General features: G+C 58.3%; 142 protein-coding genes, 1 tRNA gene and 1 pseudogene. 88 read left to right on the top strand and 56 right to left on the bottom strand.

The window, feature by feature from the left end; translation table 11 throughout:
- Window positions 1-131 precede the first annotated feature (131 nt).
- From HX839_RS17600 to HX839_RS17590, 3 genes are all read left to right on the top strand, one after another.
- Window positions 132-1,088, top strand: coding sequence for a GlxA family transcriptional regulator (locus HX839_RS17600; protein ID WP_050550309.1), 957 nt, complete (start codon window positions 132-134; stop codon window positions 1,086-1,088).
- 264 nt (window positions 1,089-1,352) lie between these two features.
- On the top strand, window positions 1,353-1,889 hold the full coding sequence (locus HX839_RS17595; RefSeq protein ID WP_177020015.1) for a spore coat protein U domain-containing protein: 537 nt from the start codon (window positions 1,353-1,355) through the stop codon (window positions 1,887-1,889).
- 328 nt (window positions 1,890-2,217) lie between these two features.
- A complete protein-coding gene (locus HX839_RS17590; RefSeq protein WP_177020016.1) occupies window positions 2,218-2,805 on the top strand; it encodes a hypothetical protein in 588 nt (195 codons plus the stop codon).
- Window positions 2,806-2,972: 167 nt separating this feature from the next.
- Here HX839_RS17590 and HX839_RS17585 read toward each other — a convergent pair whose 3' ends face one another.
- From HX839_RS17585 to HX839_RS17575, 3 genes are all read right to left on the bottom strand, one after another.
- Window positions 2,973-3,353 carry a DUF1090 family protein gene (locus HX839_RS17585; RefSeq protein WP_003207691.1) on the bottom strand — a complete coding sequence of 127 codons (381 nt, stop codon included), beginning with the start codon at window positions 3,351-3,353 and terminating at the stop codon, window positions 2,973-2,975.
- Window positions 3,354-3,591: 238 nt separating this feature from the next.
- Window positions 3,592-3,912, bottom strand: a complete 321-nt coding sequence (locus tag HX839_RS17580) for a hypothetical protein (RefSeq protein WP_134326485.1) — start codon at window positions 3,910-3,912, stop codon at window positions 3,592-3,594.
- A 6-nt stretch (window positions 3,913-3,918) separates the two neighbouring features.
- Window positions 3,919-4,842, bottom strand: a complete 924-nt coding sequence (locus tag HX839_RS17575; protein ID WP_371315635.1) for a glycoside hydrolase family 6 protein — start codon at window positions 4,840-4,842, stop codon at window positions 3,919-3,921.
- Between HX839_RS17575 and HX839_RS17570 the strand changes: the two genes are divergently transcribed.
- Window positions 4,753-5,214 carry a DUF1993 family protein gene (locus tag HX839_RS17570; RefSeq protein WP_371315634.1) on the top strand — a complete coding sequence of 154 codons (462 nt, stop codon included), beginning with the start codon at window positions 4,753-4,755 and terminating at the stop codon, window positions 5,212-5,214. The genes HX839_RS17575 and HX839_RS17570 overlap by 90 nt on opposite strands.
- A gap of 80 nt (window positions 5,215-5,294) precedes the next feature.
- On the top strand, window positions 5,295-5,618 hold the full coding sequence (locus tag HX839_RS17565; protein WP_003207700.1) for a helix-turn-helix domain-containing protein: 324 nt from the start codon (window positions 5,295-5,297) through the stop codon (window positions 5,616-5,618).
- Window positions 5,619-5,652: 34 nt separating this feature from the next.
- On the opposite strand, the gene HX839_RS17560 is transcribed toward HX839_RS17565, so the two are convergent.
- Genes HX839_RS17560 through HX839_RS17550 form a run of 3 tightly spaced genes read right to left on the bottom strand, consistent with a single transcriptional unit; the run spans window position 5,653 to window position 9,357 of the window.
- Entirely contained in the window at window positions 5,653-7,026 is a 1,374-nt protein-coding gene (locus HX839_RS17560) for a hypothetical protein (RefSeq protein WP_177067441.1), read from the bottom strand.
- A gap of 4 nt (window positions 7,027-7,030) precedes the next feature.
- On the bottom strand, window positions 7,031-8,218 hold the full coding sequence (locus HX839_RS17555; protein WP_008435073.1) for a DUF6384 family protein: 1,188 nt from the start codon (window positions 8,216-8,218) through the stop codon (window positions 7,031-7,033).
- On the bottom strand, window positions 8,218-9,357 hold the full coding sequence (locus HX839_RS17550) for a merozoite surface protein 3b (RefSeq protein ID WP_087693935.1): 1,140 nt from the start codon (window positions 9,355-9,357) through the stop codon (window positions 8,218-8,220). The genes HX839_RS17555 and HX839_RS17550 overlap by 1 nt, the downstream gene beginning before the upstream one ends.
- Window positions 9,358-9,573: 216 nt before the next feature.
- On the opposite strand from HX839_RS17550, the gene HX839_RS17545 reads away from it, so the two are divergent.
- A complete protein-coding gene (locus HX839_RS17545; RefSeq protein WP_177067440.1) occupies window positions 9,574-10,182 on the top strand; it encodes a LysE family translocator in 609 nt (202 codons plus the stop codon).
- 822 nt (window positions 10,183-11,004) lie between these two features.
- Window positions 11,005-11,091 (top strand) — tRNA-Leu (locus HX839_RS17540).
- An 80-nt stretch (window positions 11,092-11,171) separates the two neighbouring features.
- On the opposite strand, the gene xerC is transcribed toward HX839_RS17540, so the two are convergent.
- The 3 genes from xerC to HX839_RS17525 are packed head-to-tail and all read right to left on the bottom strand — an operon-like array spanning window position 11,172 to window position 12,637.
- Window positions 11,172-12,203, bottom strand: a complete 1,032-nt coding sequence (xerC, locus tag HX839_RS17535; protein ID WP_102368912.1) for a tyrosine recombinase XerC — start codon at window positions 12,201-12,203, stop codon at window positions 11,172-11,174.
- On the bottom strand, window positions 12,204-12,413 hold the full coding sequence (locus HX839_RS17530) for a DUF4224 domain-containing protein (protein WP_177067439.1): 210 nt from the start codon (window positions 12,411-12,413) through the stop codon (window positions 12,204-12,206).
- Window positions 12,414-12,415: 2 nt separating this feature from the next.
- Window positions 12,416-12,637 carry a hypothetical protein gene (locus HX839_RS17525; RefSeq protein ID WP_167665151.1) on the bottom strand — a complete coding sequence of 74 codons (222 nt, stop codon included), beginning with the start codon at window positions 12,635-12,637 and terminating at the stop codon, window positions 12,416-12,418.
- A gap of 585 nt (window positions 12,638-13,222) precedes the next feature.
- Here HX839_RS17525 and HX839_RS17520 point away from each other — a divergent pair.
- Window positions 13,223-13,420 carry a hypothetical protein gene (locus HX839_RS17520; RefSeq protein ID WP_177067438.1) on the top strand — a complete coding sequence of 66 codons (198 nt, stop codon included), beginning with the start codon at window positions 13,223-13,225 and terminating at the stop codon, window positions 13,418-13,420.
- Between the two features lie 39 nt (window positions 13,421-13,459).
- Here the strand turns inward: HX839_RS17520 and HX839_RS17515 are convergent, their stop codons facing one another.
- From HX839_RS17515 to HX839_RS17505, 3 genes are read right to left on the bottom strand one after another with little or no spacing between them, the layout of a single operon-like run.
- Entirely contained in the window at window positions 13,460-13,789 is a 330-nt protein-coding gene (locus tag HX839_RS17515; RefSeq protein WP_177067437.1) for a hypothetical protein, read from the bottom strand.
- A gap of 49 nt (window positions 13,790-13,838) precedes the next feature.
- Window positions 13,839-14,069, bottom strand: a complete 231-nt coding sequence (locus HX839_RS17510) for a hypothetical protein (protein WP_177067436.1) — start codon at window positions 14,067-14,069, stop codon at window positions 13,839-13,841.
- Window positions 14,066-14,614, bottom strand: a complete 549-nt coding sequence (locus tag HX839_RS17505) for a hypothetical protein (protein WP_177067525.1) — start codon at window positions 14,612-14,614, stop codon at window positions 14,066-14,068. Before HX839_RS17505 ends, HX839_RS17510 begins: the two co-directional genes overlap by 4 nt.
- A gap of 149 nt (window positions 14,615-14,763) precedes the next feature.
- Between HX839_RS17505 and HX839_RS31625 the strand changes: the two genes are divergently transcribed.
- The gene (locus tag HX839_RS31625) at window positions 14,764-15,087 is read left to right on the top strand and encodes a hypothetical protein (RefSeq protein ID WP_256344723.1); all 324 of its coding nucleotides are present in this window, start codon (window positions 14,764-14,766) and stop codon (window positions 15,085-15,087) included.
- Between the two features lie 278 nt (window positions 15,088-15,365).
- Here HX839_RS31625 and HX839_RS17500 read toward each other — a convergent pair whose 3' ends face one another.
- Both HX839_RS17500 and HX839_RS17495 read right to left on the bottom strand, forming a co-directional pair.
- Entirely contained in the window at window positions 15,366-15,716 is a 351-nt protein-coding gene (locus tag HX839_RS17500; RefSeq protein WP_177067435.1) for a DUF4406 domain-containing protein, read from the bottom strand.
- Complete coding sequence (locus HX839_RS17495; RefSeq protein WP_177067434.1) at window positions 15,713-16,144, bottom strand: hypothetical protein; 432 nt, start codon at window positions 16,142-16,144, stop codon at window positions 15,713-15,715. The genes HX839_RS17500 and HX839_RS17495 overlap by 4 nt, the downstream gene beginning before the upstream one ends.
- Before the next feature lie 70 nt (window positions 16,145-16,214).
- On the opposite strand from HX839_RS17495, the gene HX839_RS17490 reads away from it, so the two are divergent.
- A complete protein-coding gene (locus HX839_RS17490) occupies window positions 16,215-16,445 on the top strand; it encodes a hypothetical protein (RefSeq protein ID WP_177067433.1) in 231 nt (76 codons plus the stop codon).
- Here the strand turns inward: HX839_RS17490 and HX839_RS17485 are convergent.
- Both HX839_RS17485 and HX839_RS17480 read right to left on the bottom strand, forming a co-directional pair.
- On the bottom strand, window positions 16,442-18,583 hold the full coding sequence (locus HX839_RS17485; RefSeq protein WP_177067432.1) for a DNA cytosine methyltransferase: 2,142 nt from the start codon (window positions 18,581-18,583) through the stop codon (window positions 16,442-16,444). The two genes, HX839_RS17490 and HX839_RS17485, sit on opposite strands and share 4 nt — an antisense overlap.
- A gap of 305 nt (window positions 18,584-18,888) precedes the next feature.
- Window positions 18,889-19,743, bottom strand: coding sequence for a DNA adenine methylase (locus HX839_RS17480; protein WP_177067431.1), 855 nt, complete (start codon window positions 19,741-19,743; stop codon window positions 18,889-18,891).
- Window positions 19,744-19,853: 110 nt separating this feature from the next.
- Here HX839_RS17480 and HX839_RS17475 point away from each other — a divergent pair, with 110 nt between their 5' ends.
- From HX839_RS17475 to HX839_RS17465, 3 genes are all read left to right on the top strand, one after another.
- Window positions 19,854-20,450: a hypothetical protein gene (locus HX839_RS17475; protein WP_177067430.1), complete on the top strand. Its 597-nt coding sequence runs from the start codon at window positions 19,854-19,856 to the stop codon at window positions 20,448-20,450.
- A 165-nt stretch (window positions 20,451-20,615) separates the two neighbouring features.
- On the top strand, window positions 20,616-20,858 hold the full coding sequence (locus HX839_RS17470) for a hypothetical protein (RefSeq protein ID WP_177067429.1): 243 nt from the start codon (window positions 20,616-20,618) through the stop codon (window positions 20,856-20,858).
- Between the two features lie 87 nt (window positions 20,859-20,945).
- Window positions 20,946-21,752 carry a HEPN domain-containing protein gene (locus tag HX839_RS17465; RefSeq protein ID WP_177067428.1) on the top strand — a complete coding sequence of 269 codons (807 nt, stop codon included), beginning with the start codon at window positions 20,946-20,948 and terminating at the stop codon, window positions 21,750-21,752.
- Between the two features lie 10 nt (window positions 21,753-21,762).
- Here the strand turns inward: HX839_RS17465 and HX839_RS17460 are convergent, their stop codons facing one another.
- Window positions 21,763-22,398: a hypothetical protein gene (locus tag HX839_RS17460; RefSeq protein WP_177067427.1), complete on the bottom strand. Its 636-nt coding sequence runs from the start codon at window positions 22,396-22,398 to the stop codon at window positions 21,763-21,765.
- 105 nt (window positions 22,399-22,503) lie between these two features.
- Here HX839_RS17460 and HX839_RS17455 point away from each other — a divergent pair, with 105 nt between their 5' ends.
- Window positions 22,504-22,857: a hypothetical protein gene (locus tag HX839_RS17455; protein WP_177067426.1), complete on the top strand. Its 354-nt coding sequence runs from the start codon at window positions 22,504-22,506 to the stop codon at window positions 22,855-22,857.
- Between the two features lie 30 nt (window positions 22,858-22,887).
- Here HX839_RS17455 and HX839_RS17450 read toward each other — a convergent pair whose 3' ends face one another.
- From HX839_RS17450 to HX839_RS17405, 10 genes are all read right to left on the bottom strand, one after another.
- The gene (locus tag HX839_RS17450; protein WP_177067425.1) at window positions 22,888-23,253 is read right to left on the bottom strand and encodes a hypothetical protein; all 366 of its coding nucleotides are present in this window, start codon (window positions 23,251-23,253) and stop codon (window positions 22,888-22,890) included.
- Window positions 23,254-23,322: 69 nt separating this feature from the next.
- Window positions 23,323-23,913 (bottom strand): hypothetical protein, encoded by a 591-nt coding sequence (locus HX839_RS17445; protein ID WP_177067352.1) that lies wholly within the window; start codon window positions 23,911-23,913, stop codon window positions 23,323-23,325.
- A 7-nt stretch (window positions 23,914-23,920) separates the two neighbouring features.
- Entirely contained in the window at window positions 23,921-24,484 is a 564-nt protein-coding gene (locus HX839_RS17440; protein WP_177067424.1) for a siphovirus Gp157 family protein, read from the bottom strand.
- Window positions 24,481-25,224: a hypothetical protein gene (locus HX839_RS17435; RefSeq protein ID WP_177067423.1), complete on the bottom strand. Its 744-nt coding sequence runs from the start codon at window positions 25,222-25,224 to the stop codon at window positions 24,481-24,483. The genes HX839_RS17440 and HX839_RS17435 overlap by 4 nt, the downstream gene beginning before the upstream one ends.
- A complete protein-coding gene (locus HX839_RS17430) occupies window positions 25,224-26,318 on the bottom strand; it encodes a hypothetical protein (protein ID WP_177067422.1) in 1,095 nt (364 codons plus the stop codon). The genes HX839_RS17435 and HX839_RS17430 overlap by 1 nt, the downstream gene beginning before the upstream one ends.
- Before the next feature lie 398 nt (window positions 26,319-26,716).
- Window positions 26,717-26,920 (bottom strand): hypothetical protein, encoded by a 204-nt coding sequence (locus tag HX839_RS17425; RefSeq protein WP_177067421.1) that lies wholly within the window; start codon window positions 26,918-26,920, stop codon window positions 26,717-26,719.
- On the bottom strand, window positions 26,917-27,108 hold the full coding sequence (locus tag HX839_RS17420) for a hypothetical protein (protein WP_177067420.1): 192 nt from the start codon (window positions 27,106-27,108) through the stop codon (window positions 26,917-26,919). Before HX839_RS17420 ends, HX839_RS17425 begins: the two co-directional genes overlap by 4 nt.
- Window positions 27,105-27,542, bottom strand: a complete 438-nt coding sequence (locus HX839_RS17415) for a hypothetical protein (RefSeq protein ID WP_177067419.1) — start codon at window positions 27,540-27,542, stop codon at window positions 27,105-27,107. Before HX839_RS17415 ends, HX839_RS17420 begins: the two co-directional genes overlap by 4 nt.
- Window positions 27,543-27,561: 19 nt before the next feature.
- The gene (locus HX839_RS17410) at window positions 27,562-28,008 is read right to left on the bottom strand and encodes a hypothetical protein (RefSeq protein WP_177023289.1); all 447 of its coding nucleotides are present in this window, start codon (window positions 28,006-28,008) and stop codon (window positions 27,562-27,564) included.
- Window positions 28,009-28,265: 257 nt separating this feature from the next.
- Entirely contained in the window at window positions 28,266-28,562 is a 297-nt protein-coding gene (locus HX839_RS17405) for a hypothetical protein (RefSeq protein ID WP_177023288.1), read from the bottom strand.
- 816 nt (window positions 28,563-29,378) lie between these two features.
- Between HX839_RS17405 and HX839_RS17400 the strand changes: the two genes are divergently transcribed.
- Window positions 29,379-29,741 (top strand): DUF1654 domain-containing protein, encoded by a 363-nt coding sequence (locus tag HX839_RS17400; RefSeq protein WP_256344722.1) that lies wholly within the window; start codon window positions 29,379-29,381, stop codon window positions 29,739-29,741.
- A gap of 1 nt (window position 29,742) precedes the next feature.
- On the opposite strand, the gene HX839_RS17395 is transcribed toward HX839_RS17400, so the two are convergent.
- The 8 genes from HX839_RS17395 to HX839_RS17365 all read right to left on the bottom strand — a co-directional run bounded on the left by HX839_RS17395 (window position 29,743) and on the right by HX839_RS17365 (window position 34,845).
- Complete coding sequence (locus HX839_RS17395; protein WP_177067418.1) at window positions 29,743-30,246, bottom strand: hypothetical protein; 504 nt, start codon at window positions 30,244-30,246, stop codon at window positions 29,743-29,745.
- A 153-nt stretch (window positions 30,247-30,399) separates the two neighbouring features.
- Window positions 30,400-30,618: a hypothetical protein gene (locus HX839_RS17390; protein WP_177067417.1), complete on the bottom strand. Its 219-nt coding sequence runs from the start codon at window positions 30,616-30,618 to the stop codon at window positions 30,400-30,402.
- 668 nt (window positions 30,619-31,286) lie between these two features.
- On the bottom strand, window positions 31,287-31,544 hold the full coding sequence (locus tag HX839_RS17385; protein ID WP_177067416.1) for a hypothetical protein: 258 nt from the start codon (window positions 31,542-31,544) through the stop codon (window positions 31,287-31,289).
- Between the two features lie 492 nt (window positions 31,545-32,036).
- Complete coding sequence (locus HX839_RS17380) at window positions 32,037-33,077, bottom strand: ParA family protein (RefSeq protein ID WP_177067415.1); 1,041 nt, start codon at window positions 33,075-33,077, stop codon at window positions 32,037-32,039.
- A gap of 188 nt (window positions 33,078-33,265) precedes the next feature.
- The gene (locus HX839_RS31615) at window positions 33,266-33,484 is read right to left on the bottom strand and encodes a hypothetical protein (protein ID WP_256344721.1); all 219 of its coding nucleotides are present in this window, start codon (window positions 33,482-33,484) and stop codon (window positions 33,266-33,268) included.
- Window positions 33,481-33,726 (bottom strand): hypothetical protein, encoded by a 246-nt coding sequence (locus tag HX839_RS17375; protein WP_177023282.1) that lies wholly within the window; start codon window positions 33,724-33,726, stop codon window positions 33,481-33,483. Before HX839_RS17375 ends, HX839_RS31615 begins: the two co-directional genes overlap by 4 nt.
- A 26-nt stretch (window positions 33,727-33,752) precedes the next feature.
- Window positions 33,753-33,980, bottom strand: a complete 228-nt coding sequence (locus HX839_RS17370) for a hypothetical protein (protein ID WP_177023281.1) — start codon at window positions 33,978-33,980, stop codon at window positions 33,753-33,755.
- A gap of 4 nt (window positions 33,981-33,984) precedes the next feature.
- Window positions 33,985-34,845 (bottom strand): S24 family peptidase, encoded by an 861-nt coding sequence (locus HX839_RS17365; protein WP_177023280.1) that lies wholly within the window; start codon window positions 34,843-34,845, stop codon window positions 33,985-33,987.
- Window positions 34,846-34,940: 95 nt separating this feature from the next.
- Between HX839_RS17365 and HX839_RS17360 the strand changes: the two genes are divergently transcribed.
- The 15 genes from HX839_RS17360 to HX839_RS17290 all read left to right on the top strand — a co-directional run bounded on the left by HX839_RS17360 (window position 34,941) and on the right by HX839_RS17290 (window position 42,260).
- The gene (locus HX839_RS17360; protein WP_064451097.1) at window positions 34,941-35,195 is read left to right on the top strand and encodes a Cro/CI family transcriptional regulator; all 255 of its coding nucleotides are present in this window, start codon (window positions 34,941-34,943) and stop codon (window positions 35,193-35,195) included.
- Between the two features lie 64 nt (window positions 35,196-35,259).
- The gene (locus HX839_RS17355; RefSeq protein WP_177023279.1) at window positions 35,260-35,730 is read left to right on the top strand and encodes a YmfL family putative regulatory protein; all 471 of its coding nucleotides are present in this window, start codon (window positions 35,260-35,262) and stop codon (window positions 35,728-35,730) included.
- A complete protein-coding gene (locus HX839_RS17350; RefSeq protein ID WP_177023278.1) occupies window positions 35,730-36,026 on the top strand; it encodes a hypothetical protein in 297 nt (98 codons plus the stop codon). Before HX839_RS17355 ends, HX839_RS17350 begins: the two co-directional genes overlap by 1 nt.
- 143 nt (window positions 36,027-36,169) lie before the next feature.
- Entirely contained in the window at window positions 36,170-36,970 is an 801-nt protein-coding gene (locus tag HX839_RS17345; protein ID WP_177023277.1) for a Rha family transcriptional regulator, read from the top strand.
- Entirely contained in the window at window positions 36,970-37,764 is a 795-nt protein-coding gene (locus tag HX839_RS17340; protein ID WP_177067414.1) for a Pyocin large subunit-like protein, read from the top strand. The genes HX839_RS17345 and HX839_RS17340 overlap by 1 nt, the downstream gene beginning before the upstream one ends.
- Window positions 37,761-38,489: a replication protein P gene (locus HX839_RS17335; protein ID WP_177023275.1), complete on the top strand. Its 729-nt coding sequence runs from the start codon at window positions 37,761-37,763 to the stop codon at window positions 38,487-38,489. The genes HX839_RS17340 and HX839_RS17335 overlap by 4 nt, the downstream gene beginning before the upstream one ends.
- Window positions 38,486-38,758, top strand: coding sequence for a hypothetical protein (locus tag HX839_RS17330; RefSeq protein WP_177067413.1), 273 nt, complete (start codon window positions 38,486-38,488; stop codon window positions 38,756-38,758). Before HX839_RS17335 ends, HX839_RS17330 begins: the two co-directional genes overlap by 4 nt.
- Window positions 38,755-39,009, top strand: a complete 255-nt coding sequence (locus tag HX839_RS17325; protein ID WP_177067412.1) for a hypothetical protein — start codon at window positions 38,755-38,757, stop codon at window positions 39,007-39,009. Before HX839_RS17330 ends, HX839_RS17325 begins: the two co-directional genes overlap by 4 nt.
- Window positions 39,006-39,401: a hypothetical protein gene (locus HX839_RS17320; protein WP_177067411.1), complete on the top strand. Its 396-nt coding sequence runs from the start codon at window positions 39,006-39,008 to the stop codon at window positions 39,399-39,401. The genes HX839_RS17325 and HX839_RS17320 overlap by 4 nt, the downstream gene beginning before the upstream one ends.
- Window positions 39,398-40,069, top strand: a complete 672-nt coding sequence (locus HX839_RS17315; RefSeq protein ID WP_177067410.1) for a hypothetical protein — start codon at window positions 39,398-39,400, stop codon at window positions 40,067-40,069. Before HX839_RS17320 ends, HX839_RS17315 begins: the two co-directional genes overlap by 4 nt.
- Complete coding sequence (locus HX839_RS17310) at window positions 40,066-40,266, top strand: hypothetical protein (protein ID WP_177023270.1); 201 nt, start codon at window positions 40,066-40,068, stop codon at window positions 40,264-40,266. Before HX839_RS17315 ends, HX839_RS17310 begins: the two co-directional genes overlap by 4 nt.
- Entirely contained in the window at window positions 40,263-40,778 is a 516-nt protein-coding gene (locus tag HX839_RS17305) for a hypothetical protein (protein WP_106111231.1), read from the top strand. The genes HX839_RS17310 and HX839_RS17305 overlap by 4 nt, the downstream gene beginning before the upstream one ends.
- Entirely contained in the window at window positions 40,775-41,083 is a 309-nt protein-coding gene (locus HX839_RS17300) for a hypothetical protein (protein ID WP_177023269.1), read from the top strand. The genes HX839_RS17305 and HX839_RS17300 overlap by 4 nt, the downstream gene beginning before the upstream one ends.
- A complete protein-coding gene (locus HX839_RS17295; protein WP_177023268.1) occupies window positions 41,080-41,715 on the top strand; it encodes a recombination protein NinG in 636 nt (211 codons plus the stop codon). Before HX839_RS17300 ends, HX839_RS17295 begins: the two co-directional genes overlap by 4 nt.
- Complete coding sequence (locus HX839_RS17290; protein ID WP_059398246.1) at window positions 41,712-42,260, top strand: hypothetical protein; 549 nt, start codon at window positions 41,712-41,714, stop codon at window positions 42,258-42,260. Before HX839_RS17295 ends, HX839_RS17290 begins: the two co-directional genes overlap by 4 nt.
- 98 nt (window positions 42,261-42,358) lie before the next feature.
- Here the strand turns inward: HX839_RS17290 and HX839_RS17285 are convergent, their stop codons facing one another.
- Entirely contained in the window at window positions 42,359-44,167 is a 1,809-nt protein-coding gene (locus HX839_RS17285; protein ID WP_177067409.1) for a GGDEF and EAL domain-containing protein, read from the bottom strand.
- Window positions 44,168-44,656: 489 nt separating this feature from the next.
- Between HX839_RS17285 and HX839_RS17280 the strand changes: the two genes are divergently transcribed.
- Entirely contained in the window at window positions 44,657-44,995 is a 339-nt protein-coding gene (locus HX839_RS17280; RefSeq protein WP_003218335.1) for a hypothetical protein, read from the top strand.
- On the top strand, window positions 44,992-45,336 hold the full coding sequence (locus HX839_RS17275; RefSeq protein WP_059398248.1) for a hypothetical protein: 345 nt from the start codon (window positions 44,992-44,994) through the stop codon (window positions 45,334-45,336). The genes HX839_RS17280 and HX839_RS17275 overlap by 4 nt, the downstream gene beginning before the upstream one ends.
- 9 nt (window positions 45,337-45,345) lie before the next feature.
- Here the strand turns inward: HX839_RS17275 and HX839_RS17270 are convergent, their stop codons facing one another.
- Window positions 45,346-45,573 (bottom strand): hypothetical protein, encoded by a 228-nt coding sequence (locus HX839_RS17270; RefSeq protein WP_152973763.1) that lies wholly within the window; start codon window positions 45,571-45,573, stop codon window positions 45,346-45,348.
- Window positions 45,574-45,714: 141 nt separating this feature from the next.
- Here HX839_RS17270 and HX839_RS17265 point away from each other — a divergent pair, with 141 nt between their 5' ends.
- Window positions 45,715-45,903 carry a hypothetical protein gene (locus HX839_RS17265; protein ID WP_177067408.1) on the top strand — a complete coding sequence of 63 codons (189 nt, stop codon included), beginning with the start codon at window positions 45,715-45,717 and terminating at the stop codon, window positions 45,901-45,903.
- The gene (locus HX839_RS17260) at window positions 45,900-46,154 is read left to right on the top strand and encodes a hypothetical protein (protein ID WP_068931899.1); all 255 of its coding nucleotides are present in this window, start codon (window positions 45,900-45,902) and stop codon (window positions 46,152-46,154) included. The genes HX839_RS17265 and HX839_RS17260 overlap by 4 nt, the downstream gene beginning before the upstream one ends.
- A 31-nt stretch (window positions 46,155-46,185) precedes the next feature.
- On the opposite strand, the gene HX839_RS17255 is transcribed toward HX839_RS17260, so the two are convergent.
- Window positions 46,186-46,392 carry a hypothetical protein gene (locus tag HX839_RS17255; RefSeq protein WP_177067407.1) on the bottom strand — a complete coding sequence of 69 codons (207 nt, stop codon included), beginning with the start codon at window positions 46,390-46,392 and terminating at the stop codon, window positions 46,186-46,188.
- Between the two features lie 74 nt (window positions 46,393-46,466).
- On the opposite strand from HX839_RS17255, the gene HX839_RS17250 reads away from it, so the two are divergent.
- Genes HX839_RS17250 through HX839_RS17230 form a run of 5 tightly spaced genes read left to right on the top strand, consistent with a single transcriptional unit; the run spans window position 46,467 to window position 51,348 of the window.
- A complete protein-coding gene (locus tag HX839_RS17250) occupies window positions 46,467-47,090 on the top strand; it encodes a putative metallopeptidase (RefSeq protein WP_177067406.1) in 624 nt (207 codons plus the stop codon).
- Between the two features lie 30 nt (window positions 47,091-47,120).
- Window positions 47,121-47,582, top strand: a complete 462-nt coding sequence (locus HX839_RS17245) for a DUF2280 domain-containing protein (RefSeq protein ID WP_177067405.1) — start codon at window positions 47,121-47,123, stop codon at window positions 47,580-47,582.
- Window positions 47,569-48,870, top strand: a complete 1,302-nt coding sequence (locus HX839_RS17240; protein ID WP_177067404.1) for a terminase large subunit domain-containing protein — start codon at window positions 47,569-47,571, stop codon at window positions 48,868-48,870. The genes HX839_RS17245 and HX839_RS17240 overlap by 14 nt, the downstream gene beginning before the upstream one ends.
- On the top strand, window positions 48,867-50,285 hold the full coding sequence (locus HX839_RS17235; RefSeq protein WP_177067403.1) for a DUF4055 domain-containing protein: 1,419 nt from the start codon (window positions 48,867-48,869) through the stop codon (window positions 50,283-50,285). Before HX839_RS17240 ends, HX839_RS17235 begins: the two co-directional genes overlap by 4 nt.
- Entirely contained in the window at window positions 50,260-51,348 is a 1,089-nt protein-coding gene (locus HX839_RS17230; protein WP_177067402.1) for a minor capsid protein, read from the top strand. The genes HX839_RS17235 and HX839_RS17230 overlap by 26 nt, the downstream gene beginning before the upstream one ends.
- A 15-nt stretch (window positions 51,349-51,363) precedes the next feature.
- Here the strand turns inward: HX839_RS17230 and HX839_RS17225 are convergent, their stop codons facing one another.
- Entirely contained in the window at window positions 51,364-51,939 is a 576-nt protein-coding gene (locus HX839_RS17225) for a hypothetical protein (RefSeq protein ID WP_177023130.1), read from the bottom strand.
- A 159-nt stretch (window positions 51,940-52,098) separates the two neighbouring features.
- On the opposite strand from HX839_RS17225, the gene HX839_RS17220 reads away from it, so the two are divergent.
- The 11 genes from HX839_RS17220 (at window position 52,099) to HX839_RS17170 (ending at window position 58,444) form a co-directional block, all read left to right on the top strand.
- Entirely contained in the window at window positions 52,099-52,827 is a 729-nt protein-coding gene (locus tag HX839_RS17220; protein WP_145163877.1) for a hypothetical protein, read from the top strand.
- A gap of 12 nt (window positions 52,828-52,839) precedes the next feature.
- Window positions 52,840-53,805 (top strand): major capsid protein, encoded by a 966-nt coding sequence (locus HX839_RS17215; RefSeq protein WP_042572010.1) that lies wholly within the window; start codon window positions 52,840-52,842, stop codon window positions 53,803-53,805.
- Window positions 53,806-53,852: 47 nt separating this feature from the next.
- On the top strand, window positions 53,853-54,437 hold the full coding sequence (locus tag HX839_RS17210) for a hypothetical protein (protein ID WP_177023129.1): 585 nt from the start codon (window positions 53,853-53,855) through the stop codon (window positions 54,435-54,437).
- Window positions 54,438-54,496: 59 nt separating this feature from the next.
- Window positions 54,497-55,000, top strand: coding sequence for a DnaT-like ssDNA-binding protein (locus HX839_RS17205; protein ID WP_177023128.1), 504 nt, complete (start codon window positions 54,497-54,499; stop codon window positions 54,998-55,000).
- Window positions 55,001-55,040: 40 nt separating this feature from the next.
- Window positions 55,041-55,205, top strand: a complete 165-nt coding sequence (locus tag HX839_RS17200; RefSeq protein WP_177023127.1) for a hypothetical protein — start codon at window positions 55,041-55,043, stop codon at window positions 55,203-55,205.
- 46 nt (window positions 55,206-55,251) lie between these two features.
- Window positions 55,252-55,620: a hypothetical protein gene (locus HX839_RS17195; RefSeq protein WP_177023126.1), complete on the top strand. Its 369-nt coding sequence runs from the start codon at window positions 55,252-55,254 to the stop codon at window positions 55,618-55,620.
- On the top strand, window positions 55,617-56,273 hold the full coding sequence (locus tag HX839_RS17190; protein WP_177035822.1) for a hypothetical protein: 657 nt from the start codon (window positions 55,617-55,619) through the stop codon (window positions 56,271-56,273). Before HX839_RS17195 ends, HX839_RS17190 begins: the two co-directional genes overlap by 4 nt.
- On the top strand, window positions 56,270-56,686 hold the full coding sequence (locus HX839_RS17185) for a phage tail terminator-like protein (protein WP_177067401.1): 417 nt from the start codon (window positions 56,270-56,272) through the stop codon (window positions 56,684-56,686). Before HX839_RS17190 ends, HX839_RS17185 begins: the two co-directional genes overlap by 4 nt.
- A 391-nt stretch (window positions 56,687-57,077) precedes the next feature.
- A complete protein-coding gene (locus HX839_RS17180) occupies window positions 57,078-57,734 on the top strand; it encodes a phage tail protein (RefSeq protein WP_177067400.1) in 657 nt (218 codons plus the stop codon).
- A gap of 3 nt (window positions 57,735-57,737) precedes the next feature.
- On the top strand, window positions 57,738-58,118 hold the full coding sequence (locus HX839_RS17175) for a phage tail assembly chaperone (RefSeq protein WP_177067399.1): 381 nt from the start codon (window positions 57,738-57,740) through the stop codon (window positions 58,116-58,118).
- Window positions 58,119-58,165: 47 nt separating this feature from the next.
- The gene (locus tag HX839_RS17170; RefSeq protein WP_177067398.1) at window positions 58,166-58,444 is read left to right on the top strand and encodes a DUF1799 domain-containing protein; all 279 of its coding nucleotides are present in this window, start codon (window positions 58,166-58,168) and stop codon (window positions 58,442-58,444) included.
- Window positions 58,445-58,646: 202 nt separating this feature from the next.
- Here the strand turns inward: HX839_RS17170 and HX839_RS17160 are convergent, their stop codons facing one another.
- Window positions 58,647-58,901, bottom strand: a complete 255-nt coding sequence (locus HX839_RS17160; RefSeq protein WP_177067351.1) for a hypothetical protein — start codon at window positions 58,899-58,901, stop codon at window positions 58,647-58,649.
- Window positions 58,902-59,130: 229 nt separating this feature from the next.
- Window positions 59,131-59,334: a hypothetical protein gene (locus tag HX839_RS17155; RefSeq protein ID WP_057009022.1), complete on the bottom strand. Its 204-nt coding sequence runs from the start codon at window positions 59,332-59,334 to the stop codon at window positions 59,131-59,133.
- A 201-nt stretch (window positions 59,335-59,535) separates the two neighbouring features.
- Here HX839_RS17155 and HX839_RS17150 point away from each other — a divergent pair, with 201 nt between their 5' ends.
- From HX839_RS17150 to HX839_RS17095, 12 genes are all read left to right on the top strand, one after another.
- On the top strand, window positions 59,536-59,985 hold the full coding sequence (locus tag HX839_RS17150; RefSeq protein ID WP_218173635.1) for a superinfection immunity protein: 450 nt from the start codon (window positions 59,536-59,538) through the stop codon (window positions 59,983-59,985).
- Between the two features lie 106 nt (window positions 59,986-60,091).
- Window positions 60,092-63,322, top strand: coding sequence for a phage tail tape measure protein (locus HX839_RS17145; RefSeq protein WP_177067396.1), 3,231 nt, complete (start codon window positions 60,092-60,094; stop codon window positions 63,320-63,322).
- A 2-nt stretch (window positions 63,323-63,324) separates the two neighbouring features.
- Window positions 63,325-63,663 (top strand): phage tail protein, encoded by a 339-nt coding sequence (locus tag HX839_RS17140; RefSeq protein WP_177067395.1) that lies wholly within the window; start codon window positions 63,325-63,327, stop codon window positions 63,661-63,663.
- Between the two features lie 10 nt (window positions 63,664-63,673).
- A complete protein-coding gene (locus tag HX839_RS17135) occupies window positions 63,674-64,423 on the top strand; it encodes a phage minor tail protein L (protein ID WP_177067394.1) in 750 nt (249 codons plus the stop codon).
- 2 nt (window positions 64,424-64,425) lie between these two features.
- Complete coding sequence (locus HX839_RS17130) at window positions 64,426-65,181, top strand: C40 family peptidase (RefSeq protein ID WP_177067393.1); 756 nt, start codon at window positions 64,426-64,428, stop codon at window positions 65,179-65,181.
- Complete coding sequence (locus tag HX839_RS17125) at window positions 65,178-65,762, top strand: tail assembly protein (protein ID WP_177067392.1); 585 nt, start codon at window positions 65,178-65,180, stop codon at window positions 65,760-65,762. Before HX839_RS17130 ends, HX839_RS17125 begins: the two co-directional genes overlap by 4 nt.
- Window positions 65,763-65,819: 57 nt before the next feature.
- Window positions 65,820-69,779 carry a phage tail protein gene (locus HX839_RS17120; RefSeq protein WP_177067391.1) on the top strand — a complete coding sequence of 1,320 codons (3,960 nt, stop codon included), beginning with the start codon at window positions 65,820-65,822 and terminating at the stop codon, window positions 69,777-69,779.
- 358 nt (window positions 69,780-70,137) lie between these two features.
- Window positions 70,138-70,758, top strand: a complete 621-nt coding sequence (locus tag HX839_RS17115) for a hypothetical protein (RefSeq protein ID WP_256344720.1) — start codon at window positions 70,138-70,140, stop codon at window positions 70,756-70,758.
- A gap of 198 nt (window positions 70,759-70,956) precedes the next feature.
- Window positions 70,957-71,535, top strand: a complete 579-nt coding sequence (locus HX839_RS17110) for a hypothetical protein (protein WP_177067389.1) — start codon at window positions 70,957-70,959, stop codon at window positions 71,533-71,535.
- Window positions 71,536-72,090: a tail fiber assembly protein gene (locus HX839_RS17105; protein ID WP_177067388.1), complete on the top strand. Its 555-nt coding sequence runs from the start codon at window positions 71,536-71,538 to the stop codon at window positions 72,088-72,090.
- A 57-nt stretch (window positions 72,091-72,147) separates the two neighbouring features.
- On the top strand, window positions 72,148-72,681 hold the full coding sequence (locus tag HX839_RS17100; protein ID WP_177040406.1) for a glycoside hydrolase family 19 protein: 534 nt from the start codon (window positions 72,148-72,150) through the stop codon (window positions 72,679-72,681).
- Entirely contained in the window at window positions 72,678-73,202 is a 525-nt protein-coding gene (locus tag HX839_RS17095; RefSeq protein WP_177067387.1) for a lysis system i-spanin subunit Rz, read from the top strand. The genes HX839_RS17100 and HX839_RS17095 overlap by 4 nt, the downstream gene beginning before the upstream one ends.
- A gap of 118 nt (window positions 73,203-73,320) precedes the next feature.
- Here HX839_RS17095 and HX839_RS17090 read toward each other — a convergent pair whose 3' ends face one another.
- On the bottom strand, window positions 73,321-73,848 hold the full coding sequence (locus HX839_RS17090) for a hypothetical protein (protein WP_177023111.1): 528 nt from the start codon (window positions 73,846-73,848) through the stop codon (window positions 73,321-73,323).
- Window positions 73,849-74,295: 447 nt separating this feature from the next.
- Between HX839_RS17090 and HX839_RS31610 the strand changes: the two are divergent.
- Together HX839_RS31610 and HX839_RS17085 are read left to right on the top strand one after the other, a co-directional pair.
- A pseudogene (locus tag HX839_RS31610) lies at window positions 74,296-74,406 on the top strand (lysis protein); the annotation flags it as partial.
- Between the two features lie 230 nt (window positions 74,407-74,636).
- Complete coding sequence (locus tag HX839_RS17085) at window positions 74,637-74,924, top strand: helix-turn-helix domain-containing protein (protein ID WP_177067386.1); 288 nt, start codon at window positions 74,637-74,639, stop codon at window positions 74,922-74,924.
- Here the strand turns inward: HX839_RS17085 and HX839_RS17080 are convergent.
- Window positions 74,918-75,604, bottom strand: coding sequence for an SOS response-associated peptidase (locus HX839_RS17080; protein ID WP_177067385.1), 687 nt, complete (start codon window positions 75,602-75,604; stop codon window positions 74,918-74,920). The genes HX839_RS17085 and HX839_RS17080 overlap by 7 nt on opposite strands.
- Window positions 75,605-75,687: 83 nt before the next feature.
- Between HX839_RS17080 and HX839_RS17075 the strand changes: the two genes are divergently transcribed.
- The 3 genes from HX839_RS17075 to HX839_RS17065 all read left to right on the top strand — a co-directional run bounded on the left by HX839_RS17075 (window position 75,688) and on the right by HX839_RS17065 (window position 76,749).
- Window positions 75,688-75,897 (top strand): hypothetical protein, encoded by a 210-nt coding sequence (locus tag HX839_RS17075; protein WP_177067384.1) that lies wholly within the window; start codon window positions 75,688-75,690, stop codon window positions 75,895-75,897.
- Window positions 75,898-75,993: 96 nt separating this feature from the next.
- Window positions 75,994-76,377, top strand: coding sequence for a LexA family transcriptional regulator (locus HX839_RS17070; RefSeq protein ID WP_177067383.1), 384 nt, complete (start codon window positions 75,994-75,996; stop codon window positions 76,375-76,377).
- 117 nt (window positions 76,378-76,494) lie between these two features.
- A complete protein-coding gene (locus tag HX839_RS17065; RefSeq protein WP_102368986.1) occupies window positions 76,495-76,749 on the top strand; it encodes a DUF1652 domain-containing protein in 255 nt (84 codons plus the stop codon).
- 409 nt (window positions 76,750-77,158) lie between these two features.
- On the opposite strand, the gene HX839_RS17060 is transcribed toward HX839_RS17065, so the two are convergent.
- A complete protein-coding gene (locus HX839_RS17060; RefSeq protein ID WP_177067382.1) occupies window positions 77,159-77,986 on the bottom strand; it encodes a hypothetical protein in 828 nt (275 codons plus the stop codon).
- Window positions 77,987-78,068: 82 nt separating this feature from the next.
- Complete coding sequence (locus HX839_RS31605) at window positions 78,069-78,203, bottom strand: hypothetical protein (protein ID WP_023658805.1); 135 nt, start codon at window positions 78,201-78,203, stop codon at window positions 78,069-78,071.
- A 219-nt stretch (window positions 78,204-78,422) separates the two neighbouring features.
- Here HX839_RS31605 and HX839_RS17055 point away from each other — a divergent pair, with 219 nt between their 5' ends.
- Window positions 78,423-79,451: an alpha/beta fold hydrolase gene (locus HX839_RS17055; protein WP_177067381.1), complete on the top strand. Its 1,029-nt coding sequence runs from the start codon at window positions 78,423-78,425 to the stop codon at window positions 79,449-79,451.
- A gap of 73 nt (window positions 79,452-79,524) precedes the next feature.
- Here HX839_RS17055 and xth read toward each other — a convergent pair whose 3' ends face one another.
- On the bottom strand, window positions 79,525-80,343 hold the full coding sequence (gene xth / locus HX839_RS17050) for an exodeoxyribonuclease III (protein ID WP_102368989.1): 819 nt from the start codon (window positions 80,341-80,343) through the stop codon (window positions 79,525-79,527).
- Window positions 80,344-80,697: 354 nt separating this feature from the next.
- Here xth and HX839_RS17045 point away from each other — a divergent pair, with 354 nt between their 5' ends.
- Window positions 80,698-80,859, top strand: a complete 162-nt coding sequence (locus HX839_RS17045) for a hypothetical protein (protein ID WP_023658806.1) — start codon at window positions 80,698-80,700, stop codon at window positions 80,857-80,859.
- 5 nt (window positions 80,860-80,864) lie between these two features.
- Window positions 80,865-81,182 carry a hypothetical protein gene (locus tag HX839_RS17040; RefSeq protein WP_032899360.1) on the top strand — a complete coding sequence of 106 codons (318 nt, stop codon included), beginning with the start codon at window positions 80,865-80,867 and terminating at the stop codon, window positions 81,180-81,182.
- A gap of 51 nt (window positions 81,183-81,233) precedes the next feature.
- Here HX839_RS17040 and HX839_RS17035 read toward each other — a convergent pair whose 3' ends face one another.
- Window positions 81,234-81,692, bottom strand: coding sequence for a GNAT family N-acetyltransferase (locus HX839_RS17035; protein WP_134326556.1), 459 nt, complete (start codon window positions 81,690-81,692; stop codon window positions 81,234-81,236).
- Window positions 81,693-81,784: 92 nt separating this feature from the next.
- On the opposite strand from HX839_RS17035, the gene arr reads away from it, so the two are divergent.
- From arr to HX839_RS17010, 5 genes are all read left to right on the top strand, one after another.
- Window positions 81,785-82,201, top strand: a complete 417-nt coding sequence (arr, locus tag HX839_RS17030; RefSeq protein WP_023658807.1) for an NAD(+)--rifampin ADP-ribosyltransferase — start codon at window positions 81,785-81,787, stop codon at window positions 82,199-82,201.
- Between the two features lie 71 nt (window positions 82,202-82,272).
- On the top strand, window positions 82,273-82,479 hold the full coding sequence (locus HX839_RS17025; protein WP_003207731.1) for a DUF1737 domain-containing protein: 207 nt from the start codon (window positions 82,273-82,275) through the stop codon (window positions 82,477-82,479).
- Between the two features lie 48 nt (window positions 82,480-82,527).
- Entirely contained in the window at window positions 82,528-82,896 is a 369-nt protein-coding gene (locus HX839_RS17020; protein ID WP_177039932.1) for a VOC family protein, read from the top strand.
- A gap of 104 nt (window positions 82,897-83,000) precedes the next feature.
- Window positions 83,001-83,423, top strand: a complete 423-nt coding sequence (locus tag HX839_RS17015; protein WP_003207738.1) for a hypothetical protein — start codon at window positions 83,001-83,003, stop codon at window positions 83,421-83,423.
- A 132-nt stretch (window positions 83,424-83,555) separates the two neighbouring features.
- Complete coding sequence (locus HX839_RS17010) at window positions 83,556-83,957, top strand: TonB family protein (RefSeq protein WP_003207740.1); 402 nt, start codon at window positions 83,556-83,558, stop codon at window positions 83,955-83,957.
- 138 nt (window positions 83,958-84,095) lie between these two features.
- On the opposite strand, the gene deoC is transcribed toward HX839_RS17010, so the two are convergent.
- Window positions 84,096-84,776 carry a deoxyribose-phosphate aldolase gene (deoC, locus tag HX839_RS17005; protein WP_177067380.1) on the bottom strand — a complete coding sequence of 227 codons (681 nt, stop codon included), beginning with the start codon at window positions 84,774-84,776 and terminating at the stop codon, window positions 84,096-84,098.
- Window positions 84,777-84,919: 143 nt separating this feature from the next.
- Here deoC and deoR point away from each other — a divergent pair, with 143 nt between their 5' ends.
- From deoR to HX839_RS16955, 10 genes are all read left to right on the top strand, one after another.
- Window positions 84,920-85,678 (top strand): DNA-binding transcriptional repressor DeoR, encoded by a 759-nt coding sequence (deoR, locus tag HX839_RS17000; protein WP_177067379.1) that lies wholly within the window; start codon window positions 84,920-84,922, stop codon window positions 85,676-85,678.
- A gap of 171 nt (window positions 85,679-85,849) precedes the next feature.
- On the top strand, window positions 85,850-86,824 hold the full coding sequence (locus HX839_RS16995) for a substrate-binding domain-containing protein (protein WP_003207745.1): 975 nt from the start codon (window positions 85,850-85,852) through the stop codon (window positions 86,822-86,824).
- Window positions 86,825-86,917: 93 nt separating this feature from the next.
- Window positions 86,918-87,934, top strand: a complete 1,017-nt coding sequence (locus HX839_RS16990; RefSeq protein WP_256579610.1) for a galactitol-1-phosphate 5-dehydrogenase — start codon at window positions 86,918-86,920, stop codon at window positions 87,932-87,934.
- 93 nt (window positions 87,935-88,027) lie between these two features.
- Window positions 88,028-89,548, top strand: coding sequence for a ribulokinase (locus tag HX839_RS16985; protein ID WP_087693921.1), 1,521 nt, complete (start codon window positions 88,028-88,030; stop codon window positions 89,546-89,548).
- On the top strand, window positions 89,545-90,531 hold the full coding sequence (locus HX839_RS16980) for a sugar-binding transcriptional regulator (protein WP_102606040.1): 987 nt from the start codon (window positions 89,545-89,547) through the stop codon (window positions 90,529-90,531). The genes HX839_RS16985 and HX839_RS16980 overlap by 4 nt, the downstream gene beginning before the upstream one ends.
- Window positions 90,524-92,020, top strand: a complete 1,497-nt coding sequence (locus tag HX839_RS16975) for a sugar ABC transporter ATP-binding protein (protein WP_003207752.1) — start codon at window positions 90,524-90,526, stop codon at window positions 92,018-92,020. Before HX839_RS16980 ends, HX839_RS16975 begins: the two co-directional genes overlap by 8 nt.
- Window positions 92,017-93,045 carry an ABC transporter permease gene (locus tag HX839_RS16970; protein ID WP_003207754.1) on the top strand — a complete coding sequence of 343 codons (1,029 nt, stop codon included), beginning with the start codon at window positions 92,017-92,019 and terminating at the stop codon, window positions 93,043-93,045. The genes HX839_RS16975 and HX839_RS16970 overlap by 4 nt, the downstream gene beginning before the upstream one ends.
- Before the next feature lie 10 nt (window positions 93,046-93,055).
- A complete protein-coding gene (locus HX839_RS16965) occupies window positions 93,056-93,739 on the top strand; it encodes an HAD-IA family hydrolase (protein WP_177054238.1) in 684 nt (227 codons plus the stop codon).
- A gap of 87 nt (window positions 93,740-93,826) precedes the next feature.
- Window positions 93,827-94,018 carry a hypothetical protein gene (locus HX839_RS16960; protein ID WP_023658809.1) on the top strand — a complete coding sequence of 64 codons (192 nt, stop codon included), beginning with the start codon at window positions 93,827-93,829 and terminating at the stop codon, window positions 94,016-94,018.
- 208 nt (window positions 94,019-94,226) lie between these two features.
- Window positions 94,227-94,862 carry a LysE family translocator gene (locus HX839_RS16955; RefSeq protein ID WP_008435048.1) on the top strand — a complete coding sequence of 212 codons (636 nt, stop codon included), beginning with the start codon at window positions 94,227-94,229 and terminating at the stop codon, window positions 94,860-94,862.
- A 1-nt stretch (window position 94,863) separates the two neighbouring features.
- Here HX839_RS16955 and HX839_RS16950 read toward each other — a convergent pair whose 3' ends face one another.
- Window positions 94,864-95,148: a hypothetical protein gene (locus tag HX839_RS16950; RefSeq protein WP_003207761.1), complete on the bottom strand. Its 285-nt coding sequence runs from the start codon at window positions 95,146-95,148 to the stop codon at window positions 94,864-94,866.
- A 99-nt stretch (window positions 95,149-95,247) separates the two neighbouring features.
- Window positions 95,248-96,213 (bottom strand): AraC family transcriptional regulator, encoded by a 966-nt coding sequence (locus HX839_RS16945; protein WP_008435046.1) that lies wholly within the window; start codon window positions 96,211-96,213, stop codon window positions 95,248-95,250.
- Window positions 96,214-96,313: 100 nt separating this feature from the next.
- Between HX839_RS16945 and HX839_RS16940 the strand changes: the two genes are divergently transcribed.
- Together HX839_RS16940 and HX839_RS16935 are read left to right on the top strand one after the other, a co-directional pair.
- Window positions 96,314-97,153: an SDR family oxidoreductase gene (locus HX839_RS16940; protein WP_032899357.1), complete on the top strand. Its 840-nt coding sequence runs from the start codon at window positions 96,314-96,316 to the stop codon at window positions 97,151-97,153.
- A 77-nt stretch (window positions 97,154-97,230) separates the two neighbouring features.
- Window positions 97,231-97,686: a GFA family protein gene (locus tag HX839_RS16935; protein ID WP_102606044.1), complete on the top strand. Its 456-nt coding sequence runs from the start codon at window positions 97,231-97,233 to the stop codon at window positions 97,684-97,686.
- Between the two features lies 1 nt (window position 97,687).
- Here the strand turns inward: HX839_RS16935 and HX839_RS16930 are convergent, their stop codons facing one another.
- On the bottom strand, window positions 97,688-98,215 hold the full coding sequence (locus HX839_RS16930) for a DinB family protein (RefSeq protein WP_087693914.1): 528 nt from the start codon (window positions 98,213-98,215) through the stop codon (window positions 97,688-97,690).
- Between the two features lie 124 nt (window positions 98,216-98,339).
- Here HX839_RS16930 and HX839_RS16925 point away from each other — a divergent pair, with 124 nt between their 5' ends.
- A complete protein-coding gene (locus tag HX839_RS16925; RefSeq protein ID WP_087693913.1) occupies window positions 98,340-99,059 on the top strand; it encodes a tellurite resistance TerB family protein in 720 nt (239 codons plus the stop codon).
- Between the two features lie 175 nt (window positions 99,060-99,234).
- On the opposite strand, the gene HX839_RS16920 is transcribed toward HX839_RS16925, so the two are convergent.
- The 5 genes from HX839_RS16920 to HX839_RS16900 form a co-directional block, all read right to left on the bottom strand.
- A complete protein-coding gene (locus tag HX839_RS16920) occupies window positions 99,235-100,038 on the bottom strand; it encodes a hypothetical protein (RefSeq protein WP_177067378.1) in 804 nt (267 codons plus the stop codon).
- A 144-nt stretch (window positions 100,039-100,182) separates the two neighbouring features.
- Complete coding sequence (locus HX839_RS16915; protein WP_003217865.1) at window positions 100,183-100,530, bottom strand: DUF2493 domain-containing protein; 348 nt, start codon at window positions 100,528-100,530, stop codon at window positions 100,183-100,185.
- Window positions 100,531-100,561: 31 nt separating this feature from the next.
- A complete protein-coding gene (locus HX839_RS16910) occupies window positions 100,562-100,765 on the bottom strand; it encodes a hypothetical protein (RefSeq protein ID WP_256343952.1) in 204 nt (67 codons plus the stop codon).
- 59 nt (window positions 100,766-100,824) lie between these two features.
- Window positions 100,825-103,539, bottom strand: coding sequence for a magnesium-translocating P-type ATPase (gene mgtA, locus HX839_RS16905; RefSeq protein ID WP_023658814.1), 2,715 nt, complete (start codon window positions 103,537-103,539; stop codon window positions 100,825-100,827).
- A gap of 246 nt (window positions 103,540-103,785) precedes the next feature.
- On the bottom strand, window positions 103,786-104,079 hold the full coding sequence (locus HX839_RS16900) for a hypothetical protein (RefSeq protein WP_003219143.1): 294 nt from the start codon (window positions 104,077-104,079) through the stop codon (window positions 103,786-103,788).
- Between the last annotated feature and the right edge of the window lie 417 nt (window positions 104,080-104,496).

Raw genomic sequence — 104,496 nt, 5'->3', positions numbered from 1 at the left:
CCTGAGCTCTGATTTGCGCATTTCCCGGTGAAATGCAGCTGCGATCAGAGTGAACGCATCCGGGAACTCACACCATTGGCCCAATGACCATTTTTCATTAGAATCGGGCCAATCTCGATCAGGCCCGCCCTATGAAAAGAAGTGTGAAAGTTGCAGTCATCGCCTTTAACGGCATCAGCCCCTTTCACCTTTCTGTGCCGTGCCTCGTATTTGGTAAAGATCGCCGAGTGGGGGATTTGCCCTGGTTCGAATTGGTGGTGTGTGCGGGTGAAGAGGGGGCGCTGGTTACCAACGCCGGTTTCGCGATCCACTGTGACCATGGTTTGGACCAGGTTGCAGGAGCTGACATCGTCATCATTCCCAGCTGGCGGGACGTCACCGAAAGGCCGCCGAGCGCACTCCTCGAAACGCTTCAGGCAGCCCATGAACGAGGCGCGCTGGTGGTCGGCCTGTGCCTGGGGGCGTTCGTGCTTGCCCATGCGGGCCTGCTGTGCGACAAGCGGGCAACCACGCACTGGGCGTGGGCGGCGCATCTGGCGCGAGATTTCCCACGCATTGAAGTGGACCCCAAAGTGCTCTATGTCGAGGCGCAGCAAATCCTGACCTCTGCAGGCGTGGCCGCAGGGCTCGATTGCTGTATTCATATCGTCAGGCGGATCTACGGGCGGGGGGTTGCCAACGCGTTGGCGCGTCAACTGCTGGTTTCCCCCCATCGCGACGGAGGCCAGGCCCAGTTCATCAGCCAGCCTGTTCCTCAAGGCGCAAGCGACCAGCGTCTCGGCCAGTTGCTGGACTGGCTTCGGGCAAACCTGGAACAACCGTTGTCAATCGATCAGGTGGCGACGAGGCTGGCGATGAGTCGACGCAGTTTCACCCGGCACTTCAAGCAACTGACCGGCTCGACGTTTGGCAAGTGGCTCACGAATGAGCGAATCAAGGCCGTCCAACTGCAACTTGAAACAACCGACCATAGCGTCGAGTCGATCGCTGACGCTTGCGGGTTTGGTACAAGCCTGTCGTTACGTCAGCACTTTTTCTCGATCGTGGGCGTGAGCCCCACAACCTACCGGAAGGCTTATCATCGATAGGGAGGTACCTGTAATTTCCGGGTTCCGATACCCGTTCGCTGACGTGCAGCGACGGAGCGAAAACTGGCCAGTGACTCCTGCGGGTACAAGGCCGAAAAGCTCTCCAGGCAACCGCCTGCAAGTGAAAGCGATTTGGCCTCGGGCTGGCAGTTTCCTCCTGACTGACTAACCTTCTACGCAACGGCCATCCTTGTACAAGTGTCAAGGGTCTACCTCAGGGACCTGAACCGGCGCGCTGGGTTGGCAAGTCATAAGGAGAGCTTCATGAATGGACTTATCTCAAGAGTCTTACTGGCGTTGACGACACTGGCCTGGATGTCCGGCTCCCAGGCCGCGACCACTGTCACCGGGCAAATCAGTGCGTCGCTGATATTGATCAACAGTTGCCTGGTCAACGGCGTGGGAGGCACCACAGGCTTGAATTTCGGTGCGTTGAACTTTGGTACCGCCAACACCCTGTATACCGAGGCTGATGGGCAAGTGCTGGGCGGCGGCGGGGCGCCTTTGTCTATTCAATGCTCGGCGGGTACTTCGCCGGTCTTGACCATCACGTCCGGCGCCAATGATGGCAAATCCACCGGTGGAACGCGTGCCCTGGCAGACGGTGCCGGCCACTTTGCGCCCTATGACATCTACACCGACGCCGCCCACACGCAAATTCTTGCCAACAACGGCACTATCAATCTCACGGCCAGCACCGGGGTTGCGCAAACCGTGAATATTTACGGTAAATCCCCAGGCAAGGTGGGTTTGCCGGCCGGCACTTATACCGACACGATTGCGGTCACGCTGACGTTTTGAATATGAGGTATATCGCTTGCGGCAATCTTCGGATGCCAAGGGAAATAATTTATTTGCTGTTCCATTTTGAACTCCGTCTTCCATTTTTGAGCGGGAGACGGCATAGATTTATTGATTTTTAAATTGATCTCTACCTGTATCGCATTCACACCCCTAAAGCCATCTACGGGATGACAGGAGTTGGATGATCAGGTGCATGCATCATGTTAATATCGCCACCCCTCGTGACCGAGGGGCCTCTGGCGGGCAGGCTGGTCGAGAGAAAATCCACTTGTTTCCTGAGATTTATAGCTTGATGTGCCATTTTTAACGTCCATGGCATGATTTCATGGGCGTTAATCAGCCGATATTCATTTTTCCATTTAAAGCTGCGCTTGCTATGGCAGCAGTTCAGAAACTATACGCCTCAAAAGGAAGAGTCATGGCCGTACCACGCATTATTTTCCCAATAGCCATTGCTGTTGTCGTGCTCGGAGCCGGCACGCTGATCTATCAGGGCCTCAACGGCACAAGCAGCTCGCTGAGCTGCGCAGATGATTTCTCGCAAGCCACGGTTATCGAGGGTGTTAAAGGTACAGTTGCCGGCGACACTACACTAGCCACCAGCCAGGCTGGTGAGTCTGGACATATTCCTTTTGCCAAGCCTTACCATTCGGTCTGGTGCAAATGGACTTCCCCAGAAGACGCAAGCTTCACATTTGATACCACAGGCTCAAAATTCGACACCGTGCTTGCCGTTTATAAAAGCACGAGCCTGAATTCGATGCCGGTGGCCGGCACGAACAATAACCAGTCGGAAAATGATGTAACCAGTGCTGTGACTTTTTCAGCCAAGAAGGGTGAAACCTATTCGATTGCCGTCGATGGGTTTGAAGGTGCTTACGGTAAGTACATCCTCAACTGGGCCAAGAAATAAGCGAACATGGCAGCTGTCGGTGGCCATTGGCTAAGGTGAAGGGGGACGACAATCCTCCACACCAGAAAACCCCGTAGATTAACGTCTACGGGGTTTTTTATTGTCTGCCGGTAAGTACGATGGGCGAAAAAACCGCAATCGCGGGCCTTCTCGCAGGGCAGCCCGACTTACTTGAACAAGCCGCCAATTGCGTTGATCGCATCCGCAGCCTTGTTCACGTTTTGCTGGCGCTGAGGGTTAGTGTCCACTTGTGCCTGAGTGTTGTAGGTACTGTTGCTGCAGCTCTTGTTGGTTTGTGTCAGTGCTGCCTGGAACGCGGTCGCGCGCAACGTATCGCCCTTGGCATTGGCCGCATTGATATTGGTCTGCAGGTCGCGGATCTGTTGCTGGCAGGAGGCACTGTTGGCGTTGACGGTGTTGTTACTGTTGCCGGCACCCCCCAAGGCAGATGACAGGGCGCCGGTGAGGGCAGACAGGTCGGCGGCGTGGGCGGGCAAAGTGAACAGGCTGAACAGGGCGGCGGCTGGGGCGAGTTTGGAAAGACGCATGGCAAACCTCAATGTTTTATTGCCTGCGCATCTCCGGGGGCCCGAGCAGGCGCAGAACAATATCCGTATAGAGGTGAGCGCTCGGGTGGGGCGAAATATATTTGGTCAAATTTTGACCTTCAACCGTGAAACTTCATAAATGTGAGTTGTTTCACGTTGTTTTCTGGCATTGACGACGTATCAAGGTGAGGGCACGAGCCCGAGTGATGCGCGATGCAAGCTGAAACGCCTGGGTGCTTCACTTGGCGCAACAAACACCCGATAGCTTCACCAGCAGTGTCAGCGCGACGATTGCCCAGCCAAAGTTGAGTGCGACAAACATCCATTCCGGCGGATTTGTACCCAGGAAAATCGTCGAGGTAATCGTCAAGAAAACCATCAAAAGACCAATTGGGAGCCAGAACCAGAGGTGTTTCTGGCGCTGGCACACCTCTATGTGCAGCGGGCTATCTTCATGGAGCGTCATGTGTTGTCGGCCTCGGTAACCTGCTGCTTCCCTGCCGATGTTCAGCTCAAGAGCGCTATCCTGAGCAATGAGTCCAGGTGATGCAAGGCTCATTCGCCGTTAGTGTCCATCAATCAGGCGAAGTGCCAGTTCGGCACTGAAGGTGCCTGCCGCCGGGCCTTCATGACAATCGGTTTTCTTCGAAGACGCACCGTCCGAATTGCCCGGGAGTTTGATCCATAGGGCAACCAACCGTGGCGAAAGCACTTGCGGTGGCATGCCCAGTCTGCGCCCCACCGGGTTGCACCAGTCTCCAGGATTCGCACCATTGCCGTTGCGGCTGGTATCCACCGCCACGGCTCTTGTATAGGCGTATTCGCTTAACAACCTGGCATTGATGGCATCACCATAACTGCGCACCTGGGCGAGGGTGTAGAAGTTGGCGATATTCAGGGCAAACCCCCGGATCTGTTTCACCCCGGCTGCATTCAACGCATCGGCCATGGCGCCTGGGGATTTCCAGCCTGGATTGCCAGCGTCCAGATAAACATCGGCATGGCGTGCGCGCTGGTTGAACCCCGATACGGCGTAATTGATTAGCCCCAGCCGCTCGGCGCGCTTGTCCTTGTCCAGGCACTGCAGGTCTGCCAGTGCGTCCGGCTCCAAGATAACCAGCGCCGGCTGGTCTCCAATGCCTTTGATCAGTTGGTCTATCCAGCCCCGGTACTCCGCCGCTGCCGGTGCGCCACCCTTCGAGGCGCCACCGCTGCAGTCGCGGTGGGGCAGGTTATAGGCCACCAAAATCGGTGTTTTATCAGCGCTGGCGGCAGCGGTTACATAGCGATTGACGCGCTCGGCCAGCGTTCCTATGGCCTGGCTGGTGCCGGTCAGCCACAGGGCACTGGGCACCTCGGCAATGGTTGAGCGGATGCTTGCAGTGGCAGGCGTATCGGGGTGCTGCTGGACCCACTGTGCGGCGGTGGACTGCGGGTTGACGTAGAACCCATCACTCGCCTGAGCGCGCGGCTGGCGCCCGACATGCACACCCTCGCAACGCAAATCCGGTTTGCGTGCACCCAGGCCCAGGAATCGGTCCAGCGTCTCACCCATCAACCGCTGCCGGTTCTGAGCACACCCGCAACCCTGAGCGAGGCGCGTGGGTTGATCGAGCAAACCCTGCAAGCCCTCGCCTCGGCAGATCGCGAACTCATCGACAGCAGCGAGCGCGCTATCTCGATAGAACTTCCCGACGGTACTATTTTCGACATGACTGCCTACGAATACGCGGTCAATTGGGCCATTCCACAGTTCTATTTTCACCTGATGACCGTCTATAACATCCTTCGCCATAACGGTGTGCCGCTCGGCAAGGCCGATTACGTGCCGCATATGTTCGCCTTCGTGCGCACGCAATAGGTAGCCACCCGAATGAATAGACCCCGCTCCTGCGCATAAGCGTATGGTGGGTGTTAAACACGTTTATTGAGGTACCCGCCATGGACGATAAACTCGGCATCCGCCTGAAAGAGGAACGCAAGATCCTGGGGCTCTCCCAACAGGAGTTTGGTGCGATTGGCGGTGTGGGTGCGAATGCTCAGGTGCACTACGAAAGTGGCGCGCGGGCGCCCAAGTCCGATTACCTGATTGCCATCCGGCATAAAGGCGTGGACGTGCTTTACGTGTTGACGGGGGAAAGGGCGGTTATCAACCAGGCCACCCTGAGTGACAAGGAGACGTTGATCATCAACCACTACCGCACGCTGGACGGGCTGGATCAGGATGCGATTGCGCAGATCACTTCCTCGTTGTCTGACAGCTAGCAACGAGGAAGTCCCGGATTTGCTTCGCGCCAGGCTAGAAGCTGTCGGTCGTCCTGAAGCTGCCGCCGCCTGTACTGCCTGACGTCGAAAAGCTGGCCGTGTTGTTATTGCTGCTTTCGACGGTGGCGACGCCAAGGACGACAGGGCTGATCGATGCGCTGACATAGCCTCGCGCCGCCCCTGCCGCTACCTGACTGCGGCGCACGATTTTAAGGCCCCGGCCAAGCACATCCACAACCTGGCCAAGGGTTGCACCCTGGGTCATGTAGCTCTCTACCAGACGCTCGAAGTCAGTCGACAGGTCAAAATAAACATCGCGGCCGGTAAACGCATCGTTGCGAACTTTACGCTCCAGGTCTTTGGCACGCTGGTAGCTGTTCTGGTGTACCACGGCCTCTTCCTGGGTATCCGCCAGTTGCTGTACCACCGCTTTCAAGCGCAGGTTCAGGGTTTGCAGTTGCTCGACGATCAGGTCGTCGGCGTCGTCCGGGGTGTGGCTGGCCAGGTCGATCAATTCGCCGATGCTGCGGGTTTTCAACTGGTCAGTGAGCAACTGGCGTGCGCGCTGGTACTGCGGGTCTTCGTTGCGTGAGTAGCTGCCGAGTTTTTCCTGGATGGCATTGGCCTGGCGCTTGGCGTTGTCGACTACGCGTTGCAGGGTGTCGAGCTCGGGTTGAATTGAGGCCTGTCCCAACTGGTCACGTGCCTGAGCCAGTTGCGCATCGACGCTGGCACTCAAGGTGCTGATCAGGGCGATGCGCTCGGCCTGCAAGGCCTCGTTTCGCTCACCAAGGGCGATCAGGCTCAGCTCGTTCTTGCGGTTGGCGAGGTAGTTCACCTTAGTCGCCAGCCAGTTGTCCATCCAGCGGTTCAGGCGGTTGCGCCGGTATTGGTCGGTGCCGAAGGCGTGTCCGCGCAGGTAGACGTAGACCAGGTTGGTATCAAAGGTCGGACGCTTCAGTGCGCACTCCTGGCGCAAGTCTTCATAACCGCTGACGTGTTCTCGGTGGGCGGCCTGGGCCAGGTCCAGTTGCTCGACCTGGCGGGCGTAGTCGGGGTTTTGTTCCAGGGATTGCCGGGCTTGCTGGTCGAGGGTGTCGGCTCGCGCTTGCAGTTTTTCCTTGCCCGCCAGCGCCTGGGCCACGGTCTGCTCAGCGTCGCGCAGTTGCTGGTGGAGCAGGTCCTGGGACTGTTGGCGCAGGTTCAGGGCGGCGGCGACTTGCTCGTTCTGCGTGTTGCCCTGGTCCAGGTGCAGGGCCGCGATTTTACCCAGGCGCTGGGTAATGTCCTGCTCCAGCGCCAGTTGCTCGCCGAGCAGTTCAGACAGGTGTTGCTCGGCCGTGCGAATCCTCAGCTCGGCGTTGCGGGAGTTACGTTCGGTGATGCCGATCAGGGTGTCAGGCGTCATGTCTTCACCACTCCAATATCGTTTCGAGCGGGTCGGTGGTCCGTTGGCTCAAGTAGGTGACTTCCATCCTGCCGGCTGGCTTGCGGCCGACTACACGGTTGGTCAGGTGGCCGTCGTCGAGTTTGTCGGCCTTGACCTTCAGGTATTCGGCCTGCGGTACCCGCACAGCGAACTGGCTGGCCCACGCGCCGGTGCCGGTCTCACTGCTGACGGTGGGCAGTAGAACCGGTCTGTCCGACAGGTCGACGGCTTCGACAACCAAATACCAGCTCTTGCCCTGGGTCGAACCAGGATTGGAATTACACAGCGCCTTGTCGTAGCAGCGCTCGACACCGGACGGCGTGCCGGGCCGGTCGACAACCCGAATGGTCACCTCCTTGGGGATCAGTTCGGTGTTGGCACGCAGGGCCCTGAGTTGGCCGCCGGCTTTTTCGATCTCGAATTTCCCGATGAGGTCTTTGATCATGACCAATTCGGCCTGCATGCCCCGCGTCGCTTTACTGTCGGCGGCGGGCAGGTGAATGTCGGCGACTTTGCGGGTCAACTCGTTGAGCTGGTCGGTCATCGGCTGGACTGCCTTGACCTTGGCTAAAAACGCCTCCAGCACGCCGATCTGCTCACTGGCGTAATCGACCCCGGAGGTATCGACCATGGCCAGGGCATGTTCGGCCTTGGTATTCAGTCGGGGCAAGGCACTGAACAGGTCGCCGCCCTCAATATAGGCCGGGTCCTGTTGCACGGCGCTCAAGCGAGCCTTCAGGTGGGCGATGTCTGATTGTTTTTGTGCCGCGTTCGTCTCGACGGCGATGGCCGCTCTTTGAGCCTCTTGGATCTCGTGTCTGGCGACCATCACCCGGCTGCATTGCACCACCAGCAAGGTGACCGCGATGAGCTGGATGACGAGTATGCCGCGATGCCGCCTGAGCAGTACTTTGCTCCAGAAGCGGTCAAGCGCACTCAGTTCCGGGGCCTCGAACACCAGGCGTTTGGAAAAGAATTCGCGCACGCCCTGATCGATCTGCGCTTCGGTAAATTGAATGCCGTTGTTCTGGTAATACTCGCGGATGCGCGCCGCCACTTCTGCGCGGCGTTGGGGCAGGCTCAAGTCCTTTTCCACCGCCATCTGCTGGTGGCGCAGTTGATCCACCAGCGCCATCGCGCCGAGTTGTTCGGAGAGAAGAATGTCGCTCATCAAGCGGCCTTGGTCAGCAATGCGGCGAACTTGCGTTTGGCCTCTTCGACGGCTTCGGCGATGTCACGGGACGCGTTGCTGGATTCAGCGCGGTAGGTTTCCGTCAGGCCGTGCATGTCCGTCTGGAAACTCAGGGTGGCGTCGGCCAGGGCGCGCACCGAGTCGACCTTGATGGTGGAGCCATAGCTGGCCTTGACCGCCGCTTCCAATTGGGTGTTGCCGGTGCTGCCCAGGGCTTCAAGGCCCTTGCTGATGCCGTCGGTGGTGGCATTCAGCGTGTTGGTGGCTTCGGCCAGTCCACTGTTGCTGGTGAACGACACCGCGAGGCCGGTCAACACCACTTCGTTGGTAGAGAAGAACGAGACCATGCGCTGGTACTGGCGCTCCTTGATCACATGCACCTGGTTGATCCGGGCGAAGACCATTTCGGCCGTGTTGTAGCCGACCTTGAGGTCATCGGCGATGTCCTTGACGATCTGGTAGCGCTTGTCTTCGTCCTGCAGCGCGCGTACGGCTTCGTCACGGCGCAATTCCAAGGCCGCGCGTTCGGCCGGCGCCAGGGTTTCGGCAGCCGTGACTTGGGCGTTGGCCTCGTTCAAGGCCTGGGTACGCTGCTCCAGGACCTGGCCGGCCAGGGCGAGCACTTGTTGGGCATCGACCTCGGCCGCTTTCATGGCCATGCGAAAATCCAGGTAGGCCTCCAGAATCACCGTTTCCCGGGAGATCTGGTCATTGGCCGACTTGCACACCTGCAAGTAGTTTTCACGGATCTCGTTGAAGCGGCTGGGGATCGAGCCACGACGCAGGTTCATCCAGCTCAGCTTGAGCTTTTCCAGCGTATCCAGGCGCCCATCATCCATCCAGCCCGCCATGGCCGCAGCGTCTTCGCGAATCGAGGTGAAGCTCTGGGTGATGTCCATGAAGCGCGTGGAGATATCCATGCCGGCGATCTGCTCGCGAACCACGCTGTTAAAGGTGGTCGACTGTTGCAGCACGGCAGCGATAGCGGTGACTTTGGCGGTGTCGTACTGGGCCACGCGGTCCAGCAATACCAGTACCGGTGCATCTGGAACCGGCTGCAGAAGATTGATGCCCAGGGTCCGCAGGCCCGTCAGCGCGCGGTCGAGGTAGTTGCTCATCGAGTGTCCTTTCAGGATGTGTTCAGCACAGTGTGCAGTGCAGAGAAGGGCGCAAGTATACCGATCAATGAAGGCAAACCAATGGCAGTTTGGTTGGAGGGCGCTTATTGGCGAGCCTGGCGAAGTGTATGACCGTATCTACCGCTAGCTGTACGGGGCGCAGGCTGGCGCAACGTTCTACTGTCACGGCCACAGTACTCGTTCGGATGTCGCGCCATGCTCATGTCTTCAAGCCTGCTTTCAGCTTTCGCGCTGTTCGCCTTTGTGTCCTCAATCACCCCAGGTCCCAATAACACCATGTTGCTGGCGTCCGGGGTGAACTTCGGTTTTATTCGCTCGATTCCCCATGCACTGGGGATCAGCATTGGCTTCATGTTGTTGGTGATCGCCGTGGGCCTGGGCCTGGGCGAAGTGTTCAAGGCGCTACCGTGGGCCTACACCGTATTGCGTTATGTGGGGGCGGCGTATTTGCTGTACCTGGCGTGGAAGATTGCAACCTCCAGCGCGATGTCCGATGACGCCGATTACAAGCGCAAACCCATGACGTTTCTTGGCGCGGCGGCCTTCCAGTGGGTCAACCCCAAGGCCTGGGTCATGGCGCTGGGCGCGATCACCACCTACACGCCTGCCGAGGGTTATGTCACCAACGTGCTGTTGATTGCCGCCGTGTTTGCCCTGGTGAACTTGCCCAGTGTTTGCGTATGGGCCGGCTGTGGCAGCGGCTTGCGCAATGTACTGCGCGAGCCACGCTGGTTGCGGGTGTTCAACTGGTCGATGGCGGGGCTGTTGGTGCTGTCGTTGTATCCGATGTTTTTTGCCGGCTGACACGCCCTCTGACCTCCAGCGGGTTGCGTCAGCAGGCCATGGATCCTAGACCGGTGAGATGGTGGCCAGCAGACCAATTGCGATGGTCAGCGCAAGAAAACCGAACAGGAAAAATGCCATCTTAGCCATAAGGCCTCCGAAATGAACGGGCCGGCAGGACGGTTCCTGCCGGGCTCCACGGGCGTGTCGGGAGTGGGTGTATTGTCAGGGCAGGGCGGTTTTCGATACAGGGGCAGATGCAGAAGAAAAAAGCGTATCAGATGGGCCGGGGCGCCGCAGGAGCAGGAAAGCCGGGGATGATCATTTTGGGGTATCAGGGAATAAACAGCGGCTCAGTAACTTGTGGGCGGGACTGCTGAAGGAACTAACCTTTTGCGTGGAGTATCGTATCCACGATTTTCGTGGGAGGTTGAAGGCGAACTGCGTCGTGCGTGGCTATTCTCAAGCGGCGCTGGGAGGGTTCCTTGAAGTGATTTCATCGGGGCGAGTAGGCAAATGGGCAAGACATTGGCTGCGCTGTCGTTTTTGATGACCCTGGTTTGGGTTTCAGTGGTTATTGCGGTAATGACTTATTTTTCCTGATGCACGTGGGGCACGGGTGCGGCACCTGGTGAAGCGGTCGGTATCGCCATTGCCCACTCCCGCCTGCAAAATCTGTAGATGACTGATCTGGCGAGCTTTTTTGTTTGCCAGGGCGCCGCTTGATTGTTTGAAAAAGCCCGCACCCGACCTTGCATCGAGGGGGCTTGATCTATATATTCCCTAGCCTGCTGCAACGCTCAAGGGCTTTTAACGCTGCTTGGCCTGCTGCATAGCGCTACCGCCCGAATGGCGAAACTGGTAGACGCATGGGACTTAAAATCCCCCGCTCGTAAGGGCGTGCCGGTTCGATTCCGGCTTCGGGCACCATCATATTCAAGGGTTTGCTGGGTTTTAGGCCTTGGCTGGCTCTTTGTTTTTTTCCGCAATATTCTTCTCCTTTCCGCAATTCACTTCGTCGGCGTAACTTTTTTGCCGATGCGTTTGCGGATGTAGTTCTCTGTCATCACCACGGTCGTGTGTCCAAGCTGATCTCTGGCTTGCAGAATATCTCCGCTTGATTCCGCCTTATCGGTACCAGCTTTTGCGCGCAGGTCCCGCATCTGAAAGTCTGCCTTTTTTACGCCGGCAGCTTCTCTCGCAGCATCAAATCTTCCCCGTAACATACTGCTGGTCATGGGCTGCCCGTTGTCCATTACGATGAGTTTGCTGGACCGGATTTTATGGCTGTCTTTCCTGGCCAGTATTCGGTCGATCACAACCTTCAACTCCCCAACGATTTCAATTCGTCGCTTGGCCTTGGTTTTTCCCTGCTGCACAGCAAGGCGATCCTCCCTGATATCGCGCTCATCCATTTTTAGGGTGTCAGCGATACGCTGACCTGTCAGGTAGAACAGATCGAGCGCGTCTTTTAGCGGCTGGTCTGCGTGCAAATACACCATCGCGAGCATTTCATCTTCGACGTAGATGTCACGTCCGCTTTCCTTGTTGCCTTTAACACCGGCGCAGGGATTGGCCAAGGACGTGTAGCCGCTGGTCCTGGCGAAGTTCCAGATCGAGCTGAGCAATGCTTTCTCGCGATTTGCACGAACAGGTGCGGTCTTTCCTCGATGTCTCAAGTACTGAGCAACGTGCTGGGGCTCAATAGCTTCCAACGGGGCCGGAGGGTCATTGAAAAAGGCAAGTAGCTGCTTCAGCTCTCTGGCGTTGTCTTTCTGCGTCGCCGGCGCTTTAGTTGGAACAACTTCCAGCATGTATTTTTCAGCGACATAGGCGAAAGTCAGTACATCCTGCGCCATGGCCTGGGATACACGGCTTTTTTCGAGCTTTGCATATTCCAAAATTGCCAGCCCGTAGTCCTTGCCCAATGGTATTTCTTTGCGTGGCGTCCCGCCTGTGTCGTAAAGGTAATACGTCGTATCGCCGCGCTTCCTTTCGCGTAGCCGGGGAATGCTCCCAGGCCGGGTTGGTTTTCGTCCCATCTACCCCACCAGCCGCGGTTGCCATTTCGGTTTTTCCACCACGCCGGCAGCCTCGCCAGTGAGTGCAGATGCGATGACGCAAGGCCACCCGCTGCGTTTGATGGTGTGGCGAATGCCGTTTCTTTTGAGAACTTGCACCTGGCCTGCTTTCGTTTTCGCGCCGGTAAGCGTGCAAACCTCTTCATGCGACAGGAAGTGAATACCGTCCATAACTACCTCCCGCCGGCCGCCGTGGGCCGGGCTGTCTTGATGATGTGAATGACCAGGCTGAAGGTGATCAGCATCCAGCCGCAGGTACCGGCGAAGGCGTAGAGGATGTCGGCCGTTTCGCCATCGGCCAGAAGGCGAAGAGCGATCCAGAAGAACCAGCAGCCGCTGCCGACCAGGTACAGCAAAGCGCCCAGTAGGATCAGGGTGAGTTTGATTGCGAACATGTGGTTTCCTTGCCGCGCTGGGCGGCTGTCGGGAATATTTGATAATCATTAGCATTTGAGGGTATCTTTGCCGCGCTCACCCAGCAGGAGAGGCTCTTTACCGGTCTATGGATGGCGAGGCCAACCCTGCTGGGTGAGCACCTCGCCCGCCGCTCACCGGCAGGCATGTAGGGGAATGGAGTAATGGCTTTTTGCTCGGGTATCTCGACCCTTTGGATGGGTGTACAACAGGTGTTCAATTCGTTGCGCCTGTGGGAGGACGCGTGTCACATAATCTGGATGTGCCGATCGCTCATGAGTACCGAGGTCACACGGTATTCCTGAAGTTTGTCTGGAAAAGGCCGAACGACCCTGTGCCTGCATCCGCGACAATCATCGAGCCCGTGGACATACACGGAATGGGTGAAGTCGCAGCTGAGATAACAGGACCGTGGTCCGATTACCCGGCGGCCCTGGACGAAGCGATGTCGGTCGCAGAGCGCTGGGTTGATAGTCAGTTGCCCTAGTCAACCTCGACAAGATGCTGTTCTTGAGTTTCATTTCTGAGGCGTGTCAATATTCCTGCGCCCATAAAGGAGTGTGCGGATGAGTACTTACTGGAGTGAAATCGCTGATCTGGCTCGCCAAGTGGCTAGCGCGAGCAAGCGTTTGGAAGATTTTTTCCAGCGTGTTCCTGATCCGTGGAAGGCGGCTGACAAGAAGGCATTCGCTGCTCTACATGCCGATCTTCTTCAAGCCCAAGATGCCTACTCATCATTTGAGCACTCCAAGCTCGACGTTTAAGTACCTTCTGATAAGGCCAGGCACGTAGGGGGATTGGGGTTAAACGAGTTCGGCAGGGACGCTGCAGGTCTTGCCGATGGCTACCGCCAGTACGGCGCGGCACACCGCAATCGCTCGCGTCTCGCCGTGAACGCGCTGAAACGGATCGCGCTTCGTGTCGGCCACCCAGTTAACGGCGTGGCCGGGCTCGACCCACACGGCGTACTTGGCGACCAGGCGCTCGCACTGTTCGGCGTCCACCGGTGGCGCACAGAAGGCCAGTTGCAGTTGGCCGGTCGCCGGTGACGGGGAACCTTCGATTGACTCTACGGCCCAGCCAAGCGCAGACCCTGCCAGATCTTCGGTTCGAATGCTGACCATGCGACTCATGGCCTCGGCCCCTTGTAGATGAAGACGTAGGCGAACCAGAGGGTGGCGATCATGGAGTCACCCCATCAGATTTGTATTTGGTCAGCCGCCACTTGGTGTTGTTGCTCTGGCTGTGGTCCGACTCGACTAGGCCTTCACGCTTCATCAGTTCCAGCTCGCGGCGGATCTGTTTGGTGGTGAACGGCTCGATATGGAACCGGAACCACCAGGTGCAGAACCAATTGTCGCGGGAGCCGCCGACGCCGCTCATGTATGTGGTGGTGCGCTGGCGTAGGGTCATGGCGTCACCCGCTGGCCGAGCATCACGTCGGCGACAATTTCCCAGAGCTGGGCCGGTGACCACTGGTACCGGTCGAAGTCTGTGTCCGGCTGAACGCCATAGGTGCAGGTCGAATGCGCGCCCGCCGGGTACTCTCCGCGCTTGGCCATGATCGTTGCCACGCGTCCGTCACCACCGGGTTCGGTGCGGTGGAAGTCATACGCGATGGTGTTGTAGTCGTTGCCGGCCTCGATCCTGAATGTGCCGTCCGGCACCAGGTTGGCTCGGCCGTCTGGCGTCCAGGGCCTGCCGCCGCCCGCGGTGCGGACGCCTTCGTGCAGGTACAGCATGTATTCTCCGTCATCGCAGAGCTCAAGTTCGAAGCAGTGGTTGATCTGTGTGCCCACGATCACCCGCGACATGAAGTTGAAGCGGTGGTCATGGATGGCCGAGTGCTCAAAGCAGGCGCGGCGCGGTAACTCTGAGTGCCAGACATGCAGGCGCTGATTGCCTTCCAGCTGGACCTGCACAAAGCCCAGGCCGTGCAGTGTGATCTTGTCGGTCATTACGTCGTCGATGATGCTCACGGCAACACTCGTCCTTGCCGCTATAGCGGCTGACTTTGAAGGGGGAGGGGATAAGCAGAAATATATAAGTACATCGCACTCAAAGCCGCGAAATAGGCCCATACTCCGGCGCTTTGGGGGGCTCGGAAATGTTCACTCGCGGTAGAACCTTTTGGACTTGGGCAAATCCGCACCTTCATTGCCGAACCAAAGATGAGCGTCTTGCTGACGGCGCTCAGGTCAACGTTCAGGTGCGGACTTCAAGCACAGGCGCTGTGCAGCTGTTTCTTGGGTTATACGCTCCGAAAGGAATTATGATTTTTGAGGAGTCGTTTGACTCACGGCCTGGCCAAACAATGACGCAAGCGATGGAGTGGGGCATATCCAGAGCAAAAGAACTCTGGACTACCTCCAGGGAAAAAGCTCTGAATACGCGTAAGTTTTCAAAGCTCCCTCGATCGATATCTGAGTAGTCCATGTGACCGCTCATCGCTCTATTTGAATGCGCACATGTAATTAGATGTCACTGCTTCGGTGGGAACATTCCGGGGCCTCCGGCAATACCCGCCGCAAGGCGAATTTATGAGCGGAATAGACGACTTCAGATTTAAGTCCCACCACCTTCTGATCGAGCTAGATGCAGCGACAAGCATGATGATGCAGCTGGTTTCATCCAAGGAAGTGGTTGGGGCTGGCTGGGACGCTGCCGCCCTGCGCCACCATGAAGCCTTCGAGGCGTGGAGCGATTTTCTCAACTCTCCTGAAAGCCCTTTGGCTGAGCCGGCGCCGCCGACTCACTAGCGCTCGTTACCAGATCATGGGCATTCACAACCGTCATGCCGAGGCGTTCGGCGATCAGGACTTCCAGGCGGGCACCCTTTGAATGCTCCCAGCCGGGCAGGGTGGCCACGGTGTCGCAGTCCATTAGGGCGGCAATGTCACGGCGCATGCAGTCGGTCCACGTTCCACCTTCAGGGTTGATCTCGGCGGGGTTGGTGACGGTGTGGCCGCTGGCGCGAAGGCTGGCGGTCATGCTGTGGAAGGTGGGGAAGTTCAGCCCTGGCAAGCCGCTCATGGGGCCGCTGAGGTAGATGCGCTTCATGCGGCCTCCGCGACTGGCTGGCGAAACACCGGAAGGGCGCCGGCCTGCTCGCGCACTGCCTTCATGCCTTCCTCGTCGTAACCCCAGATGTTGCTATCGTCGAACCGCTCAGCCCCGAGGTAACCAGGGTGCATTGGCTCCCCGGTGCGGATGTAATCCCGGAACGCCTCAACGAGCGAGCGCAGCGTGCCCCCATGGCTGAACCCGCGCCACCGGCCACCCCAGTTTGTTTTGTGCGTGAAGATTCGCCGGGCGCTGTAGTCATCAATGAACCAGACTTTGCCGCGGTGATCCACTTCCATACTGGCGTAACGATCGGCGACCTCGTTGAAGAAGAACCGGCGGCCGTGGGCACCGATGATCCGGATCACGTGGTTCACCTGTTCGGTGCGTTGCTGCTTCAGGGTGAGTTTGTTTTCTGTAGGCATGGGGAGTCCTTGCCGGGCCACGCCCGGGGTGTGGTGCTACGATGGCCCCTTCCTCTAAATGGGCTGGACCATGACAAAGCACGATATTTACGATGACATCGAAGGCTTTCAGGTTTGGAACTACATGGAGTGCGACAAGGACGAGGAAGGCCGGGAGACCTGGCGTATCAACGTCGAGGTAAAGCGTGATGGTGAGGTGGTGGTGCCGGTTGTTGCGGGTGACCGAACCTATGTTGACCGTGGCCTGGCGCAGGTTGCCGGGCGTGAGGTCGGGGCCCGGTTGATTGCCGAGGGCGTTTAAGCCGCAAAGGCCTGGCGCTCAGCCACTCGCCATGGGTCGTTGGCCCTGGCCAGTGCTGCCATCGGCGGTGGGCTGACGCTGTTGCCGCACATGTGCACCTGCTGGGTCTTGGTGAATGGCTTGCCGTCGGCGCCGTGGCTGATGATGTAGTCGGCGGGGAAGCCCTGGGCCTTGTACAGCTCAGTGGGTTTCAGCATCCGCAAGCAAATGTCGACGATCACGTAGGGCGTGCCCTTGACCATTACGGTGACCATGGCCAGGCGGTCCTTGGTGGTGATGGTCGGCGCCGGCGAGTCGCAAGCGCTGATGTTCTCCGTGCCGTAGTAGCTGATCAGGAAAGCGGCTACGCGGAGGGCGCCGGCTTCGTGCTCTGGCGAGAGGGTGAGCGACACCAGTGAGCTTTTGCCGCCACCTCCGGCCGTGATGGTCGGTGCTGGATCGTCCAGACCCTGCCCAACACTGGCACCGAATGCCCGCTCCATGAATGCGCTGGCCAACCCGTGGTGCTGGCCGCCGGCGCTGATGGTGTGCAGCGGGTCATTTACGTCCCGGGCATCGCAGTTGCCACGCAGGTGCACCAGGTTTGCTGCAACCAATGCGTGGTGTTGGCCGGTGGTCACCGTCGGCACTGGCCCGGCAAGATCGCTGGGAGCATGGCCCGTGGTGTTCGTGATCAAAGTCGCGCTGACCAACTGCTGCTGGCTGCCGGTGTTTGTCACCGTGGTCATCGGGTCTTCGATGCTCTTGGCGACCGTGGTGTTGAAGCCGCCATTCATCTGGGCCATGAACACCGTGGATATGCCCATGGCGTGGGCTGCGCCGGCCGGGCGCTGATAGTTGCCACCGCTGGTGATGGTCGGCAGTGGCTCGTCCAGCGCCTTGCCCGCGTCATCGAAGCGGAACTTCACCAGGTGCGCCGCTGCGATCGCGCGGTGGTTCTGGGTCGTGACCGTACCGGTCGGCTGGTCGACACTCACCGGCTTACCGGAATACTCGGGGCCGCCGGCCCCAATCATCAACGGGCTGATCAGCGTCAGCTCGCCGCGGTTTGCACAGGTCACCGTAGGCAACGGGTCGAGCGGGTCGTTGATTCGGTCGCTGCCCTGGTGCGTTGCCGGTGCGATGATCGGGCTGACCACCGAGAAGGCGCCGCCCTTTGGGTAGGAGGTGATTGTGCGCAGCGGTTCACCGGCTGACTGCACTGCCTCGCCGGACCAGTTGGCAATTGGGACAATGAATGGCGAAGCGCTGTCGATGACGAACTTCTTCATGCCCTTGGCCACGCGGCGCAGGGTTGCCGGGGCCAGGTCCTTTTTCCGGCCAAAAATGCTTTTGCCCAGGTCGCTGAAGTCGATGCAGTCGGCGGCGGTCTTCCACTTTTGCTGGCCCTTGGTGGGGTTCTTGGCGTGGGTTGGCTCCGGCCACACAATCGGTTGGCCGTCGCACCTGGCGATCATGAACAGGCGTTCCCGGCTGGTCGGCGCGCCGAAGTCGCAGGCCTTGATAACCTTCCACTCAACGACATAGCCCATGCCTTCCAGCAGGGCCACGAAGCGGCGCCAGGTCCGGCCACGCTGCTTTGGGTCAGGGATCAGGAATTGTTGGCCGACCGGCACCACCTCACCAGGTGCCGCGATGCTGCCGTCCAGCTTCACCACGCGCCCGGTGGCCTTGTCGCGCTTGGCGATCAGTCGGCCCCACTGCAGGATCTGTTTCACGTTCTCCAGGCTGATCACTCGAGGCCGTTTCTTGCCTCCCCACTTGAGGCCGATCCACGACAGGTTGCGGATCTCGCGTTTGCGCGGCTGACCGCCGGCCGCCTGGCTGTGGTGCGTGCAGTCCGGCGACATGTGGAACCAGCCGACTGCCTTGCCGCCACACTCGGTGTCCGGGTCACCCTCGAACACGTCGGTGGTGAAGTGCTGGGCACCTGGGTGGTTCATGGTGTGCATGCTGATCGCTTGCGGACTGTGGTTCTTCGCGACGTTCACCGCGCGGCTCAGGCCAATCTCCAGCCCGGTACCGGCCCCGCCACCACCACAGAACCAGTCGACAACGATCTCATCGTCCTGAGGGTTGAAGCCGAGTCCGTATTGGGTTTTGAAATCGAAAGGGTGTTTCTTCTGTTGTGCGGACATAGAGGATCCTCGACGCTATAGTCAGCAAGCCAACTCAGCGAGGTTATGGAATGACGTTAAGGACGAGCACTGCCGTTAAATGCGAGTGCGGGGAGATCGGTTCGATTCTTCTTGCTGAAAACGATCAACCGTATTCAGCTCCGGATGAGCGCTATTCGCTGAGAGGCCTTAAAGGAACTGAAATAAATCTTGATCGCTTCGCAGATTGGCCGGAGGTTTTCGAGAGAATGGGTGTCAGATGCGCGGTGTGTAATAAACGCTTAACCCCGGAAAATATTGTTTCCGGCCGTCAGCGCTAGACTCCACTAAGCGCGCTCGCCGAGATCTAGGCCGATCTGGCTTACGCGATTAGCACAGGCAGCGTTCAGCCAGATGCATTCGGTTCGGTTCGCGGTACCGCGGCCGGCGCTAATGCGGGCAGATGTGCTGTAGCTGGCCCAGCCGGGCAGCAGTTCCGCGTACAGGTCGCTCGGGTATCCCGAGAGCACGACCATTCCTTCTAGCTCGAGCAAAACGCCGAGAAGCTCGCGGTGTGCGGCGTCATCCATCTCGTGTTTGTAGTACCGTCCGCTCGACGCGCCCTTATACCTGGTGTCGTGCACATAGGGCGGGTCGACATAGTGCAATGTCTGTCGCCCGTCATGCGCCTTGATTACCTCGATCGCGGGCCGGTGTTCGATCAGCACTCCGCTCAGCCTCTGGCCAACTTCAGCGAGTTGCTCAGGGTAGGTCGCCCAAAGTGACTGGGCGGTGCCGTACTGGCGCTTTGTGTCAATGCGGAAGCCGGTGACGCCCTTCGTCGCGCCGGCGGAGCCGAATCCCATCTGCGCCCTGACGATGGTTCGCCTTGCACGCTCGATCGGGTCGACACTCGGCTCCCAGGACAATTCGAACTCTTCGCGGGAGTAGGGGGTGAACACCAGGCGCTCGACAAGTCCCGATCGCGAATCCTGATCCTGCAAGACCCTGAACAGGTTCACGATGTCTCCGTCGAGGTCGTTGTACACCTCGGCATACGACCGCGGCTTTTGCATCAGCACGCCAGCGGCGCCGCCGAACGACTCTACGTAGCAGGTGTGCGGTGGGAAGTGTTGCAACACCCACGGCGCAAGCCGGAACTTGGCGCCGTGGTACCGGATTACCGGGGCGTTGATGGTCATACGGGTTTTCCGTTAAATCGAAACGTCCGCAACCGGACGTAACACTGGTTGATTTCCTAGTCGTATGGCACAGTGGCATCTAGGATAAAGTGCGGCGATTAGGGTTGAATATGGCAATTGAAAAGAGTAGTAAAGCCAAAGTTGGTTACTGGCTCGCGGAAAAAACTAGTCTAATTTTTCCCGTTGTTGCGTTGGTAATATCTTTTGCAACGCTTATCCCTACCGTTAAAGGGATTTTCTTTGCCAAAAAATCAGATTTTTCTACAGTGATTTCTGAAGCTATTAGAGGCTCATCAAAGTCGGAAAATACTACAGGTGAAATTTTTCAGCTTAATAAAGACTTTGCAGAAATGTCTAAGGCTTTAACCAGAGCGGCAAAGTATGGGAGTGCTAGTTTCGATGGGTTAGAATTTGCCATGCTCAAAGAGCGAGTTGAGTCAATTAATGAACGCTTAACTTCGATTGAACGCTCAATATCAGATAGTCCTGAAAAAGCTCTATCTATACCGTTGCTTCGTAAGGACCAGGAAAATATGGCGAAATCAATGGATGCAGGTAAGATTGCTGTCAAAATCGAAATGGATCGTCTCTATGAGCAGCAAAAGTGGATGTTGGGAGGTATCGGCGCAGTTTTGTTGACCGTAATTGGTGCTGCTTTATCTGCACTTTCAAAGAGTTTTATCAACGGGGAAAGAACTACCCCTTGACTGGGCTCTAATTCATGTTGATTGGACGTCATCAGCTCTAATAATCGAAAACATGAATTACATACTGCCCGGTGGGCAACCAAGACCTCATAGTTCCTTGTGGAAACTTGGTATGAATTGGCGTATTACGGGTGACCGGCCTGGAGCCGGATCAAGGAGAAAGCTGTGACAGCAAAAGATGGGAAATCAAAAATTGTTAGAATCGGCGAAATCGAGGTGAACATCACCCTCGATGATTACGTCGACGGAAAACCGACCTCTGCCGTGTTTGTAACCACGACGGGCGCGCCTGGCGTTGCCGGAGTGTTTAAGCACGCATCAGCGAACTGGGAATCTGAGGCGCAGGCATTCACCGAAGTTGAGCCAATGGCTTTGGAGCGAGCCAAGAGCATGAATTCAGCCAGGTAATTTGTTCTGATCGGGAGCTACCTGCTTTGCCCGTAGTGGCAAATTGGTTTCAGTTGAGGTATTACGGGTGACCGGCATGGAGCCGGAATGGACATGGAGCATTTGATGCCTGTTTTATGCAGCGAAAGTCATCTTGAAAACTTTGAAGGCAACCTTTTAGATGTGGTCCGACTGATTGAAATTCACCGTGTACTAGCTGGTGACAGGCAGGGCAGAAGGTACGGTCTTGAGTGCTTGAACAAGTCCGCTATCGTCCTGATTCTTGCTACTTGGGAATCCTTTATCGAGGATCTCGCGCAGGATGCCTTCGAATGCATGCTCTCAAATGCTGGCGATCACAGTGTCTTTCCACGCCAAGTACAGGATTTAGTATGGAAAGAGCTCAAGTCCAGCCAGACAAATGATGCAATGACGATGCTAGGGGCTGGATGGAAAGCAGCGTTCACAAACCATAAACAAAAAGTTCTGGATAAACACATTGTCCGCAGCAGTTTTAATACCCCGAGCGGGGAGAAGATTGACATTTTATTAGCCGAGTTGATCGGGCTTAACTCGCTCACTAGTCATTGGAAGTGGCGAGGTATGCGAACCAGTACTGCGGTTAATAAAGTCATCTCTCTGATCGACCTGCGTGGAGCAATAGCGCATCGCGCCGTCGCTGATGACGCAGTGGTTAAGCAGAAGGTACTCGAATATTCGAAGCTGATCGTTCGGCTAGCCTGGCGCACTCGAAACGCAGTCAGAGACTATCTCTCCGTAAAGTTGGGATTTGAAGCCTGTATCGAATTTACGCAAATGCGAGTTGACGGTTTAATCAGGCAACTTGATTTGCTTGAAGAGGAGGTGGCTGTAGTCCTGCCCCTTGATGCTGATGACATGGAAGCTGATGATTGATGAGGGCGGATCAGGCGCCTGACTGCTGAGTGATGAAGTAATCCCAAGCGGCTTTATCGCCTTGGGCTACATACCATTTCAGTTCCGTGGTTTCTTCCGTGTCGGCAACTGAGCCTCCGTACTGGGCGCCGGGGAAAGTGTACAGTCCTTTGTTGCCGCACCACGGGTATCCGCCGGTGAACTCGGTGAACGTCACGCCGGGTCGCTCTGCTGCCACACGAACCTTGAATTCTTCAAATCTGGCATTGCGGGCCGCGACCTCAGCTTCGTGTCCAGTCTTACACTCAGGCGAGCAGTAAACGACACGGCCGTCGAACACCAAATCCAGTGCAATATCGGTTCCGGTCTCTTCATCCCAGTAGCTGGCATCACCGTCGCACCTGGCGCCGCAGTGGTTGCACCCGAACCACCAGCCAGCATCGATGTAGGCTTTCGCTGGTATAAAGCGCTGGCCGGCATACTGGTCGGCCCAGTGGGCACGGCGGCAAGAAACCGAGCCAAAGTCAGTACCGATATTGTCTGCGCCCTGGCGGCGAGCTGCAGCGTTCGAGGTGGCGAACTGAATGTTGGATTCTTCGGGGTCGTTGGTCTCTACGGAGTAGGCCAGCACCTTACGCGGTGCCGGATCGGCTTTTGGCTTGCTCATGGATTATCTCCAGTCAGGCGCCGCCCTCCGTGACCGGTGGTGGCAATTTGGTTTGGGTTGGGTTAATACGAGTGTTCGGCATGAGGCCGAATCAAGGAGCTGGCAATGTCAATTCTTATCGAAGGCAACGACATACAGGGCGCCACCACTGGAATCCGCGTTCCAAACAGTGGGGACATCACGATAAAAATCAATAAATTCCGGGATGTTGGTACAGCCATTGATGTTTATGACCCGGCTTTTGCGAGGCTCCTCGGCCTTCCAAATACTGTTCCTCAAAACGAAATTTCAGAACTGGTTTCCAAACTAAAAAAGAAACCTGACGCTTCGGATGAGGAAATTGCCAAAGTTGTAGCCAGTTCCAAACTATCAAAATGGCTTGGTAATTCTGACTTGTTGCTCAAGGTAACAAGCGGTTTTATCGCTCTAGTCCGAACCGGATTCGAGTTGTTTAAATAGCAAATAATTGCAATAAAGAGCACTGATAATCTAAGCAGGACGTTCGATTTCGTCTTCAGCGTCGGGCGGGTCTTCGTCCACCGACTTGAGGCCCGCCGCCAAAATGAGTTGCGACACCTTTTCGGTAACAACAAAAGGTGTCGTGACACACTTAAGCATCTGCGCCGCCGGGCCGAAGTCGGCGGCTATCACGTTGCGCAGCAGATTCTGGAACACCTCCTGCTGATTATTGAAGCCGTGCTGCTTCATCAGGCGCTTCAGGTCGGCCTTGAACACGCCGGCCACCTCAACCGTAAATTTCTCGACGCCCAATTCAGCGTCCTTCGCTGCTGCCTTCTCGCGCTTGCGGCGCTGCTTCAGCGCCTCCGCCGTCGGCTGTTGCTCTTCCTCGGCCATGGCCTACCTCTTCTATTCCGCTGGCCGGCAGTGCGAGCCAGGTTTGACGTTTGCGTTGCTGGGTGCGGGCTATGCGGCGCATCGAGTGGCCCTCCGGACCAGCTTTGGATAGTCGATCCCGTGCGCCGCGATGATCCGCTCGAATGCCTTGTTGCCGATCGCCAGCTTTCCGCAGCACTGCCGGCGGGAAATCCCCAGTTCTTTGAAGGCCTTGATGCGCTCGGCGAACTTCGCGTCGCGCTCCTTATCGACCGTGTTGTGCACCAAGTTCCGGGCGCCGCCTCTCGTTGGCGCCTTGAACGTGATGTCGTACCGGGCGGCGTAGTTGTAGATGAGTCGCCGGCTGACACCGAGAGTGGCTGCTACTTCGGTTTGGGTGTGCGTAACGCCGAGTTGACGTATTTGCTCAGCGAGCTTGAGTCGCTCCTGGGTGCGGATGTCGTCATTGTCGAGGGGCTGGGGAGACGCTTCAGCCCGCCGCCGAACAAACGGCTTAGGCGCAGGCGGCTCCTGGGGTACATACACAACGGGCTTCGGTGGCGGCGGAGGCTCGGCAATTTCGATTTCGCCGCCGGCCGCTACAAACTGGGCGACCTGGGCCGCCAGTTCATCCGAGGCCGGGCGCAGCGCCTCGACCAGGCTGAGGTGGTTGCTGATCATGAAGGCCTCACTTGATGCGTATCGAGCTATCACCGCGCTCAAGGTGTGCCCATTTGGGCTCTTCGAGCAGTTCGTGTTCAGCGTCTTCGCCGGCGGCCATTCGCTTGCGCACCGCCTCGTTGTGATCGCGGATTTCCTTGAGCTTGGCGGCGATGGCCTTTTTGTCTGGCGTGATGCTTGATTTCACAGAGGTCAATTCGTCCGGAACTGCTTCTTCGTTATCAACGATCACCCGCTCACTGCCCATGGCCAGGGTGATGGTGAACAGCGGCCGCTTGATCGACTTGATGTTGGCGGCTTCCATGTTGCGGCGCAGGTAGTCGCTGATCTGCGAGACGCTGTTGGACTTGATCCGTTTGAGTTCGGCCAGGCGTTCGATCTCGTTGTCGATCGCTGTCACGTCGCTTTCGATGTTCCGGCGCAACATGACGATGTTGTCGGCCTTGTCGTTGAAGTCGCCTTGAACCTCGTCCATGGCGTGCTGCAGGGCCTCTTTCAAGCCTTCGTCGTCGGTGTCGGCCATGGCCTGGAGTTCGGCGAGTTTGCCGGTGAGTGCGTAGAGTTGGGTCATGCTGCGGCCTCCGTGCCTTTTTCAAGCACAGCTTTGCGCTCCTCGAATGCTCGAGTGATTCGCGCGATGAAGGTGGGTTCGTTGCGACGAGTTGCCTCGCGGATGTATTTCACGTTCAGAAGCTTGAGTTCGTGAGTCGTGACGGCCTTGCCGATGGTTTCGACCGCTGAGGCAAGCCAGTCGACACGCTCTTGTTTTTGGCGAAGTATCTCGGCGTCCTTGTCCTCGGCTTTTTCAAGCTTGAACTCTTCGGTGATGGTGTCGACGTAGGTCGGATCGTCGAACATGCCCATGTAAATATCGGCAGCGAACCCCAGCGGCTGCAGGCATTTACCGATGGCGTCCGTCAGCGATTTTTTCGCCGCGTCCCAGTCAGTAAGAATCTTTCCCTGCTGCAGATAGATAAATGGCGTATGGCCGTAGTGCTGAACCGTGCATTTTTGCCCGGTGTTGCCCAGGTACCAAAGTTCGATTTTCACGGTGTGCAGCTTCGCGCAGATCATTGGAGCTTCTGGCCACTCTTTTGTGGGAGCCTGAAGCGGTGCACCTTCGTCAAATCGATCCTCAAGGACATTCCAGCCCCAGCCCTCTCCGCATGGTCCGAAGATTTCTGTTGCCTTGCGCATGAGGTAGGTCGGCCTGATCGCAGTACCCTTAAAGCCACCTGCCCCAGTGTATTTTTTAGTAGCGTCAGGGTCGGTGGTGTTGACCTGGTCCCAAATTCTTGTGTTGTCAGACATCACTTATTCCTCCAGCCGTCAGCACGCTTGACCAGTTCCTTGAAGGAAGCTGCGGGCAGCCTGCTCATGTATTTTTTGTTGTCGCGGTACCATTCTTCCAGGGCCGCTTTGGGCGTCTGGATGGCCACGACGTGGGCGACCTGCTGTTTGTATGAGGTCGAGTTGGCCACTTGCGAGTGGAATGTCCGGCTCACCACTACAGTGTTGGTCATTCCCTGCTTGACCAGGGCGTTCAGCTCTTCCTGGGATTGAACGGCAATGGCGCCCGGATGCTTCTGCTGGAACAACCTATAGCAGGCCTCCCTCACAAGCTCGGTGCTGCCGTACTCGACGTATTCAACGTCGGGAATTCCTGCCTCGATCTTCTCCGCCACTTCATCCAGGCGCCCGGTGTCGATCCAGGCGTTTTTGGATACCTGTTTCAAATCCCAACCGCTGACCGTCTGACGGTCACGCTCAAGCTGCAGGTGTTCGGGGAGGATGTCGTAGCCGTAGGTCAGGTCGGTGTCGCAAACAAACAGTGTGCCGACGTAAAGCTTTCCGGGCCGGGAGGGCAGGATGTGGCCGTACTTGGTGCCGATCACGTCGCTCATTGGTGGCTGCATGCGCAGGCACATGCTGCGGATTTCCGTTTCGTCATCATCGGTGAGGCCGGAGACGACGAATTCAACACCCTGATTCTGCCGGTGCGCCGGGGTCTCGTTGATGCATAACACTTCGGCGTCGAACTGGTCGCTGTGCCGGAACTCTGGTACCCATTGTTTGTTGCCGTTCAGCACCTTCACGTCGTAGCCATTCCGGGTCAGCACCAGCAGGGCGATTTTGTAGCCCTCGCCGAAGCTGCCGATGGCATCGGAGCGGTCAGCCTTGGACGTGCTGCCCAGCACCAGCGTGCTGGCCTCGAGCCTTGCAAAGCGGCTGGTGATGAACAGCTGGCCGTCAGCGAAGGCGTATTCGAAAGGTGACTCACTATCCAGGGCGTTCTGCACCAGTTCCCGGATGGCCTCTTTCAGGCCCCAGTGGCGGACGTAATCGCGGGACAGGGGAAGTTCGTAGGATTTGGAACGGATTCGATCTGCAATTGCTGCGAGCATGACTATCTCCCGCGCCATCCTTGCGGTGGGCGCTGTGCGGAATGATTTATTGAGTGATCAGGCCGCCGATGGCGGGGCCCAGGAATACAACTGCGATGAAGGTCAGGCCGACGATGGCCGAGGTCAGGCGGATGGCTTGGCGGGTCGTCATGGTATGCACCGCTCGCTACCGCCGCAGTAGCTGTAATCGGGATGGAACTCACGCGCATCGCAGTCGAACACGTAGTCATTCCCGCACGACCTGCACTCTGCTTTCCAAACTTTGCCGATCCGCTGTAAACCCTCTGGCTCCCGCCCCTGAGAAGCTTCGTTACGGTAGTTGCGCTCGATTCGATTATTACGTTTGCTCTGCGCTGCGCGAATGCGCGCGGTGTCAGTCGCGTCGAACCTTCTGAGGTTCATACCTTCACCTCATAAGCGACTGTCCACTCACCGCACAGGCAGGCCCGGCCGCTCCAGGCGTGGACATTTGGGATGCCAGCGTCATGTGCCAGCGAAAGGGCGCCCAGCCACTTGGTGTGGGTGAAGGCAAGGATCATGCGGTCGGCGGGCAGCTCTTCGATTTGCTCGTCGATCAGCGTTTGCACTATTGGCGTGGTCATGCAGTCTCCTTGCGGTGCCTGGTGATTTTCAGCAGGCGCTGGCAGTAATGGTTGAATTCGTCGACGGTGATCGCGTCGCCGGTGAGCATGTTGGTGATCATCCGCACCACGACGGCTTGGGCGCCTGGTTCGCTGCTGGGATGCTCCAGTGCCTCCAGCGCTTCATCGATCAGGATGTGCGGGCTCATAGATCGGCATCCACATCGTCTTCGCGCTCTTCCCGTTCTGCTGCTACAGCGTCTTCGGCGTAGGGCCTCAACAGCGCCACGGCAATCTTCTCGACCGACTCAATAGGCCGTTGCTGACCCAGCAGGTCGGCTGCGTGAGCCCTGGCATCGCTCTGGCTGCCGAGCATTGCCGATAGCAGCAGGCGGGCAAACGAATCGCGTTGGTCCAGGCCGTCGATCTGGCGCTGGTTCAGATGGCCTTGCACGACAGTGCAGAACCGGTCGAACGTCACCACCTGCAGCTGGCCGTAGCGCCGCTTCCACTTGATGTCGACGCCGCACACCAGCTGTTCCGCCGAGTGTTCCAGCCACTCCTGTTCCGGATTCGCCTCGCTGACCTCTGGAGGCAACTGAGCGTCGTAACGCTCCTGGCAAATATTCAATGCTGCGTTCATGATCGCCTCCAGGGTGGCGTTAGTCGGTGTATGCAACGTATTTGAAGTGGCCGTCTTTGAATCCCGGCGTAAATAGGCCTGTCGGGCACCTGACCGGTAAGGTTGTTGGTAGGGGGGGGCTATGCGGGGGGCAAACTGGAAAATCGCCAATCAATAGCGCTATGATGAATTTCAGTTTTTCAGGGAGATCAATGATGTTTTTAAAGCGAATTTCTGCAGCGTTTCTGCTATTGAGCGTTTCTTCGGTCGCAAGTACCTTGGCAAGCGCAGCAGAGGACGACACCGAAAACGCCGTCAATTTGCTGGCCATTGAAAGCCTTTGCGTCAAGGCCAATCCAGATTCGAATAGCAGCGTTGAGAACGCTTTAAATAGCGACCCGGAGACGACCGATTCGCTTAGAGCGGAAGTTCGCCGAGTCAAAGCTGATCCAGCTTCCAAAGCAAAAATCCAATCGTTGGCGTTCAATATGAGCAACTCTGTCGTCGTATCTAAGCTTCCAGATATGTGCTCGTACTACCTCCCCAAGAAGTGAGAACGCATACCTGATGCTAGGTGTTCCGCACCTGAGGGTTGGCGTCTGACATCGGTGGAAGGATCTCATCGCACAGTCAGCCTAAGCTGACCGCAACCGGCGCCGGGTGCCGTCGCACCGTTACCGGCGCTTGCGGGCGTCGATCTCGACCCAGAGCGCATTGACGATTGGCGGCCTCCATTGCTTGGGGTTAGGCGGTTGCTTTGGCTGCGATTAGCCGCTTGGCCTCAATCTCTTCGTCGAATGACATGAGGTGAGGCGCTACTAGGTAAAGGTTGAGCAATCGTTCGCTTTCATCCGTTGACCATGTCTGGTCGGCTAAGCGTTCTTCGTCGCACTTGGCATAAGCCAAAAGAGCCGATTCGATAACTCCACTCATGGTTCTGCGCTGGATGCGACCCACTACATCAAGCATGTACTTAACGCGGGGGCTGATTCGAACGCCGATTTGGGCGCTCCTGGTTTTTACGCCAACTTTCTTGGCCATGACTTTCTCCATTCGTTGGTTCATCTGTATTCGTCAACACTCATGCCTTCCGCTGGTTGCCGATGGGCGCGGGGAGGAGTGCTGACGTAATAGAGGTGGGGAAGGGGGCCCAGGCCCGCTACTGGCGACGGCCTGGGTTTGTTGCGTCAGCGGTGTGGCCCGTTGCCCGCTGCTGATTGCAGGGCTGGCCGGTCGTCTTCGGTGTGGGCTTCGAGCTTCCTACTCACAGCGTCAAACAGCATCTGTTCGCCGTGGATCACAGGTCCTTACAACATGCACGCTACAGCTCTGAATGCCCTGGCTGAGTGGGGCAGGGTGCATGAGGTCCGGCGTTCCCAGCCGAGGCTATCGGGATCGCTAATTCAAATCTTTTGGAGCTGGCCGTGACCCGCTGCTGGCGTCGGTCACCGGCTTGAATCAAATGTTCTTCCAGCCGCGGGCCTTTCGGCTTGTTCTCCCGCTGGATAACTGTTCTTGGCGCTTTACGCTGCACGCCCGGGTCAGTTGCCAACCCTCTGAACCGTTTAGGCCGGTTCATCGCTGCCTTTGAATCTGGGCCGGTGGTGATCCGGCAAGGGTGAAGCGGTGCGACTAAAGAGCGGGTCAGGCCCTGAGGCCCTGGCGAGTCCCTGTTGGGTGACTCGATGGAGTGAACAATAAGCTAATGCCTAATCGTCTGTAAATAGGTAATGCCTAATTATTTCAGAAAATGTTCCCGGTCGTTATTCCGATTTCGGAGATGACATTCTCGGCAGCGCTGATATAAGCTTTGCCTAATCTGTATGGATATACAGCATTAAACTGGGAGGAGATTTCATGGGGAAGAAGCAGGCGGCACCGGCGGAACGGCAGGAAATGAGCGGTATGGCTCGCCTTGGGCTGCGCGTGTCATCGATGATCAACCACCCCGTGGCGCAGGCGCAGCGCTGGGTGACAATTCATCGCCTGGACACAGACGGGGATCGGGAGTGGGAAGAGGTATTGAGCGTGATCGCCCAGACGGACGAGCTTGAGCTGACGCTCAACGACGACGGCAGCGTGACGGTGAGGTGGGAGCAGCAGGAAGTCGAGGTAGCGGGGAGGGGAGGGGAGGGGTCGAGTTTGAGCCAGAAGAAGAGGCAGCGCCTTTCTGACGGGCATCAAAAAGCCCGCGCAGGGCGGGCTCATATAGGCGACTGACCTAGTTAGAAAACTTTACTTCGGTCGCCAGTGCTTCTTTTGCCGCCTGGTACGCAGATTTAGCTTGCTGATCTGTGGTGCGATACGGGCTCATGGTAGTGAGATAGGCTGACCATTTCGCGTATAGGTCCTTGCTCAACTCTGCTTGTTTCGCCGGCACCTTGGCGGCTTTAAGCCGATTCACAGCCTCGTCGCCCTGAGCCCTGGCGTGCTTAAAGCATTCCATAAACGAATTGCTGTACTCAGCTATCAGTGGGCGATTGCTATACCGAACCGCATAACTACCTGTCGTTGCCTCAAGGTCGCACTGCCATGCTGGGATATCTAGCTGACGAGAAAAGTTAACAGCCTCTGGCGATTTCGGGTCGTACTTGAAATCAATGGACTTAAACACGTGCGGAGGCTTGGGCGGAGCCGTGGAGGCCGGCGTCTTTTGTTGTGGCGCCACACAGCCAGCCAAGGTCATCGTTAAAACAGCAAGCAGAGTGCAGGTTTTCAAGCTCATGGTATCCCTCCCGTAATGAGCCAGCACTTTACCATTCGTGGCGTACAGCCACCATTGGCATCCAGGGCGAGGGTGCGCAAGAACCAAGTGGGGCTGGTCGTTAACATGCCAGGCACCTACTGCGGAGTTAATTGCGTTGGATACGCGGGCAGATCAGTGGAGTACAGGGGAAAAGAGCGCCCTGGCAGCCTCGTCCAGTAGCCTATCGATCTCAACCAGTTCGGCCTCTTTGATATCAATCGCACTTTTATAGGCGCATGCCATGAACTGCAGCGCCTCAAGGTCTGAAATCTTCGCAAGATCTTCTTTAAGGTCGGGGCGCTGGCTGAGTAGAAGCGCTCGAATCTCTTGTGCTGTTTTCGACTTTTCCATGCGTGATTCCTCCATAGCTCAGCCCAAGTCTAGCCCAAGAGAATGCGTAATAACGCCCGCTGATCGCCAGATTGCTGAAGCGCGGCTCTAGAGGAAAGAGGTCCGGCCCAGGTATAGCTTCACGCGATCAACCCGAACGCCGGCAAAGAAAGTTCGGGGTGGTGCGGCCTAAACGGTTTTCGGATGATAAATGCGAAACTACAGCTAGAGCTAACCAGCTTTCCCTGCCTTGGACATGTCGATCTCAAAAATAAGCTCATCGGCAAGCTTTTGCACACTTGAGCTGTCTGAAAGCTCGGCTAGGTTGATACCCGTAGTGCAAAACATTGAGTCATGCTCCGGATGCCGCACGAACACGGTAGCATTCCAGCCATTAATTAGAACACAGTCGACCTGGTGCCCTGGCAGACTCTTCTCCAGCCCCTCAGTGAGCGATATCTTCTTCCAGCTGTGCATGATGAAGTACTAACGTGTTAGCGATCCAGAATGGACATGATGCCAATCAAAAAGTGCCCAGGTTCCGATGCAGGGTTCCAGTTCCCGTTTTGGTTTCCTAAAATCGCAGACAAAGAAAAGCCCGCGATGGGGGATAGCGGGCTTAAAGGGGGTTCACAAGGAGCCGGGGTAAACCATATACGCTCGACTGTGAAAGGTTTGTGAAATGCCGATCATCGTTTTGTCGGGTGATCTTCAGTCATCGGGCCGGCCTGGACTTTCGTTTTAACAGACAAATCCCGCAGTTCCGGCATAGCGACTTTTGCAGGCCATTGAAGCCCCTGGTGGGCGGGATCAATGATCGTCGATCTGCTGACTTTGGATTGGACGTAGGCGACCTCTCGTGTAACTACATGGGCCACGTAGGTCACGCAGGCACACACACTCATGAGAGCGGTGATTTTGACGAGCCTGGTTGCATTGGGTTTCATGCAGCGCCCTCCATACGGATGCGAGTACTGATCCTAACTGGAAAGGGAAGAAACAAGAAGCCAGGGGCGGGGCCGGGCATCATTGGCCGAGGCATCCTACTATTCCAAGTGAGAATCTTAGAACTGACAGGGGGACTTATGGCGACGAAGGAGCGGTCATTTTCGATTCGTGATCTGATAACCGCATTATTGCGCGACCAGAATATCCACACTGGTTCTTGGGGGTTGACCATGCACTTCACTGCAAACGGCACCAGCGTCACTCAGGCCGGCGGGGCTAAGCTGCCGGGTCTGGCTGTCGCTGTCTCAGGGATTACGCTCGCGCCTACAGCGAAAGGGGAGGATGGCAGTATCGATGCTTCATTGGTAAACCCTGCAAAGGAAATCCGGGTCCGATTGCCGACAAAGCCGAAGGGTTTGCACTAGGCGCAGACAGATACAAGAAGCCCGGCGCTGGGCCGGGCTTGATACTTAAAGCGGAGCAAGCAATAACTACAGAATACTTACAAGATACTTAAGTTCTTTTTTGTAGCGCTCTGCTGAACTATTGACCTGCAGACGCTTGCCTTCAACATTGTGAAAGCTGCCAACTTTTAGCTTTTCAATTGGAATGCTCTTTGCACCGCTAATTCGGCCAGTAGATACAAAGTCATCAGTGATCACGATAGATTCTGCAGGGTCACCAAAATCAAAAAGATTAGGATATTTTTCTGCAACTGAGAGGGCTCTCTCTATATACATGCGAGAGGCGCTGTCCGGGGTAGACTTTAGCCTGCTTTTTGCCCCGGCCATAGTTATTACAATGGCTGCCACCTTTGGGGATGATCTGCCTCCGGCCCGATGATTCCATACGGAAAAGTCTTTTTTTGGGTTGGATAGATGATCAAGTGTCAGATCAAGAGAATCTATGGAGTGCTCATCTACTCGAACCGGAATGATAACTGCGTCGGCTGCACACCAGGCCAAGTGTGTGCCGCCGGCGTAGAACGGGCTGGTATCCATCAGTATTTTTTCCAGTTTCCGCTCCTTAGCTTCCTTGTCCAATACAGCCCTGAGTATCTCAAGGAGGTTCTTAATGGCTTTGGTGTTTTGCTGGGCATTTGCAATCTGCAACTGCTGGTAAAGAGTAGATGGGAACGCAAACATTTCTGCGTCACCCGGTATTACATAAGAGGTCTTGCCCCCTTTAAATGAATCGCAAGACTGGCTAGCACGGTATGAGATATCATCTGGCACGTCGCCAAATGCCGCACCTAATAGCGCAGGCTGCAAGGCGTCGAGTAGTGTGTACTCTGGCTCTATCCCTCGCATCAAGTTTTCTGTCAGATTACGTTGCGCACAAAGATCTGCAATCAATAGTGAATGTTTTCGAGAGATTTCATAAGCTAAGTTGAACGAGAGAGTTGACTTTCCCACGCCTCCGCGGAGGGTTGTAACAGCATAATTTCTATACTTTAAATCGCCCTCGCGGACGAAGCCCTCTTCAACCACAAGCCGGTGGTTTTCCAGAATTGTTTCGATACTTGAAGTCAATTGACTATCCTTTCGCAAGAGGGCCCGATATGAGCGCTTCGGCGAAATTAACACGCAGGCCGTGCAGGTGCAATATGAATGTGCAGGCGCAGCAGGTGGTGCAGGTCTAGCAGGATCTAGGTGTGCGTGCAGGTGATGCAGGCGGTGCAGGTTAGTTCATCATCCGCACAATCCTTCCCGTCGTCACCTCATCCACGCGCACCGAAGAAATGATTCAGCGCCGTCAGCTCAACCACAACCACGAAGGCGCAGAGCATAATGAAGCCAGGGCTGAACACCCGCTTGCGGCCGGATGAGCCTCCGCCCAGTCCAGCTACGTCGGAATACCCGGGGAGCATCATAAGGAAAGCCAGGCAAGCAATGACTCCAACCTTGCTCCAGAAGGTCTGCTCTCGCCATGCAGTCATTTTGGCTGTTCCGCTGCCCGGCTTATTCGGCCTACCTTCACCTCATCCGCATACCCATCCATCAGATCCTCGACCTCCTGGAACCTCATAGCGATCGCTGTCAGTTCGCGAGCGTCATCTTCCTGGCCGGCATCAGAAAGCTTTACAGCAGCCTGCTTCAGGTCGACGCCTGACCACTTGAGCAGGGCGGCAGCCTCTTTAAGGTCGCGGTGCAGTTGCTGGTTTGGCATGGTGAGGGGCATGCAGTCTCCTTGCTGTTTCTTCGATCCTACTCAGATTCGGTTCGCGTTATCAGTCCAGCACCAACCTCGTCTGCGAGGGCGGCGAGCCGATCCGCATCATCGTATAGCTTCGCTACCAGCTTTAGGACGGCTGCAACATCGATATCTTGGCAGTCCTTAGTGATGTTGATTATGCCGCCCGCGGTTTGCTCGAGGCCCAGCCCAAGGTAATTGAGCTCGTTGCGCAGCTGTTTGTTCGAATTGGTGAGGGGCATGGCGCTATACCGGTTGTCCGTTCCACACGTAAAGCACTCGAGCCAGGATGTGGGTGTCGTCGACACGAATGTCCTCGGGGTCGTGGTGCTTGTTGTCCGAAATCATCTTGAAGCGATCCTTGCCTTTCTTTTGCAGGCGCTTCACATACAGCATCTCGTCGTGGGAGAAGAGGTAGATCCCGTCCCCGGTGAACTCCCGGATCGTAATGTCGACCAGTAGCGGGTCGCGATCCTTGATGGTTGGAGCCATCGACTGGCCCCAGCCAGTGATCATCTTGAGATGGAAGTGTTCTTTGAAGGTGACGCCCAGGTCACGCAGGTGCTTGGGGCTAACCCGTATGTCCTGGAGCATTTCCGGGTATTCGTGCGGGATCTGCCCGCCACCCATCGCTGCGCGCACGTCGTAGTGCGCGATCCAAACCTCATCGCCAACCTGGCCGGGGCGAGAGAAGTCGACATGGATAACGTTTCCTGAGTCGCTTTGCTCAGCAGCAGCCAGCAACCTGGCGCGAGCATCTTCTGAAAGGCTCTTACCTTTCGACGCCAACATCTGACGAACCATGTCTGCCGCAGACGAAGCCAGCGAGCGTCCGTCATTACTGTCTTGAATGGAAGATTCTTCGTTGGAGACTTCCAGGTTTTCGTAGGAAAAGCCTGGGCGTAGCCCCCAGTGCTCCGGCCCCACGACGTCAGAGAAATAGGCGATCACGTCCATCAGCTTTGACTTGTCGATCCTGCCGTTTTTCACCCAGCCCTGTATCGACGGAGGCTTCACGGAGAAGTCGTCTGCGAGGTTCTTTTTCGATACGCCCTTGGCGATCCGCGCGGCCTCAATGGCGGCGCCTAATTCTGGTCCGGTAAGCATTGCCTAATTAAGCCTATTGCGCTGACGGTTAGGCAATGACTTGCCCGCGATAAGGTAATGCCTTATATTCGACACAAATCTCCAGGAGAGAACTCATGAAATCAGCAGAAGCGGCCAAAGAAGCATCTCGCTTGCTGGGTAGTCAGGTGGAAATGGCGCGCCTGCTGCAGGTCACTGCACCCACAGTTAATCAGTGGTGCTCCGGCGAGCGCCCAGTACCAGCAAAGCGCGCGGTTCAAATCGAGGCGTTGACCGGTGGCGTCGTAAACCGCACCGACCTTTGCCCATCGTTTCCGTGGGGGCAGATCGCTCCGGCCTCTGTTGAGGCTTCGCAGCAGTCCGCTGCCTGACATCCCTGTCCGCCGTTCCATTGAAGCAATTCTGACCGCAACCGACCCAAGGAAAAACTAGACGATGAAGTCGCAAGTGCTAGAAACCCGCAGAGCAGCAGTGATTGCTGCCGCCAACGCCGTATCGGGCGGCCTTCCTTGCGCCGCGGCATTTCTTGGCGAGGAGGACTTCAAGCGTTTCAAGAATCGGATTTACGAGTCGGCAGGGGTCAAGAAGCTGAGTGACGACGAAGTCTGCGTACTCGAAACCCAGGCCAAAACCACCTTCCTCCCCGATTACATCTGCGCCATGTATGGCGGGATCTTCGTCCGCCTTCCTGATTCCGAGTCGCTGGATAACGTGGACATGCACCACCGCTCTCTGCGTACAGCGGTAAGGCGGGGGAGGGTAGACCAGTTGATCGCCCTGGCATTGGAGGATGGTGAAATTGATGCCGCAGAAGCCAAAGATATTCTCGCCCTGCATGCCAAACACTTGGCAGCTCGACACGAAGAAGTCAATGCAGTGATTGAGCTGCACAAGGCGCGCGCCTGATGAAAGCCGAACTGAAACTTCAACTGAACGCTCAGCCCGGTCTTTCCGAGCTTGAGGGGCTATTTGCCACCCTTGAACAGATTCTCTCCGATGCGCCGCACCTTCGCTTGAAGGTCATCGATCTGCTTTTCACCCTCAGCGACGGCAGCCTCAAACCCGGCCTTGTCGAGTTGGTGGCGATTCCCGCATTCGGGGCAGATGGTCATTCGGTCATTGAGCTTCAGATAACCGACCGAATGAGGGAATTGGTGGGCGCACTCGCCGCAGGTGATGTTGAAGTTTTGAGTATCGATTAATGACATGTCCGGCCTCCTGGCCTTCGTTTGTGGAAATTCGAAATTACCACGGATGCGCCGGACACCTATAACGCCTGAATCTCAGGCACAAAAAAACCGGGTTCACGGCCCGGTTCATTGCTACATCACTTGAGGCAACTCTAATGCAACAGATAACTCAAGGCAATACCCCCAACAATCTCGCGCCACGTTTTTCTCAATCTGAAAACGTGGCGCGTGTAATTTCAATGACCAGTTCCGAAATTGCCGGACTGACCAGGAAGCTGCACAAAAACGTTATTCGCGACATCAGAGAGATGCTCGACGAGCTGAAAAAGGATGGCTCAGATGTGAGCCATGTCCGGGAAGATCTGGATTCGCGTGGCTACACCTCAAACCTCCATCTTGATCGTGAGCTGACAGAGCTTCTTCTGACGGGCTACAGCATTCCTTTGCGCCTCAAAGTGATTCGCCGCCTCAACGAACTGGAGGCGGAAAACAAGAAGGCCGTCGCGCTCCCGTCCTACGCAGAAGCCTTGCGCCTATATGCCGATCAGATCGAACAGACGCAGGTGCTTCGAGTTGAAAACCACCAGCAGGCGACCAAGATCCATTCCCTGGAGAACCTGTTCAAGGAAGGCATGACCCACACCCAGTTCTGCAAGGGCCTTAATGGGGTCAACGTCATGCAGGTGGGCAAGTACCTGGAAGCTCGCAGCTGGCTCTACAACGAGAGCAAGTCCGGCCTACGTCACCGTGTTGGCTCCTACGCCCGCGACAAGTACATGACCGAGCACCAGCACGAAGTCACCCCGCACGGCAAAGATCCCTTTATCTCCTACACGCCTGTCCTGCTGAAGAAGGGCGCTGCACGCCTGTACGACCTTTACCTGGCTGGCGAGCTTCCCATGAAGAAGACCTGGGACGGCCTGTTCACCCACGACAAAGCACTGAGGGCCGCGTAATGGCCGGGGACTGGATCAAAATGCGAATCGACCTTCAGACGCATCCGAAAGTATTCCGCATGGTGTCCGCATTGAAAGCGGACAGATTGCGGATCATCGGTGGACTGCACATCGCTTGGAGCATCTTCGACACCCACTGTGATGATGGCGTGCTGGTGGGCTACACCGTCGACGCGATGGATGCGGTAGTGGGCTGGCCAGGCTTTACCCAGGCCATGATTGACGTGGAATGGGCGGGTATCCAGGACGATGGAAGCCTCGTAATGCCGCGCTTTGAGGAGCATAACGGGGCCAGCGCCAAGCGCCGCGCCAACGATAACGAGCGCAAGCGCAACGACAGAAAGGCAAAGAATGTCCGCAACGTGTCCGCTAGTGATGCGGACAAATTGCGGACCAGAGAAGAGAAGAGAAGAGAAGATAAAGAACAAAAGACTTATGGCGATGATGAGGTCGATCACGCTGAGTTGTTCGCGCAGTTCTGGGCCCTGTATCCACGCAAGGTGGGCAAGGAGGCTGCACGGAAGGCGTGGGATAAGCTCAAGCTGACCAACGAGCTTTTCGATTCATTGGTTAAGGCCCTGGGGGCGCAATGCCTAACGACAGACTGGCTCAAGGACGACGGCCGGTTCATCCCGCACCCATCGACATGGATCAACGGCAAGCGCTGGGAAGACGAAGTGCCAGATCCGTCGCCGGCCGGAAGCAACGTCCACCGGTTCACGCCGCGCCCTCAGTCTGGCGAACCAGACTTCAACAGCAAGGCGTGGGCTGACGGCCTTGTGGCTCTCCCATGAAGCCAGTCAACCAACTGATGGCGACCATGGGCAACCTGCCCGCTGAAAGCCATGTCCAGCCGATCGACATCACGCCGCAGACGGTCGAGGTGGTTAACGACTTGTTCCGCCGGCTGCGTGGGATCTTCCCTGCATGGCGCCAGGCGTGGCCGTCCACCGAAGCACTGGACGCTGCAAAGGCCGAGTGGATCAAGGAGTTCGCCGAGGCGGGCATCCGCACCCTGGAGCAGATCGAGTTCGGCATCCAGAAGTGCCGCAAGCTCAAGAAGCCATTCGCGCCGAGCGTTGGTGAGTTCATCGCAATGTGCGCACCAGGGCCTGAAGACTTCGGCATGCCTGCCGTTGGTGACGCCTGGATCGAAGCGCTGATGACCACGTACAGCCACGAAGCTGTGAAGCTGGCCGCCGAGGCTACCGGTCTGTTTGACCTTCGCGGCGCCAAGCAGGAAGACAAGGGGCTTCGCGCCAGGTTCGACCGCAACTACGAAATCATCCTTCGCCGTGCCCAGGCCAGGTTGCCGCTCGACGGCCGGATCGCCGCCGGCATCGGCCACGATAGCCAGAAGACCGAATTCGAACTCGCCAACGAGCTGGCCGACCAGCAGACCCAAGCGCGAATCCTTCAGCAGGGTATCCCGGCCGACGGTAAGTCCGCGCGCGAGCTGCTGCTGGCAAAAATGAATATCAAGCGCGAGCCGGTGTGCGGCGCGGAGAAACGGACATGACCGTAACCAGCATTCGATACAGCACCGCCCAGACCAAACCAAAACCGCAGGCTGGCGACGAACGCTTCCTGAAAGGCCGTGGCGTCCAGCAAATCCGCCAGCAGCAGTACAGCAAGATGTATCGGGCCTACATGGTCAGCAACGGCCGCCCGGTGTGGGAGTGGGTCGACAAGGGCAGCGAGAAAGATCGCACGTCAGAGGCCTGGCTCCAGGCGCGCAAGTTGGAGCGCAAGGCATTGATCGCAGAAGCAGCGGAGCAGCAGACATGAGCGAATTTGCAGAAGTGAATCAGCCCGAGCGCAATTCGCTTGGTTTCATGTACTTGGCTCGCCGTGCATGTGGAAAGGTCTCCGCATCCTGCTGGGATGACGCCATGAGCAAGAAGGACACCGCCAAGCGCGTAGCCGGTTACATCAAGCGCGGCGATTCGGTTGAGCGAGTGGAGCGTTTTGAGGGGGATCCGCAGCCCGAGTGGATTTGCCGCCCAGGTTGCAACGACTGTGCAGGGAGCAAGCCATGACCGACTACACCGAGCTTGTGCGGCTGGCTGAGGCTGCAAAAACCGAGGAGGCGAGAGCGATCCAGCTCTGCGCGTCCGGGTGCGGATGGGAGGCCCTGCCTGCTCAGGCCTCATTCCGATGCGTGGCCAGTGCTGAGGCAGTCCTCGCCTTGATCAAGGACCTTGAGAGTCACAAGCGCATGCTCCTGGCGGCAGTTTGCGACCTTGGCGCGATTGGCGAAGCACTCAAGTCCGACATGGACGCCGACGGCGATGAGCTGCTCGGCATGGTTATCGACCTGAAAGCCCAGAACACGCGAATGCTGGAATGGCTCAAGGACATAAGCCGTACATCCGGTGACAAGGGTGCAGTCATGGGGGGCCGCCAGTTGCTCAAGGAGTTCGCCGAATGAACGATTTCCGCGATTTGAAAGCGATTGCCGAAGTGTGCCAGCAGCACCAGCCGCTTCGCTTCATGCGCAGCCACGGTGCTCTGTACATCCGCAACGACAACGGCATCGTCTTCGATGTCCACCAGAACCGGTCCTTTCCCGAGTTCATGGCGCAGAACAAGGACTATGCGGATCTGGTGCTTGCCGCCAGCCCTGCGACGGTTTTGGCTTTGATCGGCGAGAACGAGCGTGTCAAAACTCGACTTTGCGTGTGCCGCGACTGCGGTGGCCAGGGCGAAGTCTATTCAGGTCACAGTTCCTACCAGGGTAACAACGAGCCGCCAGAGCCTGACATGGACGTGTGCGGCACCTGCGGCGGGGATGGCGTTCTTGGACCGCTGGAAGATTTCGAAGCGCTGGCTGCTGAGCGCGACCAGCTCAAGGCCGAGAACGAGGCGCTTCGGAAATACGGGGAAGAGTTTGCAGTATTGGCCGAGCGCCGCCGCGAAGAAGTCGAGACGCTGCGCAAGGAGCGCGATGCTCGTCACCCGTTCAAGCCTTTTCATGAGCCGGCAATTGGCTTCACCGGTTGCGTGATTTTCGGCGTGTACACGGATCACGGCGGCTTGCCATGCCCGAAAACGCGAGCAACCGCCGACGCCGCCATGGGCAAGGGAGAGCAGTCATGAAAACCAACTACGGCAGGTTTAGCGATGACTACCGTGGTAACGGCTACATGGTCAGCTTCGGGTTCAAGCGGGGATGGCTGCTCTTCGGGTTCCGCCCACGCAACTGGCATTTCTATTTCACGAAGCTCGCCTCCAAGCCTGCCATCCGGGTTTATGTCGGTCCATTCGAAATTGAATTCTTTCGGGTGAAGCCATGACCAAGCCAGCCAAGCCACGCCCAATGCCTGTGTACCTGGTGCTGCGCCGCCTGGTCGATCCAGCCACGGGCAAGGAGGTGGCCGCGTTCGTGCCGTCCTCCGACGCCGACCGGTCGATCCTGCGCGAGCGGGATTTCCGGATCAACACGAAGATTCGTGCCGAGCTCAAGCAGCCACGCAACCCACGGTTCAATGGTTTGGTCCACGGCCTGGGCAGGGTGCTGAGCCAGAACATCGACCGGTTCTCCGGCAAGCAGTCCCACGACGCGATCAAGGCCCTGCAACTGGAGTCGGGCGTGTACTGCGATGAGGAAGCGTTCGACATTCCGGGCCTGGGCCAGCTCACCCGCAAGACACCCCGAAGCCTCTCCTACGACTCGATGGGCGAAGAGGTATTCCAAGACTTCTGGCGACAGTGCTGCGCGTACCTGGTGCTGCACGACTGGCCGACGCTTACCGAAGAGCGCCTGACCGAAATGGCCGAGTTTGAAGCGTTCAAGGAGGCCGCATGAGTCATAACTTCAAGCCGGGCGACCTGGCGTTGATCGTTTCCTGTCCGCTGGTGCCAACCCTGATAGGGCGCTGCGTGCAGCTGGTTGAGTGCTTGGGGCCTGGCTGCGACTCGTTTTCCGCCCACGGTCCATGGTTTAACCGTGGAGATGCAAACGCCTGGGTGGTGGAGGCAGATGGCTTGGTGTCATTGACCATCGGCAAGACCCTTGTCGAGCACCCGCGTTGCTGCATTGCTGAGAAATACCTCATGCCTTTGCGTGGCAATTTTGAATTCGGGCAGCAGAAAGCCAAGGAGGCTGTATGAAGCGCACACCGCTGCAACGAAAGACTCCACTCGCGTCCGGTGGCCCGCGCCGCAAGCGCTGCCCCGAGTGCCGGGTGATGTTCGTGCGTACCCGTGACGCGCAAGTCGTGTGCGGGGAGATCGAGTGCGCCATCGCTCACGGCAAGTCCGAGAAGGGACGGGCGATCGCCGGCAAGGCATTGGCCGAAGTAGGGCGCCGCGAGATCAAAGTCCGCAAGGAGAAGTTGAAGACCCGGGCGGATCACCTGCGCGAAGCCCAGGCCGCGGTGAACGAGTACGTGCGCCTGCGTGACGCACACCTGCCGTGCATCAGCTGCGACTCGACGCCGAACGACAACGACCTCATGACCGGTAGCCGCTGGGACGCCGGGCATTACCGATCCGTCGGTGCCTGCCCAGAGCTGCGCTTCGAGCCGCTGAACATCCATCGACAGTGCGTGAAGTGCAATCGGAATCTGTCCGGCAACGCAGTGGAATACCGCATCCGTCTGGTGCAGCGTATCGGCGTCGAAATGGTCGCCTGGCTGGAAGGCCTGCACCCGGCCCGCAAGTACACAGTAGATGAGATCAAAGCTATCAAGGCTACATACCGCGCAATGACCAGAGAGCTGAAGAAAGGGGAAGCCGCATGACCTATCGCAACGTTGTTTCAGCAGTAGTTCGAGCCCTTGCGGCGGAGACCATCAGTTCCGCCGGCGGCTGCGACTTTGAACCCAAGGTGCAGTGCGCCAAGCAGAAGGGGGAGATCGTCGGTAAGGAGGCGGCGTTTCTCCAAGACTGCTGGGTATTCGGCCGACTGCACAAAGCGCTCACCCCTGCACACTGGCGCGCACTGGTAGCGAAGTACTCCACTCACGAAGAGCGCAAGCACGGAGCCATTCTGGAGCTGCTGAATTCGGTAAAGACTCCAGCACCGAAGCGCTTTCGGGAATGCGCCGTGCTGACCTGGGCTATTCCTCAGATAGCAGGCGCCGACGGCAAGCGCTCCGCCGCGGTGCTGCCAGCGGCATGGTACGACATCACCAATTGGGACAATGACGGAAAGCCAGAGTCGACCCGATATCGTTGGCGTTCATCCATACGAAATTCTTTGGATGGCCAGGTGAATGAGGCGCTGATGGCCGCTCAAGAGATACTTGACGCCGAGGGGCTAATGGAGAAATTCATGGCGTCATAATTTGCTGCGGCAATGAACTGGACAGATGGCCTGAGCGACATCAGCTTTAAGATCGGCGGGAGGTGATAACAGGCTTCCCGCCGACAGGTTTTGATGGACTACAAGGACTCGGTGCCTGGCGTTCTAGTCCCATCACATACCGAGCTGAAACCACCTTGCGCCAGCCATTTTTCTAATGGTTCCGCTTTCAGGGGTTTTGTTATCAGGTATCCCTGAGCCTCTGAACACCCCCAGAGCGTGATCAGGTCCAGAATGCTTTGGGTTTCGACGCCCTCTGCTACGACTCTATAGCCTAATCCTCTGGCAAGCTCGATGAGTGTCTTAACTAGCCGTTTATCTTTTTCGTTGGTGTTGAGGTTGCTGATTAGTGACTGGTCTAATTTAACCGTACTCACAGGCAGTTGCCTTAGATATGTCCAGTTGCTGTAGCCAGTACCGAAGTCGTCCACGGAAACTTCAATGCCTAACGCACGGGCGCGCTCAAGCTGCTCAATAACTGTCTTCGGATCTGACATGAGCATGCTTTCCGTAAATTCAAGTTCTAGATTTTTCGACTGAAGGGCGCCGTTGTTTATATACTCTGTAATTTTATTTACGAACTTAGAATTCTCAAGATCACTGACAGTGACATTCATGGAGATTCGTAATTCAATACCTTTGTCGAACCACTCCTTAGCTTGGTTAACTACGGCCTCAAGCACCCAGAAGGTAATTGAATGCATCAACGCAGTTTTCTCTGCAAGTGGTATAAACTCTGCGGGGCTGATAGGCCCGAGTGTAGGATGATTCCACCGGATCAATGCTTCAACATTTTCACATGCTAGACTAGGTAATGTGACTTTCGGATGAAAAACTAAGCTCAGCTGATCTTCAGACCGAACTGCATCAGACAGGGAGCTCAATAGGGTAAACGCTCGCTGCTGAGCTGCGTCCAACTCAGGTTGATACATCGCCCAGCCCAAGTTTCGAACCCTTGCGTCATCAGCTGCCCCTACGACTAACCGTAGCCAGTCCCTCTCTTTTGCATCGGCGATTTTCAATACCCCAATACCTGTCTGCATGAGTATTGGGATTCCTTGACAATCAACCGGCTCGTCAAAATTTGAAAGAATCTTAAGGCAGAGACCTTCCACCGGATGGCCACCTTCTAACAGAAACCCAAAACGTGTTGGACTGATTTTGTACAAGAGAGAATTATTAGGTAATAAAGACTGAAGTCTGCCCTTAACGCTGAGCATTAAATTTTGAGAAAAGCTGTAACCGAGCGCTTTTACTACGTCATTCAAAAATTTTGGAGATATTACGTCCACAGCAAATAGATCGTGCTGAATGCCGCTAGAGCTTGCTAGTCGAATATCTTCTTCCAGTCTGAGTCGGTTGAAAAGTCCGGTTGGCTGATCAATAAAATTACGGGAACGTAAACCCATAATCCGCAAGACAACGAGTTGAGCGAAATAAACGAGCATTGCTGCATCTCGCTTGCTCATTGGTTGTCGAGGTGAAGTATCTATTATGCATAGGCTACCCAGAGAGAAACCATCACTTGTGAGAAGTGGCGCGCTAGCGTAATAGCGAATGAAGGGCGCGCCGGTGACCATGGGGTTATCTTTGAAGCGCTCATCATCCTGCGCATCCAAAACCTCTAACGCCTTCCTGTCGCGTAGAGAGTGTGCGCAGAACGAAACGTCCCGAGGTGTAGTTTGCTGCTCAATCCCGATCCGTGCCCTGAACCATTGGCGGTGCTTGTCGACAATAGAAATCAGGGCGATGGGAGCATTGAAGTATTCTGAAGTCATTGAAATCATTTTTTCGAAGACTTCATCGTCTTGTTCATTTTGCGGGCAAAGGGCCTCAACGCGTTTTAAGCGTTCTGCTTCGTACTCAGGGAAGTGGGTATTTACGTCCATGACTAACCTCGTGTATCACGACCATGTGGCTAAACGGTATCAGATCACCGTTAGCCCTACGACTTCATTTACTTATTGAGTCAGTAGGCACGACCCATTCATGCGAAGGGAATACGGCAAAATACGGGCATTTCGCTTCTCGAAAGGACAGAGCGCATTGGATCCGCTCACTCTGCATCTATAAATCACAATGCAGAATCCGAAGAAACGTTGCATTAATTGAGAAAATGAGAGAGTATTTACTCATCGTGCCTATACACCGCATTTTGAACGCTCTTCAGCGTTGAAATCAACCAATGAGTCCGGTCTAAAGGAGGCTCCGCCAAGTACGGGGCCTCTTTCGTTTGGTTTCAGGGAAACCTGGTCAATCTTAAGGCCTCGCCATCGTGCGGGGCCTTTTTCGTTTTCGGCCCCGCCACACCCTTCGCACTTAGTAGGGAGTGCCGCCGGGGCTGACCTATTTCAAACATGCCCCACGGAGTCGAGCGCATGGAGTATCTACAGCGCCTGCTCGACAAGATCGACAGGTTCGAATTGCTGATTGCGGGCCTAGTTGGCGCCGTGATCGCCAGTTGGTGGCACAAGGACGACTTGAACGACTGGCGTGCCTGGATGATCTTCCTGATCACCGGCATGGCCTGCTCGATTTATCTGACGAGCATGGTCAGCACCTATCTGGGAGTGACCGAGCCGAAGATCGTCGCCGGTATCGGCTTCCTGTTGGGTGCATTCGGCGGCTCGCTCCTCGCGGCCATCAATCGAGCCATCAAATCCGCTGACCTCTGGGCGCTTATTCGCCAGCGGTTCGGGGGAGGCAACCCACCATGAATCTTGAACTGATCAACTCCATCGCCTGCGGCCTTGTCGCACTGTGGGCAGCCTGGTGCGTACTGAGCGGGAAGGTAAGGGACGGCATCCTCGGGAAGCTGATTTACTCGGCCGTCGCCATCAGCGGCTTCGTCGTCATGGCGCGCAGCCAGAACATCTTCTTCGGCCCGACCATTGCGGGCCTGACGCTGCATGTATCCCTGGCCCTGGCCGGTGCCCGGCACATCTTCATGGTCACGTACTGGCAGCGGGTGAAGGTCTGGCTGTGCCGGACGTTGAACTGCGAGCACTGCCTGCACTGTGACAAGGCACCTGGTGGTGTCGAGCGCCGGGGCAAATAGCTTTCCGATCTACTGGTCTGGGCGCAGCGCACGACTTCGGGAACCGCAGGCAACGTCGAGCTCAGCGTTCAGCTGATCCACCTGTTCCTGACTGATCCAGCCAGCTGTCATCAGGGATTGGTTGTAACCGACTGCGCCCAGTCTGAGCTTTGCCAAGTGCGCCTGATCTTTGGCTTCGGCCAGGTAATGGAAGTTCTTGCGCGCTAACGCCATCGCGGATGCTGCATCAATTGGCATGACGTTAGCTCGACTAGAGATGAGGCGCGCAGATTGCCGCAAGTCGTCGATCAAGGGTAGTGGATTCTGACTAATCAATAGCAAGTAATCCGCGCCACGTTTTCGAATGCCCGAAATCGTGGCGCGGCATTGGAGTAGGGCATGACCGCTAGCATCCACGACATAGCCGACCAGCGCCCGCACCTGATGGTGGTAGCCAATGATGGTGCCCACGTAATCCCGCACGCACTGGTTCAATCTGTGATCGCCGGCGACAAGCCTTCCTCGATCCTGACTGAGCTGGTGGTGAAGCGGATCATTGAAGAGTGGCTGCAGCAGGTGACCAAATGACCGTCAAGGTTCTGGAGTTCAAGCGGGAAGACTGGCGCGACGCCGCCAAGACCCTGCGCAAAATTGCCGACGACCTTGATGCGGGCGAGCATCCTGAATGTACCGTGGGCGCTTTGACGCTGATCGGCGCGAAGGGCGAGGTCACGGTGTTCGGCCTCGGCCCCAAGTGCGACGACCTGCAATGCCTGGGTGCTATGCGCCTGGGTGAGCAGAAGTTGATTGATGTGCTGCTGGATATCGGGGAAGGGTAGGTGTGCCGCAGGTGAGTGCGGCACGGGTGTATCACTTCACTTTCAGAGCTTCCTGGATCTTGTCAGCGTAACGATCCAAATTATCGAGTTCCCATTGAAGCTGGGACGCGCCGGTGGAGTTCAAGACCTTGGACTGAATCAAGGTCAGCGCGGCTGCCACGGCTGCCTCTCGCTGGAGGGCTGATGATCCTTCGCCTAAGCCGTTGTCCCTGCGAAGATTCTTGAAGTTTTCAGACATGATGCGTTCCTTGCTGTTGAGTTGATCGTCACCAATACCGGCAACGCGCCACTATTTCAAGCTTAAGGTGACCCATGGACAGGCCATACCCTCCATCGTCATTGCTTGAGCTGTCCGATCTTTCCGACTTTGGCGTCCGGCTGACCCCAGCTCCCGAAGTGTGGGAGTGGCTCCAGGCCGAGATCCTTGCCGACACCGGCAGCATTCACAACGAAGACCATGCCCACCTACTGGATGCAGACATCAGGATCATGTGGGCGTCGTCGTGCTTCGAGAAGCAGGGTAGGACAGTCCTGGGCCAGGCCGAACAGGTAGCGTTCCGCGCCGGTGGCTGGCAGAAAGCCCGGATGGAGCAACAGATGCGTGATTGGTTCGGCGATGTGCCGGCCTTCATCATCACCCTGGCTGCTGACTACTGCGCCCAGTGCAGTGACCTTGAGTTCTGCGCACTGATCGAACATGAGCTGTACCACCTGGCTCACGCGACCGACAAGTACGGTCAACCAGCATTCACCCAAGACGGTGCACCGAAGATCAAGCTGCAGGGCCACGACGTCGAAGAGTTCGTCGGTGTCGTCCGCCGCTACGGCGCAAGCCCTGACGTTCAAGCGTTGGTGGATGCTGCAAACAGTCCTGCTGAGGTGGGGAAATTGAACATTGCGAGGGCCTGCGGAACCTGTCTGCTCAAGTCGGCCTGATTTTGGACAGGTTTGGACGGATGAACGCCTATGGCAGCTCTAAGCAGTGAGGTGAAGACCTTTGTAGTACAGGCTCTCGCTTGCTTCGATACGCCTTCTCAGGTGGTTGAGGCGGTCCATAAAGAATTCAGCTTGAGCATCACCCGGCAGCAGGTCGAATCCCACGACCCTACAAAGGTTTCAGGTAAGAAGCTCGCCGACAGATGGAAGACCCTTTTCGAGCAGACCAGAAAGCGTTTCCGCGAAGAGACTGAAGACATACCCATTGCCAACCGCGCGTTCCGTCTGCGCGCCATGAATCGATTTGTGGAGAAGGCAGAGTCGATGAAAAACATCGGCTTGGCCATGCAGATCCTCGAACAGGCCGCGAAGGAAACCGGCGACATCTACGTCAACCGGGCCCGGAAGGAAGAGGTTGGCGATGAGCCGGTGATCCCGACCCGCATCCAGGTCGACGTGGTGGATGCGAGGAAGCCGAATGCCGAGCCTTAATGTTCCGCAGGCTCAGTTCCTCACGCTGCCCCACAAATTCCGTGCGTTCGTTGCCGGGTTCGGCTCAGGCAAGACCTGGGTGGGATGCTCGGCACTGAGCAAGCACTTCATGGAGTGGCCCGGCGTCAACGCTGGCTACTTCGCACCGACTTACCCGCAGATCCGAGACATCTTCTATCCGACCATGGATGAGGTGGCCTACGACTGGGGGCTGAAGACCAAGATCAACCAGGCGAACCACGAAGTTCACATCTACAGCGGCCGGCAGTACCGCGGCACTGTGATTTGCAGGTCGATGGAGAAGCCGCAGACCATCGTCGGTTTCAAGATTGGCCATGCCCTGGTGGATGAGCTGGACGTGCTGACTGCCCTGAAGGCACAGCAGGCCTGGCGCAAGATCATCGCCCGGATGCGCTACAACTTGCCCGGGCTGAAGAACGGGGTGGATGTCACCACGACGCCGGAGGGCTTCAAGTTCGTCTTTCTGCAGTTCGTGAAGCAGCTGCGCGACAAGCCATCGCTCAAAGAGATGTACGGCCTGGTGCAGGCCAGCACGTTCGACAACGAGCTCAATCTGCCGGATGACTACATCGCCTCGCTGATGGAGTCGTATCCACCTCAGCTGATCATGGCTTACCTCAAAGGCCAGTTCGTAAACCTCACATCCGGCACGATCTACACGGCCTACGACCGCAAGCTGAACGGGTGCTTCGACACCGTGCAGCCCGGTGAGCCCCTGTTCATCGGGATGGACTTCAACGTCGGCAAGATGGCGGCGATTACCCATGTTAAGCGTGACCAGGGGCTGCCCAGGGCTGTGGATGAACTGATCGACGGCTACGACACGCCCGACATGATTCGCCGCATCAAAGAGCGCTACTGGCAGCACGACGGCAACGACTTCAAGAAGACCTGCGAGATCAGGATCTACCCGGATGCCTCGGGCGATTCGCGCAAGTCCGTGAACGCCAGTATCACCGACCTGGCCATGCTCAAGCAGGCCGGGTTCGCGGTCATCGCTCCAGCGGCAAACCCGCCGGTGAAGGACCGAATCAACGCAATGAACGCCGTCTTCTGCAATGCGCAGGGCGAGCGCCGCTACCTGATCAACTCGCTCACCTGCCCAACCTACGCCGACGGCCTGGAGCAGCAGGTGTGGGGCGCGAACGGGGAGCCAGACAAAACCGCCGGCATCGATCACGCGAACGACGCCGGCGGCTACTTCATCCACCGCGAGTACCCGATCATCAAACCGGTCACCGCTATCAAAATGGGATACGCCCGATGAGCAACGACGTCTCCTTCAAGCGGGCGGAATACACGGCAGTGCTGGACCGCTGGGCAACCGTTCGCGACGTCTGCGCGGGCCAGCACCGGGTAGTCGATCGGCTGCCGTACATCAACGCGCACGACAAGTCGCCGGAGAACGAAGATCGGAACCGGGCTTACCGCGAGCGGGCGGTGTTCAAGAACGCCACCGGGCACACCCGTAACGGGCTGCTGGGCCTGGCCTTCCATAAAGACCCGACCCTCACGGTGCCGAAGAAGCTGGAATACCTGCAAGACAACGCCAACGGCTCCGGAGTGAGCATTTATCAACACTCCCAGGGCACGCTTGAAAAGGTGCTTGAAGCTGGTCGCCACGGTCTTTACGTCGACTATCACCAGGACGACGGCATCGGCGGGCACTCGGTGATCCTGTCCTACTGCGCTGAAGACATCATCAACTGGCGCACAGGCATGGTGAACGGGCATAGCGTGCTTACCCTGGTCGTGCTGCGCGAGTCGCCGGAGATCCCGGAAGGGTTCGGCTACAAGACGGCTGAGCAGTACCGGGAGCTGGCGCTTGAGGAGGACGGTTTCGTTTGCCGTGTCTGGCGCCGGTCCGGGCCGAAAGGTGGCGGGCCGCTGGCGGTCATCGAAGAGTTCAAGCCCGAAGGCGTCACCGGGCGTTTCAAGGAGATCCCGTTCACCTTCGTCGGCGCGCAGAACAACGACCCAAGCATCGACGAGTCGCCGCTGTACGACATCGCCATGATCAACCTGGGCCATTACCGGAACAGTGCCGATTACGAAGACAGCGTCTTCTGGTGTGGCCAGGCCCAGCCATGGATCAGTGGTTTGGATGAGCAGTGGGTGAAGCTACTCGAGGCGAAGGGTGTTTATGTCGGTTCGCGCGCGCCGATGCTCCTCCCAGCGGGCGGCGCCTTCGGTTACGCGCAGCCGGCACCGAACACGCTGGTCAAGGAGGCCATGGCCGATAAGAACCAGATGATGATCGAGTTGGGCGCCCGGATGGTGGTGGCGTCACTGGCCGCCAAGACCGCAACGGAGTCCCGCGGCGATCAATCGGCCTCTACCTCTGTGCTGGCTGGCTGTGTGGCGAACGTCAGTGAGGCCTATACCCGGGCGGTCATGTGGTGCTGCGCCTACACGGGCATCGCTGACAAGAAGGTCGCCTACCAGGTGAATCAGGAGTTCGTCGAACTGACGGCTGATCCGCAGATGATCACGGCTTTGGTTGGCTTGTGGCAGCAAGGCGGCTTCGCCAAGGCAGACCTTCGGGCCTACCTGCGCAAGCTGGGCCTGATTGCGCCAGAGCGTACGGACCTGCAGATCGACGGTGAACTGGAAGAGCAGATCGACGGCCTGGGCCTGGATGACGAGGACAAACCAAATGGCGGTAGATCCGGCAGTACTTGATGCCACGATCCGGCACGCGGTCTTCCTTGAAAAGCTGAAGGCAGGGGAGGTCGGAAAATTTGCTCCTTTCCTCAAGGAGATTGACCAGTCTATCCGGGACCGGCTAACCAAGTCGGACCTGACCGAGTACAACGTCAAGCGCCTGGAGGCGCTGCTGAAGGAGGTGGACGGCCTGTTGCTGGGCATCTTCGACCGGTACAGCGCGCAGCTGAACCTTGACCTGGTGGACATCGCCAATTACGAGGCGGAGTTCGAAGCGACCAGTCTGGCCAAGTCTGCACCGGTGGGCGTGTCGCTCGATGTGGTGGCGCCCACAGCTGCGGCAATCCGAACCGCAGTGCTGACGAACCCACTCAGCGTGCGCGGTACCGGTGGCGGGAAGCTGCTGAAGGCCTTCATCAAAGACTGGACCGGTGCAGAGCGTGAGCGCGTCACCGGCACCATCCGGCAGGGCTTCTTCGAGGGGCAGTCGAACTTCCAGATCATTCGCAACATTCGCGGCACCAAGGCGGCAGGGTACAAAGACGGTATCCTGGCCACTACCAACCGCAATGCCAGCACGGTCGTGCACACCGCTATTCAGCATGTGTCGTCCCAGGCGCGCATGGAGGTCGCGAAGGCCAACACGGATATCGTGCAAGAGATCCAGATGGTGGCCACGCTGGATAGCAAGACCAGCCAGTTGTGCCGCTCGATGGACAAACGCAAGTTTCCGGTAGATTCCGGCCCAAGGCCGCCATTCCACCCGAACTGCCGAACCACGTTCATCCTGCTGACCAAGCTCAGCGCGATGTTCGCCAAGGGCGCTACGCGGGCCTCGGTGGGCGCAGACGGCGGCCAGCAGGTGAGTGCCGATCTCGATTATTACCACTGGCTCCAGCAGCAGCCTGCTTCGTTCCAAGACGTCGCCATCGGTCCTGTCCGGGCCAAGCTGTTCAGGGAGGGCGGGTTGACCGTCGAGCGCTTCGCCGAGCTGCAGCTTGATCGCAACTTCTCGCCGCTGACGCTGGTGCAGATGAAAGGGCTTGAACCGCTGGCATTCGAGCGTGCAAACATCAACTGAGCCGTCGTTTAGATCTCAAGGTTGTCGATTGCTTACTACTACGAATGGATTCCCAGCAGGATCTTTGCCCTGAAGTACGATCCGTTTTTGCTCCTGCGAAACGATTTTTAACTCGTCTGAGCTACCAGGCAAATAGTGTTCATTCAAATCAGGTAAAGAGATACCGGTTAGTTTTTCCAGTAAGGGAATCGGAAGGTCAATATCGCCGCTCTTGTATCTTCCGGGCTCTGTGCGTAATCCAGTCAATGTGAAGGTAAGAAATTCCTTGCTAGCCGTCCAAGTGCCGACGCCGCGCGCTAGCACGACTGAAGTAAAAGGCCCGCCAGCGGTATTGCCGGAGAATTCAAATGTCCCATTCAAGTTGTATTTACCGTTTCGAAAGTATTCGGTGACACCATTGAAGGTAAACGTCCCTCCTGGAACTGGATATTGATATTTGCTCTCCCAGCGCCCCAGGAATGCTGGATTCAGCTCGGGACCTGAGGGGTAAATGACTCCGTAAACTGTTGCAATACCCGCGAGGAGAGTGATCAGACCCATTGCTCTGACGTAACCCTTACGAGTGTATTGTTTAATCGTTTCTAGGTTCATTTTGTGAGAACTACTCCATTAGTTGTTTGGACAGATTGACATCATTCTACCCAGTTCAGTACACGCAGCGACACCAAACCATCTTTCTCCCAAGCCTCGCATTCGCGGGGTTTTTTTTGCCTGCAAAGCGGGCGGTTCATACCCAAGGGGTGCATCAACATGGCAGAAGAAAACGAAATCGACCTGGAAAACCCGGCAATCAAGGCCGCTATCGCGACTGCCGTTGAAGCATCTGTGTCTGGTCTCAAAACCAAGAACTCGGAACTGCTGGGCAAGCTGAAGGAAACCTCCGGCAAGCTGACCCAGTTCGAAACACAGTTTGAAGGCATCGACATTGAAGCCGTCAAAGGACTGCTCAACCGCGCCGGGCAGGACGAAGAAACTAAGCTGCTGACCGAGGGCAAGGTGGACGAAGTCTTCAACCGCCGGACCGAGCGCCTGCGTGGCGACTACGACAAGCAGTTGAAGACCATCAGCGAGCGAGCTGAGAAGGCCGAATCCTTCGCGGCCAAGTTCCAGGGCAAAGTCCTGGGCGATTCGGTACGCGGCGCAGCGCTGAAGGCCGGTGCTCTGCCGGAAGCAACCGACGACATCATCCTGCGCGCTAAAGGCGTGTTTACCCTTAACGAAGATGGCGATGCAGTCGCCGTTGATGAATCCGGCCAGGTCATCCTCGGCAAAGACGGCAAAACCCCTCTGACTCCTCTCGAATGGGCGGAATCTCTGCGCGAAAGCGCACCTCATCTGTGGCCAAGGGCTTCAGGGACATTTGCCCCGGGCGGGGGTGGCGGCAAGGCTGCATTCAAGCGCTCCGAAATGACCTCCGAGCAGAAGCGCGACTTTCAGCGCAAGCACGGCCAAACCGCATACCTCGCATTGCCCAAGTAAGGGGATTGACTCATGGCTACAACCGTTAACAGCGACCTGATCATCTACAACGATGAGGCGCAAACCGCATACCTGGAACGTGTTCAGGACAACCTGGATGTGTTTAACGCATCGTCCAACGGCGCAATGGTGCTGGACAACGAGCTGATCGAAGGCGACTTCCGCAAACGCGCGCTCTACAAGCTGAACGGCTCTCTGGAACACCGCGATGTTAACTCTGACGGCAAGGTAACTGCCAAGAAGATCAGCGCCGGCGAAGCTGTTGGCGTCAAAGCGCCTTGGAAGTACGGCCCGTACCAGACCACCGAAGAGGCGTTCAAGCGCCGCGGTCGTCCGGTCGAGGAGTTCTCCCAGATCGTCGGCGCCGACGTTGCTGACGCGACCCTGGAAGGCTTCATCCAGTACGCAACCGCTGGCCTGCGTGCCGCCATTGGCTCCAACGCTGACATGGTGGTTTCGGCCAACATCGAAACCGATGGCAAGAAGACGCTGACTCGCGGTATGCGCAAGTTCGGCGACAAGTTCGGCCGTATTGCTCTGTGGGTCATGCACTCCAGCGCCTACTTCGACATCGTCGACGAAGCCATCACCAACAAGATCTACGAAGAAGCTGGTGTCGTGATCTACGGCGGCCTACCAGGCACCCTGGGCAAGCCGGTACTGGTGACCGATACCGCGCCGGCGGACGTGATCTTCGGCCTGCTGCCAAACGCCGTGACTATCACCGAGTCGCAGGCCCCGGGCTTCCGTTCCTACGAAGTCAACGACGAAGAGAACTTGAGCATCGGCTACCGCGCTGAAGGCACCGTGAATATCGACGTGCTGGGTTACAGCTGGAAAGCCACCACTGGTGGTTCCAACCCGACCTTGGCTGCCGTCGGCTCCGCTGCCAACTGGGTCAAGCACGCGGGCAGCAACAAGGTCACTGCCGGCGTGATGATCACGCTGACCGCAACGCCTCCGGTCACTGGCGGTTAAGGCTCAAACTCAACGCGCGGTCAGCAATGGCCGCCTTGGAGAAACACATGGAACTGACTTACAGCAACCAGCTGAGCGGCTTCGACCCGGAGAAGCGTTACCGCAATCCGGAACACTTCGATAAGCCCGAAGCGGGTGTGACCAGCGTGCTGGTGATTGGCGATTGGCCGAGCGTGGTCAATGCGTACGAAGCAGCCGGCATCGATGTGTCGGTGAAGGAAGCCAAGCGGGCGCAGATTGTTGGTGCGGGCAACCAAGCCGAACTGGAAAAGGTGATCACGGCTTTGCGTGCTGAGCATGGATCGATCCTGATCCTTGTTGACGGCCTGGAAGCTGGCGAAATCCATCGTCCAGAGTCCGGCGACCTGGCGTTGCGCTTGTTTGACTTGCTGGGCACCGCCCATGCTTCGGTTGATGAGTTGACCACTGAACGTGACGGCCTGGCCTTAACTGTCGACGCACTGCGTGGCGAGGTTGAAGCGCTGAAGAAGTCTGCCCTCACGCCGCCGGCTGACGAGGCCAGTGATATCGCGGCTCTGAAAGCAAAGCTCGATGAAGCCAAGGTCCAGTATCGGGCCAACGCCTCGAAAGAATCCCTGGAAAAGCTCGTCGCTGAGCTGACCAAGGAGTAATACTGCTGGCTGTCGGTGATCCGGCGGCCAATCTTCAAACCATTCCAGCGAGTTGACGCATGACACTCATCATCGAGGACGGCACCGGCAAGCCTGACGCCGAAAGCTACGCGAGCGCCGAGGACCTGGCCATGTATGCCGTGAGGTTCGGCACGGTCATCCCCGCAGGTGTTCCTGAGCAGGAAGCGTTGCTGCGCCGGGCCGCCTTGGCGATGGATGGCATGGTCTGGAAGGGGCGCAAGACCAGTAGCGAGCAGGGACTGTCCTGGCCGCGCCGGGAGGTACTGCTGGATCACGAGATCAAGCCGAACAACTACCTGCCAGCGCGTATTCAGTACGGTCAAATGGCCCTGGCCGCCGAGATCCACCAAGACGATATCGACCCGGTGGAGAAGCGCAAAGGCGCCGTGCTGCTGGATCGTGTTGAAGGTGCGGTGACGCGGCAGTATGCGGCTATCCCGTCCACCAGCAACCGACTGTTGCCGGCGGCGCCGGATCGGCCGAGCGCTACGCAGTTTGCCGACTACCTACAAAAACGGGGGTTGTTTGCGGTAAGAGCGTGATGGTAGCGTTGTTGTTCGACAAGAAACAGGAGGCGTAGGAATGACCCCCAGTGCTGATGAAAAGCGTGAATTTTGGACTCGGGCATATCTTGCCGCTCTCTCCGGAATGGCGGGAAACGTTAATGATCCGGAAGCGGCAAAACGAGCGGTTACGATAGCTGATGAAGCGTTAAAAACCTTTATTCAAAAAATGCTCAGTTTCTAAGCGAAAGCCCAGCCATCGAGTTGGGCTTTTCACATCTGGAGCCACCATGGCCTTCTACGACGAAATGGCCGTGATGGCTCTGGAGATGATCACAGAGTTCGGCCAGCCCGTGACCATCAGCAAGACTCAGCCGGGCGAGTACGACCCGGAGACGGGCGGGGAAGCGCCTGGCGCAACCATCGAGCAGATCGCCCAAGGCATCCTGCTCGACTTCTCCGGCTTGGAATTCCAGAACAACAGCCTCATCAGGCAGGGCGACAAGAAACTCAAGATTGCTGCCCAGGGTTTGGCCTGGGTGCCGGGCTTGCTGGATAAGGTGGTTGCCCAAGGCCGTGCCTGGTCAATTGTTCCTCCGCTGAAGGAGGTCAACCCAGCCGGGACGCCAATCCTGTATGAGCTGCAGGTGCGGTCATGACGAACAAGTACGCGAGGATGAACGGTAGCTTCGCCGAGAACATCCGTGACTTCGCCGAGCGCGCCCAGGCCGGTATCGACGCGACCATCCGCGAGATTGTTATCGAGATCGGCAGCAGCGTCATCCGCATGTCGCCCGTGGGCAATCCAGAGATATGGGCGGCGAACGTTGCGCACCGCCAGGCGAACACCCGGGCCGCCGATGACTATGACTTCAAGGTCGCGGTCCGCAATACGATCATCAATCTCAACGAATCGAACTTCACCAAAGCAGGCAAGCTGCGGCGCGGTTTGAAGTACGCCAAGCCCCTCACCAAGACCGAGCGCGACCAGAACTTCAACGTGAACGGTTTGGTGGCAGGCAAGGGCTACGTCGGCGGGCGGTTTCGCGGGAACTGGCAGTTTTCGATTGATACGCCGGCCGAGGGAATGCTTGATCAGATCGATGTCAGCGGTAACGTCAGCATCGCCGTGCTCAAGGCACAGGTTCAAACCCTGACCGCGGGGCAGACGGCCTACATCGTGAATAACCTGCCCTACGGAATCCCGCTTGAGTATGGGCATAGCAAGCAAGCGCCTCACGGGATGATTCGGGTCACGTTGTCTCAGTTCCAGAAAACTGTCGATGACGCCATCAGGAATAACCAAGTATGAGTCACGCCATCATCGCATCGATCTATGAGGCCAAGTTACTTGCCTGGAGCAGGGCGCGTGCGGAGCCCATCAAGGTCGTGTTCGAAAACACTCAGTATGACCCGGCGGACGGCGAGACCTATCTGCGGGCCTTCATGCTCCCAGGCGATACAGCCAGCAGCACGCTCGCCGGCGACCATCGAGCATTCATCGGCGTTTACCAGATCAGCATTGTGGCCCCGGCCGGTACCGGCAAGACCAAGACGAACCCACTTGTGGCTGAGTTGACCACGCTATTCCCGCTTTATGCGCGAGACACAAAGACAGGCCTCACCGTCGTTACGATGTCGCCAGTTGATCCTGGCCCAGGCATCACAGACCCGCCGACTTACACGGTGCCGGTGTCGTTCGAATACCGAGCCGACACCGCCTGATCCTAGACGGTAGAATCCATTCATGAATTGGTTTGGGAATACCTGCGATGGACGAAATCAGGAAGCAGCGACTTCAATATCTAAGTGAGTGGGTAGAGGATCACTGCTATAGGAATCGCGAAGAAATCGCTTTGAGCGAGCGGTGCCTATGCGTCGGATGCGGTCTCTGGCTCGTGCCAACTGACATTCTTAAGTGGTACGAGGATAAGCATGCCTGCTGCCCAAGCTGTGGCCTTACCGGTGTGGTCGTAGGCTCGAAATCCGGTATCCCTTTGGACGAGGTCCGAAGCAATATGGAAGTCAATTAGCAACAAACACATTTAGCCCGTTGGGCAAACCCCGAAACCCGCCTCCGTGCGGGTTTTGTCATTTCTGAAAAGAGGAAACACCCATGGCCGGCATCCAAATGCCCAACGGCGCCACCCTTGAGATCGCAGCTGCTTACGGCCCGGCGATCCCATTTACCGCTTTGACGAATGCCAATCCAGCTGTTGCAACCGCTGCGGCGCACGGTCTGGCTGAGGGCGACGTCATCGCTGTCAATTCTGGCTGGACTCGCCTCGATGGTCGCGGCGTTCGAGTCGGTGAGATTGCCAGCGGCACTTTTGCGCTGGAAAACGTCAACACCACCAGTGTTCAGCAATACCCTGCCGGCTCCGGCATCGGCTCTGTCCGCGAAGTGACTGGCTTCACCGAGATCTCGCAGATTACTGAGATGAATTCCAGTGGTGGTGATCAGCAGTTCCTGACTTTCGGCTTCCTGGCTGACGATGACGATCGCCAAATGCCGACCACAAAGAACCCAATCACGCTGACCTTCACCGTCGCCGACGATCCGTCCAAGCCATATGTGGCCGTATGTGAGGCGGCGGACGATGATAAGCAGGCTCGTTTGCTCCGACTCAACCTTCCTGGCGGCAGCAGCATCATCTACAACGGCTACGTGTCGATCACCTCGACGCCGACCATGTCCCGTAACAACCTGATGACCCGTGTTATCAGTCTGGCGCTGACCGGCCGCCCAACCCGCTACGCGGCCACGGTGTAAACCATGGCTAAGTTCAAGTTGATCCAGAAACCGACCTTCAAGGCGCCGGTGATGATCCAGCGGGCCGGGTACAACGCCGAAAAGGTGGAGTTCGAGTTCAAGTACCTGGACCGTACCGCGCTGGCCGAGTTGTATACCGGCTGGAACGAGCGGCACGACGAATTGGGCAGGCAGGTCGGGGATATGGACCTCAAAGCTTTCACCGCCGCCCAGATCGCCCTACAAGCTGACCAACTGCTGGATGTGGTGGTGGGCTGGGATATCGAAGAGGAATTCACGCCTGAAAACGTGCGCATCCTCGTGAATTCGATCAACTCGGTGCCGAAGGCGGTGCTGAACGCGTACGCCGAAGCCTTTAGCGAGGCCCGCCTGGGAAACTCCTAAGCGCCGCACGCGCGCTGTATGAGCCGGGGCCTACAGATGCAGACCTGATGGCCTTCGGCTTGTCGCGCCAAGACATCCCCGACAAGGAAGTCGAAATCTGGCCCGAAAACTGGGAAGCGTTCAAAGTCTTCGAGGCCATGAGCACCCAGTGGCGCACAGGTGCGTGCGGCGCAACAGGCATGGACTACAGCGTTCTCTCCGGGGTGATTCGGATGTGTGGCGTACCGATCAGCCAGCGACAAACCATTTTCAGCGACTTCCGCCGTATGGAGGCTGAAGCCCTGCAGGTGATGGCGGAGCAGCGGGAGAGCGCTAGGGGAGGGTGATCCTCAGGCACAAAGACGCAAGACAACCAACATGACGCGGCATGGCCGCAGGAGATTTACGTGTACGAGCTGAAAATGGGAGTAACTGAGTCTGGAAAGACTTGCGTGGCCGGCATAGGAATCGGCGTGGAGGGGCCTGCTGTGGGTGATTCCGATGCAAGCGCACTCAGCGAGAGTGAGATGCAGCTTGCATCGGCGATGGTCAGCGTGAGTTCGCCTTTACCGTTTCGATTGCGGTCAGAGCCCCGTTGATGGCAGACCTGTAGAGCTCGATCTTCTCAGGTGGCACAGCCTTCGGATTTTCTACCTTCAAAGCCGCACGAAGATTCTCCTCAAGTAAATGCCCTTGAGCGCTGCCAGCGTACACCACTGCGGTTAGATTTTTAACGACCTCTGCGAGACCTAAAATCAAAGCGTCGTGCCGATCGTAAGGCCTGAGTTGGGTACTGTCTGTCACATTGACCTCCAGGTCATAAGCGCGCCGATATTGGCGCTACCCAGTCCTTGGGCTTGCAGGCGTAGGACTGGGGAATCCTTTTTTCACTCATTCGAGTATTTCGAAATGACTCAAATCGAACGTAGCGATATTGCGCGGACGCTGGACTCTCTCGCGCTTGCGTTGGCTGATCATGGACACAGCTGGAGCGATGAGCTGAGAGCTTCCTATGATCGCGCCACAGCAGCCCTCAAGGCTTCCGATTGTAAGGCGACTGGTTTGTTGGCTTGAGGCTTATGCCCAGCTCGGCGGCCTTGCTGTAGATGGATGCCTCGGAACGGCCAAGCTTCAGGCCGATTACGCGGGTAGGGGTGTTACCAGCAGCAAGGGTGCGCAGCTGAGTAATCTCTGCCGCTGTCCATTCCTTTCCGCCGTTGGTAGGTTGCTTGGCCATTGCTCAGTTCCTTCTGGGTTGGAGGCCAAAAGCTACTACTGATAGCGGCCTGCGCGTTACTGGCATTCCATCCACGCTGGATGTCTGGCCAGCTGCTGATGCACGCGAACCCGAAGAACCCCGCCAATGCAGGGCTTTGTTGTTGGCATTTTTGCCCATGCCTCGACGGTGATACGATAAAGTCCCAAGCATGGATACCCCATGATCACTGGACAGGGACTTCGAATGTTTGTCTTGAGGCTGCTCGTTTTAGGTTTTTTGGCATTTTTCAGCTATTCGATGGGCACGCAGCGCGGACCGCTCAACGCATTCGGAACGATAGTTGCGTATAGCTCGGTAGTGTTCGTGCCGATGTTCTATATGCTCCCCACTATTGAGGCATGGATTAGGAAAAGCACGAATTTGCCCGCCATAGCCGCCGTGAATTTCTTCCTCGGCTGGAGCTTGCTGGGTTGGGTCGCGGCTCTGGTTTGGGCATTCAAACAGCCATCGCCCGTGGTGATGGTGCGTGAGCCTGAAGCGCCGCTCACCAATTTCAGTATGCCAACCCAGGAAAAGCCAAAGAAGAATTGCCAGTTCTGCGGAGAGGAGATTCTGGCGATCGCCGTTAAGTGCAAGCACTGCGGCAGCGATTTAACGCAGGATTCCTAGCCTCCGCCGAAATAAGCGCACAAAACAAGCCGGCCATGAGCCGGTTTTTTATTGCCCAAAGAAAAGCATCGGATTGCAGTCCAACCGTGCAAGAAGAGAGAAGCCAATGAGCACAAATTTCGCCTCCCTGGGCATTTCGGTTGAGTCTTCACAGGCAGCTAAAGCTTCCGATGATCTGGACAAGCTTGTCGATTCGGCGGTGGAGGCTGAAAAGGCCATCGATGAACTTGGGAAAACTGGTGAAGGTCTCGCGAACACTGGCAAGAAAATCTCTCAGACCGAGTCAGAAGTAGCGCAAGGGGTCGAAAAGACGACTGTCGCGATTGATCGTCAGGCAACCGCCGGCAAAAAACGAAGCGACAGTGCCGCGTACGAGATGACCATCACTCGGCAGCTTGAAGCTGCTGTCGCGGCCGCCGCGGGCTCCAGAGAGAATCTCTCGCGGGCGAATGAGCTTTACGTTAAGGCTCAGGAGCGTGGTCTGCTACTGACTGAGGATGAAATTCGACTTGAGGGGCTTCTCGATAAGGCAGAACTGAAAGTCGAATCGTCGCGGATGCGGCAGATCGCAGCTGCCGAGAAAGAGAATGCTCAAAAGCAGAAACTGATTGAGTCAGAGAACCGTCGCATTGAGGCGCTCAAGCGAACTGTTAATGGCATAGATCCACTCACCAAGAAACTTGCTGAACTGGAGGCTCGTGAGCGGGCTCTCAACGAGCTGCATAAGTCGGGTGAGTATGACGCGCTTCGTTACAACGAGGCTCTGGCCAAGATCGGAAAAGACCGGGCCGGCTTGACCGAGACCGCCAGTGCATTCGACAAGCTGAAGCTAGGAACCCGCCAGGCACAAGAAAACGTCATGCAGCTTAGCAACGCGCTTCAGTCAGGGGACTGGGGTAGTGGGGTTCGTGCCGTGACCCAATTGGGAGTTGGCGCTGGCGCGACCATGACCAGCATGCTCGCTATCGCTGCACCTATTGGGATCGTGGTGGCCGCCATCGGCGGGCTTGCATATGCCTACCATAAAGGCAGTGAGGAGCAGGAAAACTTCAGTAAATCACTGGTTTTGACTGGCGATCGCGCCGGGGTAAGTGCCGCCCAGCTTAGCGATATGGCTCGCCAGGTGAGCGCAACAATCGGCACGACAGGGCAGGCTGCCGAGGTCCTGGCATCTTTGGCAGGTAGCGGTAAGCTCGCTAGCGGGAGCTTTGTTGAGATATCAGAAGCTGCTATCGCCATGGAGAAGGCGACTGGCAAGTCGGTTGATGCAACCGTCGCAGAGTTCGTGAAAATTGCTGAGGATCCCGTCGCTGCGGCGAAGTCTCTAAATGAGCAATATCATTTTTTGACGGCGAGTGTGTACTCGCAAATCGTCGCTCTCCAAGAGCAAGGAGATACGGTCGGCGCTGCAAAAATACTTACCGACAGTTACGCCTCGACTATTGAAACAAGAGCCGGCCAGATCACCCAAAACCTTGGGCTCATTGAGCGTGGATGGAATGACATTCGGGATGCAGCCAAGAAAGCGCTCGATATCCCGCTTTCGCTCGGACGCGAGAAAACTCTGGCAGAGCAGTTAGAAAGCGAGAGAGCAAAGCTCGACGACCTGAATAAAAAGACGTCCGGAAACAAAATTGTTGCCGGCAGTGCCTCGGTATCTGAGGAGCGCAAGCAGCTTGAAGAGTCGATCCGACTAAAAGAAGCCTATGTCGAGATTGAAAAGCGTCAAAGCAAGTACGTAGGCGACCGCAGAAAGATCGAAGACGACGCGGTGGATGCAACTGCTCGTGCTGATGCTAGGCACTTGGCGAACCTTTCGAATGAAGGAAAGCGCGCTCTCGAGATCAAAAAGATCAATGAGGACACAGCGAAGATCCGCGCGGCGAACCCCAACGATAAGAGAGTTGATCCTAAGTACGTCGCCGAGCAGATAAAGGACGTCAATGACAAGTACAAAGACCCGAAAGGCGCCTCCAGCCAGGTCGACCTGACCGGCTTCAATAACGCCAAGAACAACCTATCCGATATCGTCAATGAATACCGGAACGCCCAGAAGGAACTGGAGGCCCAGCAGAAAGCCGGCGTAGTTTCGCTGTCGGACTATGCCAAGCAGCGTTCGGCCCTGATCAATCAGGAAAAGGATGATGTCGCCGCGGCTTACCAGGCCGAGATCGACGCTTTGGAGGCTGCCAAGGCCAAGAAAGGCACAACGGCGGCTCAGAGCATCCAGCTTGACCAGAAGATCGCCGACGCACGGCAGGGGATGGTCAAGGCTCAGAAGGACGCCGACAGCCAGCTGACGGTTATCGCCACAAACGAGAAGGGCCGTTTGGAGCAACTGACGGCCGCCTCAGAGGCGTACGTCAATCAGCTGGAACGCCAGCGAGCCGCACTGGAAGCCGCCGGCTCCCGCGCTGCAAATGGGCTGGGCCTGGGCGACCGGCAAGCAGCACTACAAGCGAGTCTCGACGCAACCACAGACAGGTTCAACGACGAGCGCGCCAAGCTGCTGGATCGCCGCAAGACTGCGCCTGACAAGTACAGTCAGGAAGACTACATGCGCGACCTGGCCAGCCTGGAGGACGCGGAAAGGAAGTACAGCGACACCGTGGTCGATAACTACGACAAGATGTCGGAGGCCCAAGGCGACTGGCGTAGCGGGGCATCGTCGGCTTTCCAGAACTACCTGCAATCTGCCAACGATGTGGCTGGCCAGACCAAGAGCCTGTTCACCAATGCCTTTTCCAGCATGGAAGACGCAGTCGCCAATTTTGCTGTCACCGGCAAGCTTTCGTTTTCCGACTTCACCAAGTCGATCCTGGCGGACATGGCGAGGATCGCCACTCGGCAGGCTGCATCCAGCATCTTATCGAGCATAGCGTCTGCGTATGGCGGTGGAGGTGCCAGCTTCGGCTCAAGCATCGGTAGCGCTATCACCGCCAACGCCAAGGGCGGTGTTTATGACTCGCCGAGCCTGTCGAGCTTCAGCAACCAGGTGCACGATAAGCCGCAGATGTTCGCATTCGCCAAGGGTGCGGGCATCTTCGCCGAGGCCGGTCCGGAGGCGATCATGCCACTGACCAGGACGGCCGGCGGCGAACTTGGTGTGCGTGCGCTGGGCGGTGGAGGTGGAGGTGGCGGTGGCGGTGGAAACACCTACAACTTCCCCGTGTCGGTATCCGTGCAAACAGCAAGCGACGGCGGCAATGCAACGCAGGAAGACACCACGCAACTGGGCAAGGGCATTCAGCAGGCAGCCAAAACTGAGGCTGAAACCGCAATTGCCAAGGGCCTACAGCCTGGCGGCTCAATCTGGCGCCTGATCAACGGGAGGTAACCGTGGCGATTGAAACTTTCACATGGGCCACCCAGCACGGGGAGTCGCCGACATTTGAATATAGGACCAGGGAATCACGCTTTGGCGGGGGCTATAAGCAAGTCGTCGGCGATGGGCCCAACAATAAAGAAGATGCCTACCCAATCACCCATACCGGCAACACTGCCACGGTACTGGCCATCATGGCGTTCTTCGATCGACACCAGGGCGCCAAAGCTTTCTTGTGGATCACTCCGCTGGGGCAGCTTGGCCTGTTCACCTGCAAGAACCCAACCCCGACGCCCATGGGCGGTGGCGTATTCAAAGTGACGGCGACATTTGAGCGCGCGTTCCACCCGTAAAGGTCAATCTATGTCCCTGATCAATGCTATCCAGACTCTTGAGCCTGGCAATGAAGTCATGCTGTTCGAATTGGACGGCAGCGATTACGGCGCGGGAATTCTGCGCTTCCATGGTCACGCTATCCCGCACACGCCTGCGGAGCTGCTGGCCGCCGGCTCGAACGCCGACCAGCTGCCAGCGAAGTCGATCTGGTGGAAGGGTGAGGAGTACGGCGCTTGGCCCATGCAGTACGAGGGAAGCGAGGCGAATGGCGACGGCACGGCGGTACGGCCGAAACTGGCCGTCGGCAACGTCAACGGGCGCATCACTGCGCTCTGCCTAGCCTTCGAGGATCTGCTGGAGTTCAAGTTGACAATTCGCAACACGCTGGCCGAGTTCCTTGATGCCGTTAACTTCGAAGGCGGCAACCCTGCGGCCGACCCCACCCAAGAATCGATCGAGGTCTGGTATGTCGACCAGAAGACCAACGAGGACGGCGAGTCGGTCAGCTGGGACTTGGCCAGCCCTGGCGACGTCGGCAGTGAAACAATCGGCAGGCAGATGACCACGCTATGCCATTGGGCGCTGACCGGCGGCTACAGAGGGCCTGATTGTGGCTACACCGGGCCGTATCGGGACAAAGATGGAAACCTGACGGATAACCCCGAAAACGACATTCCCGATGGAACGCTAGGGCGCTGCTGCATTCCCCGATTCGGTGAGGGCAACCCTTACCCGTTCGGGGGATTTCCGGCTGTGTCACTCATTGCCCGGAGCTGAAAATGCGCAAACATATCATTGCGGCCATACAGGCGCATGCGGTGGCCGAGTACCCGAAAGAGTGCTGCGGACTGGTGCTGGCCGTGGGCCGGTCACAGAAGTACTTCCCGTGCCGGAACATCGCCACGGATCCAAGCGAAGAGTTCCGGCTTGAGCCAGAGGACTATGTCGCGGCAGAAGACCAAGGCCAGGTTATCGGTATCGTGCATTCGCACCCGGACGCCACTAGCCGCCCGTCATCGCGTGACCTGGCCATGTGCGAAGCCACGGCTTTGCCCTGGCACATTCTGTCCTGGCCCGAGGGCGATCTTCGAACTATCACACCAACCGGCAGCACGCCGCTGCTAAAGCGCCCGTTCGTGCATGGGGCGTGGGATTGTTGGCAGGTCTGCGCTGACTGGTATCAGCGGGAGTGGGGGCTTGAATTTGAATCCTTCCAGCGCGCCGATGGCTGGTGGGAGAGTGCGGGCAGCACCAGCTTGTACGAGGCGAACTACGCCGCCGCCGGATTCGAGCAGGTCGAAAGCCCACGGCGAGGCGACATGATCGTGATGGAGGTAGGCCGCACAGCTCACCCGAACCACGCAGGGATTTACCTGGGGACTGATTCGACGCTGCCAGGCGAAGAGTCCTGCGTGTTCGGACCAGGGCCTTTCGTCCTGCACCACCTGTATGGCCGGCCATCAGAGGTGATCATCTACGGCGGCCCATGGCTGCATCGCACCCGCTTAATTCTTCGACACAAGGAGGCCCGATGAGCGCCATCGTTTATTCGCCGATGACCACTATCAAGCTATCCGGCTCGCTGGCCCAGAAGTTTGGCCGACTGCATCGGCGCCAGGTTGGTTCGGGCGACACTTGGGAGGTTTTCCGGGCGCTGAAGGCAACCATTGATGGATTCGAGACTGAGATCCGCCGCCTTGATCGCCTGGGCCTTCGCTTCGCCATCTTCCGCAACAGGAAAAACGTCGGGCCGGATGAGTTCGGCATGGGCGGTGCCAGGGAGATACGTATCGTTCCGGTCGTAGAGGGCAGCAAGCGCGGAGGGCTGATACAAACAATTATCGGCGCGGTGCTTATTGTGGCGGGTTCATATTTCGGGCAGGCCTGGGCTGTGCAGCTCGGTTTAGGCCTCGTAGCGGGAGGCGTCATACAGATGCTAAGCCCTCAAGCCAAGGGGTTATCACAAAGCGCCTCGCCAGAAAACATGCCCAGCTACGCATTTGGATCAGCCAAGAACACCACGGCCAGCGGCAACCCTGTCCCGATCTGTATCGGAGACCGTCGGTGGGGCGGGGCAATCATCTCGGCATCGATCTACGCCGAGGACAAAACGTAGGCACAACGCACCAAACAAGCCGGCCAAGAGCCGGTTTTTTATTGCCTGGAGGAAAGCATGGGCGCAGCACAGAATCTGGATGTTCACGGTGCCAAAGGTGGCGAGAGCAAGCCAAAAGCACCAGTAGAGGCGCCCGACAGCTTGCGCTCGACCAACGTGGCCAAGATCTTGATCGCCGTGGGCGAGGGTGAATTCGACGGCACACCAACCGCGCGCGACATCTTCCTCGACAACACGCCGATCCAGGATGGCAGCGGGAACTTCAACTTCACCAATGTAAAGTGGGATTGGCGCCCGGGGTCGGTTGAGCAGACCTATATCCCCGGTATCCCGTCTGTCGACAACGAAACCTCGCTGAATATCGAACTGCGCAGCGGCACGCCGTGGGTTCAGTCGGTGACCAATCTTCAGCTGTCGGCAGCGCGTATTCGCCTGGCCACACCGCGACTGGCGAGCCAGGACAGTGAGGGGAACATTGGCGGCTACAGCATCCAATACGCGGTCGACGTGGCCACCGATGGAGGGGCATATCAGGAGGTATTGGTTGGCGCCATGACAGGCAAAGCTACCACTCGTTACGAAAAGTCCATGCGTATCGATCTTCCACCTGCGACCAGCGGGTGGCTGATTCGATTTCGCCGCATCACTCCAAACCAGAACACCGATAAGATCGCGGACAGCCTGTTCATCGCCGGCTACACCCAGGTGATCGACGCAAAGCTGCGCTATCCGAACACAGCGCTACTGTTCATCGAGTTCGACGCCGAGCAGTTCACCAACATTCCGGCGGTCACCGTGAAGTGTAAGGCCCGCCGCTGGCAGGTGCCGAGCAACTATGACCCGGTGGCCCGCACGTACTCTGGCGCCTGGGACGGAACCATGAAGGAGGCCTGGACCAATAACCCGGCCTGGGTGACCTACGGGATCTGCACCCAGGACCGATTTGGCCTGGGTCGCCGCATCAAGCCGTGGATGGTGGACAAGTGGGAGCTGTACCGCATCGCGCAGTACTGCGACCAGATGGTGCCGGACGGTGCCGCAGGCGTTGAGCCACGCTTTCTGTGCGACATGAACCTGCAGGGTAAGGCCGACGCCTGGTCCTTGCTGCGCGACATCGCAGGTATTTACCGCGGCATGACGTACTGGGCCCAAGGTCAACTGGTCATGCAAGCTGATATGCCTCGGTCGCAGGACATCGACTACGTCTTCACCCGATCCAATGTAATCGACGGAAAAATCTCCTACGGCAGTGCGTCGGCCAAGACACGCTTCACGCGCTGCCTGGTCAGCTACGACAACCCACTGAACAACTACGACACCGACGTCACGGTCTATTCAGACCTGCCGCTCCAGCGCCGCCTGGGCGACAAACCGACGGAGATCAGCGCCATCGGCTGCACCCGTGCATCTGAGGCTCAGCGTCGCGCCAAATGGCTGGTGCTGAGCAACAACCAAGACCGGACTATCAGTTTCAGGACCGGCATGGAAGGCCGCATCCCATTGCCGGGCTTCATCATCCCCGTTGCCGACTCGCTGCTGGCGGGCCGTGAGATCGGCGGGCGCATTGCGGCTGCGACGGGGAAGGTCATCACCTTGGACCGCGACACCCTAGCCAAGGCCGGCGACCGCCTGGTGATCAACCTTCCCGGCGGACGGGCAGAAGGACGCACCGTGGAAAGCGTGAGCGGCCGCAACGTAACTGTGACCGTTGCCTACAGTGAGGCGCCGGCGGCACAGCTTCAGTGGGCAATCGACGCTGACGACCTTGCGATCCCTCTATATCGAGTGATGCGGACCGCACGGACGCCAGAAGGCGACTACGACATCAGCGCCTTGCAATATGAGCCTGGCAAGTTCGCCAGCATCGACACAGGTGCGCGCTTGGAAGAGCGCCCAATCAGTGTGATCCCGATCACCGTTGTTCCGGCACCTGCAAGCGTCACAGTTACATCGAACGTATCGATCGACCAAGGCCTGGCCATCAGCACCATGAACATTTCGTGGCCCGCTGTTGCTGGCGCCGTCGCGTATGACGTGGAGTGGCGCAAGGATAACGGCAACTGGATCAAGGTGCAGCGTACTGGCTCAACGAGCGTGGACGTCACCGGAATCTACTCCGGGGCCTACCTGGCTCGGGTGCGCGCGGTGAGCGCCTTTGAGATCTCGTCGATCTGGAAAAGCTCGAACCTGACCAATCTACAAGGAAAGGTCGGCCTGCCGCCGGCGGTGTCATTCCTGACCACCACCAGTGAGCTGTTCGGCATCGGCATCAAGTGGGGATTCCCTGCTGGTGCCGAGGATACCCAGCGCACCGAACTGTGGTATGGCCCTGCAAACAATCTTGGAGCCGCTACCAAGCTGGCCGACCTGGCGTATCCGCAGGCCGACTACCGCATGCAGTCGCTGTTGGCGGGCGCTCGCTTCTTCTTCTGGGCGCGCCTGGTGGACCGGACCGGAAACATCGGGCCGTTCTATCCGGTGGTGAACGGTGTGATTGGGCAGGCCAGTTCGCAGGCCGGCCCCATCCTGGACTTGATTGCCGGCCAGATTGGTAAAACCGAACTGGCTCAGGAGTTGGTCAAGGAGATCGAGTTGATCTCCGGCGACGGTCCGGGTTCTGTGAACGATCGCTTGGAGCAGGCCAAGCAGGAACTGGAAGACCTGATCGATCAGATCACGGACGCCCTGGTCTATGATCCGACCAAAACCTATGCCGCTGGCGACGTAGTGCGGCAGGGCCAGCACCTGTACCAAGCCATCGCGCCGGTACCGAAAAACACTACGCCTCCCAATGCCCAGTACTGGTTCGATATCGGCACCATTGCCGAGACAACCCAGGCCATGGCGTTGCAGATCCAGCAGAACAAGGCGTCCATCGACACCGTGGATGGCAAGGTCACGGCACAGGCCTCCGCCCTGCAATCGCTCCAGGCGAGTTGGAGGGAGGACAGCGGAGAGGGCGACCTGGCGGACGCCCTGAAAGGTTGGGATGCCACCGCCAAGTTCGCTGAGCAGGTCAAGGTTCAGGCCTCGGACAACCGAGCGCTGGTTGAGCGCACCACGTCGCTGGATGCGGCGGTAGGGCAGAACAGGGCCGGGCTTACCTCGCTTGAGCAGGTGGTAGCCACTGAAACCCTTGCAACGGCGACACGACTGGATCAGTTGAAAAGCAGCGTCGACGGCAACACTGCTGCAATTGGCAGCGAGGCATCGACAAGGGCTGATGCCGATAGTGCTCTTGGTACTCGCATCGATCAGATGGGGGTCACCGTCGGCAACAACGGCGCGGCGATCAGCCAAGAGGCAACCGCCCGGGCGAATGCGGACACCGCGCTCGGCCAAAGAATCGATAAGACACAGGCGAAGGTCGATGAAAACTCGGCAGCCGTTCAAACGGTCACCGATTCCCTAGCCGACACCACCAAGGCCGTCGCCTCACAGTCCACCACGCTTCAAGCTGTTGTTGGCGGCGGGCGGGACGGTACCGACGAGGGAGACCTGGCCAGCGCAATCAGCGAGGTGAAGAACAAGGCTGCGATCCAGATCACGGCCAGGGCCCAGGCTGACACCGACGGCAAACTGTCTACGATGTGGGCGGTGAAAATGCAGGTGAACGCCAATGGGCAGTATGTCGCCGCCGGGATCGGCCTGGGTATCGAGCAGAACGCCGACGGCTTGTTGCAAAGCCAGTTCCTGGTGAGTGCTGATCGGTTTGCTGTAGTTAACACAATCGATGGTGGTGCTTTCACCACGCCGTTTGTAGTTCAGGGCGGTCAGGTGTTCATGAGCTCCGCCATGATTCAGGACGGGACGATCACCAACGCCAAGATCGGCAACTACATCCAGTCGAACAATTACCAGGCAGGTATTACCGGCTGGAAGTTGTTCTTCGACGGGACATTTGAAATCAACAGCCCGCTCGGCGGCCAGGCACGCCAGGTAATCAACAACGCCGGTGGCAAGGTGTTCGATGAGAACGGTGTGAAGCGATACCAGTGGGGGGATCTTTCAGCATGAGCCATGGGGCGAGAGTTTGGGGGCCTACGGGCCTCCTTGAATTGGATGAGACCTCTTTCACCGTGCGCGTTATCTATTCAGCCCTAGTAACCCGGCCTGCCGGCACGCTGTATAGCGACATAGCGGTGCCTGGTTGTGATCCAGCCACCTGCAACGCGGTGTGCGTTCCAACCGCGCCATACCCTGAAGACCCCAGCGCACAGAACCTGAATGCAATCCAATACGAGCCTCAAGTCATGTCCGGGGTAGTTAGGGTTTGGTACGTTAACCGAAGCATAAATCCGTCGTCACCGCCGGCCCCAGGGTTGGCCACACAAAGGCTTTTAGTGATGAAGTACCGATAATGGCGTCTTATGGAATGTCGTTTACCAACGACTCAGGTGTCGTGGTCATCGATTCGGAGTTTGCCAGGTTGGTCGTCCTGTACAAAGGTGACTACAGCGGACCTATCGTCTTCCCGGCGCCGATAACCACCCAGGAACCGCCCTTGGTGTTTGTTCGCCCCAGTGCCTCGGTAACCATAAGTTACGCCAAGATAACCGGTACCGCAGGCAACTGGACGGGCTTCTCATTCTTGGGAATGGGCTCTGGAAAGTTCTTCGTAGCCGCGTTCGGCGGAGCAGTTCCGACGGCTAAATTCGGGTTTAGATTGTGGGATGGGCAAAGCAAGTTGTTGGTTGATAGCGGGACACCGTGTGCGCAGTTCACCCGCACGATATCGGCATGGACCTACATTGGATCCAGCACAACACCGCAGGGTCAGACCCAGGTCAACTTTACAGCGCCATCCCCCCTGGACTCCGGCGATTACATCATGATCAACAACATAGGGATGGATGTCAGTGCCGGTTCTAGCAAGGGCGCTAAGTTGTACTGCGTGTGGGACTACGCAAACAACCGGATTGTGATGTTTACGATTGGAGTCTCTAACGCTGCGACATTTTATGTGCCCGTGGTGTTCGCTAAGCCAGTGATTTAGCCGTTCACCAGATAATTCATTATCCAATAGCCGCCCTGAGCGGTTTTTTATTTCCTGGAGAAAAGTATGCCTTGGTACAGAGCCGGCACAGTTGCAGTTGCATTGAATTCAAATACGGTCACTGGCACAGGCACGTCGTTCAGTGCCAACGGGCGCGTAGGTGATGCATGGACTGGGCCCGATGGGCGCTGGTATGAGGTGACCAACATCGCCAGCAACACGGTGCTGACCATCTCGCCGAACTACCTGGGGGCGACAGTCTCCGCGGGTACGTACGCCCTGGCTCCGATGCAGGGCTACGTGAAGGACTCCGCCGATCAACTCCGGCAGATCGTCAACCAATGGGGCGCCACCCTGGCCGGCCTGGGCGCGGTCTCGACGGAAAACATTGTGCCGGTGGCGAAGGGCGGTACAGGGGCGACAACAGCCCCTGCCGCCCGGGCGATTCTCGGCGCATTGGCGGCTGGCGACTACGGGCTGGGTGGTTCAAGCATCACGGAGGCGGGCAGCCTGAGCACCCTGAACGTGACCAAGTTTTTCAACACGACAGCAGCCACGACTGGAGTTCCGATAGGCCAGGGCACCATAGATGGACAGGGGCATGGCATTCACAACCAGCACCCTAACGGCGCCTACGCAAATGAGATATGGACGGCGCTTACGACGAACAGGATGTTTTTCAGGATCCGGGCCGCCAGCAACTGGACGGCCTGGGCAGAGCTGTACCACACCCAAAACACGACCCGCGCCGCCGACGGCACACTGAAGGCTATCTAAATGACCACTCGTGCAGCAGTAAACATATTAGGCGCCGACGGCGCCGTCATTGATGTCACGTCTTTGGGCGTCAACACCATTACGACCGAGCACCCGGGCCCGGGACAGTACCTGGTGCACGGCACGCTTGGAATGGTCCCACCGCCAGAAGGCTGGGGCTACGCGGTGAATCAGGTCGATTCGGCCTGCTCGGTCGGCATCAGCTACAACGACGGCGTGCTGGCGGTAAGTGTGGGTAAGGACGGTGAGCCAACAGACTTGGCTCACAGCATCACCCTGCATGTGGCGGTGGAGTCACTCCCGACCGCGGCGTTACTTGAGCCAACTACATCTGGTGAGGCGCTGCTGGAAAGGGCCCTGGCAGAGATCGTGCGGTTGCGTGCCCTCGCTGACTATGCGATCGCGCCACTTCAGGACGCCGTGGATGTCGACGAAGCCACTGACGCAGATCTCGCGGCGCTCAAATCCTGGAAGAAATACCGAGTAGCGCTGAGCCGGGTTATCGAGCAGCCGCAATACCCGGATGCCATTGAGTGGCCTGTCGCGCCTGCGTAACTACCGACGTTCTACACCGCCCGCCCTGAGCGGGTTTTTTATTGCCTGGAGAAAAGCATGCCGATCACAGAGCAGCAGTTGCTACAGATCCTCCCGAACGCCGGCCGACAAGCCGGCGTTTTTGTTCCTGTGCTGAATACGGCCATGGCCAAGTACGGAATTGTCACGTGCCTGCGCATCGCTGCCTTCATCGCCCAGATCGGGCATGAGTCGGGGCAGTTCCGCTGGCTGAAAGAGTTGTGGGGCCCCACGCCGCAGCAGGCCGGCTACGAAGGGCGCTCCGATCTGGGCAACAAGGTCAATGGCGATGGCTTCAAATACCGTGGCCGCGGCCTGATTCAGGTTACTGGCCGGGCCAACTACGCTGCGTGCGGCGAGGCCCTGGGCCTGGACCTGATCAGTCGCCCGGAACTGCTCGAGCAGCCGCAATACGCTGCGATGTCGGCGGCCTGGTTCTGGTCTACCCGCGGGCTGAACACTCTGGCGGACCAGAGCGATTTCCTGAAGATCACCCGTCGTATCAATGGCGGCATCAACGGCCTGGAGGATCGCCAGGCTTTGTACAAAGTGGCGCTGAAGGTGCTGGCATGACGCCGGTGCAGAAGTTGGCCAGCCTGGCGGCGCTGATCCTGCTGGCTATGGCCGTGAGCTTCGGCGCTGCCTGGCAGGTGCAGGAATGGCGGTATGACGGGAAGCTGGCAAAGCAGGCGGGACAGTTCCAGACGGACCTTGACGCGATCGGCAATGCCGCTACCGCCCAGGCCCGCGCCGAGCAGGACAAGCGCCTTGCCACCGAGCAGCAACTGGCCGCTGCCGATCAACAACACACCAAGGAATTATCCGATGCCCAGCGCAACCAGGCTCTGCTGCGTGACCGCCTTGCTACTGCTGATGTGCGGCTGTCAGTCCTTCTCGACGCCACGGATTCAGCCGGTGGCTGCGACGTGCCTGCCGCCCCCGGCGCCGTCGGCGTGGTTCATGCAGCCCGTCGAGCCCAACTTGACACAGCGCATGCTCAAAGAATTATCGCCATCACCGATGCCGGAGACCAAGGATTGATCGCCCTGCGAGCCTGTCAGGCCTACCTAAAAGAGGTTTCTACACCGAAGTAAAAGGAGCGGCCGGGCAGGATGCGTCAACATCCACCCGGCCACCTTCCCCGCAGAACGTCCCTGCAAGTCCAGCCAAGACTCCTGTTTCGTGCACAAAGCGGAGCGAGCCTTGCACTGTTTATCCATTCAGTTTTATTGAGGTAAGTGTTTTTTTACCAAGAGACTGATATTCGTTGACATTGCTCTCAGTCATATTAAATGTTGCAATTATCAAATTATTATCTGATAGCATATATAGCTGCATATTCAATATGTCAGCATCGAGCCCCTTCGATGTAAATGTTATAAGCCATGCCTTATTGCCCCCAGCCTCGATCTGTGAAGCTTGAGGTGCTAAGTTTTTCATGGCGATTAAAATATTATCTTTGATTTCATCAATTCCAACTAGTTCCGGTTTTTTTAACTTTGATATGCCAAAAGATACAGAGCCGCTTTCATTGCTGTAAATAACCTGAGGTCTTCTTTTTGATGGATATTTAATTTCAGCTAGCTTTTCAGATAATGGTGTGAATTGCGTTGGTATTTCAACACTTAAGCCTAAAGATTTGATGTTCTCTAATCTCATGTTTGCGTCTAGCGCTGAAGCACTTGCCGAAAACATTAATAATAAGATAAATGCGGCTATATTTTTCCGTAGTTCAATCACGTAGTTAATCCTCAATCTTACCATTACATCTCTGCTTCGGTTTCAATCGTGACTGCTACCGGGGTGGAGGAGTCGCGAGTGCTTTTCCTACGGTATTCGGTAATGAATTTTACTCGGTAGTCCTGGAAAAAGAGCAGGATTGAACCAGAGCGTGGATGGGGAACGTGGTGCTAGAAACTGCTTAACCAGTAGCTCTTTTAAGCCCCGTTGAAACGTTTTTTCGCTCATATCCATGGATATCCCAGACAGTCCGTCGTTAAACCAAGCTAGCTCGATGCTTTCTGCAAAAACCTGACGCATATACGCTACCTATAGCAAGTCCTATTGACTGAGCGGTTGTCGTTGGTGTGTTAAATCCGGCAACCGCTCCTGTCATTATTGCGGATGCAGCACCTCTAAGGGTCGCCGGCTGTCCTGCGCCAGCGTAGGCTCCTACGCAAGCTAACCCAGCTTAACCCAACGCATGTTCAAAGAGTTATCGGCATCACCGACGCCGGGGATAATGCCGTGATCGCGCTGCGGGCGTGCCAGGCGTACGTCAGGGCGATTGCGCACTGAGGATGATGAGCTACGCTTTTGGCTTGGATGCTCAGGACGGCAATTCTCCATTAAAACTGACAGGCACTTATGGACAAGCAGCTGGCAGGGCTCTCTTTTCTTTTGACGCTGGGGTGGGTCGTTGCTGTGGTGGGCGTCATGTGGTTTTTCGGTAGATGAAGAAAACTGTAGGCGGGAACTTGCTCTGTATTCAATGGCTCCCATGAGTACACCCATTTGGATATACAGGCATGAGCATCGGTGCAAGATTGAAATCTGAACGCCTTAGACTTGGATTGTCCCAATCTGCCATTGGTGCGATTGGTGGAGTGGAAGTGAATGCTCAGGGAAGGTATGAGAACGGTATTCGTCTTCCGCGGGCGGATTACCTGGCATCGGTCGCGGAATCCGGCGTCGATATTCTGTTCGTGATTACTGGAAAGCGCACAGAGAACGGTAGTGCGGATTCGGCCAAGGCTGCTGAGGCGCTGGATAGCGCGACGGAGTGTCTTGAAAAGGCAAAAGAGCTCATTCACTGATTCATTATTTTATGTATCAACGCCGGCCCTTTGTTTCGCACATTGCCCACGGCAGTATCGACCTTGAACCACTCGAAAACCTCGGCCGGTTCGCCCTGGTGTAGCACCATCTGTTCTGCTCGCTCCTTGGGCGTGGCCGGGTCCAGCCATTCCCTAGCCAGGTCCGGCGTCAGCACCACGGGCCGCCGGTCGTGGATGTCCACCATTCCGCCGGCGCTGTCGGCGGTGATGATCACGAAGCCGTCATGCTCGCCTGGGCCTTCGTCGCTGTCGGGCAGTTGGCCAATGGCGGCGCACAGCACCGGCGCGCCATCCCGCCGGCGGATCAGGTAGGGCTGTTTCTTCGGCCCGCCTTCATCCACCCACTCAAACCAGTTATCGACGGGTGTGATTGCCCGGTGTGGCCAGATCGCGCGGAAGAACGGGCCGTGGGCCACCTTCTCTACGCGGGCATTGATCGGTGCAGCACGGTCCTTGGCCCAGTGCGGTCGCCATCCCCAGCGCACCAGGTCGGCATGCAGCAGATCGCCCTGCAGGTGGAGCAGGGCGACTTGGGTTGTCGGCGCGACGTTGTACCGCTCCAGGGGCAACTCACCCACGGAGTTCGCCAGTGCATTTGGCATGCTCAGCGCTGCAACGAAGTCATGAATGCCGCTGTACTGGGAAAGTCTTCCGCACATAGTCGTCTCCGCTCGTCGGCCCCAATGAACAGCCTGGGCCAGGCCAATCTCTACACTGTAGACACTGGCCCCGGGTATTCGTCATGGCAATAAACATCGATCAGATCAACGCAATGGAGGCGTGGTTTTCCCTGCGAAACGACCCGGACTTCAACTCAGCCACACCGGAGGAGCGTTACGAGAGGTGCTTGGCGTTGGTTGACGACATGAAAGAGCGCGGCGCAATCGACAGCGGCGAGTGGCGGGAACTGACCGAAGCGGCCGTCGTCGCGTACGCAGATGAGTTGGGCTGACGCGCCCGCTTGTCAGATATCTCTTACACCAAATTGACCGCAAGCCATCTGCGATATTAACTGTACATTCGTACAGTGTCTGTAAAAGGCTGCGTCATGAGCTTCTCAATTTTAGGTCCTATCGCCGAGGGTGGCACGAAGCTGCCCTTTTGCTCTTTTCGGGTACCCGCCGGCTTTCCATCGCCGGCGGCCGATCACATCGAGCAGCACATCTCATTGGATGAGGTCTTAAATATCAGGGCTCCGCACGTCTATCTGATCGCCATCACTGGCGAGAGCATGCAGGGCGCGGGTATTTTTGAGGGTGACTTGGCGGTCGTGGACCGATCTATTGAGCCGGCCCACGGGCACGTGGTCGTGGCGCTGCTGAACAATGACCCCATCTGCAAACGCCTGTGTAAGCGCGGGAAAGAGGTGCTTTTGCCTTCTAAGCTCCATGGCCATGCGACGGGCGGCTGCCAAGGTGGCAACGATGCGTGAACCACGTCTCAAAAATCAAACTAACATGTACTAACTTGAACGTTTTTACATTTAGGTTCCCTAAGCCACATCGCCGCGCCGAAAGGCCTCTATTCATTGGTTTTAAAGGGTCACGTGATGATCTCTACCTTAGAGTTACGCCATATAATTGAGACGGCGTTCCTTCCCACCCGGTGCGTGTGCTCGATCAGGTATGACTCACTCAACATTCAGCTCATCGACCCTATGACTCAGCAGGAATTGTTGACGGTCGCCGGGGTTGATCCAAAAACGTTGGGATCAAGCCGCGCAATCGCCAGGCTCGTTGCGGAGATAAAAGAAGAGGTCAGACTTCGAGGGGATGCTGCGCTGGAGGAAGTTGGCCAAGCCTGAAAAGGCAGCCCGCTCTTGTTCAGAGTTTTTGGGTATGTGTTCGATCGGCAGGACGCCGGGGAGGGGTTAATTCCTTTCCGCAAAAAAATGCCGGCCCTTGAATTTGCTGGGCTGTAGAGGGTCATTTTTATCTCTGATGCGGAAAGGAATTGCTTCTATGTCTATGTATTTAAAGGATTAGTTTTCGGACTTAAAATCCCCCGCTCGTAAGGGCGTGCCGGTTCGATTCCGGCTTCGGGCACCATCTAAAACCAAGGGTTTGCGGGCGAAAGCTGATGCAAGCCCTTGTTTGTTTCCGGTCGGCAATTTTTCAACAGGTCCGCAATCCACTTCGTTTGCGAGGCTTCCTTGCCTTCTGCGTTGCAGATGCACCGCCGGGTCATCGCAACAGTAGTGCGCTACCTCAACCTCAGTTCTTCGCCCGGCTCAATAGAAATTCGTACCGGCGCTTATCGATAAAGATCGAATAACGTAATCCTCCGTCGCCGCTCGGCTGAAGAATGCTGTGGGTCTTGGATTTATGGAAAGGGTGGCTGTAAAGAGAGGGAAGGTCTGAATAGGCATAGCTTTCAAAATGCAGTTCGTCGCCTACCCAATGCACCTCGTTGTACAGGAAGTGCCAGTTTTTGCTGGAAGCCATGTAGAGGTAGGCACTGCCGTTGGGACCCATGATGACTTCTACCTCCGGCTCGCCTTTGTCATTTGCCCACTTGCCAATATATCGCTCCATACCGGAGTGGGCAGGTATCCCGGGATCCGCTACAAAATCACTGGCCTTGAAAGGGGTTTTGCGCGCAGCTTCAGCGGCGGCGTTTGGATAAAGGGCACACAGCGGTGCGACGTTACTGACTTTTACGTAGTTGAAGGTCAGGCTCGTATCCGAAACATCCATGCTCAGCGTCATGGTCTGCGGGTCGAATGCCAGGACCTTCAGGTCGAAGTTGTCTGAAGGTGATTTGAGATGGATGACCTTTCCATCGTCGGACACCTTGAAGTCGCTCACTTCCTTTTCCTGGTGCTTCCCGGGTTCAGCGCAGTTGAATGGATGCAATGTGGCTTTGGCATCAGCGCTGTATTCGACCACGTTGGCAATTCCGTTGCGCAGAGGAACCATGGCCCAGATGCCAACTACGTTATCTTGAGTCGCCAGCGCGTGCGTCGAAGGCTTGGCGCCATGGTTGGCACACCCGGTCATCATCAACGTGGCCAGGGAAATTGTCAGAACGTTGATCCGCATCGGGCTTATCCATAAGAGTGTTCGCATTGATCCATCTGTCGCGGTTGGCGACCTTCTGGCAGGCAAGCATCATAAGGGATCGTTACGCTACGGTGCAGACCCAGAGGTGATTCTGCCGATAGGGCGCGCGGGTGAAGTGAACATCTGAAACCAGATGCATGCCTCGCTCTTGCAGGGCTTCGGTCAGTTGTACGAGTGTCTCTGCCTGGATAGTCATTGCTGTTACCTCGTCAGATTTACTGCGTTCATAATTCTTGACCGGCCGGGCAACTGGCTAATTCAAATTTTCTACAACGTTGATTGACGTGTGGTTGCTTCAGTTCTTTTGGTCCCGATCCCAGGATAAGCGCGACCTGAAAATACGCGGGCAGTGGTGCTCACGCACTCGAGGTGACCTACAGTGAAACATCGCGCCGGTATGACATGAGGAGATCCTATGTCCACTTTCAAGCTGACTTCGCGCGTCTTCAGTACGCCCCGTCACACAACGCATTATCTGGAGTCGGGACCTGCCGATGGGGCATTGATGATGTTCCTGCATGGTTGGCCCGAACTCGGTTTGATCTGGCGTGCACAGATGGAAGCGTTCGCTGCCCAAGGCTGGCACTGCGTCGCACCCGACATGCGCGGCTATGGCGGCTCTTCGGCGCCGGCCGCGATCAATGCGTACACGATTGAAAACATCGTGGCAGACATGACAGAGCTGCATGACCATCTCGGTGGAACGCCCGCCATCTGGGTGGGCCACGATTGGGGCAGCGTCGTGGCCGGTGAACTGGTCGCCCATGAACCTTGGCGCAGCCGCGGCGTTGTGCTGGTTTCGGTTCCGTACTTTCCTTCGACGAACGCGCTGGCGACGCTCATACCGCTGGTTGACCGAGGGATTTACCCAGTCGACCAGTATCCAGACGGCCAATGGGACTATTACCGCTACTACAACACGCATTTTGCGTCCGCCGTGGCTGATCTTGACGCGGACAAAGCAGCATCGCTGGCGTCGATTTATCAAAGAGGCGACCCTGCAAGCATCGCCAGGGTCGCCTCCAATGCCGAAGTGACCCGCAAAGGCGGGCGGTTTGGCGAAGCGCACCGGGCTCCCCCGACCCCGCCAGACCCGGCGCTCTGGCCCGAGACGGACTTCGCGGTACTGGTGCGCACGTTCGAGGAGCATGGTTTCCGCACGCCCTGCGCGTGGTATCTGAACGACGACGCCAACATCGAATATGCCCATCGCGCACCCGATGGCGGCCGCCTGTCCATGCCCGTCCTGTTTGTGAACGGTGATTACGACCCGATGAATACCATCAACGGCAATCAGTTGGGCGATCCAATGCGTGCGGCCTGCGCAGACCTCACAGTGGCGAGCCTGCCTGGCGGGCATTGGCTGCCGGTGGAGTGCAAGACCGAACTCGTTGCGGCCATAAGTCGCTGGCTGATGCTCGCGAAATTCGTGCCCCATCAGTAAGCCCGGATCACACCTTGGGATGGGTGAGTCGGGGACCGGCACGCGTGCCGGTAGTCAGCGTCGTGGCTTGTGATCAACTGCGTTTTGGCTTCTTTCTTGACCGGGTTTGCCGTGATGAGATCTCGATCCACGTCGGCGCATGATCACTGGCATGCTCTTCACCCCGTACCCATGCATCTACGCCGACGTTTTTCAGGTACGGCGCGAGTACCGGGTTGAGCAGCAGATGGTCGATGCGCAGCCCGGAATTCTTCTGCCAATGCTGACGGAAATAATCCCAAAACGTGTACACCCGCTCTTCCGGGTACAGGTGCCTCAGCGAGTCGATCCAGCCCTGGGAAAGCAGCCTTTGAAAGCACTCACGGCTTTCTGGCTGGAGGAGGGCATCCTTGAGCCATGAGCGGGTGTTGTAGATGTCCAGGTCGGTGGGCACCACGTTGTAGTCACCGGCCAGGACCACCGGATGTTCGCTGGCCTGCAGTGTTGCAGCGTGGGAGATCAGGTGCTCGAACCACGCGAGCTTGTAATCAAATTTTGGCCCGGGTTGAGGGTTGCCGTTGGGCAGGTACAGGCATCCGACAATCACGCCATGGACAGCCGCTTCCAGGTATCGAGACTGCGAGTCGTCCTTGGCTCCCGGCAGGCCCTTATGGATCAAAAGGGGTTCGGAATCCCGCGCGAGAATTGCCACTCCGTTCCAGGATGCCTGGCCATGGTGCAATGAGCCATAGCCCGCCGCCTCAAGTTCTCCAGCGGGGAACGCGTTGTCTTGCGCCTTCAGTTCCTGCAGGCAGACGATGTCCGGGCGCTCCTTTTCCAGCCACTGCAGAAGGTTGGGCAGTCGCGTCTTTATGCCGTTGACATTGAATGTCGCGATCTTGAGGTTCTGCATGGCGTCGGTCCTTCAATGTGCCGGGTGCGCCGGGTGTTCGGCCACCGTGGGGGTAGGGGGCATACCCTTGCTCATTTGGCGATGTCCCCTATACCGGTTTAGTCGCAAAGCCTCTTTTCGACTACAGCAAGCCTGCTTTTGCTCACTGACATTACGACCGGAACCTGTTTTTGAAACGACCATTGGTGTCATTTTCCGGTTGTGCCCCCGACTGGTTCAACGCTCACTGATCCTGCAGAAGCACTCCGCGGCAGACCGAGAGGGAGCAGGTTGTTCAGGCGGGCTGTCGGAACGTATGATCGCAGCGAGCGCCCTTTTCCGGGCGCTGAGACTCACCCTTTGAAGGACATGAGCATGGAAAAGCACTTCGGTAATTCAGGCCTGTTCAAGGCTGCTTCGTATCACTGCATCACGCTCCTGGGCAGCGGCATTGCTCGCTGGGAGCTGAAAAATATTGCGTTGAATACGAAGGAGTTTTTGATATGTCCAAAGAACTACTCGGAGTTTCTGCTCTAGGGTTGATGGTGGTGGGGGAGTTTTGTGCAATCTACAGCGAGGTGGTAACCGCCAGGCTTGCCCAGACAGGGCATGGTTCATGGGAGGCGTTCGTCCTTCCCGTTGTGCTGATGTGTTTTGCCGGGCTTTGCCTGTTGGGTGCGTATTGGCTGGGGTACGTGGCGGTCGGTGATATCTGGGTCGTCACCGTGGTCTCAGTCACCTCCCTGTTGCTGCTTGAGCCCGTGGTGGTCTGGGCGCTGTTCCATGAAGCACCAGGGCGTGGCGCACTGATCGGGTTTGTCCTCGGCGCCTTGGGCATGCTTGCTACTGTATTGCTTTGACTCCGCCCTCTGGCCCGGCAATCAAACGCCGGGCCAGCTCGCCTCAAATGGTCACAGCTTCATCTTGAAGCCTGTGTGGGTTGGCAAGAACCCCAGGGACTCATAAAACCTATGAGCATCTGGCCGCGTACGATCACAGGTAAGCTGGATCAGTTGGCAGTGGCGCTGACGTGCTTGCTCAAACGACCATTCGAAGAATTGCCGGCCCAATCCGCTCCCACGCATTCGCTCGTGCACGCGGACGGCTTCGATTTGAGCTCGCCATGCGCCCCGATGAGAAATATTCGGAATGAAAGAAAGTTGGAGAGTACCGACCACCTCTTCATCAGCCACAGCGACGGCAAGAAACTGGTTCGGGTCTGCGTCGATGGCCTCAAACGCTCGTGTGTAGGAACGCTGAAGCGGAAGACTGCTATCTTCTCGAACAGCCCCCAGGGAGTCATTTGCCAGCAGCAAAACAATGAAAGGCAAGTCGTCGATACTGGCGCGTCGTATGGTCAGATTCGTCACAACGGTTTCCTGAGGTGCGGTGGTATAGAGGAACCCAGCCGATGGGGGCATTCGCATCCAAACATAACATTCATCCACGGAGCAACGAGCTCATGTCAAATACCGCTGGCATGTTCATCCGTCAGTTCTTTCACGGCACCCGGGCCGACCTGGAGCCCGGCGATCTGATCCGCGTCGGCTACCCGTCCAACTTTACAGAAGGTAAAGCACTGTCCTGGGTTTACTTTGCGGGCACGCTGGATGCCGCCATCTGGGGGGCTGAGCTGGCGCTCGGCAGTGGGCGGGAACGGATTTATGTTGTGGAGCCAACGGGGGCAATCATGGATGACCCCAACGTGACGGATAAGAAGTTTCCCGGCAATCCAACGCTTTCCTATCGCTCCACTGACCCTTTGCGCGTCGTGGCGGAGGTCACGAAATGGCACGGGCATCCGCCTGAACGGTTGCAGCAGATGAAGGACAACCTCGCGCGTTTGAAGGCCGAGGGTCGCGACGTGATCATTGACTGATATCATCGGGCACAAGCCGGCGTCACCCGATCGCCAAGTGGCTTTCCTTAACTGTTCCAGCAGGTGCTTCCATGCAGAATTCCCCTCCTGAAGGCCTACCTACCTATCGGATCCTGACAGGCAAGGACGATGCATCCTTCTGTCACCGGGTCTCTGAAGCGCTTGCGCTGGGTTACCAGCTTTACGGCTCGCCAGCGGCAACCTTCAATGGCGAGTACGTGGTGGTGGCACAGGCTGTCGTTTGGAACGCCGATAACAACGCTACTGTCAGGAACTGACGCGGGCTTGAATTAAGGTGAGTTCTCTCACTCCTGTCAGGTCAAATGATGAAATTCTCGTCTGTTCGTCTCGTTACCAACCACTTTAAACGGCTCGTTCAGTTCTATCACAACCTCTCGACTGTCGAGCCAAGGCACCTGGCTGACGGGTTCGCTGAAATTCACCTCGACGGCGTCGTCCTGGCCATAGCCGATGAACGCCTGGTCCGCCTTCACAACGATGGACTGGCAGTCGCCGCCAGCAACCGTTCGGCGATCCTGGAGTTTCAAGTGGACGATGTGGAGGCCGTCCTGCTGCGTATCGGTCGGGCTGATGTGGTGATGCCGGTGACGGTCATGCCATGGGGCAACACTTCGGTATTGCTGCGTGATCCGGATGGAAGCCTGGTCAACGTCTTTTCGAGACCTTGCCGCTGAATTGGTCCGCTGTTGTCGCCAGGTTCGGTAGGGTCGATAACGGGTTAAAGTAATCAGCTTAAGCGCCGATCAATTAACATCGATACCGGAATTGGATATTTGACATGATCACGAACGTCAGCAGTCTCGCTTCAGTACCCGCCAACCCAAGTCCGGCCAGCGTCAGCGATAGCTCCAAGACCGAAGACTCTGGAACCTTGAGTCTCAACCCGGACACGGGTGCCAAAAGTGCGCCCGCTGCAGGTGGCGGCCAGGCGGCATCCACGTCGCAGGAGTCCGACACCGTCAAGGCGCTGAAAAAGCAGATTGCGGAGTTGCAAAAGCAGCTTCAAGAGCAGCAGCAAAACATGCAAAAGGCCCAGGCCAGCAATCAAAGCGCAGACGCCAAAGCGGCCGCCGTGGCTGCCGCCCAGGCGCAGATTGCCGCAACGGCAGCTGCATTGCAGTCTGCGTCTTCGGCGTTGTTGCAGGCACTGACTTCCGACGGTGGAAGCGGTACCGGTTCCATCGTCAGTACCACCGCCTGAGAGGCAGATTTGGTTTTCCACAAGAAGCATTCGTGTACCCACGGGCCATTCTGTTCGACCTGGATAACACGCTGACGCACCGAGCCTTGATTAGCCTCACCTTGCACACCAAACGTCAACGGAACTGCGTTTATGAAATACAGCTGGATCGCACTTGTCTTACTGCTTTGTGCCTGCACGAGCGGCCCCACCCGGGAACAACTGGCAGAACAACGCTTATGGGAATACCAGTTGCTCACTCACCTCAATCACTTCAAGTCGTACCCCGAAGAAGCTCGCCTGCAAGGATTGACCGGCTTGGTCAGGGTTGAATTCGTGGTCGACGCCAAAGGCAACCTGATACGCCACAAAGTCATCAGCCATACAGGTTCGGATCTGTTCGTCAGCGCCGTGGAGAGATTCGTTCCGGCGGCGTCGCCAGTGCCTGCGCCTCCACCCTCAATGCTGCTCAAAGGCGAAATTCAAGTGGTAGCCCCGTTTGTATTCTGCCTGGAGGGCGTGGCCTGCGCCGGCTCACCGCCACGCCGGCTGTAGATGACCTGCGGATAAATTCCGGGCAAAGAAAAGCCCGCGATGGGGAGCGCGGGCTTAAAGGTTTTCACCAGGAGCTGAGATGACCATAGGCGCCCGACTGTGAAAGGGTTGTGAAAGGGCGCCAGCGCTGCACTCAACTCAGTAGGCGCCCGCGGCCGCCTTTGCGCCGCTGACGATGGCGATCCCGGAGCTGCTGCCCAGGCGCGTAGCACCGGCTTCGATCATCGCCTGGGCCGTCGCCAGGTCGCGCACGCCGCCCGACGCTTTCACGCCTATCTGCGCCCCCACCACGCCGCGCATCAGGCGCACATCCGCCAATGTCGCGCCGCCATGGCCGAAACCGGTGGAGGTCTTGACGAACGCCACGTTCAGCTCGCGGCACAGGCTGCAGGCATGGGTTTTCTGCTGGTCATCGAGCAGGCCGGTCTCGAGGATGACTTTCAGCGGTACCGCGCCGCAGGCCGCCAGCACCTGGGCAATATCGTCGCGTACCTGGTCCAGCAGGCCATCCTTCAGCCAGCCGATGTTCAGCACCATGTCGATCTCGCCTGCACCGGCCTCGATCGCAAGCTTTGCCTCATAAGCCTTGGCCGCACTCAAGCCCGCACCCAGGGGGAAGCCGACGACGGCACAGACCAACGGCGCGGCGTCGCGCAGGCAGTCGGCGGCCAGCGGCACGTTGGCGCTGTTGACGCACACGGACTTGAAGCCATGCTCGCGGGCCTCGGCGCACAGTTGGCGAATGCTCGCCTGGGAAGCATCGGCGGCCAGCAGGGTGTGGTCGATATAGGCCGCGAGCGGCAACGGATCAGTCGGCATGGCAAGTGTCCTGTAAGGATGAGGTGCTGGGAAAAGGCGGTTTGTGTTAAGTTGGATGCATTAAATGTGAAATAAATAACATTGTAAATGGAATTTGTGACTGCCCTGATCAAGGGCTCGCATTCAACGAGGGTTGGAACGCAGTGGATTCAAAGAAAAGCGAAAGATTTCGGGCCATGCAAAAGGCCTTGCAGGGCGAGTCGGCGATTCACTTGCGTGACATGGCCGCATTGCTGGGCGTATCGGAAATGACCCTGCGCCGCGACCTGGCAGACAGCCCCCAGGGCCTGCGCCTGTTGGGCGGGCACGTAACCCGCAGCGGGCCGCCGGAGCCCGATTACCAGGTCGCCGAACAGGACCAGCGCCACGTCGCCGAGAAGCGTCAGATCGGCGTGCTGGCCGCCAGCCTGGTGCGCCCCGGCGACACGGTGTTTATCGATTGCGGCACCACCACGCCGTTCATTATCGAGGCGTTGCCGGATGACCTGGAGTTCACCGCGCTGTGCAATTCCCTCAACGTATTGCTCAAGCTCCAGCAAAAGCCCCACTGCACCATCATCCTCTGCGGTGGCACCTTTCATCGGCGCAACATGGTCTTCGAGAGCCATGCCGAGGCGGGCATCCTGGATAGCATCCGTGTGGCGTGGGCGTTCATTTCCGCGGCCGGCGTCAGCGCCGCCCACGGTGTGACCTGCTACAACCTCAACGAAGTGGAGGTCAAGCGCCGGGTCATGGCGCGGGCGCAGACCTGCGTGCTGGTGGCCGACCACAGCAAGTTCGACGAAGTACGTGCGGCACACTTTGCCGAGCTGTCGGACTTCCAGCGGGTGATCAGCGACCCCGGGCTCGAGGCGGCACAGCAGCAGGTGATCAGGGACAGCGGGGCGATCCTGCTGATCTGACTCAAACAGCATTGTGATTTTTATTTCATTTGTTCGGAATTTAACAAATTGGCCTTGACACTCTCGGGAGCAAGGCATAGTTTTTCAAATGTGATCGCGGTTCACATTTGTGAGCACGGCCTCCCTGAAGGCCGTGCCCGAATCCTGACAACAATAAAAATAGGAATCACCATGCTCCAGATAGCCCGTAAACCTGTTCATGTGCTGGCCCTTGCACTGGCTGTCGCGGCCTCGGCGCTGGCGCTGAACGCCCAGGCCAAGGATCTGAAGATCGGTTTCAGCCAGGTCACCCTGCAATCTCCCTTCTACGTACAACTGCGCGACGGCGCCAAGGCTGCAGCGGCCAAGGGCGGCGACGAGCTGATCTTCCTCGACGCCAACGGCGATATCAGCAAGCAGAACAACGATATCCAGGACCTGCTGACCCGTAAGGTCGACATCCTCATCATCAATGCCGTGAACCCCGACGCCGTGGGCGCGGCCCTCGACGCCGCCAAACGCGCCAAGGTGCCGGTGATTGCCGTCGACCGCGCAATCAATGCCCCGGTCGCCACCACCATTGGCCGTAACAATGCCGAGATGGGCGAGCTGTCCGGCAAGGCGCTGCTCGCCGCGCTCAAGCAGCGCGGCGTGACCAAGGGCAAGATCATCGAGATTCAGGGCGACGCCGGCGGTACGGTGATGAAAGAACGCCGCAAGGGTTTCCACACCGCTTTGGCCGGCACCGACTTCAAGATCATCGACGGGCCCTACAGCGAGTACATGCGCGCCAACGCAGTCACGGCAATGCAGGATTTGCTGCAAGCGCACCCGGACCTCAAGGCGGTGATCGCGCATAACGACGACATGGCCATGGGCGCGCTGCAAGTGCTCACCGAAAGTGGCAAGAAAGACGTCCTCGTGGCCGGGATCGACGGCTTGTCCGAGGCCTTGAATGCCATCCAGAGCGGCGATCAATACGTGGCCACCGCCCTCAACGACCCACGCTACCTGGGCGAGGTCGCCATCGAGGCGGCGCGGGCCCTGGCGGCCGGCAAGTCGGTGCCGAACTTTGTCGACGCCGGCACCCAGGTGGTGACCAAGGCCAACGTGGCCGAGGTCAAGCATGACTCTACCTTCGGCGAATACCGCCCCGGCGCGCTCTGACGGATCTGCGCCGCCACGCTATGGATTTTTGCGGGCACCTCTTGCGGGAGGTGCCTGGTCGAACGCACTCGTCACTCAACAGAGGAATTCACTGTGAAAGCTGCCGTCATGTACCAACCGGGCGATATCCGGGTCGAAGATGTTCCAAAACCTGCGGTCAAGGCCGGCCACGCGCTGGTTCGGGTCGCCGCCTGCGGCGTGTGCGGCTCGGATATCCCGCGCATGCTGAGCAAGGGCGCCCATGTGATGCCGCTGATTTGCGGCCATGAATTCGCAGGCTTTATCGAAGAGATCGGCAGCGGTGTCGACGGCTATGCCATCGGCGAATTGGTGACAGTGCCGCCGATGATCCCGGACGTCAGCAGCGACCAATATGCCCGAGGCTTTCCGTCCCGCTCGGAGCGCTACGATTACTTCGGCAGCCGCCGCGACGGCGCGTATGCCGAGTACGTCAATGTGCCCCTGAGCAACCTGATCAAGGTGCCCCAAGGCATGGACCCGATTGCCGCGTCCCTGGTGGACCCGGCGGCGATTGCCCTGCATGCGATCTGGAAAGCCGACTTCAAGGCCGGGCAGAGCGGTGCGGTGGTAGGTTGCGGGCCGATCGGCCTGTTTGCGATCCAGTGGCTGCGGATCATGGGGGCCAAGGACATCGTCGCCATCGACATCGCCGAAGAGAAACTCGCCATGGCCCGCGAAGCCGGCGCCACCCACACCCTGCTCAGCGGCGCGGCGGATGCCGAGTTGCCCCGTTGCCAACTGGTGATTGAAGCGGCAGGCCATCCCAGCTCGATCAACCAGGCCGTGCAACTGACCAAGGCTGGCGGGCATGTGGTGTTTATCGGCATTCCCACCAGTGACGTGGCCCTCAGCACTGCGACGTTCTCGCACTTCCTGCGCCAGGAAATCTCCCTGCACGGCGCCTGGAACTCGTTCTCGGCACCGTTCCCGGGCGATGAGTGGACGGCCTCCATCGACAAGCTGGCTTCCGGTGAATTGCAGTGGCAGTTCATGATTACCCACGACTTGCCGCTGGATGAATTGCCGGCGATGTTCAAGCGCTATGCCGATCGCAGCGAAGTCGCGGCCAAGGTAATTTTCCGTCCCTGAGCCGCGTCAGCTGTGTGTCGCCAAGCCCGACGACGCTGTGCGTTGCCGGGCTTAAAACAAAAAGCGTTGTTACAAGACGCAGGAGAACTACCGATGACCTTGTTGTTGGGACTGGATTTCGGAACAGGTGGGGTGCGGGCCGGTTTGTATGACCTGCACAGCCACAAACTGGTACACGTCGCCGAGGCGCCGTATGCCACGCAATACCCGCAGTTGGGTTGGGCCGAGCAGGCGCCGGCGGACTGGTGGTCGGCGCTGGGCAAGGCCTGCCGGCAGTTGATGGCCCAGGCCGGGCACCCGCAGGTGGCGGCGGTGTGCGTCGCCACCACAGCCTCCACCGTGGTGGTTGCCCAGGCGGACGGCCAACCCCTGGCCCCGGCGTTGTTATGGATGGATTGCCGCGCCGCTGCCGAGTCGGCGCGCACCGCCCACGTCAGCCACCCGATGATGAACCAGGGCGGTGACGCGGTGGAATGGCTGGTGCCCAAGGCCATGTGGCTGGCCGAGCACGAGCCTCAGGTTTACCAGCGCGCCGAGCGTATTTGCGAGGCCGTGGACTGGATCAACTTTCAGTTGACCGGGCGCTGGGTCGCCTCCCAATTGAATGCCAGTTGCAAGTGGAATTACGACACCCTGCAGCAGCGTTTTCCGGTGGAGTTGTACGCCGAACTGGGCGTGCCTGAACTGGCGCAAAAACTCCCTCAGGAAGTGATCAAGGTCGGTGGCCGGATCGGCCCATTGAGCGCCGATGCCGCCAATCATCTGGGCCTGAGCCGCGACACCCTGGTGGCCCAGGGCGGAATCGACGCCCACATGGCAATGCTCAGTGCTGGCACCACTGGCGCCGGCGAGCTGTTGTTTATCGGCGGTACCTCGGTGGTGCAACTGATGCACACCCCGCAACGCATCGACGTACCGGGCATCTGGGGCCCGTACCCCGGCGCCTTGCTCGACGGCCAATGGTTGATGGAAGGCGGGCAAGTCTCCGCGGGTTCGATCCTCAACTGGCTGGCGCAAAAGATGTTCGGCCTCGACGATGCCGGGCACCAGCGCCTGATCCGCCAGGCCGCAGAACTGCAGCCCGGCTCCACCGGCTTGCTGGTGCTCGATTACTGGATGGGCAACCGCACACCGTACCGCTCACCGGACATGCGCGGCGCGATCATGGGCCTGTCGCTGAACCATGACCGGCATGACCTGTACCGCGCCTCGGTGGAAGCGATTGCCCTGGGCTCGGCGAACATCTTTCACACCTGGCGCTCCGAGGGCATCGAGATCACCCGGGTGGTCGCCGCCGGTGGTTTCCAGAAGAACCCGTTGTGGTTGCAGGCCACGGTGGATGCCACCGGTGTGCCGTTCGAAATGGTGCCCCACGACAACCTCACCCTGATCGGCACCGCCGCCGCTGCCGCCTGCGCCCTCGGCGAGTTCGGCACCTTGCAGGAAGCCGCTACCGACTTCACCACCATCGGCCGGCTGATCGAGCCCGACCCTTACGCCCACGAGCAATACATCGAGCTGTTGGGCCGCTATCGCGCCGCCACCGACAGCGTCGCGCCCATCAGTTGCAAGCCACCGGCGAACCGCACGCTCGGCGTAAGGCCGGCAGCATGAGCGCCCATCCTGAAGAAACGTTTGCCACGCGGTTGTCGGCCGATTCCCAGCGTGATGACTTGATGGTCCAGGTGGCCAAGCTGTATTACGACCTGGAAAAGACCCAAAGCGATATCTCCCGGGAGACCGGCCTGACCCGCTGGCAAGTCAGCCGCTTGCTGCGCGAGGCGCGGGATTGCGGGGTGGTGCGCATCGATATCGTCGCTCGCTCGGCGCGCTTGCCGCAGCTGGAAGTGGCCTTGCAACGGCGTTTCGGCCTGCGTGAAGCATTGGTGCTGGATGTGGAAGATGCCGACACCGCGCTGAACGTGGTGACCCAGGCCGCCGCCCGTTACCTGTGCAACTTGCAGCCGATGCCGGCGCTGATCGGCGTGTCGTGGGGCCGCACCCTGACCAAAATGGCCCAGTGGCTGGTGCCGCGCTGGAACGAGGGGGTCAACGTGGTGCTGCTGAACGGCGCGATCAATACCCGTTCGATGGGCGAGTCCAGCCATAACGTCGCCGAGCGCTTCGCCCAGGCTGCCCGTGGCCAGGCCACGTTGCTGCCGGTGCCGGCGATTCTCGGGCATGTGCATACCCGCGAGGCGCTGGAGCAGGACCCGGTGATCGCCCAGGTATTGCGCCTCGGGCAACAGGCGCCGGTGGCGTGTTTCAGCCTGGGGGAGTTGTCTGATCATTCGGTGTTGATGGAGTCGGGTTACATCGACCGGCCATTGCTCGAAGAGCTGGAACGCCTGGGCGCCGTCGGCGACATCATGGGCCGCTTTATCGGCATGGACGGTGAACCGGTGATGCCCGAACTCGACGCCCGCACCCTGGGCCTGCCGTTGGCCGCCTTGCGCGACAAGGCCTGGTCCATTGCCGTGTGCGTCGGCGCGCAGAAGCACCGCATCGTCCACGCCAGCGTCAAGGCCGGCTATGTCAATGTGCTGGCCACCGACGCGGCCACCGCCCGCTATTTGCTGGAGCAGGATCATGAGTGAGTTGGCCCTGGATATCCGTCATGTCAGCAAGCGTTTTCCGCCCAATGTGGTGGCGCTGACCGATGCCTCCCTCGACGTTCGGCCCGGTGAGGTGCATTGCCTGCTGGGTGCCAATGGCGCGGGCAAAAGTACCCTGTTGAAAATCGTCGCCGGCGCCCATCGCCCGGATGGCGGCGAGATGTCGGTGGCGGGCCGGCGGGTGGAACTGAAGAATCCGCAACAGGCGCGCCAGGCCGGGATCGCGATGATCTATCAGGAGCTCGACCTGATCCCGCAGATGACCGTCGAAGAGAACCTGATGCTCGGCTATGCGCCCCAGCGCTTCGGGATTATTTCCCGGGGCAAGCGCAGTGCGTTGGCCAAGGCCGCACTGTTGCGGGTCGGGGCCAACTTCTCGAGTTCCGACCGGGTGGGCAGCCTGTCGATTGCCAACCAGCAATTGGCGGCCATCGCCCGGGCACTGACCTGTGAGGCCCGGCTGGTGGTGATGGATGAGCCTTCGGCGGCGCTGAACGAGACCGAACTCAAGCGGGTGTTCCAGGTGATTCGCGAGATCACTGCGGCGGGTGTGGCGGTGCTGTATGTCAGCCACCGCTTGAATGAAATTCGCGAGATCGGCGACCGGGTCACGGTGCTGCGTGCCGGGCGAACCCTGCAAACCCACGAGCTGGCGCAGATCGACGACCAGGCGCTGATCGCCGCCGTGGTCGGCGAGCACCGCGACCTGCTGGAACGCAGCCCGCGTCAGGCGCCGCGGGACAACCTGGCGCTGAATATTCGCCGGCTGCAAGGCGAGCAGGGCCTGGACGTGCAGGGGCTGGAAGTGCGCCAGGGCGAAATTGTCGGGCTTGCCGGGCTTAACGGGGCAGGGCGCAGCACGTTGCTCAAAGCCTTGTTTGGCGTGGGGCGCAACGACAGCGATGTTGAACTGTTTGGCCAGCCTTATCAGCCGCAAACCTCGCGCCAGGCGATCCGCCAGGGCGTCGGGTTGGTGCCGGAAAACCGCAAGACCGAAGGCCTGCTGCTGGATGCGCCCATCTACCGCAATGCCTGCCTGGTGCACACCCGGCACTTGAACTGGTTTTCCCATCGCCAGGCCAAGGACCGCGCCGGCCCGGTGCTGCAGCGCTTGCAGACCAAGCTCGACAACCTTGAGCAACCGGTACGCCAGCTCTCCGGCGGCAATCAACAGAAGGTGGTCATGGCCAAGTGGGTGATCGACGGCGCGCGCCTGTTGCTGCTGGACGAGCCCAGTCGTGGCCTGGATGTCGGCGCCAAGGCCGACCTCTATGCCCTGGCCCGCAGCCTGGCGCAGGAAGGGGCGGCGGTGCTGGTCGCCAGCAGCGAGCTGGACGAGTTGTACGTCAATTGCGACCGCATCTGGGTGATGCATGAGGGGCGCAACGCGCTGTGTTTCGACCCCTTGACTGCCAGTCGCGACCAGATCGACCAGGCCATCCTTATCGGTAGAACGAGTGTAGAACCATGACTATTGCAAGCAACCCAAGCCCGGTTTTCGATAAGCCCGTCACCCTCACCAGCCGCCGTCGCAGTGCGGTGCTGGAGTGGGTGATGCGCTACAACTTTGTGTTCATTTTCCTGTTTGCGGTGGTGGTGGCGACGTTCCTGTCGGACGACTTCCTGACCTTCGGCAACATCGCCAACCTCTTCCAGCAGGGGGCGATTGTCGGGATTATCGCCATCGGCATGACCTTCGTTATCCTTACGGCCAATATCGACCTGTCGGTGGGCAGCCTGTGTGCCTTCGGCGGGATCCTGGTGGCGGTGCTCCTGCAGCAGCAGGTCAGCGGCTGGCTGGCGGTGCCGGCCACGTTGCTGGTGGGACTGGCCATCGGCACCTTGATGGGCAGCCTCACGGTGTTTGGCAAGGTGCCGAGTTTTATCATCACCCTGGCCGGGCTGGTGTCGCTGCGCGGGGCCACCTTCCTGGCATCCGACGGTGCGCCGATTGGCGGATTGCCGGCCAGCTTCACCTCGTTCGGCTCGGCCATGATCGACATCTGGCCCAGCGCTGGCATTGCGTTTCCGGTGCTGGGGCTGATCTTTATCCTGATCACCGTCATCGCCTGGCTGGTGCTGCGCTACACGGTGTTTGGCGAGTATGTGCTGGCCACCGGCGGCAACCTGGAGGCTGCGCGGCTGTCCGGCGTGCCGGTGCGGGCGGTGACGATTGCGGTGTTCGCCATCTGCGGCGGCCTGGCAGCATTCGCCGGCTTGTTGATGACCTCACGCCTGCACGTCGGCCAACCGACCGCAGCCCAGGGCCTGGAACTGGATGCAATTGCCGCCGTGGTGCTGGGTGGCACCAGCCTGTTCGGCGGGCGCGGCAGCGTGGTAGGGACGGCGGTGGCGGTGATGCTGCTGCAGGTGTTGCGCAATATCTTCAACCTGCTGGGGCTGGGCTCGTTCTACCAGATGGCGATCACCGGGGTGATCATCGTGCTGGCGATTTTGCTCAACCGCTTGATCGACCATTACGCCGGGCGCACCTGAGGACACCGTGATGAATGCACCGCTACCCGCGCCGATCAAGGCCGTGATCTTCGACATGGACGGCCTGCTGCTCGACACCGAAGGCATCTACACCGAAGTCACCCAACTGATTGCCGACCGCTACGGCCGCACCTTTGACTGGAGCATGAAGCAGAACACCATCGGCCTGGGGGCTTATGAACTGGCCAGCTATATCGTGCAGGCCGTGGGCTTGCCGATGAGCCCCGAGGCGTTCTTGCAGGAACGCACACCATTGATGAATGCGCGGTTTCCCCAGGCGGCGGCCATGGCCGGGGCCCAGGCGCTGGTGCGGCATTTGTCGGCCCACGGTGTGCCGATTGCGGTGGGTACCAGTTCGTCGCGGCACTATTTCGAACTGAAAACCACCTTGCACCGCGACTGGTTCTGCTTGTTCGATGCCATCGTCACCGCCGATGACCCTCAGGTAGGCGCTGCCAAGCCGGCGCCGGATATCTTCCTGGTGGCCGCCCAGCGACTGGGAGTGACGCCCGCTGAATGCCTGGTGTTCGAGGATTCCCCATTCGGTATCACTGCGGCCAAGGCGGCCGGGATGTACGCCGTGGCCATCCCGGACCCGGCGATGCCGCAGGAGAAGTTCCTGCATGCGGATGGAAGACTGCTGAGCCTGGAGGCGTTTGACCTCGCGCGATGGGGGTTGCCAGCCTACCGCTGACTCGACGTCCGGTAGGCTGCCTCGTCGTCAGCGGGTGTATGGTAGACCGGGCAAACACCTGGATTATCTCTGGAGAGAGAGGTGACTATGAGCACTCCCATGCTGAACAAGCTGCATCTCAACGGTTATGACATCGTGCAGGTCAACAGCGGCCCGTGGCGCGTCTGTACCAAGGCTGATCGCCTGGCATCCTTCGGTTCCCGTGAGCAGGCGCTGGCGTATGCCGCGGCGCTACCGGGTTACAAGGCACGGTCGAGGCCGGTCGCCAATGATGCATGAGCCCTCAACAGCCTCGGTCAATCCGGGGCTTTTTATTGGCACCCAATTGAGCAACACATGACCGGTGGCGAGGGAGCTTGCTCCCGCTGGAGTGCGAAGCGCTCCCAGGATTTTGGGGCCGCTACGCAGCCCAACGGGAGCAAGCTCCCTCGCCACACAGAGGATATGGTGGGATGATTCGCAGCTGATCAGCCCGTAGGAACCTGTCATGTCCCTGGCAACCTTATTTCTGTTCGTCATGATGAGCGCCGCGATTATCGCGATACCTGGCCCGACGGTTCTGTTGGCCCTGCAAAATGGTTCGCGTCATGGTTTGCAGGCGGCGTTCTGGGGCATGGCCGGGGCGGTGTTGGCCGACGCTTTGCTGGTGACGGCGGTGGCGTGTGGCCTGGGATTGCTGCTCGCGGCCAGCGAAGGGTTGTTTCAGGCGCTGAAATGGATCGGTTCGGCGTACCTCATCTGGATCGGCTGGCAGATGTTGCGATCACCCCAGGCGGCGTTGCCATCGGTGGGCGAAGGTGAGGACGGCGGCACCCGCTCGGCGAGTATTTTCACCCGCAGTTTCCTGGTGGCGATTTCCAATCCCAAGGCGTTGTTGTTCATGTCGGCATTCCTGCCGCAATTCGTCGACAGCACCCAGGCGCAACTGCCGCAGTACGCGTGCCTGTTGCTGGCGCTGTGCGTGCTCAATGTCAGCATCATGATGTTCTACGCGGTATGCGGGGCACGCTTGCTCAGTCGCTTGCGGCCCGCACATTTGCAGCATTTCAATCGCGGGGCGGGTGGGTTGTTGATGACGATGGGCGTGCTGTTGGCCGCTTACCGTCGTGCCCCGGCTGCGTAACTTAAACGAATGGCTGGCCGTGGAACCCGCGTGGCAGGCGCTGACGGCCTGGCAGGTCGGTCAGGCGCTGGGTCCAGGCACTGCGCCAGTCACCGGCGGCATGGGCGGTTTTGGACTTGCGCGCGGCACGCCGAGCGGCGTTGCGTTGGGTGCGGCGGGCTTCCTTGAAGACTTCGGTGTTACGGCAGGTACGGCACTTGACCCGATTCAGCTCGGTGCTGGAAGGGAGGTTGTTGCCGTGATGACCGCAGGCAAGATGCCCGGCGACCTTGAAGTGAATGACCATGTAAGCGTCTCCTTCTTGGGGGATGCGTCGCATCGGTAATCTGCTGATGCGCGCGGGCAGGGCGGGGCAGCCATTGGCTGATGTTCACCGCTCTGTCTTTTATGACAGTTCGCTGCCCCATGCGTTCGTTTGAGGGTATTGCGCCTCCGTCGACACCCGTAGCGCCTGCTGGTAATGCAACGGCGAGCGGCCGATCTCACGTTTGAAGGCATGGCTGAATGCGCTCTGGGAGTTGTAGCCCAGCGAGAGCGCGAGCTCGATCAACGAGCGTTTGCCCTCAGCCAGCGCCCGCGCTGCCAGACGCATGCGCCACTGGGTGAGGTAGGCCATCGGCGAGACCCCGGCGACGTCCTTGAAGTAGGCCGCAAAGCTGGCTCGCGACATTGCACACGCCTTGGCCAGTACCTCCAACGGCCTGGTTTCGCCCGGCTCGCCATGGATAAGGCGCAGCGCCGGCGCCAGGCGTTTGTCGGTCATGGCGCGCAGCCAACTGCCGGACAGCGGCGGTGCGGTTTCGAAATGCAAACGCAGAATTTCGATGAACATCAGGTGCGCCAGTTGCGATGAGGCCACTGCTGCACCCGGACGATCATGCTCCCGTTCACGCACCAGTTGATTGAGCAACCAATGCAGTGTTTCGAGCGCATGGGTCCTGGCATTCAAGTGGATGAAGGGCGCCAGTGCTGCACGTAGCAGGTGTTCGGAGTCAGGGCTGAGTTCCACCTTGCCGCCAATCATGAAGAACTCATCCCCATCGCCGTGATACGCCAGGGCACCCACTCGCTTGTCGAGGATCTGTTGCAAATCCACCGGTGTTGCACTCAGGTCACTGGCCATGACATGGGGCCTTTCGGCCGACAGTAGAAACACATCGCCTTCGTTTACCGCAATGGGCGTGCTTTCGCCTTTGATCTTCAGCCAGCACGTCCCTCGCAACACGCCCCAGAACTTCAATTGGGTAGCCGGTGGAAAGGCGATCGCCCAGCGTCCGCCCGCCACCAGGCCGCCGGACATCACGGAGCGGGCTTGCATGAAGGTGAGCAACTCGGAAAATGGATCAGTCATGATTTAGACGATTGCTTATAAAAATTGGAGTCTAGCGCATTCATCGTCTAGGTCGGATGGATATGCTGGGGTCTCCAACGTCACTACAGAGGGTTTGATCATGACATCACGCACTTGGTTGATCACCGGAGCCAACAGTGGCTTCGGACGCGAGATGACCGAGCAATTATTGGCACGGGGGGAGCGCGTTGCGGGCACGGTCCGGGATTTGGCGAGCATGGCGGACCTGCGAGCGCTTCATGGCGAAAGGCTGTGGCTGGCCGAGTTGGATCTGACTGATACCCCGGCGATTCGCCGGGTGGTCGATCAGGCATTCAAGGCGCTGGGGTCCATTGAGGTGGTGGTCAGTAACGCAGGCTACGGCCTTTTCGGCGCCGCAGAAGAGATGACCGATCAGCAGATCGAGCATCAATTGGGTACCAACCTGCTGGGTTCCATTCAATTGTTGCGCGCCGCGCTGCCCCACCTCAGGGCCCAGGGTGGCGGGCGGATCCTGCAACTGTCCACCATGGGCGGGCAGGCCGTTTTCCCGGGTGGTTCGCTGTACCATGCGAGCAAGTGGGGAATTGAAGGCTTTGTCGACGCCTTGGGCGAGGAAGTGGCTTGTTTCAACATCGGCTGCACCCTCATCGAACCCGGTAGCGCCCGCACCGGTTTTCGCTACCGCAGCGCGCAACTGGCGCCACGCCTGGAAGACTACGACCGTTCTCCTTCCAGCCACGCACGGCGGATGATCGAAGGCGGCACGACGGTGTCGTCGGGTGACCCGGCCAAGATGGTTGCGATCATGCTTGCCAGCGTCGACCAGCACCCTGCGCCCAAGCGCATTGCCTTGGGGCCAGACGCCTACACCGTGATGCACAAGCAGCTCAGCGACCGTCTGGCAGCACTGGAAGCGCAAAAGGACCTGGCATTTTCGACGGACTTCTTTGTGCCGTAACGAAACCGGCATCGCTGTTCGCGACGCACCCGCTCGTTTATCCTCCGGTCACACACACAATGTGACTGGAGTGGAAGATGAGCAATCAAGAGTCCCAGGAAGGCGGCTGCCGTTGTGACCGGGTGCGTTTTACCGTGACCGAAAAACCATTGATCACCATGGCGTGCCACTGCACCGGGTGCCAGAAGATGTCATCCAGCGCGTTCTCGCTGAGCGCGCTGATCCCCAGCCACGGATTCACCATCACCCAGGGCAACCCGGTGATCGGCGGGTTGCATGGCGTAGACCGCCACTACTGCTGCCCCCACTGCATGAGTTGGATGTTTTCCCGCCCCAATGGCGTGGAAGATCTGATCAACCTGCGTCCCACCATGCTGGATGACGCCAGCGGTTATGTGCCATTCATTGAAACCTGGACCAGTGAAAAGCTGCCGTGGGCGACTACCCCGGCACAGCACAGCTTTGCGCAGCTCCCGGAGAGGGAGAGTTTCCCCGCGCTGATACAGGCGTACGCCGAGTACAGCGGCGGTTGAACTAGTCCATCAGCGCCAGCAGGTCGGTGTCGCCCACGTCGCGCCCGGCCTGGGTCAGCAGCGTTGTCACCTGGCCCCGGTGGTGGGTCTGGTGATTGAAGAAGTGCACGAGCAGGGCATGAAAATTCTTGTTCATGGGCGTGCCCGCCATGTTGTGGTACTGCAGGGGCTGATCCAGGTCCGGCTCGCTGATGGATTGCACCCAGTCGATGATGAGCTGGTCGAGCCAGGCGCGATGGGCCGACAGTTCACGGATATCGGCGAAGGCCAGTTGATTCAGACGTGGCGGCAACCCCAACGCGTCTAACGGTACCAGCGCGGCAAAGCCTGCCGGATGCTCGGCGAAACGCTTGAGCCAGACGCGATCACCCAGGGCGAGGTGGTTCAGCGTGCCAAGGATCGATCCGAAGAACGCGCCACGGTCGGCAATCAAGTCTTCGTCGCTCAGGCCGTGGGCCGCTTCATACACCTTGCGGTTCATCCACTGGTTATAGGTCGCCATCAAGGCAATCTGCTCGGTACGGGTCACGTGAGGTTCCTCGATGGGGGGCGCGTCGCCATGATAATGCGAGCCTGCCGGGCGGTCATGGTGTTCTCGCGCAGCGCAGCTATTGTTGTTGATCTGGAACTCTGCGCCCTGGGAGGGTGACACCATGAATACCGGCGATCTACTGGAACAATTGTTGCGGGCGGGCCAGGCCTCGTCCAGCCAGCAGGGCGGCGCTGCACCCGGGTCTCAGGGCGGGCTCGGTGGTTTGGGCGGCTTGCTTGGCGGTTTGCTGGGCGGCAGCGCTGCTTCGGCTTCCGGCGGTGGCGGCCTTGGTGGCTTGCTCGGTGGCCTGGGCGGCATGCTCGGCGGAACCCGTGCGGCGCCTCAGGGGCGCACCGGCGGCACCAACTACGCGGCGCTGGCGTCGTTGGGGATGATGGCGTTCCAGGCGTATCAGGCCTGGCAGCGGCAACAGGCGTCGGCGCCGCAGCAGGCGTTGCAGACGGTTGACCAGTTGTCTGGCGCGCAGGTCGAAGAACACAGCCACGCCGTGCTGCGTGCATTGATCGCGGCAGCCAAGGCGGATGGCGAGATTGATGAGCGGGAGCAGCAGATGATCTCGGCCGAGATCGGCAAGCACACCGATGACCCGCAATTGCAGGCGTGGCTGGATGCCGAGGTGGCCAAACCGTTGAATGCGGCGGATTTTGCCGAGTTTGCCGGCGACCCGGCGGTGGCGTCGGAGGTGTACCTGGTCAGTGTGCTGCTGGTGGATGACCAGCGGGACGCGGAGCGCAATTATCTGGATGAGCTGGCGGCGCAGTTGAAGATTGATCCTGCGTTGCAGGTGCACCTGGAGCAGCAGGCCAAGGGGCAGGTTTAAATCGCTATTTACGGTCATACCAAACCTGTGGCGAGGGAGCTTGCTGTGGCGAGGGAGCTTGCTCCCGCTGGAGTGCGAAGCGCTCCCAAAGATTCCGGCGCCGCTACGCAGCCCAGCGGGAGCAAGCTCCCTCGCCACAGCAAGCTCCCTCGCCACAGGGATCATCGTCTGCGGGTTAGAACCGCAGTGTGGCCCCCGTCGTGAGCCATTGATGCTGATCCCCGATCAAACTGCGTCCTACCACCAGGTCCACGTCCACATTCTTGCCGATATGCATCCTCGGCCCGGCTTGCCACGCCTGGTCGCCGCCTTGCTGGCCGTAGCGTTCGGCGATCAGTGTCAGTGAGTCCATCAGGCTGTATTCAAACCCGGTGCCCCAGGTCGGCCGATGGGTCTGGTCGCCGTCGTTATAAGCGTGGCTCCAGCCGGCGTTGAAGTTAAGCCGCAGGGCCTCCATGGGCTGCCAGGTAAACGGCACATTCAAGTCCGCGCCATCAAACGAGTGCTGGCGGTTCAGCGCGTAATGTACGCCGGCAGACGCGGCCAGTTCCAGGCCCAGGTCTTCCCGGGCCCACAACTGCGCCTTGAGCTGCGGATTCACTTGGGTTTCGCCGTCGCCATCATGGTTGGCCCGGGACACGGCGGCAGTCCACTGCAACCAAGGAATGGCAGCGGAGGTGCAGGCCGGCGCCAGGGTTTCACTGTGGGTTGAGCCCGCGTGCCGGTTGGCGGTGAACCAGGCGTCGACATTGCATTCGCCTGGGGCGTTGATTGCGCCGTCGTCGACCACGTAGGAGCCGCCTGCCGCATGGGCATTCGACATCAGGCTGAGCACCAGCACGATGCCCGCGGTCACGCCGACGAAAATCAGGTTGCGCCGCACTGCCCGAAGCTTGGAGGCGGGCAGGGGATGGAAGGTAACGTGGGTGGTGCGGTTGCGGTATTTGGCGAAACCGTCAGGGGTGTGTTTCTTGTACATGGTGAACCTCGATCAACAGCCGGTGGCGCGCCCCGACCGGACTTGGCAGGGACGCGCCGTGTTTCAAATAGAAAAAAGTGTGCAACGGGGTACCGCTACAACGGGGTTCTTCGTTCATGCCTGGATACTCCAATAAGGGTTGATTCAGCTGTCTACAGTCAGCACATGGATGCCACTGGCCCTGGCCTGGCTCACCAGTTCCGAGGTGTCGTCGCCACCGGGCAGCGCGATGATCACGTCGGGCCGGCTGTCGGTGAGCATGAACTGGTTGCGATGGCGTTCGGCCTGCTTGCCATGGCGTTGCCAGTTGGGTGGGTAACGCACCACATCCACTCCGGTTTCCCGGGCCCAGTCTTCCACGTCGCTGCCCAGGAACTGGCTGCCACCGTGGATCAACACCTGCACCGGGCGCAGGCGGTGGTAGGCGTCCAGCACCTGGCGGGACATTTTTGTATCGGCGTAATGACGACCTGCACAGATCAAGACGCGCATGGTGATCTTTCCTTGTAGTGCGTATTGCCATTTATCGACGCGGGCGCAGCAAGCGGATACAGGTGCTGTTCAAGCTGCTGGAAAAACCCAGCATGAAGCGCATTTCCACGGCGCTGAGCACGTTGCGCGCGTACAGCCGTACGCCCAGCACCATCACCGCCTTGGCCGCCTGGGCGAGGCCGAACACCAGCAGCGCGCGAGCAGCGTTGTCGAGGTAGCTCATAAGTGTGTTCATTGTCTGTCTCCGCGTGCACTGGCTATCTACCGATAGCCAGCGCTTTCAGGGGCGGTTGATCAGTACCACTGCTTGAAGCGGCGGATGTAGAGGGTTTTCATCAGTTGTGCCACGCAGCAGTAGGCGACCAGGGTGCCCACCAGCCATGGGAAGTACGCAAGTGGCAGCGGCTCCAGGCCAACCATCGCGCCCAGCGGCGAGAACGGTACGTAGATGCCCAGCCCGATCACGATGCAGGTCATCATCATCACCGGCCATGCGGCGTTGCTCTGGAAGAACGGGATCTTGCGGGTGCGCAGCATGTGCACCACCAGGGTTTGCGAGAGCAGCCCCTCGATGAACCAGCCGGACTGGAACAGGGTCTGCATTTCCACGCTGTTGGCCGAGAACACGTACCACATCAGGGCAAAGGTGGTCATGTCGAAGATCGACGAGGTCGGCCCGATCCAGATCATGAAGCGGCCAATGTTTTTCGCGTCCCACTTGCGTGGCTTGGCCAGGTATTCCTTGTCCATCTTGTCCCACGGCAAGGCCAGCTGGGAGATGTCGTACATCAGGTTCTGCAGCAGCAGGTGGATCGACAGCATCGGCAGGAACGGGATGAACGCACTGGCCACCAGCACCGAGAACACGTTGCCGAAGTTGGAACTGGCGGTCATGTTCAGGTACTTCATGATATTGCCGAAGGTCTCGCGGCCTTTCAGCACGCCTTCTTCCAGCACCATCAGGCTCTTTTCCAGCAGGATGATGTCGGCGGATTCCTTGGCAATGTCCGTCGCGCTGTCCACCGAGATGCCCACGTCGGCATCCCGCAAGGCCGGAGCGTCGTTGATGCCGTCGCCGAGGAAGCCCACGGTGTGGCCGTTGGACTGCAAGGTCTTGAGCACCCGCGACTTCTGCAGCGGCGTCAGCTTGGCGAACACCGTGCGCTCCTCGACCCGCAGCTTGAGGGTGGCGTCGTCCATCGCTTCGATTTCCGTCCCCAGCAACGGTACGCCTGGCTCAAGGCCTACCTGGCGGCAGATCTTGCTGGTGACGATGGCGTTGTCGCCGGTGAGCACTTTGACCGCCACGCCAATTTCGCGCAGGGCAGCGATCGCCGGGCCAGCGGTTTCCTTTGGTGGATCAAGGAAGGTCAGGAAACCACGGATCACCAGGTTGCGCTCATCGGCCGTGGTGTACTGCTTGCGGGCGAGTGCCTGGGGAATGTTGCGGGTGGCCAGCACCAGCACCCGGAAGCCGTCTTCGTTGTAGTCCTGGGCAATCGCCAGCAACTCGTTGCGACGACGATCATCCAGCTCGACGGCCACGTCGCCTTCCATCACGTGGGTGGAAATGCTCAGCATCTCCTCGACCGCACCCTTGCACACCAGCAGGTGATCGTTTTGCGCGTCCTTGACCACGATCGACAGGCGACGGCGAATAAAGTCGAACGGCAACTCATCCACCTTGCTGTAGGCAAACGGCACCTGGAACTTCGGATTCTGCTCGGAGAACTGTACGACCGCCTGGTCCATCAGGTTCTTCATGCCGCTCTGGTGATGGCTGTTGAGCCAGGCGAGGGTCAGCACTGAATCATCACGGTTGCCAAAGGCGTTGACGTGGTGCTCGAGGATGATCTTGTCCTGGGTCAGGGTGCCGGTCTTGTCGGTGCACAGCACGTCCATCGAACCGAAGTTCTGGATCGCGTTGAGGCGCTTGACCACCACCTTGCGCTTGGCCATGGCGGTTGCACCCTTGGCCAGGTTGGCGCTGACGATCATCGGCAGCATTTCCGGGGTGAGGCCTACCGCCACTGCCAGGGCGAACAGCAACGCGTCGCTCCAGTCACCCTTGGAGAAGCCGTTGAGGAAGAACACGATCGGCGTCATTACCAGCATGAAGCGGATCAACAGCCAGCTGACGCTGTTCACCCCGCGGTCAAATGCGGTTTGCACTCGGGAGCCGACAATCGCCTTGGCCAACGAGCCAAAGTAGGTACGCGGGCCGGTGGCAACCACCACGGCTTTCGCCCGGCCGCTGACCACGTTGGTGCCCATGAAACAGATGTTCGGCAGGTCCAGCAGGTTGCCCTGGTCGGCCGCCGTGGACGTGGCGGATTTTTGCGTCACATCCCCGAGGGTGTCGTACTTCTCTACCGGCAAGGCTTCGCCGGTCAGCACGGCCTGGCTGATGAACAGGTCGCGGGACTCGATCAGGCGGATGTCGGCCGGGATCATGTCGCCGGCAGACAGTTGCACGATATCGCCGGCCACCAGGTCGCGCATCGGCACTTCCCGCAGGGTCGGCTTGGAGCCCACTTGCTCGCGGCGCAACACCGTGGCGGTGGTACGCACCATGGCCTTCAAGGCCTCGGCGGACTTGGCCGAACGATGCTCCTGCCAGAAGCGCAGCAGGCTGCTGAGCATGACCATGGTCATGATAATGATGACCTTGGTCAGGTCGGCTTCTTCACCGGCCTGCAGTGGCAGCCAGTAGTCAGTGAAGAAACTGATGGCGCCGAGGGTCAGCAGCACATAGATGAACGGGTTGTTCAGGGCCTGGAGGAATTGCACGATGGCGTGAGGCGGCTTGTCGTGGGCCACCTCGTTGTAGCCTTCACGTTGCAGGCGAGCAGAGGCATCCAGTTCGGTCAGGCCATCCTTGGTTGCCCGGACATTGGCGAGGGTTGCCGAGAGGCCGTTCTGGGCTTCGCGGGCGGCACGCATCGACAGCTTGGTGTCGGTATCCGTGCCGTTTTTCTTGTGCAGTTTCGGGTTTTTTACTGCGCTCATTGTGTGTACTCCTGTCGCCAATTTTTCGACAAAACATACCCGGTACTTACCTGATGACAGGCGAGCGAAAGCATGCCGAGTCGCTGACTTCGCGATCGGTTTAAATAAAGTGTTGGGTAACTTTCTACAGGCCCGCTAACAGCGCGTTAGTTAACTAACGCGCAGCGGGCTACTACTGGCTTCGTCCATAGAGAACTCCAGCTAATCAAGTAACGGATAATCAGGAAGTTGCTGTTTCCAGCTGGCTTATGCCGCGCGAGCGTCCACGTAGAGGCTCAGCATCAGGCTCGCTTGCGCGACCAGGCTGGAAACGTCCCGTCTCTGTGGGTCTTGAGGGTCGGCGTGATCCCATTGCTGGACCAGGTGGCCGGTGGTGGGGCAGATACGCCAGTGTGCCCGGGGAGTCGGGCACACGCGGGGGGATGAGGTCACAAAGGTGCTGCGGGTAGGGGAAAAGCCTACGGGCTCGCGGCACAATTTGGCACGCAGGGCGTTAGCCAGCGTACGCAGATCAGGTAAAACAATCAGTTGAAAGGTCATAACACACCTCGGGACCGGACTGGCATCCGGTGAGGCAGTTACGTTGGAGCGTCAGGCTCTAGCGCAGCTTACTCGGCCGGAAAGGCGAGTCCCGTCATTTTTTCTGGGTTTGGCGCCCGATTCGCCGCATTCACGGTGATCGGACAACGACTAGATACTGTGTCCATTGGCTTCTTTTGTGAGGTTGAAAAATGGCCCTGAGTTGCAGGCACGGGGAATTTACTCAGGCAGTTGCCGGATGTCAACGTTTAATGACTTAAATTGTTACTGGTTCAGAGTTTGTTCAGATAGAAGGTTGGGGGAAGTTGCAATATCAAGTGTGCTTATTGATAAATGCTCGGTGTGTGGAGGGTAGGTGAAGTAACAATAGCCGGATAACTTATTGCGGGGTTCCGAAGCCTGCGTTCGGCCAGCGTG

Source organism: Pseudomonas sp. I8001 (assembly GCF_013385345.1).
Classification (GTDB): Bacteria; Pseudomonadota; Gammaproteobacteria; order Pseudomonadales; family Pseudomonadaceae; genus Aquipseudomonas.
This window is presented reverse-complemented; position numbering and strand designations above follow the sequence as displayed.

Bases quoted from the DNA above. Each gene is read 5' to 3' on its own strand.
- HX839_RS17600 (WP_050550309.1), top strand. From the start codon at position 132: ATGAAAAGAAGTGTGAAAGTTGCAGTCATCGCCTTTAACGGCATCAGC.
- HX839_RS17595 (WP_177020015.1), top strand. From the start codon at position 1,353: ATGAATGGACTTATCTCAAGAGTCTTACTGGCGTTGACGACACTGGCC.
- HX839_RS17590 (WP_177020016.1), top strand. From the start codon at position 2,218: ATGGGCGTTAATCAGCCGATATTCATTTTTCCATTTAAAGCTGCGCTT.
- HX839_RS17585 (WP_003207691.1), bottom strand. From the start codon at position 3,353: ATGCGTCTTTCCAAACTCGCCCCAGCCGCCGCCCTGTTCAGCCTGTTC.
- HX839_RS17580 (WP_134326485.1), bottom strand. From the start codon at position 3,912: ATGAGCCTTGCATCACCTGGACTCATTGCTCAGGATAGCGCTCTTGAG.
- HX839_RS17565 (WP_003207700.1), top strand. From the start codon at position 5,295: ATGGACGATAAACTCGGCATCCGCCTGAAAGAGGAACGCAAGATCCTG.
- HX839_RS17560 (WP_177067441.1), bottom strand. From the start codon at position 7,026: ATGACGCCTGACACCCTGATCGGCATCACCGAACGTAACTCCCGCAAC.
- HX839_RS17555 (WP_008435073.1), bottom strand. From the start codon at position 8,218: ATGAGCGACATTCTTCTCTCCGAACAACTCGGCGCGATGGCGCTGGTG.
- HX839_RS17550 (WP_087693935.1), bottom strand. From the start codon at position 9,357: ATGAGCAACTACCTCGACCGCGCGCTGACGGGCCTGCGGACCCTGGGC.
- HX839_RS17545 (WP_177067440.1), top strand. From the start codon at position 9,574: ATGCTCATGTCTTCAAGCCTGCTTTCAGCTTTCGCGCTGTTCGCCTTT.
- xerC (WP_102368912.1), bottom strand. From the start codon at position 12,203: ATGGGACGAAAACCAACCCGGCCTGGGAGCATTCCCCGGCTACGCGAA.
- HX839_RS17530 (WP_177067439.1), bottom strand. From the start codon at position 12,413: ATGGACGGTATTCACTTCCTGTCGCATGAAGAGGTTTGCACGCTTACC.
- HX839_RS17525 (WP_167665151.1), bottom strand. From the start codon at position 12,637: ATGTTCGCAATCAAACTCACCCTGATCCTACTGGGCGCTTTGCTGTAC.
- HX839_RS17520 (WP_177067438.1), top strand. From the start codon at position 13,223: ATGAGTACTTACTGGAGTGAAATCGCTGATCTGGCTCGCCAAGTGGCT.
- HX839_RS17515 (WP_177067437.1), bottom strand. From the start codon at position 13,789: ATGAGTCGCATGGTCAGCATTCGAACCGAAGATCTGGCAGGGTCTGCG.
- HX839_RS17510 (WP_177067436.1), bottom strand. From the start codon at position 14,069: ATGACCCTACGCCAGCGCACCACCACATACATGAGCGGCGTCGGCGGC.
- HX839_RS17505 (WP_177067525.1), bottom strand. From the start codon at position 14,614: ATGACCGACAAGATCACACTGCACGGCCTGGGCTTTGTGCAGGTCCAG.
- HX839_RS31625 (WP_256344723.1), top strand. From the start codon at position 14,764: ATGTTCACTCGCGGTAGAACCTTTTGGACTTGGGCAAATCCGCACCTT.
- HX839_RS17500 (WP_177067435.1), bottom strand. From the start codon at position 15,716: ATGAAGCGCATCTACCTCAGCGGCCCCATGAGCGGCTTGCCAGGGCTG.
- HX839_RS17495 (WP_177067434.1), bottom strand. From the start codon at position 16,144: ATGCCTACAGAAAACAAACTCACCCTGAAGCAGCAACGCACCGAACAG.
- HX839_RS17490 (WP_177067433.1), top strand. From the start codon at position 16,215: ATGACAAAGCACGATATTTACGATGACATCGAAGGCTTTCAGGTTTGG.
- HX839_RS17485 (WP_177067432.1), bottom strand. From the start codon at position 18,583: ATGTCCGCACAACAGAAGAAACACCCTTTCGATTTCAAAACCCAATAC.
- HX839_RS17480 (WP_177067431.1), bottom strand. From the start codon at position 19,743: ATGACCATCAACGCCCCGGTAATCCGGTACCACGGCGCCAAGTTCCGG.
- HX839_RS17475 (WP_177067430.1), top strand. From the start codon at position 19,854: ATGGCAATTGAAAAGAGTAGTAAAGCCAAAGTTGGTTACTGGCTCGCG.
- HX839_RS17465 (WP_177067428.1), top strand. From the start codon at position 20,946: ATGGACATGGAGCATTTGATGCCTGTTTTATGCAGCGAAAGTCATCTT.
- HX839_RS17460 (WP_177067427.1), bottom strand. From the start codon at position 22,398: ATGAGCAAGCCAAAAGCCGATCCGGCACCGCGTAAGGTGCTGGCCTAC.
- HX839_RS17455 (WP_177067426.1), top strand. From the start codon at position 22,504: ATGTCAATTCTTATCGAAGGCAACGACATACAGGGCGCCACCACTGGA.
- HX839_RS17450 (WP_177067425.1), bottom strand. From the start codon at position 23,253: ATGGCCGAGGAAGAGCAACAGCCGACGGCGGAGGCGCTGAAGCAGCGC.
- HX839_RS17445 (WP_177067352.1), bottom strand. From the start codon at position 23,913: ATGATCAGCAACCACCTCAGCCTGGTCGAGGCGCTGCGCCCGGCCTCG.
- HX839_RS17440 (WP_177067424.1), bottom strand. From the start codon at position 24,484: ATGACCCAACTCTACGCACTCACCGGCAAACTCGCCGAACTCCAGGCC.
- HX839_RS17435 (WP_177067423.1), bottom strand. From the start codon at position 25,224: ATGTCTGACAACACAAGAATTTGGGACCAGGTCAACACCACCGACCCT.
- HX839_RS17430 (WP_177067422.1), bottom strand. From the start codon at position 26,318: ATGCTCGCAGCAATTGCAGATCGAATCCGTTCCAAATCCTACGAACTT.
- HX839_RS17425 (WP_177067421.1), bottom strand. From the start codon at position 26,920: ATGACCACGCCAATAGTGCAAACGCTGATCGACGAGCAAATCGAAGAG.
- HX839_RS17420 (WP_177067420.1), bottom strand. From the start codon at position 27,108: ATGAGCCCGCACATCCTGATCGATGAAGCGCTGGAGGCACTGGAGCAT.
- HX839_RS17415 (WP_177067419.1), bottom strand. From the start codon at position 27,542: ATGAACGCAGCATTGAATATTTGCCAGGAGCGTTACGACGCTCAGTTG.
- HX839_RS17405 (WP_177023288.1), bottom strand. From the start codon at position 28,562: ATGGCCAAGAAAGTTGGCGTAAAAACCAGGAGCGCCCAAATCGGCGTT.
- HX839_RS17400 (WP_256344722.1), top strand. From the start codon at position 29,379: ATGGGGAAGAAGCAGGCGGCACCGGCGGAACGGCAGGAAATGAGCGGT.
- HX839_RS17395 (WP_177067418.1), bottom strand. From the start codon at position 30,246: ATGAGCTTGAAAACCTGCACTCTGCTTGCTGTTTTAACGATGACCTTG.
- HX839_RS17390 (WP_177067417.1), bottom strand. From the start codon at position 30,618: ATGGAAAAGTCGAAAACAGCACAAGAGATTCGAGCGCTTCTACTCAGC.
- HX839_RS17385 (WP_177067416.1), bottom strand. From the start codon at position 31,544: ATGAAACCCAATGCAACCAGGCTCGTCAAAATCACCGCTCTCATGAGT.
- HX839_RS31615 (WP_256344721.1), bottom strand. From the start codon at position 33,484: ATGACTGCATGGCGAGAGCAGACCTTCTGGAGCAAGGTTGGAGTCATT.
- HX839_RS17375 (WP_177023282.1), bottom strand. From the start codon at position 33,726: ATGCCCCTCACCATGCCAAACCAGCAACTGCACCGCGACCTTAAAGAG.
- HX839_RS17370 (WP_177023281.1), bottom strand. From the start codon at position 33,980: ATGCCCCTCACCAATTCGAACAAACAGCTGCGCAACGAGCTCAATTAC.
- HX839_RS17365 (WP_177023280.1), bottom strand. From the start codon at position 34,845: ATGCTTACCGGACCAGAATTAGGCGCCGCCATTGAGGCCGCGCGGATC.
- HX839_RS17360 (WP_064451097.1), top strand. From the start codon at position 34,941: ATGAAATCAGCAGAAGCGGCCAAAGAAGCATCTCGCTTGCTGGGTAGT.
- HX839_RS17355 (WP_177023279.1), top strand. From the start codon at position 35,260: ATGAAGTCGCAAGTGCTAGAAACCCGCAGAGCAGCAGTGATTGCTGCC.
- HX839_RS17350 (WP_177023278.1), top strand. From the start codon at position 35,730: ATGAAAGCCGAACTGAAACTTCAACTGAACGCTCAGCCCGGTCTTTCC.
- HX839_RS17345 (WP_177023277.1), top strand. From the start codon at position 36,170: ATGCAACAGATAACTCAAGGCAATACCCCCAACAATCTCGCGCCACGT.
- HX839_RS17340 (WP_177067414.1), top strand. From the start codon at position 36,970: ATGGCCGGGGACTGGATCAAAATGCGAATCGACCTTCAGACGCATCCG.
- HX839_RS17335 (WP_177023275.1), top strand. From the start codon at position 37,761: ATGAAGCCAGTCAACCAACTGATGGCGACCATGGGCAACCTGCCCGCT.
- HX839_RS17330 (WP_177067413.1), top strand. From the start codon at position 38,486: ATGACCGTAACCAGCATTCGATACAGCACCGCCCAGACCAAACCAAAA.
- HX839_RS17325 (WP_177067412.1), top strand. From the start codon at position 38,755: ATGAGCGAATTTGCAGAAGTGAATCAGCCCGAGCGCAATTCGCTTGGT.
- HX839_RS17320 (WP_177067411.1), top strand. From the start codon at position 39,006: ATGACCGACTACACCGAGCTTGTGCGGCTGGCTGAGGCTGCAAAAACC.
- HX839_RS17315 (WP_177067410.1), top strand. From the start codon at position 39,398: ATGAACGATTTCCGCGATTTGAAAGCGATTGCCGAAGTGTGCCAGCAG.
- HX839_RS17310 (WP_177023270.1), top strand. From the start codon at position 40,066: ATGAAAACCAACTACGGCAGGTTTAGCGATGACTACCGTGGTAACGGC.
- HX839_RS17305 (WP_106111231.1), top strand. From the start codon at position 40,263: ATGACCAAGCCAGCCAAGCCACGCCCAATGCCTGTGTACCTGGTGCTG.
- HX839_RS17300 (WP_177023269.1), top strand. From the start codon at position 40,775: ATGAGTCATAACTTCAAGCCGGGCGACCTGGCGTTGATCGTTTCCTGT.
- HX839_RS17295 (WP_177023268.1), top strand. From the start codon at position 41,080: ATGAAGCGCACACCGCTGCAACGAAAGACTCCACTCGCGTCCGGTGGC.
- HX839_RS17290 (WP_059398246.1), top strand. From the start codon at position 41,712: ATGACCTATCGCAACGTTGTTTCAGCAGTAGTTCGAGCCCTTGCGGCG.
- HX839_RS17285 (WP_177067409.1), bottom strand. From the start codon at position 44,167: ATGGACGTAAATACCCACTTCCCTGAGTACGAAGCAGAACGCTTAAAA.
- HX839_RS17280 (WP_003218335.1), top strand. From the start codon at position 44,657: ATGGAGTATCTACAGCGCCTGCTCGACAAGATCGACAGGTTCGAATTG.
- HX839_RS17275 (WP_059398248.1), top strand. From the start codon at position 44,992: ATGAATCTTGAACTGATCAACTCCATCGCCTGCGGCCTTGTCGCACTG.
- HX839_RS17270 (WP_152973763.1), bottom strand. From the start codon at position 45,573: ATGCCAATTGATGCAGCATCCGCGATGGCGTTAGCGCGCAAGAACTTC.
- HX839_RS17265 (WP_177067408.1), top strand. From the start codon at position 45,715: ATGACCGCTAGCATCCACGACATAGCCGACCAGCGCCCGCACCTGATG.
- HX839_RS17260 (WP_068931899.1), top strand. From the start codon at position 45,900: ATGACCGTCAAGGTTCTGGAGTTCAAGCGGGAAGACTGGCGCGACGCC.
- HX839_RS17255 (WP_177067407.1), bottom strand. From the start codon at position 46,392: ATGTCTGAAAACTTCAAGAATCTTCGCAGGGACAACGGCTTAGGCGAA.
- HX839_RS17250 (WP_177067406.1), top strand. From the start codon at position 46,467: ATGGACAGGCCATACCCTCCATCGTCATTGCTTGAGCTGTCCGATCTT.
- HX839_RS17245 (WP_177067405.1), top strand. From the start codon at position 47,121: ATGGCAGCTCTAAGCAGTGAGGTGAAGACCTTTGTAGTACAGGCTCTC.
- HX839_RS17240 (WP_177067404.1), top strand. From the start codon at position 47,569: ATGCCGAGCCTTAATGTTCCGCAGGCTCAGTTCCTCACGCTGCCCCAC.
- HX839_RS17235 (WP_177067403.1), top strand. From the start codon at position 48,867: ATGAGCAACGACGTCTCCTTCAAGCGGGCGGAATACACGGCAGTGCTG.
- HX839_RS17230 (WP_177067402.1), top strand. From the start codon at position 50,260: ATGGCGGTAGATCCGGCAGTACTTGATGCCACGATCCGGCACGCGGTC.
- HX839_RS17225 (WP_177023130.1), bottom strand. From the start codon at position 51,939: ATGAACCTAGAAACGATTAAACAATACACTCGTAAGGGTTACGTCAGA.
- HX839_RS17220 (WP_145163877.1), top strand. From the start codon at position 52,099: ATGGCAGAAGAAAACGAAATCGACCTGGAAAACCCGGCAATCAAGGCC.
- HX839_RS17215 (WP_042572010.1), top strand. From the start codon at position 52,840: ATGGCTACAACCGTTAACAGCGACCTGATCATCTACAACGATGAGGCG.
- HX839_RS17210 (WP_177023129.1), top strand. From the start codon at position 53,853: ATGGAACTGACTTACAGCAACCAGCTGAGCGGCTTCGACCCGGAGAAG.
- HX839_RS17205 (WP_177023128.1), top strand. From the start codon at position 54,497: ATGACACTCATCATCGAGGACGGCACCGGCAAGCCTGACGCCGAAAGC.
- HX839_RS17200 (WP_177023127.1), top strand. From the start codon at position 55,041: ATGACCCCCAGTGCTGATGAAAAGCGTGAATTTTGGACTCGGGCATAT.
- HX839_RS17195 (WP_177023126.1), top strand. From the start codon at position 55,252: ATGGCCTTCTACGACGAAATGGCCGTGATGGCTCTGGAGATGATCACA.
- HX839_RS17190 (WP_177035822.1), top strand. From the start codon at position 55,617: ATGACGAACAAGTACGCGAGGATGAACGGTAGCTTCGCCGAGAACATC.
- HX839_RS17185 (WP_177067401.1), top strand. From the start codon at position 56,270: ATGAGTCACGCCATCATCGCATCGATCTATGAGGCCAAGTTACTTGCC.
- HX839_RS17180 (WP_177067400.1), top strand. From the start codon at position 57,078: ATGGCCGGCATCCAAATGCCCAACGGCGCCACCCTTGAGATCGCAGCT.
- HX839_RS17175 (WP_177067399.1), top strand. From the start codon at position 57,738: ATGGCTAAGTTCAAGTTGATCCAGAAACCGACCTTCAAGGCGCCGGTG.
- HX839_RS17170 (WP_177067398.1), top strand. From the start codon at position 58,166: ATGGCCTTCGGCTTGTCGCGCCAAGACATCCCCGACAAGGAAGTCGAA.
- HX839_RS17155 (WP_057009022.1), bottom strand. From the start codon at position 59,334: ATGGCCAAGCAACCTACCAACGGCGGAAAGGAATGGACAGCGGCAGAG.
- HX839_RS17150 (WP_218173635.1), top strand. From the start codon at position 59,536: ATGATCACTGGACAGGGACTTCGAATGTTTGTCTTGAGGCTGCTCGTT.
- HX839_RS17145 (WP_177067396.1), top strand. From the start codon at position 60,092: ATGAGCACAAATTTCGCCTCCCTGGGCATTTCGGTTGAGTCTTCACAG.
- HX839_RS17135 (WP_177067394.1), top strand. From the start codon at position 63,674: ATGTCCCTGATCAATGCTATCCAGACTCTTGAGCCTGGCAATGAAGTC.
- HX839_RS17130 (WP_177067393.1), top strand. From the start codon at position 64,426: ATGCGCAAACATATCATTGCGGCCATACAGGCGCATGCGGTGGCCGAG.
- HX839_RS17125 (WP_177067392.1), top strand. From the start codon at position 65,178: ATGAGCGCCATCGTTTATTCGCCGATGACCACTATCAAGCTATCCGGC.
- HX839_RS17120 (WP_177067391.1), top strand. From the start codon at position 65,820: ATGGGCGCAGCACAGAATCTGGATGTTCACGGTGCCAAAGGTGGCGAG.
- HX839_RS17115 (WP_256344720.1), top strand. From the start codon at position 70,138: ATGTCGTTTACCAACGACTCAGGTGTCGTGGTCATCGATTCGGAGTTT.
- HX839_RS17105 (WP_177067388.1), top strand. From the start codon at position 71,536: ATGACCACTCGTGCAGCAGTAAACATATTAGGCGCCGACGGCGCCGTC.
- HX839_RS17100 (WP_177040406.1), top strand. From the start codon at position 72,148: ATGCCGATCACAGAGCAGCAGTTGCTACAGATCCTCCCGAACGCCGGC.
- HX839_RS17095 (WP_177067387.1), top strand. From the start codon at position 72,678: ATGACGCCGGTGCAGAAGTTGGCCAGCCTGGCGGCGCTGATCCTGCTG.
- HX839_RS17085 (WP_177067386.1), top strand. From the start codon at position 74,637: ATGAGCATCGGTGCAAGATTGAAATCTGAACGCCTTAGACTTGGATTG.
- HX839_RS17080 (WP_177067385.1), bottom strand. From the start codon at position 75,604: ATGTGCGGAAGACTTTCCCAGTACAGCGGCATTCATGACTTCGTTGCA.
- HX839_RS17075 (WP_177067384.1), top strand. From the start codon at position 75,688: ATGGCAATAAACATCGATCAGATCAACGCAATGGAGGCGTGGTTTTCC.
- HX839_RS17070 (WP_177067383.1), top strand. From the start codon at position 75,994: ATGAGCTTCTCAATTTTAGGTCCTATCGCCGAGGGTGGCACGAAGCTG.
- HX839_RS17065 (WP_102368986.1), top strand. From the start codon at position 76,495: ATGATCTCTACCTTAGAGTTACGCCATATAATTGAGACGGCGTTCCTT.
- HX839_RS17060 (WP_177067382.1), bottom strand. From the start codon at position 77,986: ATGCGGATCAACGTTCTGACAATTTCCCTGGCCACGTTGATGATGACC.
- HX839_RS31605 (WP_023658805.1), bottom strand. From the start codon at position 78,203: ATGACTATCCAGGCAGAGACACTCGTACAACTGACCGAAGCCCTGCAA.
- HX839_RS17055 (WP_177067381.1), top strand. From the start codon at position 78,423: ATGTCCACTTTCAAGCTGACTTCGCGCGTCTTCAGTACGCCCCGTCAC.
- xth (WP_102368989.1), bottom strand. From the start codon at position 80,343: ATGCAGAACCTCAAGATCGCGACATTCAATGTCAACGGCATAAAGACG.
- HX839_RS17045 (WP_023658806.1), top strand. From the start codon at position 80,698: ATGGAAAAGCACTTCGGTAATTCAGGCCTGTTCAAGGCTGCTTCGTAT.
- HX839_RS17040 (WP_032899360.1), top strand. From the start codon at position 80,865: ATGGTGGTGGGGGAGTTTTGTGCAATCTACAGCGAGGTGGTAACCGCC.
- arr (WP_023658807.1), top strand. From the start codon at position 81,785: ATGTCAAATACCGCTGGCATGTTCATCCGTCAGTTCTTTCACGGCACC.
- HX839_RS17025 (WP_003207731.1), top strand. From the start codon at position 82,273: ATGCAGAATTCCCCTCCTGAAGGCCTACCTACCTATCGGATCCTGACA.
- HX839_RS17020 (WP_177039932.1), top strand. From the start codon at position 82,528: ATGAAATTCTCGTCTGTTCGTCTCGTTACCAACCACTTTAAACGGCTC.
- HX839_RS17015 (WP_003207738.1), top strand. From the start codon at position 83,001: ATGATCACGAACGTCAGCAGTCTCGCTTCAGTACCCGCCAACCCAAGT.
- HX839_RS17010 (WP_003207740.1), top strand. From the start codon at position 83,556: ATGAAATACAGCTGGATCGCACTTGTCTTACTGCTTTGTGCCTGCACG.
- deoC (WP_177067380.1), bottom strand. From the start codon at position 84,776: ATGCCGACTGATCCGTTGCCGCTCGCGGCCTATATCGACCACACCCTG.
- HX839_RS16995 (WP_003207745.1), top strand. From the start codon at position 85,850: ATGCTCCAGATAGCCCGTAAACCTGTTCATGTGCTGGCCCTTGCACTG.
- HX839_RS16985 (WP_087693921.1), top strand. From the start codon at position 88,028: ATGACCTTGTTGTTGGGACTGGATTTCGGAACAGGTGGGGTGCGGGCC.
- HX839_RS16980 (WP_102606040.1), top strand. From the start codon at position 89,545: ATGAGCGCCCATCCTGAAGAAACGTTTGCCACGCGGTTGTCGGCCGAT.
- HX839_RS16975 (WP_003207752.1), top strand. From the start codon at position 90,524: ATGAGTGAGTTGGCCCTGGATATCCGTCATGTCAGCAAGCGTTTTCCG.
- HX839_RS16970 (WP_003207754.1), top strand. From the start codon at position 92,017: ATGACTATTGCAAGCAACCCAAGCCCGGTTTTCGATAAGCCCGTCACC.
- HX839_RS16965 (WP_177054238.1), top strand. From the start codon at position 93,056: ATGAATGCACCGCTACCCGCGCCGATCAAGGCCGTGATCTTCGACATG.
- HX839_RS16960 (WP_023658809.1), top strand. From the start codon at position 93,827: ATGAGCACTCCCATGCTGAACAAGCTGCATCTCAACGGTTATGACATC.
- HX839_RS16955 (WP_008435048.1), top strand. From the start codon at position 94,227: ATGTCCCTGGCAACCTTATTTCTGTTCGTCATGATGAGCGCCGCGATT.
- HX839_RS16950 (WP_003207761.1), bottom strand. From the start codon at position 95,148: ATGGTCATTCACTTCAAGGTCGCCGGGCATCTTGCCTGCGGTCATCAC.
- HX839_RS16945 (WP_008435046.1), bottom strand. From the start codon at position 96,213: ATGACTGATCCATTTTCCGAGTTGCTCACCTTCATGCAAGCCCGCTCC.
- HX839_RS16940 (WP_032899357.1), top strand. From the start codon at position 96,314: ATGACATCACGCACTTGGTTGATCACCGGAGCCAACAGTGGCTTCGGA.
- HX839_RS16935 (WP_102606044.1), top strand. From the start codon at position 97,231: ATGAGCAATCAAGAGTCCCAGGAAGGCGGCTGCCGTTGTGACCGGGTG.
- HX839_RS16925 (WP_087693913.1), top strand. From the start codon at position 98,340: ATGAATACCGGCGATCTACTGGAACAATTGTTGCGGGCGGGCCAGGCC.
- HX839_RS16920 (WP_177067378.1), bottom strand. From the start codon at position 100,038: ATGTACAAGAAACACACCCCTGACGGTTTCGCCAAATACCGCAACCGC.
- HX839_RS16915 (WP_003217865.1), bottom strand. From the start codon at position 100,530: ATGCGCGTCTTGATCTGTGCAGGTCGTCATTACGCCGATACAAAAATG.
- HX839_RS16910 (WP_256343952.1), bottom strand. From the start codon at position 100,765: ATGAACACACTTATGAGCTACCTCGACAACGCTGCTCGCGCGCTGCTG.
- mgtA (WP_023658814.1), bottom strand. From the start codon at position 103,539: ATGAGCGCAGTAAAAAACCCGAAACTGCACAAGAAAAACGGCACGGAT.
- HX839_RS16900 (WP_003219143.1), bottom strand. From the start codon at position 104,079: ATGACCTTTCAACTGATTGTTTTACCTGATCTGCGTACGCTGGCTAAC.